The sequence below is a fragment of the Streptomyces sp. NPDC047917 genome (assembly GCF_043204345.1).
Lineage (GTDB): Bacteria > Actinomycetota > Actinomycetes > Streptomycetales > Streptomycetaceae > Streptomyces > Streptomyces sanglieri.
Genome location: NZ_JBIDCA010000012.1, coordinates 242910 through 358252 on the forward strand (window position 1 = coordinate 242910; position 115343 = coordinate 358252).

100 protein-coding genes, 1 other RNA gene, 2 pseudogenes and 1 riboswitch (1 of these 104 only partly in view) are annotated in these 115343 nt (G+C 70.8%); of the genes and pseudogenes, 45 read left to right on the forward strand and 58 right to left on the reverse strand.

Translation table 11 applies throughout. The features are described from left to right. Positions 1-120: 120 nt before the first annotated feature. Positions 121-1197, reverse strand: a complete 1077-nt coding sequence (locus ACGF8B_RS28950) for a DUF2330 domain-containing protein (RefSeq protein WP_392744639.1) — start codon at positions 1195-1197, stop codon at positions 121-123. Between the two features lie 312 nt (positions 1198-1509). Between ACGF8B_RS28950 and ACGF8B_RS28955 the strand changes: the two genes are divergently transcribed. Beyond that, complete coding sequence (locus ACGF8B_RS28955; protein ID WP_392744292.1) at positions 1510-3690, forward strand: bifunctional glycosyltransferase 87/phosphatase PAP2 family protein; 2181 nt, start codon at positions 1510-1512, stop codon at positions 3688-3690. Positions 3691-3822: 132 nt separating this feature from the next. On the opposite strand, the gene ACGF8B_RS28960 is transcribed toward ACGF8B_RS28955, so the two are convergent. Beyond that, positions 3823-4896, reverse strand: a complete 1074-nt coding sequence (locus ACGF8B_RS28960) for an AEC family transporter (RefSeq protein WP_392744295.1) — start codon at positions 4894-4896, stop codon at positions 3823-3825. A gap of 171 nt (positions 4897-5067) precedes the next feature. Beyond that, positions 5068-6387, reverse strand: a complete 1320-nt coding sequence (locus ACGF8B_RS28965) for a cytochrome P450 (RefSeq protein ID WP_392744298.1) — start codon at positions 6385-6387, stop codon at positions 5068-5070. 281 nt (positions 6388-6668) lie between these two features. Here ACGF8B_RS28965 and ACGF8B_RS28970 point away from each other — a divergent pair, with 281 nt between their 5' ends. Continuing rightward, a complete protein-coding gene (locus ACGF8B_RS28970; protein ID WP_392744301.1) occupies positions 6669-7838 on the forward strand; it encodes a steroid 3-ketoacyl-CoA thiolase in 1170 nt (389 codons plus the stop codon). Between the two features lie 121 nt (positions 7839-7959). Beyond that, positions 7960-9339 carry an alpha/beta hydrolase gene (locus ACGF8B_RS28975; RefSeq protein WP_392744304.1) on the forward strand — a complete coding sequence of 460 codons (1380 nt, stop codon included), beginning with the start codon at positions 7960-7962 and terminating at the stop codon, positions 9337-9339. A gap of 121 nt (positions 9340-9460) precedes the next feature. Here ACGF8B_RS28975 and ACGF8B_RS28980 read toward each other — a convergent pair whose 3' ends face one another. From ACGF8B_RS28980 to ACGF8B_RS29025, 10 genes and pseudogenes are all read right to left on the reverse strand, one after another. Next, entirely contained in the window at positions 9461-10162 is a 702-nt protein-coding gene (locus ACGF8B_RS28980) for a hypothetical protein (protein WP_392744307.1), read from the reverse strand. 292 nt (positions 10163-10454) lie between these two features. Continuing rightward, entirely contained in the window at positions 10455-10895 is a 441-nt protein-coding gene (locus ACGF8B_RS28985) for a transglycosylase SLT domain-containing protein (RefSeq protein ID WP_392744309.1), read from the reverse strand. A gap of 321 nt (positions 10896-11216) precedes the next feature. After that, the gene (locus tag ACGF8B_RS28990) at positions 11217-12080 is read right to left on the reverse strand and encodes an ECF transporter S component (protein ID WP_392744313.1); all 864 of its coding nucleotides are present in this window, start codon (positions 12078-12080) and stop codon (positions 11217-11219) included. Beyond that, on the reverse strand, positions 12032-13744 hold the full coding sequence (locus ACGF8B_RS28995) for an ABC transporter ATP-binding protein (RefSeq protein ID WP_392744315.1): 1713 nt from the start codon (positions 13742-13744) through the stop codon (positions 12032-12034). Before ACGF8B_RS28995 ends, ACGF8B_RS28990 begins: the two co-directional genes overlap by 49 nt. Beyond that, on the reverse strand, positions 13741-15036 hold the full coding sequence (locus ACGF8B_RS29000; RefSeq protein WP_392744318.1) for an energy-coupling factor transporter transmembrane component T: 1296 nt from the start codon (positions 15034-15036) through the stop codon (positions 13741-13743). Before ACGF8B_RS29000 ends, ACGF8B_RS28995 begins: the two co-directional genes overlap by 4 nt. After that, on the reverse strand, positions 15033-15743 hold the full coding sequence (locus tag ACGF8B_RS29005; RefSeq protein ID WP_392744320.1) for an SCO2322 family protein: 711 nt from the start codon (positions 15741-15743) through the stop codon (positions 15033-15035). Before ACGF8B_RS29005 ends, ACGF8B_RS29000 begins: the two co-directional genes overlap by 4 nt. Continuing rightward, positions 15740-17014: a prenyltransferase/squalene oxidase repeat-containing protein gene (locus ACGF8B_RS29010; protein ID WP_392744322.1), complete on the reverse strand. Its 1275-nt coding sequence runs from the start codon at positions 17012-17014 to the stop codon at positions 15740-15742. Before ACGF8B_RS29010 ends, ACGF8B_RS29005 begins: the two co-directional genes overlap by 4 nt. A 110-nt stretch (positions 17015-17124) precedes the next feature. Then, a riboswitch (cobalamin riboswitch) is annotated at positions 17125-17260 on the reverse strand. Between the two features lie 150 nt (positions 17261-17410). Continuing rightward, positions 17411-18451, reverse strand: a complete 1041-nt coding sequence (locus ACGF8B_RS29015) for an MBL fold metallo-hydrolase (protein ID WP_392744325.1) — start codon at positions 18449-18451, stop codon at positions 17411-17413. A 130-nt stretch (positions 18452-18581) separates the two neighbouring features. Further along, a complete protein-coding gene (locus ACGF8B_RS29020; RefSeq protein ID WP_392744328.1) occupies positions 18582-19052 on the reverse strand; it encodes an NUDIX domain-containing protein in 471 nt (156 codons plus the stop codon). 4 nt (positions 19053-19056) lie between these two features. Further along, positions 19057-19770 (reverse strand): annotated as a pseudogene (locus ACGF8B_RS29025) (XRE family transcriptional regulator). A gap of 416 nt (positions 19771-20186) precedes the next feature. Here ACGF8B_RS29025 and ACGF8B_RS29030 point away from each other — a divergent pair. From ACGF8B_RS29030 to ACGF8B_RS29045, 4 genes are all read left to right on the forward strand, one after another. Beyond that, positions 20187-21647 (forward strand): aldehyde dehydrogenase, encoded by a 1461-nt coding sequence (locus ACGF8B_RS29030; RefSeq protein WP_392744331.1) that lies wholly within the window; start codon positions 20187-20189, stop codon positions 21645-21647. Continuing rightward, positions 21647-21880, forward strand: coding sequence for a ferredoxin (locus ACGF8B_RS29035; RefSeq protein ID WP_392744333.1), 234 nt, complete (start codon positions 21647-21649; stop codon positions 21878-21880). Before ACGF8B_RS29030 ends, ACGF8B_RS29035 begins: the two co-directional genes overlap by 1 nt. A gap of 392 nt (positions 21881-22272) precedes the next feature. Then, positions 22273-22668 carry a hypothetical protein gene (locus ACGF8B_RS29040; protein ID WP_392744336.1) on the forward strand — a complete coding sequence of 132 codons (396 nt, stop codon included), beginning with the start codon at positions 22273-22275 and terminating at the stop codon, positions 22666-22668. A 112-nt stretch (positions 22669-22780) separates the two neighbouring features. Continuing rightward, a complete protein-coding gene (locus tag ACGF8B_RS29045; RefSeq protein WP_392744338.1) occupies positions 22781-23725 on the forward strand; it encodes a DUF3626 domain-containing protein in 945 nt (314 codons plus the stop codon). 31 nt (positions 23726-23756) lie between these two features. Here ACGF8B_RS29045 and ACGF8B_RS29050 read toward each other — a convergent pair whose 3' ends face one another. Beyond that, a complete protein-coding gene (locus tag ACGF8B_RS29050) occupies positions 23757-25391 on the reverse strand; it encodes an alpha/beta fold hydrolase (RefSeq protein WP_392744340.1) in 1635 nt (544 codons plus the stop codon). Between the two features lie 479 nt (positions 25392-25870). Between ACGF8B_RS29050 and ACGF8B_RS29055 the strand changes: the two genes are divergently transcribed. The 7 genes from ACGF8B_RS29055 to ACGF8B_RS29085 all read left to right on the forward strand — a co-directional run bounded on the left by ACGF8B_RS29055 (position 25871) and on the right by ACGF8B_RS29085 (position 31852). Continuing rightward, positions 25871-26857, forward strand: coding sequence for an urea transporter (locus tag ACGF8B_RS29055; protein WP_392744341.1), 987 nt, complete (start codon positions 25871-25873; stop codon positions 26855-26857). Positions 26858-26861: 4 nt separating this feature from the next. Continuing rightward, positions 26862-27167 carry an urease subunit gamma gene (locus ACGF8B_RS29060; RefSeq protein WP_392744343.1) on the forward strand — a complete coding sequence of 102 codons (306 nt, stop codon included), beginning with the start codon at positions 26862-26864 and terminating at the stop codon, positions 27165-27167. A gap of 116 nt (positions 27168-27283) precedes the next feature. Further along, entirely contained in the window at positions 27284-27694 is a 411-nt protein-coding gene (locus ACGF8B_RS29065; RefSeq protein WP_392744346.1) for an urease subunit beta, read from the forward strand. Further along, positions 27694-29418, forward strand: a complete 1725-nt coding sequence (gene ureC / locus ACGF8B_RS29070) for an urease subunit alpha (protein ID WP_392744349.1) — start codon at positions 27694-27696, stop codon at positions 29416-29418. The genes ACGF8B_RS29065 and ureC overlap by 1 nt, the downstream gene beginning before the upstream one ends. Positions 29419-29463: 45 nt before the next feature. Then, on the forward strand, positions 29464-30162 hold the full coding sequence (locus tag ACGF8B_RS29075; RefSeq protein WP_392744351.1) for an urease accessory protein UreF: 699 nt from the start codon (positions 29464-29466) through the stop codon (positions 30160-30162). A gap of 110 nt (positions 30163-30272) precedes the next feature. Continuing rightward, complete coding sequence (gene ureG / locus ACGF8B_RS29080; RefSeq protein WP_392744642.1) at positions 30273-30914, forward strand: urease accessory protein UreG; 642 nt, start codon at positions 30273-30275, stop codon at positions 30912-30914. A 59-nt stretch (positions 30915-30973) separates the two neighbouring features. Next, the gene (locus ACGF8B_RS29085; RefSeq protein WP_392744644.1) at positions 30974-31852 is read left to right on the forward strand and encodes an urease accessory protein UreD; all 879 of its coding nucleotides are present in this window, start codon (positions 30974-30976) and stop codon (positions 31850-31852) included. A 52-nt stretch (positions 31853-31904) separates the two neighbouring features. On the opposite strand, the gene ACGF8B_RS29090 is transcribed toward ACGF8B_RS29085, so the two are convergent. Next, positions 31905-33374: a PHB depolymerase family esterase gene (locus tag ACGF8B_RS29090; RefSeq protein ID WP_392744353.1), complete on the reverse strand. Its 1470-nt coding sequence runs from the start codon at positions 33372-33374 to the stop codon at positions 31905-31907. 283 nt (positions 33375-33657) lie between these two features. Here ACGF8B_RS29090 and ACGF8B_RS29095 point away from each other — a divergent pair, with 283 nt between their 5' ends. After that, a complete protein-coding gene (locus ACGF8B_RS29095) occupies positions 33658-34464 on the forward strand; it encodes a 3-hydroxybutyrate dehydrogenase (protein WP_392744355.1) in 807 nt (268 codons plus the stop codon). Positions 34465-34543: 79 nt separating this feature from the next. Continuing rightward, on the forward strand, positions 34544-36535 hold the full coding sequence (locus ACGF8B_RS29100) for a helix-turn-helix domain-containing protein (RefSeq protein ID WP_392744358.1): 1992 nt from the start codon (positions 34544-34546) through the stop codon (positions 36533-36535). Positions 36536-36555: 20 nt separating this feature from the next. On the opposite strand, the gene ACGF8B_RS29105 is transcribed toward ACGF8B_RS29100, so the two are convergent. The 8 genes from ACGF8B_RS29105 to ACGF8B_RS29140 all read right to left on the reverse strand — a co-directional run bounded on the left by ACGF8B_RS29105 (position 36556) and on the right by ACGF8B_RS29140 (position 43645). Continuing rightward, positions 36556-37440 (reverse strand): alpha/beta fold hydrolase, encoded by an 885-nt coding sequence (locus tag ACGF8B_RS29105; RefSeq protein WP_392744360.1) that lies wholly within the window; start codon positions 37438-37440, stop codon positions 36556-36558. Further along, positions 37437-38591 carry a branched-chain amino acid ABC transporter permease gene (locus ACGF8B_RS29110; protein ID WP_392744363.1) on the reverse strand — a complete coding sequence of 385 codons (1155 nt, stop codon included), beginning with the start codon at positions 38589-38591 and terminating at the stop codon, positions 37437-37439. Before ACGF8B_RS29110 ends, ACGF8B_RS29105 begins: the two co-directional genes overlap by 4 nt. Then, positions 38588-39475, reverse strand: coding sequence for a branched-chain amino acid ABC transporter permease (locus tag ACGF8B_RS29115; protein WP_392744366.1), 888 nt, complete (start codon positions 39473-39475; stop codon positions 38588-38590). Before ACGF8B_RS29115 ends, ACGF8B_RS29110 begins: the two co-directional genes overlap by 4 nt. Beyond that, positions 39475-40221, reverse strand: a complete 747-nt coding sequence (locus ACGF8B_RS29120) for an ABC transporter ATP-binding protein (RefSeq protein WP_392744369.1) — start codon at positions 40219-40221, stop codon at positions 39475-39477. The genes ACGF8B_RS29115 and ACGF8B_RS29120 overlap by 1 nt, the downstream gene beginning before the upstream one ends. Beyond that, positions 40218-41009 carry an ABC transporter ATP-binding protein gene (locus ACGF8B_RS29125; protein ID WP_392744371.1) on the reverse strand — a complete coding sequence of 264 codons (792 nt, stop codon included), beginning with the start codon at positions 41007-41009 and terminating at the stop codon, positions 40218-40220. Before ACGF8B_RS29125 ends, ACGF8B_RS29120 begins: the two co-directional genes overlap by 4 nt. Positions 41010-41012: 3 nt before the next feature. Beyond that, positions 41013-42254, reverse strand: a complete 1242-nt coding sequence (locus ACGF8B_RS29130; protein ID WP_392744373.1) for a substrate-binding domain-containing protein — start codon at positions 42252-42254, stop codon at positions 41013-41015. A 314-nt stretch (positions 42255-42568) separates the two neighbouring features. Further along, positions 42569-42919 (reverse strand): DUF4190 domain-containing protein, encoded by a 351-nt coding sequence (locus ACGF8B_RS29135; RefSeq protein WP_392744375.1) that lies wholly within the window; start codon positions 42917-42919, stop codon positions 42569-42571. A gap of 114 nt (positions 42920-43033) precedes the next feature. Beyond that, complete coding sequence (locus tag ACGF8B_RS29140) at positions 43034-43645, reverse strand: TetR family transcriptional regulator (protein ID WP_392744378.1); 612 nt, start codon at positions 43643-43645, stop codon at positions 43034-43036. 230 nt (positions 43646-43875) lie between these two features. Here ACGF8B_RS29140 and ACGF8B_RS29145 point away from each other — a divergent pair, with 230 nt between their 5' ends. The 8 genes from ACGF8B_RS29145 to ACGF8B_RS29180 all read left to right on the forward strand — a co-directional run bounded on the left by ACGF8B_RS29145 (position 43876) and on the right by ACGF8B_RS29180 (position 54061). Then, positions 43876-45207, forward strand: a complete 1332-nt coding sequence (locus ACGF8B_RS29145; protein ID WP_392744380.1) for a glycosyltransferase family 4 protein — start codon at positions 43876-43878, stop codon at positions 45205-45207. 63 nt (positions 45208-45270) lie between these two features. Beyond that, on the forward strand, positions 45271-46026 hold the full coding sequence (locus tag ACGF8B_RS29150; RefSeq protein WP_392744383.1) for a class I SAM-dependent methyltransferase: 756 nt from the start codon (positions 45271-45273) through the stop codon (positions 46024-46026). Continuing rightward, positions 46023-47096, forward strand: a complete 1074-nt coding sequence (locus ACGF8B_RS29155) for a prenyltransferase (RefSeq protein WP_392744386.1) — start codon at positions 46023-46025, stop codon at positions 47094-47096. Before ACGF8B_RS29150 ends, ACGF8B_RS29155 begins: the two co-directional genes overlap by 4 nt. Positions 47097-47743: 647 nt before the next feature. After that, entirely contained in the window at positions 47744-50719 is a 2976-nt protein-coding gene (locus ACGF8B_RS29160; RefSeq protein WP_392744387.1) for a BTAD domain-containing putative transcriptional regulator, read from the forward strand. Between the two features lie 173 nt (positions 50720-50892). After that, on the forward strand, positions 50893-51459 hold the full coding sequence (locus tag ACGF8B_RS29165) for a hypothetical protein (RefSeq protein ID WP_392744389.1): 567 nt from the start codon (positions 50893-50895) through the stop codon (positions 51457-51459). Positions 51460-51499: 40 nt separating this feature from the next. Beyond that, entirely contained in the window at positions 51500-52288 is a 789-nt protein-coding gene (locus tag ACGF8B_RS29170) for a maleylpyruvate isomerase family mycothiol-dependent enzyme (protein WP_392744392.1), read from the forward strand. Positions 52289-52401: 113 nt separating this feature from the next. Further along, the gene (locus ACGF8B_RS29175) at positions 52402-53478 is read left to right on the forward strand and encodes a PHP domain-containing protein (protein WP_392744395.1); all 1077 of its coding nucleotides are present in this window, start codon (positions 52402-52404) and stop codon (positions 53476-53478) included. Positions 53479-53482: 4 nt separating this feature from the next. After that, entirely contained in the window at positions 53483-54061 is a 579-nt protein-coding gene (locus tag ACGF8B_RS29180; protein ID WP_392744396.1) for a VOC family protein, read from the forward strand. Here the strand turns inward: ACGF8B_RS29180 and ACGF8B_RS29185 are convergent. The 4 genes from ACGF8B_RS29185 to ACGF8B_RS29200 form a co-directional block, all read right to left on the reverse strand. Beyond that, positions 54054-55061, reverse strand: a complete 1008-nt coding sequence (locus ACGF8B_RS29185; protein WP_392744399.1) for an LLM class F420-dependent oxidoreductase — start codon at positions 55059-55061, stop codon at positions 54054-54056. The genes ACGF8B_RS29180 and ACGF8B_RS29185 overlap by 8 nt on opposite strands. A gap of 120 nt (positions 55062-55181) precedes the next feature. Then, positions 55182-56015, reverse strand: a complete 834-nt coding sequence (locus ACGF8B_RS29190; RefSeq protein ID WP_392744402.1) for a hypothetical protein — start codon at positions 56013-56015, stop codon at positions 55182-55184. A gap of 190 nt (positions 56016-56205) precedes the next feature. Next, the gene (locus ACGF8B_RS29195; RefSeq protein WP_392744404.1) at positions 56206-57153 is read right to left on the reverse strand and encodes an N-acetylmuramoyl-L-alanine amidase; all 948 of its coding nucleotides are present in this window, start codon (positions 57151-57153) and stop codon (positions 56206-56208) included. A gap of 35 nt (positions 57154-57188) precedes the next feature. Further along, entirely contained in the window at positions 57189-57776 is a 588-nt protein-coding gene (locus tag ACGF8B_RS29200) for a class I SAM-dependent methyltransferase (protein WP_266500338.1), read from the reverse strand. Between the two features lie 49 nt (positions 57777-57825). On the opposite strand from ACGF8B_RS29200, the gene ACGF8B_RS29205 reads away from it, so the two are divergent. Next, on the forward strand, positions 57826-58155 hold the full coding sequence (locus ACGF8B_RS29205) for a DUF397 domain-containing protein (RefSeq protein ID WP_392744406.1): 330 nt from the start codon (positions 57826-57828) through the stop codon (positions 58153-58155). A gap of 163 nt (positions 58156-58318) precedes the next feature. Beyond that, positions 58319-58753 carry a VOC family protein gene (locus tag ACGF8B_RS29210; RefSeq protein WP_392744409.1) on the forward strand — a complete coding sequence of 145 codons (435 nt, stop codon included), beginning with the start codon at positions 58319-58321 and terminating at the stop codon, positions 58751-58753. Between the two features lie 82 nt (positions 58754-58835). Here the strand turns inward: ACGF8B_RS29210 and ACGF8B_RS29215 are convergent, their stop codons facing one another. From ACGF8B_RS29215 to ACGF8B_RS29235, 5 genes are all read right to left on the reverse strand, one after another. Continuing rightward, positions 58836-59729: an oxygenase MpaB family protein gene (locus ACGF8B_RS29215; RefSeq protein ID WP_392744411.1), complete on the reverse strand. Its 894-nt coding sequence runs from the start codon at positions 59727-59729 to the stop codon at positions 58836-58838. A gap of 24 nt (positions 59730-59753) precedes the next feature. Then, positions 59754-60626: a 4-hydroxybenzoate octaprenyltransferase gene (locus ACGF8B_RS29220; RefSeq protein WP_392744414.1), complete on the reverse strand. Its 873-nt coding sequence runs from the start codon at positions 60624-60626 to the stop codon at positions 59754-59756. 431 nt (positions 60627-61057) lie between these two features. Beyond that, positions 61058-62395 (reverse strand): M20/M25/M40 family metallo-hydrolase, encoded by a 1338-nt coding sequence (locus ACGF8B_RS29225; protein WP_392744417.1) that lies wholly within the window; start codon positions 62393-62395, stop codon positions 61058-61060. After that, complete coding sequence (locus ACGF8B_RS29230; protein ID WP_392744419.1) at positions 62392-63783, reverse strand: cytosine permease; 1392 nt, start codon at positions 63781-63783, stop codon at positions 62392-62394. The genes ACGF8B_RS29225 and ACGF8B_RS29230 overlap by 4 nt, the downstream gene beginning before the upstream one ends. Beyond that, positions 63783-64736, reverse strand: coding sequence for a DUF1177 domain-containing protein (locus ACGF8B_RS29235; RefSeq protein WP_342284854.1), 954 nt, complete (start codon positions 64734-64736; stop codon positions 63783-63785). The genes ACGF8B_RS29230 and ACGF8B_RS29235 overlap by 1 nt, the downstream gene beginning before the upstream one ends. 150 nt (positions 64737-64886) lie before the next feature. Here ACGF8B_RS29235 and ACGF8B_RS29240 point away from each other — a divergent pair, with 150 nt between their 5' ends. After that, the gene (locus ACGF8B_RS29240; protein ID WP_259933575.1) at positions 64887-65714 is read left to right on the forward strand and encodes an IclR family transcriptional regulator; all 828 of its coding nucleotides are present in this window, start codon (positions 64887-64889) and stop codon (positions 65712-65714) included. A gap of 29 nt (positions 65715-65743) precedes the next feature. After that, on the forward strand, positions 65744-66472 hold the full coding sequence (gene pepE, locus ACGF8B_RS29245; protein WP_392744423.1) for a dipeptidase PepE: 729 nt from the start codon (positions 65744-65746) through the stop codon (positions 66470-66472). Here the strand turns inward: pepE and ACGF8B_RS29250 are convergent. Next, positions 66435-68228: an MFS transporter gene (locus tag ACGF8B_RS29250; RefSeq protein ID WP_392744426.1), complete on the reverse strand. Its 1794-nt coding sequence runs from the start codon at positions 68226-68228 to the stop codon at positions 66435-66437. The two genes, pepE and ACGF8B_RS29250, sit on opposite strands and share 38 nt — an antisense overlap. A 261-nt stretch (positions 68229-68489) precedes the next feature. Between ACGF8B_RS29250 and ACGF8B_RS29255 the strand changes: the two genes are divergently transcribed. From ACGF8B_RS29255 to ACGF8B_RS29265, 3 genes are all read left to right on the forward strand, one after another. Next, positions 68490-70670 carry an acyl-CoA dehydrogenase gene (locus tag ACGF8B_RS29255; RefSeq protein ID WP_392744429.1) on the forward strand — a complete coding sequence of 727 codons (2181 nt, stop codon included), beginning with the start codon at positions 68490-68492 and terminating at the stop codon, positions 70668-70670. A gap of 62 nt (positions 70671-70732) precedes the next feature. After that, positions 70733-71929, forward strand: coding sequence for a lipid-transfer protein (locus tag ACGF8B_RS29260; protein ID WP_392744649.1), 1197 nt, complete (start codon positions 70733-70735; stop codon positions 71927-71929). Between the two features lie 40 nt (positions 71930-71969). Continuing rightward, positions 71970-73400: an MFS transporter gene (locus ACGF8B_RS29265; RefSeq protein ID WP_392744432.1), complete on the forward strand. Its 1431-nt coding sequence runs from the start codon at positions 71970-71972 to the stop codon at positions 73398-73400. Between the two features lie 15 nt (positions 73401-73415). Here the strand turns inward: ACGF8B_RS29265 and ACGF8B_RS29270 are convergent, their stop codons facing one another. The 5 genes from ACGF8B_RS29270 to ACGF8B_RS29290 all read right to left on the reverse strand — a co-directional run bounded on the left by ACGF8B_RS29270 (position 73416) and on the right by ACGF8B_RS29290 (position 78621). Continuing rightward, positions 73416-74048, reverse strand: a complete 633-nt coding sequence (locus ACGF8B_RS29270) for a response regulator (protein ID WP_392744652.1) — start codon at positions 74046-74048, stop codon at positions 73416-73418. A 224-nt stretch (positions 74049-74272) separates the two neighbouring features. Next, a complete protein-coding gene (locus ACGF8B_RS29275; protein ID WP_392744435.1) occupies positions 74273-75535 on the reverse strand; it encodes a M48 family metallopeptidase in 1263 nt (420 codons plus the stop codon). Between the two features lie 133 nt (positions 75536-75668). Continuing rightward, complete coding sequence (locus ACGF8B_RS29280; RefSeq protein ID WP_392744438.1) at positions 75669-76940, reverse strand: sensor histidine kinase; 1272 nt, start codon at positions 76938-76940, stop codon at positions 75669-75671. Between the two features lie 11 nt (positions 76941-76951). Beyond that, positions 76952-77674 carry an ABC transporter permease gene (locus ACGF8B_RS29285; protein ID WP_392744440.1) on the reverse strand — a complete coding sequence of 241 codons (723 nt, stop codon included), beginning with the start codon at positions 77672-77674 and terminating at the stop codon, positions 76952-76954. Next, positions 77674-78621 carry an ABC transporter ATP-binding protein gene (locus ACGF8B_RS29290; RefSeq protein ID WP_392744443.1) on the reverse strand — a complete coding sequence of 316 codons (948 nt, stop codon included), beginning with the start codon at positions 78619-78621 and terminating at the stop codon, positions 77674-77676. Before ACGF8B_RS29290 ends, ACGF8B_RS29285 begins: the two co-directional genes overlap by 1 nt. Before the next feature lie 275 nt (positions 78622-78896). Between ACGF8B_RS29290 and ACGF8B_RS29295 the strand changes: the two genes are divergently transcribed. The 3 genes from ACGF8B_RS29295 to ACGF8B_RS29305 all read left to right on the forward strand — a co-directional run bounded on the left by ACGF8B_RS29295 (position 78897) and on the right by ACGF8B_RS29305 (position 81896). Further along, positions 78897-79769 (forward strand): MaoC/PaaZ C-terminal domain-containing protein, encoded by an 873-nt coding sequence (locus ACGF8B_RS29295; protein WP_392744446.1) that lies wholly within the window; start codon positions 78897-78899, stop codon positions 79767-79769. A 68-nt stretch (positions 79770-79837) separates the two neighbouring features. Continuing rightward, positions 79838-80914: a Zn-dependent alcohol dehydrogenase gene (locus ACGF8B_RS29300; protein ID WP_392744448.1), complete on the forward strand. Its 1077-nt coding sequence runs from the start codon at positions 79838-79840 to the stop codon at positions 80912-80914. 40 nt (positions 80915-80954) lie between these two features. After that, a complete protein-coding gene (locus tag ACGF8B_RS29305; RefSeq protein ID WP_392744451.1) occupies positions 80955-81896 on the forward strand; it encodes a 3-oxoacyl-ACP reductase in 942 nt (313 codons plus the stop codon). A gap of 86 nt (positions 81897-81982) precedes the next feature. Here the strand turns inward: ACGF8B_RS29305 and ACGF8B_RS29310 are convergent, their stop codons facing one another. After that, on the reverse strand, positions 81983-82150 hold the full coding sequence (locus ACGF8B_RS29310) for a hypothetical protein (protein WP_392744454.1): 168 nt from the start codon (positions 82148-82150) through the stop codon (positions 81983-81985). Between the two features lie 123 nt (positions 82151-82273). After that, entirely contained in the window at positions 82274-83605 is a 1332-nt protein-coding gene (locus tag ACGF8B_RS29315) for a hypothetical protein (protein WP_392744457.1), read from the reverse strand. A 199-nt stretch (positions 83606-83804) separates the two neighbouring features. Between ACGF8B_RS29315 and ACGF8B_RS29320 the strand changes: the two genes are divergently transcribed. The 4 genes from ACGF8B_RS29320 (at position 83805) to ACGF8B_RS29335 (ending at position 87770) form a co-directional block, all read left to right on the forward strand. Beyond that, positions 83805-84845, forward strand: a complete 1041-nt coding sequence (locus ACGF8B_RS29320; protein WP_392744460.1) for an ABC transporter substrate-binding protein — start codon at positions 83805-83807, stop codon at positions 84843-84845. A gap of 83 nt (positions 84846-84928) precedes the next feature. After that, positions 84929-85771 (forward strand): Nif3-like dinuclear metal center hexameric protein, encoded by an 843-nt coding sequence (locus ACGF8B_RS29325; protein WP_392744463.1) that lies wholly within the window; start codon positions 84929-84931, stop codon positions 85769-85771. Further along, positions 85768-86511, forward strand: coding sequence for a zinc ribbon domain-containing protein (locus tag ACGF8B_RS29330; RefSeq protein ID WP_392744655.1), 744 nt, complete (start codon positions 85768-85770; stop codon positions 86509-86511). The genes ACGF8B_RS29325 and ACGF8B_RS29330 overlap by 4 nt, the downstream gene beginning before the upstream one ends. Next, entirely contained in the window at positions 86511-87770 is a 1260-nt protein-coding gene (locus tag ACGF8B_RS29335) for a bifunctional RNase H/acid phosphatase (RefSeq protein ID WP_392744466.1), read from the forward strand. Before ACGF8B_RS29330 ends, ACGF8B_RS29335 begins: the two co-directional genes overlap by 1 nt. A 106-nt stretch (positions 87771-87876) precedes the next feature. On the opposite strand, the gene eda is transcribed toward ACGF8B_RS29335, so the two are convergent. Beyond that, positions 87877-88497: a bifunctional 4-hydroxy-2-oxoglutarate aldolase/2-dehydro-3-deoxy-phosphogluconate aldolase gene (eda, locus tag ACGF8B_RS29340; RefSeq protein WP_392744468.1), complete on the reverse strand. Its 621-nt coding sequence runs from the start codon at positions 88495-88497 to the stop codon at positions 87877-87879. 99 nt (positions 88498-88596) lie between these two features. Further along, positions 88597-89397 (reverse strand): peroxide stress protein YaaA, encoded by an 801-nt coding sequence (gene yaaA / locus ACGF8B_RS29345; protein ID WP_392744470.1) that lies wholly within the window; start codon positions 89395-89397, stop codon positions 88597-88599. A gap of 345 nt (positions 89398-89742) precedes the next feature. Here yaaA and ACGF8B_RS29350 point away from each other — a divergent pair, with 345 nt between their 5' ends. Continuing rightward, positions 89743-91185 (forward strand): RNB domain-containing ribonuclease, encoded by a 1443-nt coding sequence (locus tag ACGF8B_RS29350; RefSeq protein ID WP_392744472.1) that lies wholly within the window; start codon positions 89743-89745, stop codon positions 91183-91185. Between the two features lie 260 nt (positions 91186-91445). Here ACGF8B_RS29350 and ACGF8B_RS29355 read toward each other — a convergent pair whose 3' ends face one another. Both ACGF8B_RS29355 and ACGF8B_RS29360 read right to left on the reverse strand, forming a co-directional pair. Beyond that, entirely contained in the window at positions 91446-92282 is an 837-nt protein-coding gene (locus tag ACGF8B_RS29355) for a hypothetical protein (protein WP_392744474.1), read from the reverse strand. Then, on the reverse strand, positions 92279-93070 hold the full coding sequence (locus ACGF8B_RS29360) for a MerR family transcriptional regulator (protein ID WP_392744476.1): 792 nt from the start codon (positions 93068-93070) through the stop codon (positions 92279-92281). Before ACGF8B_RS29360 ends, ACGF8B_RS29355 begins: the two co-directional genes overlap by 4 nt. Positions 93071-93249: 179 nt before the next feature. On the opposite strand from ACGF8B_RS29360, the gene ACGF8B_RS29365 reads away from it, so the two are divergent. Beyond that, positions 93250-93819, forward strand: a complete 570-nt coding sequence (locus ACGF8B_RS29365) for a Uma2 family endonuclease (RefSeq protein WP_392744657.1) — start codon at positions 93250-93252, stop codon at positions 93817-93819. 55 nt (positions 93820-93874) lie between these two features. Beyond that, positions 93875-94276: RNase P RNA component class A (gene rnpB, locus ACGF8B_RS29370), an RNA gene on the forward strand. Between the two features lie 393 nt (positions 94277-94669). Here the strand turns inward: rnpB and ACGF8B_RS29375 are convergent. Genes ACGF8B_RS29375 through dpgA form a run of 8 tightly spaced genes read right to left on the reverse strand, consistent with a single transcriptional unit; the run spans position 94670 to position 102912 of the window. Then, on the reverse strand, positions 94670-96064 hold the full coding sequence (locus ACGF8B_RS29375; RefSeq protein WP_392744478.1) for a condensation domain-containing protein: 1395 nt from the start codon (positions 96062-96064) through the stop codon (positions 94670-94672). A 1-nt stretch (position 96065) separates the two neighbouring features. After that, positions 96066-96314 carry a phosphopantetheine-binding protein gene (locus ACGF8B_RS29380; protein WP_392744480.1) on the reverse strand — a complete coding sequence of 83 codons (249 nt, stop codon included), beginning with the start codon at positions 96312-96314 and terminating at the stop codon, positions 96066-96068. A 12-nt stretch (positions 96315-96326) separates the two neighbouring features. After that, positions 96327-97382, reverse strand: a complete 1056-nt coding sequence (locus ACGF8B_RS29385; RefSeq protein WP_392744482.1) for an LLM class flavin-dependent oxidoreductase — start codon at positions 97380-97382, stop codon at positions 96327-96329. A gap of 50 nt (positions 97383-97432) precedes the next feature. Then, positions 97433-98371 (reverse strand): hypothetical protein, encoded by a 939-nt coding sequence (locus tag ACGF8B_RS29390; protein WP_392744483.1) that lies wholly within the window; start codon positions 98369-98371, stop codon positions 97433-97435. A 26-nt stretch (positions 98372-98397) separates the two neighbouring features. After that, positions 98398-99732, reverse strand: coding sequence for a PLP-dependent aminotransferase family protein (locus ACGF8B_RS29395; protein WP_392744485.1), 1335 nt, complete (start codon positions 99730-99732; stop codon positions 98398-98400). Next, complete coding sequence (gene dpgC / locus ACGF8B_RS29400) at positions 99705-101060, reverse strand: (3,5-dihydroxyphenyl)acetyl-CoA 1,2-dioxygenase DpgC (RefSeq protein ID WP_392744487.1); 1356 nt, start codon at positions 101058-101060, stop codon at positions 99705-99707. Before dpgC ends, ACGF8B_RS29395 begins: the two co-directional genes overlap by 28 nt. Continuing rightward, positions 101057-101785: an enoyl-CoA-hydratase DpgB gene (gene dpgB, locus ACGF8B_RS29405; RefSeq protein ID WP_392744489.1), complete on the reverse strand. Its 729-nt coding sequence runs from the start codon at positions 101783-101785 to the stop codon at positions 101057-101059. The genes dpgC and dpgB overlap by 4 nt, the downstream gene beginning before the upstream one ends. A 20-nt stretch (positions 101786-101805) precedes the next feature. Further along, entirely contained in the window at positions 101806-102912 is a 1107-nt protein-coding gene (gene dpgA, locus ACGF8B_RS29410) for a 3,5-dihydroxyphenylacetyl-CoA synthase DpgA (protein ID WP_392744659.1), read from the reverse strand. A 65-nt stretch (positions 102913-102977) separates the two neighbouring features. Between dpgA and dpgD the strand changes: the two genes are divergently transcribed. Beyond that, entirely contained in the window at positions 102978-103802 is an 825-nt protein-coding gene (gene dpgD, locus ACGF8B_RS29415) for an enoyl-CoA-hydratase DpgD (RefSeq protein ID WP_392744492.1), read from the forward strand. A gap of 117 nt (positions 103803-103919) precedes the next feature. Here the strand turns inward: dpgD and ACGF8B_RS29420 are convergent, their stop codons facing one another. From ACGF8B_RS29420 to ACGF8B_RS29445, 6 genes and pseudogenes are all read right to left on the reverse strand, one after another. Then, complete coding sequence (locus ACGF8B_RS29420; RefSeq protein WP_392744495.1) at positions 103920-105350, reverse strand: NAD(P)/FAD-dependent oxidoreductase; 1431 nt, start codon at positions 105348-105350, stop codon at positions 103920-103922. A 132-nt stretch (positions 105351-105482) separates the two neighbouring features. Then, positions 105483-106868 carry a peptide ligase PGM1-related protein gene (locus ACGF8B_RS29425; protein ID WP_392744496.1) on the reverse strand — a complete coding sequence of 462 codons (1386 nt, stop codon included), beginning with the start codon at positions 106866-106868 and terminating at the stop codon, positions 105483-105485. After that, the gene (locus tag ACGF8B_RS29430) at positions 106862-109342 is read right to left on the reverse strand and encodes an amino acid adenylation domain-containing protein (RefSeq protein WP_392744661.1); all 2481 of its coding nucleotides are present in this window, start codon (positions 109340-109342) and stop codon (positions 106862-106864) included. Before ACGF8B_RS29430 ends, ACGF8B_RS29425 begins: the two co-directional genes overlap by 7 nt. Before the next feature lie 75 nt (positions 109343-109417). Then, a pseudogene (locus ACGF8B_RS29435) lies at positions 109418-109685 on the reverse strand (ABC transporter ATP-binding protein); the annotation flags it as partial. A 210-nt stretch (positions 109686-109895) separates the two neighbouring features. After that, positions 109896-110963: a methyltransferase gene (locus ACGF8B_RS29440; RefSeq protein WP_392744498.1), complete on the reverse strand. Its 1068-nt coding sequence runs from the start codon at positions 110961-110963 to the stop codon at positions 109896-109898. A gap of 436 nt (positions 110964-111399) precedes the next feature. Then, the gene (locus ACGF8B_RS29445; RefSeq protein ID WP_392744501.1) at positions 111400-111534 is read right to left on the reverse strand and encodes a hypothetical protein; all 135 of its coding nucleotides are present in this window, start codon (positions 111532-111534) and stop codon (positions 111400-111402) included. Between the two features lie 284 nt (positions 111535-111818). Here ACGF8B_RS29445 and ACGF8B_RS29450 point away from each other — a divergent pair, with 284 nt between their 5' ends. The 3 genes from ACGF8B_RS29450 to ACGF8B_RS29460 all read left to right on the forward strand — a co-directional run. Next, a complete protein-coding gene (locus ACGF8B_RS29450) occupies positions 111819-112319 on the forward strand; it encodes a MarR family winged helix-turn-helix transcriptional regulator (protein ID WP_392744504.1) in 501 nt (166 codons plus the stop codon). Continuing rightward, complete coding sequence (locus ACGF8B_RS29455; RefSeq protein ID WP_392744506.1) at positions 112310-113569, forward strand: MFS transporter; 1260 nt, start codon at positions 112310-112312, stop codon at positions 113567-113569. The genes ACGF8B_RS29450 and ACGF8B_RS29455 overlap by 10 nt, the downstream gene beginning before the upstream one ends. Before the next feature lie 1148 nt (positions 113570-114717). Further along, positions 114718-115343, forward strand: partial view of an aldo/keto reductase gene (locus ACGF8B_RS29460; protein ID WP_392744508.1) — the 5' portion only. It continues 469 nt past the right edge of the window; the window shows 626 of its 1095 coding nt (coding positions 1-626); the start codon lies at positions 114718-114720; its stop codon lies off the right edge, out of view.

Genomic DNA, 115343 nt, shown 5'->3' on the forward strand with positions numbered 1-115343 from the left:
CCGCGGGGCTGGGGGGGGGGGGGGGTGTGGGGGGGGGGGGGGGGGGGGGGGGCGGGGGGGGGGCCCCCCCCCCCCCCCCCCGCCCCTCACCCCGTACGCAAGTGTTCGGATCCCCGGCGCTCAACCCGCCGGTACGGGAGGCGGCCCGGCACGCCGTCGCCGGGCCCGCAGCACCAGCAGCACCGCGGCGGCCGCCACCAGCACGGCCGCGAGCAGCGACAGCACCCAGACGGGGACACCGCCCACGGTCAGCAGCCGGTTCTCGTACACCTTGGTCCGGTACGGGGTGTCGGCGGCGGACACGCGCAGCTGGTGATCGCCGTCGATCCGCTCCGGGTGCGGGAAGGACTGCTCGATCGCGGTGAGGAACACCGGCTTCTCACCCGTCAGCTCCCGGAGCGCCCTCGTCTCGGCCACCACCGACCGGGGGTCGATCCGGCCCGCGTACGTCACCTCCGGCGCATCGCCGCCGATCGAGCCGCGCGGCTCCATCCGGTGCGGGGCGATGACGTACAGGCCGAGCTGCTGCGGCGTCGAGGCGAGCTTCGACAGCCGCATCGGGTAGACCAGCCGGTCGCTGGCGAAGCGCAGCCGCAGCGGGTCGAGGGTGCCGGTCAGCGGAGTGCCGCCCTCCTGCGGAGCGAGGCGGATCGCGACGTACTCCCACTTCTGGTCGACGTAGGGCTTCAGTGCGTTCGCCAGCCGGTCGGGCAGGTCGAAGCCGTTGTCCTCCAGCCACTGCTGCAGCGCCTCGGGGTCGGTCGCCGCCAGCCGCGCCACGTCGAAGGGGCCGAGCCGCTCCCGGCCGACCACCTCGACGGACGGTGCCCCGGCCGACGGAGCCGCGGCGCCGTCCCCGACATTGCCGGAGCCGGAGAACGGCCAGTCGTGGGAGCGGGGCCAGAAGTAATGCCTGGTCACATGTTCCGGTGCGGTGAGGACGGACAGTTCGGAGAAGAGGCCGGAATCACCGAGCTCCACGCTCGCACGGTGCGGCACCGGCATGATCCAGGCCGCCTCGGGGGCGTTCCCGCGCACCGTGAGACGCATGACGATCTGCTCGGTGCGGCCGTCCCAGTCCACCACCGAGGTCTCCCGGTCGACCGCGACCCGGGAGTCCTTGCTCGGGACCATCGCGCCGCAGCCGCAGGCGTACGCCGGGCTGATCAGCGACCCCACTTGCAGCGACACCAGCATCAGCAGCAGCGAAAGGGCGCGCGCCAACCACCCGCGCCCCTCGCTGCGGACGCCCCGCGCACTCTGCTTCACCCCTGTGCACCGCATGTTTCGTCCGACTCCCCCGTGAACGACAGCGTGATCGACAACACGGGTGAGGACGTACGGCCCGTGAATCCGGTTCCGGCTTCGGTTGCCGGTTGCCGGTTGCCGGTTGCCGGTTGCCGGTAACCGGGACGCAGGGGGTGAATGCCCGGATGGGCATTTTTTCCTATCAAACATGGAATGGCGGTCATGCGGCAGTGGGGTGGATTGTGTCTATCTCATTGCGTAATGGGATGGTTTCAGAAGCGTGCCCGGATCGAGGGACGGGTGCCGGAACGGCGGGAGGGTCGGCGCAGCGTGGCGAACGCGGAACAGAGTGTGCGCGGAGACGTGGCGGCGGGGGCGAGGACCGGGGCCGCCCGTGCCCTGCTCTGGCTGATCGTGGCCGCCCTGGCCGTACGGCAGATGGCGGTGCTGCGGCAGCCGTCGGGGGAACGGCTCACCGACCTGGAGACCTGGACAGGCGAGAACGGCGTCCTGCGCGTGACGGGTTCGCTGTACGGCAGTGACCGTTTCACCGGCACCCCGTTCGCCGGGCTGGTGCTGGAACCGCTGACCCGCATGGCGGAACAGGGCCTGGGCGTCGTCTGGACCTTCGGCACGCTGCTGCTCGTCGCCGCGCTGGGCATCGTCGCCGCCCGTGCGCTGCCCGGGCCTGTGTCCGGGCCTGCGTCCGGACCTGCGTCCGGATCGCTGTCCCGCCGCGCCGCGCTGCCGGCCGCGCCCGTCGCGATCAGCCTGCTGATGCTCTCGTTGCCGGTCCGCACCGCGCTGCACCTGGGGCAGACCAGCATCCTGCCGGTCCTGCTGGTGCTGCTGGGCTGTTTCGCGTTACGCGGAGAACGCGCCCCGGGCATCCTGATCGGGTTGGCGGCCGCGCTCCAGCCGACCATGCTGCTCTTCGTCGTACTGCTCCGGCTGACCGGGCGCCGGCGGGCCGCGCTGACCGGCGGCGCTGCGTTCGCCGGCTGCACGGCGTCGGCCTGGGCCGTGGTGCCCGGCGATTCATGGACGTACTGGATACACCATGTCGCGGGCACCGGGCTCGGCGGCAACGCGGGCGGGCTCGCCAACCAGTCGCTGCACGGAGCGCTGCTCCGGGCCGGGCTCGCCGGTCCGCTGGAGATCGCGCTGTTCGTGGTGCTGGCGGCCGCCGTCTGTTTCCTCGGGCTGCGCCGCGCGGCCCGGTACGCGGCCGACGGACAGCTGCTCCTCGCCGTCGCGGTGACCGGTTGTGTCGCCGTCGCCGTCTCGCCGACCGCCTGGCAGTACCAGCTGCTGTGGGTGCTGATCGCCGCGGTCGGCCGGGTCGGCAAGCGGGCCTCCGACCGGCCGGTCTGGCCCGTGGTCGTGGTCCTCGTCATCACGCTGCCGGGGACGATGCTGCTGCCGAACATGGCGGTCCTCTTCCCCGTACGGGACAACGTGCTGCTGATCGCCGCACTCGCCGCGGCCTGCGCCGTGCCGTTCCTGCCGCGCACCTCGGAGTACTGGCAGCACCCGATCCCCACGGACCACGCCGCCCCGGTTCCGGCCCGCTGGAGCCGCGTCCCGATGCTGCCCTTCCGGCGGCGGGTGCTGAGCCGGCCCAACCTGCTGCTGGAACTGCTCCTGATCAGGGTCGTGTACTCCGCGTACGCACATGTCAGGCTGGCGGCGACGGCCGGCCGCGCCACCGCCGAGCAGCACGGCCGCCAGATCCACGCCATCGAGCAGTGGCTGCACATCGACATCGAGCACTGGGCCAACCACGCGGTCGTGAACGTCGGCGGGCTGCGGGGCTTCTTCGACCACTACTACACGACGTTCCACTTCGTCGTGCCACTGACGATCCTCGGTGTGCTCTACGTGCGACGCCCCGCCGACTACCGCTGGGCCCGCAGCACCATCGGGTTCGCCACGCTGTTCGCGCTGGTCGGTTTCTGGCTCTACCCGCTGGCCCCGCCGCGCCTGATGCCGGGGCTCGGCTTCATCGACACGGTCCACGGTGTCCAGGACTTCGCGAAGCCGGACTACGGGAGCCTGACCGCGATGACCAACCAGTACGCGGCGATGCCTTCGCTGCACTTCGGCTGGTCGCTCTGGTGCGGTGTGGTCGTCGTCGTGCTGGCCCCGAAGACGTGGATGAAGGCGCTGGCGCTGCTGCACCCGCTGTTCACGGTCTCCGCGATCGTCGCCACCGCCAATCACTGGGTGCTGGACGCGGTGGGCGGGGCGGCCGTGGTCGTACTCGGCTTCGGGCTCGCATACGTGCTGGCGGGGCCGCGGGCGCTGCGGCCGGGGGCCGTACCGGCGGCGGCGAAGCCGCGGGACGACTTGGAGCGGCCGGTTCCGGTTCCTGTTCCGAGGTCGACGGGCGATGCGACGGGCGATGCGGCGGACGACGTGGTGGGCAGCAAGCAGCGCTGACCCACGGGTCCGGGAAACGGCCGGGAGGGCCGAAGGGGTGCCGGGACGAACACATCGTCCTGGCACCCCTTCGGCGTGGATCGCCGCCTGACCAGCATCCGCCCATCGGCCCGGGTCCGCCACTCGAACAGCTCAGGAGCCGGTCGCCCCCAGGGCCCAGGTGGCAACGGAGAGCGTGGCCATGGAGACCACCGTCGAGGCCACCACGGCATTGCGGGCCAGCCGCGTGTCGAGGCCGTACTGCTGGGCGTAGATGAAGGCGTTCTGAGCGGTCGGCAGCGCCGAGCAGAGCACCACGGCGAGCAGTTGGTGCTCCGGCAGGTGCAGCAGCGGGCCGCCGACGGCCAGCGCGATCAGGGGCTGGACCAGCGTCTTGAGCGCCACCGCCACGACGACCTCGGCGCGTCCCGGACGGGCCGCCTCCCGCGGGAGCTCCGGCGAATCGCCGACGGCCGGGCGGGCGTTCAGGGACAGCCCCAGCGTGATCAGCGCCGTCGGTACGGCGGCTGCGCCGAGCAGATCGCAGGAGTGGGCGAGCGCGTGCGGCAGCCGCAGTCCGAGCGCGGAGACGGTCACCCCGAGCAGCGAGGCCATGATGATGGGATTGCGGACCGGCATCGTCAGCATCCGCCGGAACACAACGGCCCTCCCGGAGCCGGGCTTTGCCCCCGTCCCGCCCCCCGTTCCTGTCCCCGTCCCCGTTCCTGCCCCTGTTCCTGCCCCTGTTCCTGCCCCTGTTCCTGTCCCCGTCCCCGTTTCCGCTCCTGTCCCCGAGTCCAGCAGTGCGAGGATCACCGGGGAGACCAGCAGGACCTGGAACAGGATGATCTGGGCGACGAACGAAGCGTCACCGAGCACCTGGACGGCCACCGGAATGCCGAGGTTGGCTGAGTTGACGTAGCCCGACGCCATGCTGCCGATCGCCCGGTGCGCCGTGCCCCGGCCGAAGAGCCGGCCGGACACCAGGAACCCGAGCCCGCAGACCAGGGCGGTGCCCGCGGCGAAGGCCACCATCGAGGAGTTGGCGAAGGTGTTCAGCCGCGCCCCGGAGACCATGGTGAACAGGGCGGCGGGCATGGCCACATGGAAGACGAACCGGCCGAGCACGGCCTCCGCCTGCGCGCCGAGCAGACCGCTGCGGCCGACCGCGTAACCGATCGCGGTGAGCATCCAGATGGGCGCGAAGGCGGAGAGCAGGGCGTGCATGCCCGCCATGATCCTCGCGCCGTTGTGCGCCTCCCGCGCGGGGGTTCGGCGGGAGGCGCGTCGCCGGCCACGGACGGAAGCGGACCACGCGCGGACAGCGGCAGGCCGACGTGCGGAGGGCAGCGGACCAACGCACAGACGGCAGCAGGCCGATGAACGGACAGAAAAAGGTCAGCTCCCGGCGGAGGTCCCGGCTCCGGAAGCCCCGGCCCCGGAGGCCCCAGGGGTCCCTGCGGCCCCGGAAGCACCCGCACTGCTGACCTGAAGCTGCTTGATCCCGTTGAGCCACGCCGAACGCAGCCGCCGCGGATCCTCGACCAGCCGCAGATCGGGCAGTACGTCCGCGATCGCGTTGAAGATCAGGTTGATCTCCATCACAGCGAGCGACTTACCGAGGCAGAAGTGCGGACCACCGCCACCGAATCCCAGGTGCGGGTTGGGATCGCGGGTGATCTCGAAGGCCTCCGGGCGGTCGAAGACCTCCGGGTCGTTATTGGCCGACGAGTAGAACAGCCCGACCCGGTCGCCCTTCTTGATCCGCTGCCCGCCCAGTTCGGTGTCCTGCGTGGCGGTCCGCTGGAAGGAGACCACCGGGGTCGCCCAGCGGACGATCTCCTCGGCGGTCGTCTCCGGGCGTTCGCGCTTGTAGAGCTCCCACTGGTCGGGGTGGCTGAGGAAGGCGTGCATGCCGTGACTGATGGCGTTGCGGGTGGTCTCGTTGCCGGCCACCGCCAGCAGGATCACGAAGAACCCGAACTCGTCGGAGGACAGGTTTCCCTCGCCCTCCGCGGCGACCAGCTGGGAGACGATGTCCTTGGCCGGGCACTCCTTGCGGGCGGCCGCCAGATTCATCGAGTACGAGACGATCTCCATCGCCGCCTCGGTGCCGACCTCCTCGGTGATCGCGTACTCGGGATCGTCGTACGCGGCCATCTTGTTGGACCAGTCGAACAGCTTGGACCGGTCCTCCTGCGGTACGCCGATGAGCTCCGCGATGGCCTGGAGCGGCAGCTCGACAGCGATGTTGGTGACGAAGTCGAACGATCCGGTCTCGTCGGCGGAGGCGAGCGCGGTCTCGACGATCGAGCGGGCGCGGCTGCGCAGCGCCTGCTCCAGGGAGCGCACCGCCCGGGGAGTGAAACCCCGCTGGACGATCTGGCGGACCCGGGTGTGCTCGGGCGGGTCCATGTTCAGCATGATCAGTTTCTGGACCTCGATCTGGTCCCGGCTGATCGACTCGTTGAAGCGGATGACCGCGGTGTTGGTGTTGGAGGAGAACAGCTCGGGGTGGGTGGAGACGTACTTGACGTCCGCATGCCGGGTGACGACCCAGTAGCCCTCGTCGTCGAAACCGGAGATGCCGGTCGGCTGGGCGCACCACCAGACCGGTGCGGTCTGCCGCATCCGAGCGAACTCCGGGTGTGGAATGCGGGCTTGGAGCAGATCGGGATCGGTGAAGTCGAACCCTTCGGGCAGATGGGGGCAGGGCATCGGCAGCTCCAGGTCGGACCGAGGGCCGCCCGGACGTTGCCTGACGACCCATCAGAAGTTGACGGAAAGGTAGTAACGAGTTCTACAACTGGCAAGAGAGGCGGTCCGTTCTGTTGCGTGAAGAGTGGGTGGGGTCGGTATGAAGCGGGCGCAAGGTGCGTGCAGCACTCTTGCGTACCGGGGGTAAGCCTCATAAGACTGCTTGCAGAACTAGAACGCGTACTAGTTCCATCCGCGGGCGCCGGGACGCCCCTGCGGATGTGCGAGGAGAGGACGAGCTCATGGCCGCGGAACCCGTCATCGTCGAAGCCGTACGCACTCCCATCGGCAAGCGCTCAGGTGCGCTCGCCAATCTGCATCCCGGCTATCTGCTGGGCGAGACCTACCGAGAACTCCTCGGCCGCACCGGCATCCACGCCGACTGCGTCGAACAGATCGTCGGCGGCACCGTCACCCACGCCGGAGAACAGTCCATGAACCCGGCCCGCAACGCCTGGCTCGCCGTGGGTCTGCCGTACGAGACCGCCGCCACCACCGTGGACTGCCAGTGCGGTTCCTCGCAGCAGGCCTCCCACATGGTGGCCAACATGGTCGCGGCCGGTGTCATCGACGTCGGCATCAGTTGCGGCGTCGAGGCCATGTCACGGGTTCCGTTGGGCAGCGGCTCCAAGCACGGCCCGGGAAAGCCCTGGCCCGACGAGTGGAACGTGGATCTGCCCAACCAGTTCGAGGCCGCCGAGCGCATCGCCCGCCGGCGCGGACTGACCCGGGAGAACGTCGACTCGTTCGGGCTGATCTCGCAGGAACGGGCCGCCGTCGCCTGGGCCGAGGAACGGTTCAAACGGGAGACGTACGCCGTCCAGGTGCCGACCACCGAGGAGGAGCAGGCGGCAGGGCAGGGCATGTGGCGCCTGGTCGACCGGGACGAAGGGCTGCGCGACACCACCATGGAGGGGCTCGGCCGGCTCAAGCCGGTCATGCCCACCGCCATCCACACCGCGGGAAACTCCTCGCAGATCTCGGACGGCGCCTGCGCGATCATGTGGGCCTCCAAGCGGATGGCTCGTGCCCTCAAGCTCAAGCCGCGTGCCCGGATCGTCGCCCAGGCCCTGGTCGGCTCCGATCCGCACTTCCACCTGGACGGACCGATCGACGCGACCCGCGCGGTACTCGGGAAGGCCGGGATGTCGCTCAAGGACATCGACATCGTCGAGATCAACGAGGCCTTCGCGTCCGTGGTGCTCAGCTGGGCCCAGGTCTTCGAGCAGGACCTGGAGAAGGTCAACGTCAACGGCGGCGCCATCGCGCTCGGCCATCCGGTGGGCGCCACCGGGGCCCGGCTCATCACCACCGCTCTGCACGAACTGGAGCGCAGGGACAAGGAGTTCGCGCTCATCACGATGTGCGCGGGCGGCGCGCTGGCGACCGGGACGATCATCCAGCGGCTCTGAACCGGGCGTCGCGCCGGGGCTCCGGAGGGCGGGCCCCCGGCCCGGGGTGTCGCCAGGTGCACCCCGGGCCGGGGGCCCACGCCGATGTCACGGTGGCGCGCCGCCGCATAGCGTCAGGGTCATGACCAACGACAACAGCCGTACGAAATACGTGACTTCGGGCAGGCGGCGGCGCAATGCCCGCCGGACGACGGCGGCCGCCGCGGCGATGGTCCTCGCCGCTCTCGGCGTCGCACCGGCCGTGGCCCAGCAGCCCACCTCCCAGTCGTCCGCCTTCCAGCAGCCCACCACCCAGCAGTCCCTCGCCCAGCAGTTCACCGCCGGGTCCGCCGCCCGGCAGCCGGTGGCACAACGGCCCGCCGACGCACCGGACCCGCGCGCCGCGCACGGCAGAGGAGCCCTGCTGAGCGTCACCCCGGTGGCCGACCTCGACCGTGCGGACGTCGCCCGGTTCCTCGCCTCCGGCGGCATGGACACCGCCACTGTCCGGCACGGACTGCGCGGCTACCGCCTCACCTACCGCACCGTCACCCCGCAGGGCGCACCCACCACCGCGACCGGCTTCCTCGCCCTGCCCAAGGGCGGCCCCCGCCGTCTCGACCTGGTCTCCGACACCCACGGCACCATGGCCCACCGTGACTACGCCCCCTCCGTCGGCGAGGACTTCGGCCGCTTCGCCCCCTACCTCCATGCCTCGGCCGGCCGCGCCGTCGCCGCGCCCGACTACCTGGGCCTCGGCAAGGGGCCCGGGCGCCACCCGTACATGGACACCAAGTCCTCCGTCACCGCCTCTCTCGACATGCTGCGGGCCGCACGCACCGCCGCTCAGCGCCTGGGGCGGCCGCTCACCGGCGATGTGTACGCCGGCGGCTTCTCCCAGGGCGGCCAGGTCGCGATGGCCCTGGGCAGAGCGCTCGACCGCGGCGCGGACCGGCACTTCAGACTCCGGGCCCTCGCCCCCGTGTCGGGCCCCTACGACATCGAACACGCCGAGACGCCCGCCCTGTTCGACGGCCGGGTCAACGACACCAGCGCCGTCTTCTACATGTCGTACTACCTCACCGCGCAGAGCAGGCTGCACCCGCTCTACAAGGACCCCTCCGAGGCGTTCCGGAAGCCGTACGCGGACATCGTCGACGGCCTCTTCGACAGCGAACACACCGAGGAGGAGATCATCCCGGCGCTGCCCGCGACGCTCAAGGAACTGCTCACCGACGACTACTACCGCCGGCTCCAGCACCCCAGCGGCGGTCTGCTGGAGGCGGCGCGCGCCCAGGACGGCAACTGCGCCTGGAAACCGGACGTTCCGGTACGGCTGTACTCCTCGTCCGGTGACACCGATGTCCCGATCGCCAACGCCCGCCACTGCGCCGCCGATCTGGCCGCCCGGGGAGTCGACGCCCCCGTCGTCGACCAGGGGCCGGTCGACCACAACACGACGTACATGAAGTCGGGGCCGGAGATCGTCCGCTGGTTCGACACGGTGGCCGCGCGACGCTGAGCGGCGTCGTGCGGTCGAGCGGCGGCCCGTGGGGGAGTGGGCTCGTGGGGCGGGACGGCGAGGGGGAACCCCGGCCGGTCGTCCGGCCGGGGCAGCGTCGCCGCAGCGGCGGGGTGCGTGCTCAGTACGGCACGTGGGTGGGGAAGGTGGCGGTGGGGCTGAACAGCGCCGCGTATCCCTCTTCGTGGTGGCGGCGGTGCCGCCCGGACCTGCCGACGTCCGCGACCGGGGTCGCGAGCGTGAGCAGCCCGTCGTTGGCGAGTTCCTGTACGCGCATCAGCAGTGCCCGTACGTCCAGGCCGAGTTCGGCGGCCACCGTCTGCAGATCGAGGCCGGATTCCCAGCTCCACAGCAGTACGGAGTCCATGCTCGGCGACCAGACGACGGTGTTGTCCACCTCGGCCGGCGGGGACGGTGACGGGATATAGGCCAGGACACCGGTGGTCGCCGGTGCCGGTGCCGACACAGGGGGCTTGGCCGGAGCCGGGGGCGCGGTCACGGCCGGCGCCTGCGCCGGGACGGGCTTCGGCGCGTCCGGCGGCGGCGCGGGAGTCTCGTCGGCCGGCCGTGCCCGGGGGCGCTCCGGCGTGGCGGCGGGCGACTTCGCCGAATCGCCCTTCGGCGGGGTCCGGCTGAGGAGTTCTTCGGCGAGGGACCGGGCGTCACTGCGGCCGACGGTGCGTCGAGCTAATCGCACCTCGCGTTCGTTGAGGCCCATCAAATCCGCGATCGAGCCGTCGTCGCCGACCGTGACGGCGAAAGCGGCCAGCGTTCGGCTCCGCTCCGCCTGTGTCTCGTCCAGCAGCGCCTGTGCCCGGCGCATGCGTTCGTCGCTGGCGCAGAAAGCTTCCGCCAGAACGGTGTTCCGCTCCCAGAATTCTCTTGGTTCCACGGAAGGGACAACGCGCAGGTGGCCGCTGGGAAAGGACGGACGAGCCAAATGCGCCTAAATGGACTAACGAGGCAACGAACCGGTCAAGTCGCATCACATGCTCGTTCACACGGGGAGGTGACAAGGGCCGGGCACGGCGAAGGCCCCGACCGGTGGTCGGGGCCTTCGCGCGGTCCTGCCTACGAGCGCTCGGCGCGGTGCCGGTGGCCTGCTTGTGGCCGGCTCAGTACCAGTGGTTGGCCTGCCAGAACGACCAGGCGCCGCACGGGCTGCCGTAGCGGGAGTTCATGTAGTCCATGCCCCACTTGATCTGGGTGGAGGGGTTCGTCTTCCAGTCGGCGCCCGCGGAGGCCATCTTCGAGGCGGGCAGGGCCTGCACGAGACCGTACGCGCCGGAGGAGGCGTTGGTGGCGGTGTGGTTCCAGCCGCTCTCGTGCTGGACGATGTTGCTGAAGCACTGGAACTGCGCGGCGTCGCCGATCATCGCCTTCGCCGTGGCCTGCGCGCTCCCCGCGACGGACGTCGGCGCGGCGGCCGGTGCGGCCATGGCCGGGGTGACGCCGAGGCCCAGGCCGGTGGCGCCGAGGAGCACGGCGGCGCCGGCGACGACGGACCTGCGGCGGGCGGTGCGGGGCTTGGCGAGGATGTTACGGGCGAACGACACAGAGAGTCCTGACGTCGGGTACGGGGGAGTCGCCTGCCGGTCCGGATGGTGCGTCGTGCGGGTGGACCGGGCTTCGTCGACCGCGGTCCGGTTCGCGGACCCGGCGGTGCTCGGCGACTCATCCAGTGTTAGCGGCGGCGTTCAACCATCGCAACGACCCCCGGTACGAGCCCGTCTCGTACCGGGACCCCCGAAGACCCGCACAGCCCCGGGCCCGCCCCACCGCGTCGTCGCAGCTCGGCGGCACCGCTCAGCGGGCCGTACGCCCCGGAGCGCGGCTACTACCCCGCGTCGTGGAGGACCAAGGTCCTGTGGGAGCCCTCACTCGTGAGGAGCGTCGAATGTGACCCGGGCCTCGAAGGCGGCGCGGCGGGTGGCCCGGCGCAGCGCCTTCAGCAGCGCCGGACCGACGGCCAGGGTCAGCACCGCGGTGAGCACCGCCCGGCCTAGGTCCCAGCCGAGCGAGGTGGCCAGACAGTAGGCGAGGAAGCGGACCAGGTTGTCCGTCAGCGGATCGCCCGCGTGGAAGGAGACCCCCGAGCCGGCCGGGGGCACGATCGTCCACCCGTACAGGTTCATCACCGTGCCGTACGCGAACGACGCCACGAACCCGTAGCCCGCGAGCATCAGCGACTCGGCCCGCCCGCGCAGCCGGCCGGGGCCCGGCAGCAGTCCCGCGCCCATCGCGAACCAGCCCATCGACAGCATCTGGAACGGCATCCACGGCCCGACCCCGCCGGTGAGCAGCGCGGACGCGAACATCGTCACCGCGCCCAGCACGAAGCCGAAACCCGGCCCGAGCACCCGGCCGCTCAGCACCATAAGGAAGAACATCGGCTCCAGCCCCGCCGTGCCCGCCCCCAGCGGACGCAGCGCGGCACCGACCGCGGCCAGCACCCCCAGCATGGCGACCGCCTTCGCGTCGAGGCCGTCGTCCGCGATCGTCGCCACGACCACCCCGACCAGCAGCGGCAGCAGCGCGGCGAACAGCCACGGCGCGTCCTGGGAGTGCGCGAGGCCGGAGCCGGGACCGGCCAGCAGCGGCCAGCCGAAGGCGGCCACCCCGATCAGGCTGATGAGGACGAGCGCGGCGATCGCCCGCGGCCCGAGCCGTACCGCCCGCACCCGGCCCCCGCTCACGACGGGTCTCCCAGCGCGGCGCGCACCTGTGCCACGGTCAGCCATTTCTGCGGGGCGAGGATCTTCGAGGTCTGCGGGGCGAACGCCGGGGACGAGACCACCACCTGCCGGGTCTCGCCGTCCGCGACGACCTCCCCGTCGGCGAGGATCACCACCCGGTGTGCCAGCTCCGCCGCGAGTTCCACATCGTGCGTGGCCAGGACGATCGCGTGCCCCCGGGCCGCGAGGCCGCCGAGCACCGTGACCAGCCGGGCCTTCGCCGCGTAGTCCAGGCCACGGGTCGGCTCGTCCAGGAGCAGCAGCGGGGGCCGCGCGGTGAGCACGACGGCCAGGGCGAGGGCGAGGCGCTGGCCCTCGGAGAGATCGCGGGGGTGGGTGTCGTCCGGCACACCGGGCAGCAGCTCGGAGACCAGGGCCCGGCAGCTGCCCGGGGCGGCGCCCGCGTCGCCGTCCGCCGCGGCGCACTCGGCGGCGACGCTGTCCGCGTACAGCAGATCGCGCGGTTCCTGCGGTACGAGCCCGACCCGGCGCACCATCTCGCGCGGCTGGGTGCGGTGCGGGGTCCGGCCGCCGACGAGGACGGTGCCGGAGGTGGGCTCGACCATGCCGACGAGCGTGGCCAGCAGGGTGGACTTGCCCGCGCCGTTGCGGCCCATCAGGGCGACGGTCTCGCCCGGGGCGACGGCCAGCGTCACCCGGCGCAGCGCCTCGACGCGCCCGCGCCGTACGCCGAGCCGCTCGACCCGGGCCGTGGCATCGGCGGCCGGTTCGGGCACGGCGGCGCTCCGCCCGCCGCGGCCCAGCAGCCGGTCCAGGACGCCGCGCCGCACGGGGGAGGGGGCGACGGGCGGGAGCGGGGGAGCGGCCTGCGGTCCTGGGGCGGGCGGCCGCACGGACGCGAGCCGTTCGCGCAGGCCCGCCGCCCGGCGCCGGGCATCGCGGACCGAGAGCGGCAGCGGTTCCCACCCCGCCAGCCGGCCCAGCGCGACGACCGGCGGGCGGACCGGGGAGACGGCCATGATGTCCGCGGGCGCGCCGATGACCGGGGCGGCTCCCGGCGACGGCAGCAGGACGACCCGGTCCGCGTACTGGACCACCCGCTCCAGTCGGTGCTCCGCCATCAGGACCGTCGTACCCAGGTCGTGCACCAGCCGTTGCAGCACGGCCAGGACATCCTCGGCCGCCGCCGGGTCCAGCGCGGACGTCGGCTCGTCGAGGACCAGGACCTTCGGGTGCGGGGTGAGGACGGAGCCGATCGCGACCCGCTGCTGCTGGCCGCCGGAGAGCGTGGCGATCGGCCGGTCGCGCAGCTCGGCCAGCCCCAGCAGGTCCAGCGTCTCCTCCACCCGCCGCCGCATCACGTCGGGGGCCAGGCCCAGCGACTCCATGCCGTAGGCCAGCTCGTCCTCGACCGTGTCGGTGACGAAGTGGGAGAGCGGGTCCTGCCCCACCGTGCCGACCAGATCGGCGAGTTCGCGCGGCTTGTGGGTACGGGTGTCGCGGCCGTCGACCGTGACCCGGCCGCTCAGCGTGCCGCCGGTGAAATGCGGCACCAGACCGGAAACGGCCCCCAGCAGTGTCGACTTGCCGACCCCGGACGGGCCGACGAGCAGCACCAACTCGCCCTCGGGGACGGTCAGATCGACCCCCGACAGGGTGGGGCGCTCGGTCCCCTCGTAACGCACCGAGACCTGCTCGAACCGGATCACTGGATCTCCTTGGAATTCGGCGCACCGGCCGGTGAGGTACCCGTCGGCGCAGTACGCACCGGCGCGGTACCCGTCGGCGCGGCGCCCACCGGCGTACCCACGGGCGCAGCACCCGCCGATGCAGCACCCGCCGATGCAGCACCCGCCGGTGCCGCCGCCGACGTACCCACCGGCGGCACCGGCGCCACCACCGCGGGCAACAGCCCGATCAGCACCGCCGCAGCCGGCCACAGCGGAAGCACCGGCGCGGTCAGCGGAACGACCCCCGGGTGCAGCGCCTCCCCGTAGGCACCGCCCGCCCAGATCATCGCCACCGCCACCACCACGCCCGAACCCGCCACCAGCCAGGCCCGCACACCCCACCGGTCGGGCCGGTAGCGGGTACGGACCGAGCGGGCCCCGCCGAGCCGCAGCCCGGCCAGCGCGGCGACGAGCCCGGCGATCAGCAGCGGCACCCCGTACACCGCGCCCTGCGCGGCCAGCAGCCCGTACGTACCGGCGCACACCCCGAGCAGTCCGCCGAGCGTGAGGACGTTCGTGGTGCGGCGGACCGCGGGCGGGACCTGGGCGCTGCGCCCGTAGCCGCGCGCGTCCATCGACGCGGCCACCGCGATCGAACGCTCCAACGCGCCTTCCAGGACCGGCAGTCCGATCTGGAGGACCGCCTTGATGCCACCGGTCGGACGGCCCCGCAGCCGCCGTGCGGTGCGCAGCCGCACCACATCGGCGACCATGTTCGGCGCGAACGTCATCGCGACGACGACCGCGACGCCCGCCTCGTACAGCGCACCGGGCAGCGACTTCAGCAGCCGGGCCGGGTTGGCGAGCGAGTTCGCCGCACCGATACAGATCAGCAGGGCGGCCAGCTTCGCCCCGTCGTACAGCGCGAAGACCAACTGCTCGGTGGTGACCCGGCCACCGAGCCTGACCCCCTGCGCCCAGTCGGGCAGCGGCACCTCGGGGAGCGTGAACACCGTGTGCGTACCGGGGATCGGGGAACCCAGGAACACGGAGAAGACCAGCCGCACGGCGACGACGAACAACCCGATCCGGATGAACGCCCCGTACGAACGGGCCCACGGCGCGTCCGTACGGCGCGCGGCCACGACGTATCCGGCCACCCCCACCAGCAGCCCGAGCAGCAGCGGATTGGTGGTCCGGGACGCGGCGGTTGCCAGGCCGAGCGCCCACAGCCACCAGGCCCCGGCGGGCACGGCGTTGCTGCGGGTCGCCTCGGGAGCGCGCAGCGGACGACGCCGTGCCGGGGCGGCGGAGCGGGTCCGGGCGGTCATCCGCGGCGGCGGCGGGCCTGCACGACCGCGGCGATGCCGAGGAGGAGCACGGCGCCCACCCCGACGAGCACCCCGGCGGACGGGCCGCCGCCGGAACCGCCCGAGGTGCTGGCGGCCGCGGATCCGGCCGGTGACGCGGGGACGGACGCGGACGGGCCGGGCGTGCCGTTGCCGCCATCGCCGCCGCCGTTCCCGTCGTCGGAGACCTGTTCGCCGCAGCCCGAGCCCGGGTAGCCGGAGATGGCGCAGAGCATCGCGTCACTGTTGTAGCGCAGCGGCTTCGCCACCGAGGCGAGCGCCTCCGCGGCGCTGGCGTCCGGTGCGACCCGCGCGCACGCGGTGCGCGGCGCGGGCGGTGTCTCACCCGCCGGGGCGTCCGCCGCCGTGCCCGGGTCGATGACGAGCGCGATCCGCTTGGTGCCGTCCTCGGCCGGGGTGTCCGCGCAGATCTTCGTGAACTCGGCTGCGCGGCGCGGCTTCGCCGAGTCCTGGGAGTCCTCGCTGACCGAGAACCGGAAGCCCTGCACCGCCCCGTCGTCCGGCCGGACGAGCGACGGGCCCTGGGTGGCGTACGTCCAGCCGGAGCCGGAGCCCTCCCAGAACGACCAGTACCGGTACCCGGCCGCCTGGGCCGGCCCCGCGCCGAGCACGGCCAGGACGGCACCCAGGACCACCAGCAGCGCGGTGGTCCGCCCCGCGCGCCTCACGGCTGCCTGTTCTTCCGGCGACCGCTGGTCAGGAAGAACGCGATGGCCGCGAGGACGAGGGCGATGCCGATGTACCACCACACGCCCCCGATCACGTCGTCGCCGCTGTGGACCTGGTCCTTCTCCGTGGCCTCGTACCCGGTGTCGGCGGACGGGTCGGGCGTCACGACGGAGGCGGGCTCGGGGCCGGCCGCGTTGAGCCGGGCGACCAGGTCGACGCCGCCGAAGTCCCGGGCGTCGTCGCCGGTCGCGTGGGCGGCCAGGATCAGCTGGGCGTAGGCGGCGGGGCCGTTCTGGCCGGCCCAGTCCGCGGAGTTCTTCTTCAGCCAGTCGACGGCTCCGGCCGCCTTGTCCTGGTGGCCGGCCGCGGAGAGCGCGACGACCGCGTCGGCGGTGTTGCCGAAGTCGGGCTGCGGGGTGGTGTCGGTGGCACCGGGCATCGGCGCCAGGTTCAGGTGGCCGCTGCCGGCGAGGGCGCCGGTGAGGTAGTGGGCGCCGTTCTGGGCGGCCTGCTCGGGCGTGAGCGCGGAACCGGACCGGCAGGTGGGCGCCTTGCCCGCGGCGTTGTTCCCGACCGCCAGGGCCTTGCCCATCGTGCCGAGCACGGCGGCCGCGGTGGCGTCCGCGTTCGCGGCGAGCCCGCCCTTCTTGTCGGGCTGGTAGGCGAACGCGCCGCCGTCCTTGCCGCCGCACGGGACGGCGAGGGCGAGCAGCGGATCGTAGGGGGTCTTGCCACCGGGGGTCGTGATGTCCGCGAGCCGCTGCCCCTGACGGGCCAGGGCGCCGATCACCAGAGAGGTGGAGTTGGCGTCACTGGGCGCGCCCGCGGTGTAGCCCCAGCCGCCGTCCTCGTTCTGTACGGACTTCAGCCAGCGCACCGAGTTGTTCACGGTCTCGCGGTGCCCGCCGACCTCCACCAGCGCCTGGGCGGCGGCCGCGGTGGCATTGGTGTCCCGCACCGTCCTGGCGTCGCACGGCTTGGTGGTATCGGGCCGGTACGCGGCGTAGGAGCCGTCGGCGCACTGCTGGCCGATCAGCCAGTCCACCGACTTCGCGGCCGGGGTGACCCCTTCGAGCCGCTGCGCGAGGAAGGCCAGCGACTGCCGCCACACCCCGTCGTAGGTGGGGTCCTTCGTGCCGTACAGCCCGGACGGCAGCGCGACGGACGGCGAGGGCGAGGGGGACGGCGCTGCCACCGCGGCCGGCGCAGCGGCCGCGCAGAGCACGGCGGCGGTGGCGGCGAGCGTTGCTGCGCTGCGACGTACGGTCATGGCGGGCGGGGGCCTCTCCTGCGGGGTGAACCGGGCACAGGCACGCTCAGGCACCAGGCTCCGACCCCGTGTACCTCGACGGTGCCGACCACCGGGGGATCCGGTGGTCCGAGCCGGTCACGACCGCGGACAGGGCATTCCGACTCACCGCCTGCGAAGACGGTTCACGGCTGCGTGGTCAGTGCCGGATTCGCACCGGCTTCCCCCTGAACGGGCATGATGACGACCCGCACACTCTACCGGGCGGCACCGACCGGACTCCGGGCCGGGAGGAGCGCCCCGTACGTGTCACTGCTCACGTACGCGCCTCTGTTCCCCTGCGCGCCACCGCCCACGTAAGCGAGACCACACCCCCCACTCGCCCCCCCACTCACACCACGCACACCGCTCCACCGCTCACACCGCGATGTATGTCACCGGCTCGCTTCCCGGCACCGCCTCCGCGCGCCCGAGCTTCACCAGCCGCCGCAGATGCGCCTCCGCCTCCGAGACGGCGATGTTCCGGGAGCCGTGCGGGATCTGCTCCCACGGCCGGTTCCACTCCATCCGCTCGGCCAGCTCCCACGGTGTCAGCGGCTCCGCCAGCAGCCCGAGCAGCCCGGTCAGCCGCTCCTCGTGATGCCCGAGCAGCTCCCGCACGCGCCCCGCCGCATCGGTGAAGGCGTACTGATGCGCGGGCAGCACCTCGGCGGCCCCGAGCCTGCCGATCCGCTCCAGCGAGTCGAGGTAGTCACCGAGGGGGTCGGTGGCCGTGGCGTCGTCCGGGTCCTCGTACAGCCCGATGTGCGGACTGATCCCCGGCAGCAGATGGTCCCCCGAGAAGAGCCGTCCCCGCCCCGGCAGATTGCCCGGGTGCTTCTCCTCCAGGTGCAGGCACACATGTCCGGGCGTGTGCCCCGGTGTCCAGATCGCCCGCAGTTTGCGCCCCGCCAGGTCGAGCAGCTCACCGGGCACGATCTCCCGGTCCGGAAGCGCGGCCCGCAGCCCCGGCAGCGTCCGCATCCTGCCCCCGCCGGCCGCGGCGACCCGCAACGGCGCGAGGTGCTCCTCGGGCGCCCCGACCGCGGTGAGCTTGGCCGCGAGATACGTCAGCCACCTGCCGGGTTCGGACTCCCGGGTGCGGCGCACGATCGCGGTGTCCGCCGCGTGCATGGCGATCCAGGCCCCGGAGGCCTCGCGCACCTGCCCGGAGAGCCCGTGGTGGTCGGGGTGGTGGTGGGTGATGACCACACCGTGGATGTCGGCCATCTCCGTACCGACGGCGGCGAGTCCGGCGTTGAGCGTGTCCCAGGCCTCGGGATCGTCCCACCCGGTGTCGATCAGCACCGGACCCCGATCGGTGTCCAGGACGTGTACGAGGGTGTGGCCGAGCGGATTGTCCGGGATGGGCACCTTGATGCTGTGCACGCCCCCGCCGTGGTCGGTCACCTGCGTCATGAGGTCCCCATCTCTCTGGACGGCGTACGGCTTCGCGGCTCCGGTGCGACGCCCCCACTGTAACGAGAACTTGTTCCAGTAGTAGCCCCGGTCGACCATCTCGTTCTGGCGTACCTGCCCAGCCGGACGATCACCCCAGGTGCGGCGTCGCCCGGTTCGCCCGGAAGTGGTCGATCCTCAGCCGCTGGGTGTGGTGCATGGGCAGCGCGTCCAGTTCGTCCGGGGCGACGAATCGGAGGTCCGTCGACTCGTCGGAGATGCCCAGTTCGCCGCCGACGACGCGGGCCGTGAACACCACGGCGAACTGGCGGCGAACCTCCCCGTCGCTGTAGGCGATGACATGCTTCGGGTCCGTGTATGTGCCGACGAGCCCGGTGATCTCGACATCGAGCCCGGTCTCCTCCCTGACCTCCCGGACGGCGGCGCCGGGCAGTGAGTCGGTCAGGTCCATTCCTCCGCCCGGCAGGGCCCAGAGGCCGTTGTCCCGCCGTCGCTGCATCAGGATCCGTCCCGCTTCGTCCGTCACCACGGCGGAGGCGGCCACGACCAGACTGTTGGGCTTCGGAGCGTTCGGGTCGTCGTAGAACTCGGTCCGTGCCATGGGTTCACCTTTCCGCGGGTGTGGCGGTCTCCCACGTGGCGCTGAAGCTGTCCGCGTACACGTCGAAACATGCCACCTCCGCGATTGCGCCGCAGGTGCCACACGGGCGCCCGGTGGGCGTTGACGCCCCAGGCGTGTGTGTTGACCAGCATCTGGTCGTCGGTCCGATACAGGCTGTTGTAGAGCGTCGTCCCGTGCGTTCGCAGTTCGATGCCGGGCGTGTTGAGCAGCTGCCGGTAGTGCATGAGCGCCAGTCGGCAGCGGGACTCGATGCCGTGGCCGAACTTCTCCTCGTTTCCGCGCTGTTGGGCATTGGCGCTGTCCGCGTCACCGATGGCGATGCGGACGGCGCAGCCTTCGGCCGCGCGCTTGCGCAGCAGGTCATTGAGTCCGGGATACGCCTCGTGGAGGAACACGGCCGCGTAGACCAGCACGCCGATGTGCCGACGTGCCGAGGCGAAGAGGTCCACGAACATGGAAACGGGAAGGTCTGCCCGTTGTTCGTAGAGTGCCAGGAGCTCGGAACTCACGCCACGTGCGGCACGTGCCTGGCGGAGTGCCGGCCACAACGCGTGCACGTCTTCCTTCAAGTCTCGGCGGCCTTCAGCGCTGTTGCCCGCCGGGGGACGCGCCCGAGGTTGACCCGTCTCTCGACGCTCTTGGGATCGACACCCGTCGCTTCGGCCAGGCCTGCGCGAGTCCACCCTCCGGCTGCCATGGCGGCTCGCAGGCGCTCGTTGGTCTGAGTCGGCCCAGCACCGACCGTTCGTCGAACATTCCCCGTGGTCCGGCACCGACCCGGCGCCGGAGCCCGGGTGCGATGTGTGCGGCGCCCTGGCCGGGGAACGGCGTCGGGCGCGGTCCGAAGGTGACCTGTCGAGGGCCAGCGACGTGAACGTGGAGATTCGGCGCCATCCGCACGCGAAGCGACGGGGGTGTTCATGATCTCGGCGGGAGAGCACCCGATTTTTCTGCCCACGGCCTGTGCGTGGGGCGCCGATCGATCCGGTACGGCCGGGTGATCCCGGCGGGCGCTGTCGCGGTCGTTTACTACTGGAACTGGAACTGGTATCAGTTCTGACACAGAGTCAGATGATGAGGCGGGTACGCACCGGTTCGCGGGAGGCAGCAGCCATGACCGAGCTTGTCGAACACGGAAAACTGTTCATCGGCGGGGAGTTGGTCGATCCGCTGGGCCGGGAAGTGATCGAGGTCGTCTCGCCCCACACCGAGCAGGTCATCGGCCGGGTGCCGCATGCCTCCCGGGCGGATGTCGACGCGGCCGTCGCCGCCGGGCGACGGGCGTTCGACGAGGGGCCCTGGCCCCGGATGAGCCTGGACGAGCGGATCGCGGTGGTGACCCGGATCAAGGACGCGTTCGCCGTCCGGTACGAGGAGATCGCCCGGGTCATCAGCTCGGAGAACGGCACCCCGTACACGTCGAGCGTCATGGTGCAGGCGCTCGCCGCGATGATGGTGTGGGACTCGGCGATCACCGTGGCCCGGGACTTCCCGTACGAGGAGCGGCGGGCCGGGGCGCTCGGACCGTTGCTGGTGCGGCGGGAGCCGGTCGGGGTGGTCGCGGCCGTCGTGCCGTGGAACGTTCCGCAGTTCACCGCCGCCGCCAAGCTCGCGCCCGCGCTGCTGGCGGGCTGCTCCGCCGTGCTCAAGGTCTCGCCGGAATCCCCGCTGGACGCCTACATCCTGGCCGAGATCGCCGCCGACGCCGGGCTGCCGGAGGGCGTGCTCTCCATCCTTCCGGCCGACCGCGAGGTCAGCGAGTACCTGGTCGGGCACCCCGGCGTCGACAAGGTGTCGTTCACCGGGTCGGTGGCCGCCGGGCGCCGGGTGATGGAGGTCGCCTCCCGCAACCTCACCCGGGTCACCCTGGAACTGGGCGGCAAGTCCGCCGCCGTGATCCTTCCCGACGCCGATCTGGACGCCGCCGTCGCGGGCATCGTCCCCTTCGCCTGGATGATCAACGGCCAGGCGTGCGTGGCCCAGACCCGCATCCTCGTCCCGCGCTCCCGCTACGACGAGACGGCCGAGGCGTTCGCCGCCGCGGCGTCCGCGCTGAAGGTCGGCGACCCGCTCGACCCGGCCACCGAACTCGGCCCCCTGGTCGCACGGCGCCAGCAGCAGCGCTCGCTCGACTACATCCGGATCGGGCAGGACGAGGGCGCCAAGATCCTCACCGGCGGCGGCCGCCCGGCATCCCAGGAACGCGGCTGGTACGTCGAGCCGACGCTCTTCGGCGACGTCGACAACTCGATGCGGATCGCCCGCGAGGAGATCTTCGGCCCCGTCATCTGCCTGCTGCCGTACGGGGACGAGGACGAGGCCGTACGGATCGCCGACGACTCCGACTACGGGCTCAGCGGCAGCGTCTGGACCGCCGACACCGAGCGCGGCATCGACATCGCCCGGCGGGTCAGGACGGGCACGTACAGTGTGAACACCTTCAGCCTCGACATGCTCGGCCCGTTCGGCGGGTACAAGAACTCCGGTCTGGGCCGGGAGTTCGGGCCCGAGGGGTACGGCGAGTACTTCGAGCACAAGATGATCCACCTGCCGGCCGGATACGAGGGGGCGTGATGGGCGACCGCTGGGCCGTGGAGGTCGACCGGGGTGTCTGCATCGGCTCCGGGATGTGTGTGAACCACGCGCCGGGCGCCTTCGCCCTGGACACCGCCCGCCAGTCCCGCCCGTCGGCCCCGGAGACCGACGCCGACGAGCAGGTCCTCGCGGCCGCGGAGGGCTGCCCGGTCGAGGCGATCACGATCACCCTGACCGACTCGGGAGAGGTCGTCTTCCCACCGGAGGAGTAGGCGGCGGTTCTCCCGCGCGAACGCGAACGAAACACGTGAAGTCGGCCCGTACCGGAGCGGATCCGGTACGGGCCGGCTCCTTGTCTACGCGCTGCGTACGAAACCGCTGCGATGCTTGGGGGAGCCGAATGCTTCAAGGATCAGGATCTGGCTGACTGTCAGGTGAATCTGCTCATGTACGGCCGAGGGGGAACGGATGTGGGTGGGACCTACGTCACGGGATGGGATGACGGGTGTGTCGCCGATCTGGACAAGGGCGGGTATCAGTGCTGAGCAATATCCGAGGAAGGGTGTGGATTGCCGCGGTGGCCCTTTCCGTTGCCCTTACTTCTTGCGTAGGCACGGGTCCGAGTTCCGTGCGGTTCGGGTACCGGCTGGATGATCGGGGGAACGTGGTGATCGCCTCCCCTCTCTGCCCGATGGATGAGGTTTCCGGAGCTGAAATCACCATCCGTGTCAAGCGCGGGGATACGAGCAGTTCCGAGAAATTGTGGGAGGCCAGGGGGGCCGCTTCCGAAGAGGTGAAGCGGGGCGTCTTCACCGTGGGGACGTCAGACAGTTTTCGCCAGGAAGGAAAGCCTCTCGCAGGGGCACTTCCCGAGGGCTTCTATGTCGGGGTCAAGGAATCGTCACGTGACGGTAAGTCGAATTCTGCCAGAGGTGACTGGATTGACCTGTCAGCCCAGTCGCCACGTCCCCTGAAAGCAGGGGAGTATCTGACGTCGAAAGGGAAAATCGTCAGCCGGCAGTGGGTGAACGATCAGCTGGGATGCGGAAAGAAGACCTGAGCCTCCGGTGCGGGTCGCAGGAACGGGAGGCCGGTGGTGGTCCTGTGCTCGTACGCGCGGGCGGCGCACAAGTCGCGTGCGGTGGTTGGTCGAACTGCGGAAGACTGTTCGGATGATCTCCTCGTCCTCCCGGACTCCGCAGGAACGGGCCCTCGGGCATGTCGCGAAGCTGGCGTCGGGCCCGCCGTTGGATCCGGCGCTGCGGGTGACCCTCAACTTCCACCCGGATCGGCTGCTGCGCGGCAGGCCGATCCTGGACGCCATGGCCGAGGACGGTGGCTACCGCTCGCAGTTCGTCACGGGGACCAGTAACGGCGGGCTCACCGCGCATCCCGGTGGTGACCGGTGGCGTTGGGAGAGCCGGATCTTCGGTGGTGCGTACGACGAGGCGCCCGGTCACGAGCGTCCCGTCTACGGGGCCTTGGACTTCCGCCGCAAACCCGTCGGCGCGGCACCGAGGTTCGGCTCCGCCCATTTCCGGCTGACGTCCGAGACGCTGACGCGGACCACGTTCTGCTACCCGGACAGCTTCCTCGAACCCTCGGACTTCGGTGTCGCGGCCCGCATGGGGCTCATCGACCTCGCCCTCGCCGACCGGCAGGACGACCTCGACGACTACATCGAGGCGCAGGTCCACGGGCCCGTACGGCCGGACGGCCATGTGGAGGCGCTCGTCCTGGATCCCTGCTACCGGGGCTCGGCCGTCGAGGAGGCGGCTCTGCGTCTGGGCTGCCCCGTGGAGTGGCACCCCGGCTTCCGGCTCACGGCCGACGAGCTTCACCGCCATCCCGGCTACCGGGGGCAGGAATACGTCGACCTCGGCGTACGGATCGCTGTCGACGGTGTGCTCGATCCGCGCGTCGTCGGGGACGCGGCCCGGTCCGGACACCACGACCCGCAGGCGATCAAGAAGGTGTGGCACTGCGTCGCGCGTTTCGGGGCGCCCGGAAAGGGCGCTGACGATTCGGTGCGTCCGGCACTGACGGAGGCGGCCGCGCGCGTCGAACTGTCCGTCCAGCCGGCACGTCCTCCGAAGGCAGGGGCCCCCGGTACGTGAGGCGGCGCGGCTTCGCCGCGCTCCCGCCGGCTCAGGCGTACCGGCGCAGCAGTCCGTCCACGTACGCCGCCAGCCGTTCCCCCAGCACCTCGGGCGTCAGATCGTCGCGCCCCAGCTCGCGCCACGGTCCGGCCAGTTTCGCCGCGTCCGGGCAGTAGTGCAGGGCGTCGAGCAGCCGCCAGTACAGGTGGTCGGGTCCGGTGGCGAGGCCGTGGCCGCCCTGTGCCTCGTACCGGTCGCGGAAGTCCAGCCCGTACGCCGGTCCGTGCAGCAGGGCGAGCGCGGTCGAGCAGTGCGCCACATCCAGGTCGGCAGGACCCCACGAGGTCTCGACCCAGTCCACGACACCGGTGATCCGCAGCTCGGGCCCGGATCCCGCGAAGAGCACGTTCCCGGGGTGGAAGTCGCGGTGCAGGAAGCGGCCTTCGTACGGCGGCGGGTCGCGGCGGATCACATCCACAGCCTGCTCCCACAGGGGTCCGTCCGGAGCGCGGACGCGTTCCGGGGACGTCCATGGCTGGTAGGTGCGCGGCCTTTCGACCGGTACGACGGCGTGGACGCGGACGAGTTGGGCCGCGAGCAGGTCCAGGCGCCGGTCGAGATCGTCGCCGTCGACGCGGACGCGCCCCGGCAGCGCGGACATCAACAGGGTCGGGTGGTCGCAGTGCTCGGCGGTGGCGTCCAACGCGAGGGGGCCGGGCGCGGGGACGGAGTCCTGCTCGGCGAGCAGCGCCAGGACGGACGCCTCGCGGTTCAGCAGCCCGGGACCGTGGTGGCGGAAGAAGGGCTTCACGAAGGTGCGTTGCACCAGGTCCGTGCCGTCGTCGAGGGCGAGCCGGCGCATCTGGGAGCTCCAGCCGCCGGTCAGGAGACGGGAGCCGGTGACCGATCGGCCGGGGCCGATCTGCTTCGCCACCCACGCGCGCGTCGCCGTCCAGCCCCGGTTGCCGAGCCCGGTCAGCACCGCCGCCACGAACTCCCGCCGGTCGTCGCCGTGGTCGCGGAACCACTGGCCCAGCCGGTGCGTCGCGTCCGGCAGTTCGAACCGTGTGTACTGGGCGCGCGCGGCCAGCGCCTCCTGCACGGCCTCGGTCACCGCCGGTGGGATCACCGCGTCCGTGCCCGGCACGGCGAGCACGGCCCGGCCCCCGTACGTCCGCAGCGCGTCGAGCGCGGGCGCCTCCCGCCAGCTGTCCGGCCGCCGGATGATTCCGCTGAACCGGCCGTTCCCGTCACCGAAGGGCTCGTCCCACGCCTCGGCGGCGTACACGGCGGGCGCGCACAGTCCCATCGCCGCCACACGGTCCCCGTAGTGCCGGGCGAGATCGGCCACCGTCTGCCCGCTCATGCTGAACCCCACCAGGACCAGCGGCCCGTCCGTCCCCGCGTACGCCTCGATCACCGCAACGGCCTGGTCGAACCGTCGCCGTAGGCTCAACTCACCGAGCTTCCCGGTGCTTTCGCCGTGCCCGGAGAAGTCGAAGGCGATCGCGCGGCAGCCGTGGGCCACGAACTCCCGCACCAGCGGCAGCAGTCGCTCCTTGCTGCCGGTGCCCGCGCCGTGCAGCAGCACGGCGGTGGTCCCAGCGGTGGTCCCGGACGGCTCACCGCCGTACACACCGCTGAGCCGTTCGCCGCCGTGGTCGTGGGTGAAGTCGAGGAGCATGCCCCCATTCACTCACGAACCACTCACGCACGGCCTCTGCCCCCCCCCCCCCAGGGGGGGCGTAGGGTACGCCGGCTTTCTGTGGGGAGTGCCGGGTCGGATCCCTTGTGCCGGAATTTAACCTAATTTTCTTGTCGAATTTCGTGTGTGCATGGTGCACGTAGTTGTGCGGGGTGGGGTGCTTTCGTGGGTTTTCTTTCGGTCAAAAGGTGGATGTGGAATGTTCAACACCTGGCTAAGGATTTCGCTGCGGAGGGGGTTCGGGGTGGCTGCCGGTGCACCCTGGAAGGGTGTTGAGCTGGGAGTATCGCCGAGAGTCAATGAAGTATCGCGCTTCGTGGTCACATCTCTTCGATGCCTTTGTGTCGCTGCCGGGCGTACCGTCTCAACGGATTGTTGATCAAGATCCACATCTCCCGGATGAGGTGATGTGGAGGTATTCGGTGTGCCCTCATTCGTCATGTCTCAAAGGAGAAGGCGTGCCCGCAGCAGAACAGGCGGTGCGGATACGGGGCCGGGTATTTCCCCGGGGCCGGGCGGTTCCGCGGACCGGGGCGGCGCAGTTGCGCGGCATCGCGCAGGTGGTGCTTGTCGGCAGTCCGTGGTCCGGGCTGCTGTTCGCGGTCGCGCTGTTCGTCGGCGGGTGGCGGCTCGGGGTGTTCGGGCTGCTCGGGACCGTCGCGTCCACCGGGGCGGCGGTTCTGCTCGGGGCCGACCGGAAGGGCGTGGAGCAGGGCCTTCAGGGCTACTGCGGGTGCCTGACCGGCCTCGCCCTGGTGATCCGGCTCGGCGCCTCGTGGCGGACAGCCGTGCTGGTCGTGCTCGCGGCGGCGGTCTGCGCCGTGCTGAGCGGGGCGGCGGGCCGCCTGCTCACCCCCCTCGGGCTGCCCGTGCTGACGGCCCCGTACTGTCTGGTCGTCAGCACACTGACGGTCGCCCTGTCGAAGGGCCCGGTCACCGTCGGCGCGACCGCGCGGGTGCCGGGGTTCACGGAGCTGACGACCGCCGAAGCGGGGCGGGCGCTCTGCGCCAACATCGGCCAGATCTTCTTCCTCGACACGTGGTACGCGGGCCTGATCGTGCTCGCCGGGCTCCTCGTCGCCTCCCGGACCGTGGCGCTCGCGGCGGTGGGCGCCAGCGCCGTGGCGCTCGTGACGGCCTGCGCGGCCGGACTGCCCGCCGCCTCGATCACCGCCGGGCTGTACGGCTACAACGCGGTGCTCTGCGCCATCGCGCTGGGCGCCGTGTTCCTGACCCCCACCGTGTGGACCGCCGGTTACGCGGTACTCGCCGCCATCGCCTCGGTCCCCTTCGCCGCCGCCTGGGAAGCCTTCGCCCAGCCGTCCGGCACAACCCCCTTCACCTGGCCGTTCACCGTGACGACCTGGCTCTTCCTGGCGGCCGGTCCGGCTCTGGACCGCCCCGGGCTCTCCTTCGGACACGCACCTTCGAGAAAGCAGACGTGACGTCATGAACCTCGCACCGCGGGAAATCGACAAACTCCATGTCTACGTGGTCGCGGACCTGGCCCGCCGCCGCCGCGACCGGGGAACCAAGCTCAACTACAGCGAAGCCGCCGCGCTGATCACCGAGGCCGTCCTGGAGGCCGCCCGCGACGGCCACACCGTCGCCGAATGCATGGAGCTGGGCCGCAAGGTCGTCAAGGGCGACGAAGTGATGCCCGGCGTACGGGAGATGCTCACCGTCCTCCAGGTCGAGACGGCCTTCGTCGACGGGACGAAGCTGGTCACCTGCCACGACCCGATCAGCGCCTGAGACGCCTGAGACGCCTGAGGCGCCCGAGACCACTGAGATGTCCGAGACGGCTGAGACATCGAGATGTTCGAGGCGCCCGAGACGTCCGGGACGACTGAGAGACCTAGGAGACACAGATGTCGGGCGGAGCCCACTACCTCTACGGGGACGACCCCGTGGAGATCAACGCCAACCGTGCCAGGACCAGGCTCACCGTCGCCAACACCGGTGACCGGGCCGTCCAGGTCGGCTCCCACTACCACTTCTTCGAGACCAACCGCGCCCTGCGCTTCGACCGCGAGGCCGCCTACGGCATGCGCCTGGACATCCCCTCCGGAACCGCGGTGCGCTTCGAGCCCGGCGACACCCGCGAGGTGGAGCTCTGCGCCTTCGGCGGCAACGGGCGGCTCACCGGCTTCGCCGCACTCGTCAACGGCGGCCTGTCCGCCCCGGACACCCGGCGCGACGCGCTCCGCCGCGCCGCGGAACTCGGCTTCGTACAGCCCGGGTCCGGAACCGAGCAGAACGAAGAAGAGGAGCGGAACTGATGGCGATCATCCCGCGCAAGCAGTACACGGATCTGTTCGGCCCCACCGTGGGCGACCGGTTCCACCTGGCCGACACCAACCTGATCGTCGAGGTCGAGTACGACCACAACGCCGGTTCCTACGGCGAAGAGGCCGTCTACGGCGGTGGCAAGGCCATCCGGGACGGCATGGCCCAGGACCCGTCCGCGCTCAACCGCGAGGGCGCACTGGACCTCGTCATCACCAACGTCGTGGTCCTCGACCCGGTCCTCGGCGTGGTCAAGGGCGACATCGGGGTCCGCGGCGGCCTGATCGTCGGCGTCGGCAAGGCGGGGAACCCGCATCTCCAGAACGGCGTCGACCCCAAGCTCGTCATCGGCCCCGGCACCGAGGTCATATCCGGCGAGCACCTCATCGCCACCGCGGGCGGCGTCGACACGCACATCCACTTCATCGCGCCCCAGCAGGCCCAGGAAGGCCTGTCCAACGGCATCACCACCTTCTTCGGCGGCGGCACCGGACCCACCGACGGAACCAACGGCACCACCTGCACCCCCGGCCCCTGGAACATCCACCGGATGCTGGAGGCCGTGGAGGACCTGCCGGTCAACGTGGGCCTGCTCGGCAAGGGCAACGGCAGCCTGCCCGAGGCCCTGCGCGAGCAGGTCGAGGCGGGAGCGGCCGGGCTGAAGGTGCACGAGGACTGGGGCGCCACCCCCGCCTCGATCGACACCGCGCTGCGGGTCGCCGACGAGCACGACGTACAGATGGCCATCCACACCGACACCCTCAACGAGGGGGGTTTCTACGAGGACACCCTTTCCGCGATCGACGGCCGGACCATCCACACCTTCCACACCGAGGGCGCGGGCGGCGGCCACGCCCCCGACATCATCCGGGTGTCCGGCGAGGCCAACGTGCTGCCGGCCTCCACCAACCCCACCCTGCCGTACACCGTCAACGCGGTGGACGAGCTGCTGGACATGGTGATGGTCTGCCACCACCTGTCCCGCGACATCCCCGAGGACGTCTCGTTCGCCGACAGCCGGGTGCGCGCCGAGACGATCGCGGCCGAGACCGTACTGCACGACCTCGGGGTCATCAGCATCTTCTCCTCCGACTCCCAGGCCATGGGCCGGGTCGGCGAGACCTTCCTCCGGGCCTTCCAGACGGCGCACCACTGCAAGGAGATGCGCGGCCCGCTGGCGGAGGACAGCTCCCGCAACGACAACGCGCGGGTCCTGCGGTACCTGGCCAAGCTGACCATCAACCCCGCCACCGCGGTCGGTGCCTCGGACGTGATCGGCTCCCTGGAACCCGGCAAGCTCGCCGACATCGTTCTCTGGCCGATCCACTCCTTCGCCGCCAAGCCCAAGCTGATCATCAAGGGCGGCATGGTCAACTGGGCCCTGATGGGCGACCCGAACGCCTCGCTGCCGACACCCCAACCGGTGTACTACCGCCCGATGTTCGGCACCCACGGCCGGGCGAAGCAGCGCACCTCGGTGACGTTCATGTCGCAGGCGTCCATCGCCGCCGGGGTTCCGGACGAGCTGGGGCTCCAGCGGCGCATCGAGCCGGTGCGGCGCTGCCGGACCATCGGCAAGCAGCACATGGTGCGCAACGACGCGCTGCCGCGCATCGAGGTGGACCCCGAGACGTACAAGGTCACCGTGGACGGCGAGCCCGCCACCATCGAGCCGGCCGAGCGGCTCCCGCTCAACCACCTCTTCTACATCGTCTGACGCATGCCCGGCAGCGTCCGACGACCGCCCGAACGGAGAACCGGTGTGAACGACCCGATACCGATCCCGGCGCTGCTGACCGGACTCCAGCTCACCGACTCGGCCTTCCCCAGCGGCTACTACACCCTCTCCCACGGGCTGGAGGGCTTCCAGCAGGCCCGCTCGGTCACCCCGTCCGGCCTGCCGGCGCTCCTGCACGACCTGCTGCGCCACAGTGCGGGCCCGGCCGACGCCACCGCCCTCGCGCTCGCCCACCGCGCGGTCACCGCCGACGACTGGGACGAGGTGGTGGCCGTGGAGCAGCGGCTGCACGCCACCAAACTGGGCCGCGAGGCCCGGCAGGCCGCCGTCCGCACCGGGCGGCAGCTGCTGGACCTGGCCGGCGAGGTGTACGGCACCGCGCCGATCGAGCGGTACCGGGACCTGTACCGGGACGGCGCCGTACGCGGCTGCCAGCCGGTCGTCGCCGCCGTCGTCCACGCCGGCAACGGGCTGCCCGTCCGCCAGGCGGTCACCTGCGAACTGTTCGCCTTCGCGGCCAGTTTCGTGGGGGCCGCCATGCGGCTGCGGCTCACCGACCACCGCCGGGCGCAGGTCGTGCTGCACGGCGCCGCCCCGGTCATCGAGGAGACCGTCGCCGCGGCCCTGGACCGGGAACTGCCCGACATCGGCGGCTGCGTCCCGGTGGCCGACGTCATGGCCGGCCGCCACGAGCGCGCCGAGGCACGTCTGTTCGCCAGCTGAGGGCTGTCCCGCCCTTAGACCCCCTCCCACCCTTTCCGACCAGACAGGATCACAGGATCACCATGCACGACCCCATGCAGGCCAGGCACCACCACCACGACGACGAACTCATGCGGCGGCCGAAGGACGGCGTCCTGCGCGTCGGGATCGCCGGACCGGTCGGCTCCGGCAAGACCGCGCTGATCGAGGCGCTCGTCCCGGTGCTGATCGAGCGCGGCCGGATCCCCGCCGTCATCACCAACGACATCTTCACCACCGAGGACGCCGCGCATGTGCGCCGCACCCTGGCCGGAATCCTCGACGCCGAACGGATCGTCGGCGTGGAGACCGGGGCCTGCCCGCACACCGCCGTCCGGGACGACCCGACGATGAACCAGGCGGCCGCGGACGAACTCCTGGAGCGCTTCCCCGAGGTGGACACCCTGCTCTTCGAGAGCGGCGGGGACAATCTCACCCTCACCTTCAGCCCCGCACTGGTCGACCTGTTCCTGTTCGTGCTGGACACCGCCGAGGGCGACAAGATGCCCCGCAAACGCGGCCCCGGCATCACCGAGTGCGAACTGCTCGTCATCAACAAGGTGGACATCGCCCCCTACGTACGGTGCGACCTCGGCGTCATGGAGTCGGACGCGCACCGCGTCCGGGAAGGCCGGCCGGTGGTGCTGACCAATTCGCTCACCGGAGAGGGCCTCGGCACCATCGCCGACTTCCTCCTGTCCCACGAAGCCGCCCAGGAGACGGCCTCCGCGTGACCGGGGCGCCCGCGCGGCTGGATCCCGCGCACTACGAACCCCGGCGGGTACCGGCCCGGATGCTCGAACTCACCGGCACCCCGGACACCCTGGCCGCCGGGCGCCCCGGCAAGGTCGGCCTGCTCGAACTGGGCTACGCACAGGTGGACGGGCGGACCGAACTCGTCGACCGGTACCAGAAGTCACCGCTGCAGATCATGCGCCCGCTGTACATCGATCCGCTGCGCCCCGGCCTTCCGGTGACCTTTCTGATGTCGACCGGCGGCGGCGTCGTCCAGGCCGACCGCAACCGGATCGACATCGACTGCGGCCCCGGCACCTCGGTCCACCTGACCACACAGGCCGCCACCAAGGTGCACCGGATGGAGTTCGACCACGCGACCCAGATGGTCAACCTGGCTGCGGGGGAGGGGAGTTACGTCGAGTATCTGCCGGACTCCCTCATCCCCTACCGGGACGCCCGCTTCTACCAGCACACCCGGGTGACCGTGGACCCGACCGCAACCGTGCTGCTGGGCGAGACGATCGCGGCCGGACGGCTGGCCCGTGGCGAACGGCACGCCTACCGGATGCTCTTCAGCGATCTGGAGGTCCGGCGCCCCGACGGGACGCTCCTGGCGGTGGACAGCGTCCGGCTCGACCCGCACGGACCGGGCGGGGCCACCGGGCCGGCCGTCTTCGCGGGCCACGACCTGATGGCCTCCCTGTACGCGGTCACCCCGCTCGCCCCCGCCGCCCGGGTCGCCGACGCCCTCCACGAGGCGCTCGAACCGACCGGTCTGCTCTTCGGGGCGAGCACCCTGCCCGACGACTGCGGGGCGTGGGTCCGGGTCGTCGGCAGCGACCCGCCCGCCCTCACCCGCGCGATGCGCGCCGCGTGGGACGCCGTACGGCGGCTGCTCATCGGCGTCCCGGCCCCGGACCTGCGCAAGACCTGACCGCGTGGAGCGGAGACCGGGGCCGGACGCCGCCCCGGCCCCCGGACACCGCTCAGGCCGCGCACCCGGTGTCCGCGATCACGAAGTACCCCGTCGGCGACTCCCGCAGGGTGTGGGTGACGAACACGTTGTACAGGCCCATGTTCTGGTCCGAGCCGTCGGCGTACACATAGCCGCCCGTGGTGTGCGCCCGGCCCGCCGCCACCTGCGCGTAGTTGGTCGCGGTGAAGCACCGGGCCGGCGCGCCGCCGGTGGTGGTCGCCGTCACCTGGGGCGAGGCGGCGCCGGGGGTGCCCGATCCGTCGAGGGCCGTCACCGTGTAGCGGTACGCCGTCCCGGCGGTGAGACCCGGGTCCGTGTACGAAGCGGAGGCGGTGGTGGCGACCTCCGCGCCGTCACGGCGCACCGCGTACGAGTCCGCGCCCGCCACCGCGTCCCAGGCCAGCGAGACACTGTCCGCTGTGACGCCGGTGACCCGCAGACCGGACGGGGCGGGAAGCTGCTCCCCGCCGCCGGGCACGTCCCGGTCCAGGCCCCAGAAGACACCGGTGTGATACGTCGAGCAGATGGCGTTCAGGAAGTACGCGGCCGTCGTCCCGCACTGCTCGGCGCCCGAGCCGGGGCTCACGGCCAGACCGTGGCCCATGCCGGAGACGGAGTACGTCACCACCGCCGGATTCCCCGAGGCGTCGTCGTACACGCTGCGCGTCGTGCCGCCGGGGAGGCTGTCGGTGGCCGACGGGGTCTGGCCGATGCCCCAGACGTCCGTCCACTGGTCGCGCAGGGCCGTCGCGTTGGCCGGGTACACCGTGTAGTCGGCGCTGCCCTGCCAGATCGCCACCCGGGGCCAGGGGCCCGCGTATCCGGGGTGGGCGGCGCGCACCTTGTCACCCCACTGCGCGGGCGTCAGCTTCTGCGGACCCGTCTGGCAGCCGGACGCGCCGGCCTGGCTCGTCGCGCACTGGGCGGGCAGCCCCGAGGCCACGGAACCGCCCGCGAACACGTCCGGGTAGGCGGCCAGCAGGTCGGCCGTCATCCCGCCGCCCGCCGAGAGGCCGGTGACGTACACCCGGCGGCCGTCCGAGCCGTACTGCTGCTTCGCGTACTCCACCATCTGCACGATCGAGGCGGCCTCACCCCGGCCCCGGCCGTCCTCGGCCGGATCGAACCAGCCGAAGCAGGACAGCGCGTTGTTGGCGGCCGTGGTCTGCGGGAACACCACGGCGAAGTCCCACAGATCGGCGTACTTCGGCCAGCCCGAGTTCGTGTAGTAGCCGTTCGCGGTCTGCGTGCAGCCGTGCAGGGCGACGACCAGCGGCGCGTTCGCCGGCAGGGACGCGGGGGCGTACTCGTACATCTGGAGGTTGCCGGGGTTCGTGCCGAAGCCGGTGACCTGTTGCAGACCACCGGCCGCAGCGGCCGGCGCCGCCGCTCCGGTGGCACCGAGCATCGCCGCGACGAGGGCGAGAGCGGCCGTGGGGGCGACGCGCCGGAGCAGGCGTCGCAGGATCGATGGGCGCACGGGTGCCTCCCTGAGAGGGCTGGGCCGGCTGATCGGACACTGCCGGCGGACGCTACGGGCCCCCCGCGTCCCCGCCCATGGGCCCGGCTGCCACTCCCCGGCACCGGCTGTGTGCGGCACCGCCGTTGCGGGCCCCGGCCGGCGGCGGCGCACCGTGCCCGGCCCGGCACACCGCAGGCCCGCCGCCGGACCCGCCCCATGTACGCCGCCACCATGTCGGCGTACGACGGTGTGTGCACCGACCCCGTGTGACGTGGGCCCCGGCCTCCTTACGGTGACGGCCATGGAGACTCCTCAGCCCCAGGCCCCCGGGCCCGCCCCGCTCACCGTCCCGCCCGCCGCGAACCCGCCGCTGACCGGGCGCACCGCGCTGGTGACCGGCGCCGCGAGCGGCATCGGACGGGCCTGCGCCCAGGCCCTGGCGGCGGCCGGCGCCCAGGTGCACGTGGTGGACAAGGCCGCCGACGCCGCGAAGAGCCTGGCGGAGGCGATCGGCGGGACGGCGTGGGTGGCCGATCTCGCCGTCCCCGACGTGGTGGACGCGCTGCCCGCCGACGTGGACATCGTGGTCAACAACGCCGGGCTCCAGCACGTCGCCCCCGTGCACGAATTCCCGCCGGACCGCTTCGCACTGATCCAGCGCGTCATGGTGGAGACCCCGTTCCGCATCTTGCGCCGGACCCTGCCGGGCATGTACGAACGCGGCTGGGGGCGCGTGGTCAACATCTCTTCGGTGCACGGACTGCGGGCCAGCCCCTACAAGTCGGCCTATGTGACGGCCAAACACGCACTGGAGGGACTCAGCAAGGTGGTCGCGCTCGAAGCGGCGGAGCACGGGGTGACGAGCAACTGCGTCTGCCCCGGTTACGTACGCACCCCGCTGGTCGAGAACCAGATCGCCGACCAGGCCCGTACGCACGGCATCTCCGAGGAGGAGGTGGTGGGCCGGGTCATGCTGGAACGCAGTGCGATCAAGCGGCTGATCGACCCCGGCGACGTCGCCGAGGCCGTGCTGTGGCTGTGCGGGCCGCGCACCGGGCACATCACCGGAACCTCGCTCGCCATGGACGGCGGCTGGACCGCCAACTGACCCGCCGCCCCTGCGAATCCCGCCGCCCCCGCGAATCCCGGCCGCTACCAATTCCGCCCCCGACGAATCCTGGCCGCCCATGTCTGAACCGTCCGCCTCTGCCGCCTCCACCTCCGCCGCACCCCATCTGCGACGCCTGCTCGACCTGCTCGCCGACGACGCCCCCGCCGAGGCGCTGGGCGCCGTCTCCTCCCGGGCGCGGGCCGCCGGGGTGTCCGCGGGCGATCTGGCGGAGGTGGAGCGGGGCACCGCCGCCGCCCTGCGGATCAGGGGCGCCCTGCGCCAGCACCGCCGCCGCGAACTCCAGCTCACCGCGCTCTTCGACACCGCGGGCGACCTGGCCGCCTCCCGTGACCTGGACGAGGTGCTGAACGCCATCGTCCGCCGGGCCAGGATGCTGCTCGGCACGGACACCGCCTACCTCACGCTCCCCGACGAGGAGGCGGGCGACACCTACATGCGGGTCACCGACGGGTCGGTGTCGGTGGCCTTCCAGCGCCTGCGGCTGGAACTGGGCGAAGGGCTCGGCGGGCTGGTGGCGCAGACCGCGAGCCCGTACGCCACCCACGACTACCGCACCGACGACCGCTTCCGCCACACCCGCAACATCGACTACGCGGTGCTCGACGACGGGCTCGTCGCCATCCTGGGCGTGCCGCTGCTCCTCGGCTCCAGCCGCGGCGGCACCGGAAAGGTCATCGGCGTCCTCTTCGCCGCCGACCGGGCACCCCGCGTCTTCGGCCCCGACGAGGTCGCGCTGCTCTGCTCGCTCGCCGCCCATGCCGCGATCGCCATCGACACCGCCCGCGCGCTCGCCGACACCCGGTCCGCACTCGACGAACTGGCCGACACCAACGCCGAACTGGCCGAGGCCAACGCCGCGGTGCGGGAGCACTCGGCGGCCATGCGCCGGGCCGAGGAGTCCCACGACCGGCTCACCGACCTGGTGCTGCGCGGCCGGGACGTCAAGGACGTCGCCGCGGCGGTCGCCGGGCTGCTGGACTCCCCGCTGACCATCCACGACCCCGGCGGACGGCCGCTGGCGGCCGTCCGGCCCGACGGCGCGGACTTCGCCGCCGACGGCATGGACGCCGGCTGGCTGGCCGAGACCGCCGAGGAGTCCCGCACCGGCGCCCGCGCCGTGCACCGGGACGGCCGGTGGATCTGCGCGGTCCTCGCCGGGCAGGAGCTCCTGGCCGGTCTCGTCCTGCACCGGCGCGGGCAGCTCGACGACTCCGACCGGCGGCTGTTCGAGCGGGCCTCGGTGGTCACCGGACTGCTCCTGCTGCTGCGGCGCACCGTCGCCGAGACCGAGAACCGGATCCGGGGCGAGCTGATCTCCGACCTGCTGACCGACGCGGACCGCGACCCGGCCGGACTCACCGAACGCGGCCGCCGGCTGGGCATCGACCTCGACCGCCCGCATCTGCTGCTGGTGGCCGAGGGCGGGGCCCGGGAACGGCTGGCCCCCGCCGCGATGCGCTATCTGTTCGGCGGGGACATCCACGGGGTGAGCGCGGAACACGCCGGGGCCGTGGTGCTGCTGGTGGCGGCCGCCGACCCCGGACCGGCCGCGGGCGACGCGGCCCGTGCGGCGGCGGCCCAGCTCGGCAGGCTCGCCCAGACCCCCGTCACCGTCGCCGCCACCGGCCCGGCACGCGGCGCCCGCGAGCTGGCCGCCGCCTACGGGGAGGCCGCCCGCTGCCTGCGTGCGATGCGGGTCCTCGGGCGCACCGGCGAGGGGGCCTGCGTCGAGGAGCTCGGCTTCCTCGGCGTGGTCCTGGGCAACGCCCAGGACGTCGACGGCTTCGTCTCGGCGACGCTCGGCCCGCTGCTGGAGTACGACGCGCGGCGCGGCACCCACCTGGTGCGCACCCTCGCCGCCTACTTCGGCTCCGGGGGCAGCCTCGTCCGGGCCAAGGACGAACTCCACGTGCACGTCAACACGGTGGTGCAGCGGCTGGACCGGGTGCAGGCGCTGCTCGGGCACGACTGGAACGGACCGGGGCGCGCCCTGGAGCTGCAACTGGCCCTGAGACTGCACCTGTTGGCGGGCGGCCGGGACCGGTAGGAGCCGCCCGCCCCGCTTCCTCAGACGCCGGACAGGTCCAGCAGCCGGCGGGCGATCTCCTTGCCGCCCGCGTCCCCCGTCAGCACCGTGTAGTGGTTGACGCCCCGGACCGCGACCGGCGTCACCCGGGTACCCCCGAGGTCCGCCGCCGCCAGCCGGCTCTCGTCGTACAGGCCCTGCTCCTCGCCCATCAGCCCGCGCTGCGCCCACAGCAGCGTCGCCGGAACGGGCAGCTTCCGTACCGCCGTCAGCACCTCCTCGTCGAAGAGGCCGATGCCGTCGGTGCGCACCGCCTCGATGCGGCAGGTGGAGTGCATGGCGGGCTCCTCCCCGGTCAGATCCCGCTGGATGTAGGCGTCCACCTCGTCCGACCAGGCGTCCGCGAACGCCGGGTGGGCCCGCCAGAACGCGCGGTACGCGTCCCGGTCCGGAAAGGTCATCGACAGCCGGTCCATCGCCGGGCCGATCACGGCGGTCATCAGCTCGTCCGGCGCGAGGTGCGTGGGAGCGGGGAAGCCGATGCCGCCGTCCACCAGCAGCAGCGGCCCGAACCGCTCCGGGTGCCGTACGGCGGCCAGGGCCGCCACGAACGCGCCCATCGAATGGCCCGCCAGCACCGTCCGGCCGGTGCCCAGCGCCGCGGCCACGGCGGCCATGTCGTCGGCGTGCGCGGCGATCCCGTACGGCCCCGGCAGCGACGAACTCCCGGCCCGGCCGCGCAGATCCGGTGCGACCAGGGTGACGCGGCCGTCCAGCAGCCTCGCCACCGGCCCCCAGGACAGCGCGTTGGCCGTGATGCCGTGCAGGGCCAGCACCACCGGCGCGCCGGGTTCCCGGGCCGGCCACCGGAGCACCGCCAGCTCGCCCCCGGCGACGGGGACTCGTACCTCTTCGTACGCGATCACGGGCGTCCGTTCTCCTTCCGGGACTCGCCGTCCCTGGACGATTCGGCGGCGGGCGTACGGCGTGCCCCGCGCAGCCGGGACGGCAGCCGGGCCAGTCCGCCGGGCAGCAGGTGTACCACGGCGACGAACAGCACACCGAGCAGGAAAAGTGGCTGGGAGAGCGGCACCCGCAGCACCGCGGGCAGTCCGGCGACCGCGCCCGAGCCGGCCAGATCACCGAGCCGGTGATCCGCCCAGGTGTAGAGGATGCCGCCGGCCATCGGCCCCCACCGGGTGCCCGATCCGCCCAGCACCACCATCACCAGCAGCGACAGGGTGAAGTCGGAGGTGGTGGTCTGCGGGGTCGAGCCGCCGGTGATCAGCAGGTGCACCAGACCGCCCAGCGCGGCCAGGGCGCCCGCCAGGACGAAGGCGGTGAGCTTGAACCCGTACGGTTTCAGCCCCAGCACCTCCACCCGGCGCTCGTTCTCCTTGATGCCCTCCCAGACGCGTCCGGTGGGGGAGTTGACCGCCCGGTGCACGACGGCGAGCGTCAGGACCAGGTAGCCGAGCGCCAGCCAGTAGAGGTTCGCGGTGTTCTCGATGCCGACCAGCCCGGACGGCAGCAGCTCGGCCGGGGCGGCCCGGCCCTCCTCGCCGCCCGTCAGGCCGCCGGGATTGCGGGAGACCAGGATCGACCCGGCCTGGGCGAACGCCAGCGTCACCATGGAGAAACCGATGCCGGTGACCCGCAGGCTCACCGACCCCAGGACCAGCGCGAGCGCGATCCCGCAGCAGACGCCGAGCAGCGCGGACACGGCGAAGGGGAGACCGGCCTCCAGCAGGAACATGTTGGTGGCGTAGCTGCCCGCCGCGAAGTAGAGCGCATGCCCGAAGGAAAGCAGCCCGGTGCGGCCCAGCAGCAGGTCGTAACCGGTCGCCAGGGCACCGAACAGCAGGCAGGTGGCGAGGAGTTGGAGACTCCCCGGGCTGCCGAGCGGACCGTCCAGGAGCCCCGGCAGCGGCAGCGCGCTGAACGGGGCGAGGGCCAGGACCAGCAGTGCGGCTGCGGGCCACCAGCGGCGCAGCAGCCGGGCGGCGCTCCCCGCCGGGGCCTGCGCGGCCGGGTGCTCCCCGCCGGTGCGGTGTTGTGTCTCGGTGGCGGTGCTCACGCGAGCCTCCCGGTCAGTCCGCGCGGCCGTACGAGCAGCAGCGCGGCGAGCAGGACGACGACCGCCAGGTCGCCGAGGCCCGCTGCGGTGTAGTAGTTGGCGAACTGCTGGACCAGGCCGATGACGACGGACGCCACGGCGGCGCCGCTCACCGACCCCATGCCCCCGGTGACCACCACGACGAACGCGAAGATCAGCAGCGAGGTGCCCTGACGCGGGTCGACCGAGCCGAAGTACAGGCCGCCGAGCGCCCCGCCGAGGGCGGCCACGCAGCCGCCGATCGCGAAGACCAGCGTGAACGCCTTCCGTACGTCGATGCCGAGCGCGGTGACCATCGCCCGGTCCTCGACCCCGGCCCGTACGACCAGACCGTGCCGGGTGCGGCCGAGGAAGAGCCGCAGCGCCACGAGGACGACGAGGGCCGCCGCGACCAGGACCAGCCGGTTGACCGGCACCTGGGCGCCGAACAGGCCGAAGGTGCCGGACAACGCCTTCGGACCGGGGAAGGTACGGGCGTCCGAGCCCCAGACGCCCGACAGCAGCGCCGGGACGGCGAGTCCCACCCCGACCGTGGCGAGCACCTGCTCGCGCGGCCGGGTGTAGAGCGGGCGGACGACGGCGAGTTCCAGCAGCACGGCGGCCGCGGTGCCCACCGCCGTACCGAACAGGACGGCGAGGGCGAAGCCCGCCCCGCCCGGACCGGCGCCCGGCAGATGGCCGGAGGCCGCCCACCAGGTGCCGTACGCGCCGATGGAGAGCAGCGCCCCGTGCGCGAAGTTGAGCACGTCCATCAGCCCGAAGATCAGCGAGAGCCCCGACGCGATCAGGAAGTAGAGGGCTCCCAGACCGAGTCCGGTCATGGTGAGCAGAACGACGGTGGACATCAGGAATCCGCCTCCACGGAAGGTGCTTCGGTGGCCGGGCCGCGTCCCACACCCAGCAGGCGCCGTGCGGCCTCCGCGTCGCCCAGCAGTTCGGCGGCCGGTCCCTGATGGGCGGTCCGGCCGTCGGCGAGCACCGCGCAGTGCCGGGCCAGGCGCCGCACCACGGCGAGGTTCTGCTCCACGAGCAGCACCGGCACCGCCTCGGCGGCCCGCTCCAGCACCTGGGCGACCTCGGTGACCACCTTCGGCGCCAGGCCCTTGGTGGGTTCGTCGGCGACGATCAGCCGGTTTCCGTTGAGCAGGGTGCGGCCGATGGCCACCATCTGCTGCTGACCGCCGGACAGCGTTCCCGCCAACTGCCGTTCCCGGCGCTTCAGTTCGGGGAACAGCTCATGGACGAGCCGGTACGCGGGCCCGTCCGCGCCGCGCCGCTCGGCCAGCCGCAGGTTCTCCGCGACGGTCAGTCCGGCGAAGACACCTCGGTCCTCGGGCGCGTAACCGATGCCGAGGCGCACCACGGTGTGGGTCGGCATCGAGACGGTCTCCTCGCCGTCCAGCCGCACGCTCCCGGTGCGCGGGACGAGACCGAGCACGCCGCGTACGGTCGTGGTCTTCCCGGCGCCGTTGCGGCCGAGCAGCGCGGTCACGCCGTGCCGGGCGACGTCCAGGTCCACGCCGTGCAGGATGTGCCGGCCGCCGATCAGGACCCGCAGGTCCCGTACGGCGAGCAGGGTTCCGGTCGTCACAGTCCCTCCCCGAGATAGGCCTGCTGGACGGTCGGATCGGCGGTCACTGCCTCGGGGGTGTCCAGCGCCAGCAGCCTTCCGTGGTGCATCACGGCGAGCCGGTCGGCCAGTCCCAGCAGCACGTCCATGTGGTGCTCGACCATCAGCACGGTGCGGCCCTCGTCCCGGTGCAGGGTGCGGATGAGTTCGGTCAGCGCGGGGACCTCCTCCGCGCTGACCCCGGCCATCGGCTCGTCGAGCAGCATCAGCCGCGGCCCGCCCACCAGCAGCACCGCGAGCTCCAGCTTCCGCTTCTCGCCGTGCGACAGCTCGGCCGCCGTCGCCCGCGCCCGGTGGCCGAGACCGGTGCGTTCCAGTACGCCGTCCACCTCCGCGGCGTACCGGGACGCCCGCCGCCACAGCCGGTGGGAGCCGCCCCGGGCCGCCTGGGCGGCCAGCCGGACGTGGTCGGCCACGCTCATGGCGGGCCAGAGACTGGACGTCTGGAACGTGCGGCCGATGCCGCGCCTCGCCCGTGCGTGCGCGGGGTCGGCCGTCATGTCCGTGCCGTCCAGCGCGATGGTGCCGCGGGTGGCCGTGGTGAGCCCGCTGATCAGGTTGAACAGGGAGGTCTTGCCCGCCCCGTTGGGGCCGATGAAGGCCAGGAACTCGCCCTCGTGGACGCTCAGTGTGACGTCCTCGACGATCGTCGCCCCGCCGACGCCCCAGCCGAGCCCGTCCAGCCGGAGCACCGGGGCGGCGGTCCGCGCCCCGCCCGGGTGCCCGGCGGCGGTGTCCGGTGCGGTCATCGCTCAGCCCGCCGAGGGCTTCGCGGGCGGCGCCACCTCGTCCATCGGCACGGTGCTCACCAGCTCCGGCCGGGCTCCCGCGCCCTTCCCGTCGAGCTTCGCGACGAACATCGGCTGCACCAGTGCGTGGTCCTCGGCCCGGACCTGCTCCTTGCCCTTCACCCCGTCGAAGCTCCAGCCCTCCAGGGCCTTCACCATGGCGGCGGTGTCGGTGGCCCCGCCCTCCTCGACCGCGCGCACCACCATCTGCGCGGCGGTGAAGCCGTCGGGGGTGAACAGGTCGGGGGTGCCACCGGCCTTGGCGACCGAGTCGAGCATCGACTTCTCCACGGCGTTGCCGCCGCCCGCGCCGGGGAAGTAGTGCGCCAGGAACGACACCTTGGAACCGGCGTCGCCGAAGACCGGGTACGAGGCCGTTCCGGCGAGACCGGTGACGACCTTGCCCGCCTCCAGCACGCCCTGCTGGTCCAGCGCGGTCCACAGCGCCGGCGCGGTCGAGCCGGCCCAGGCGACGAAGACCAGATCGGGCCCGCCCGCCTTCACCTGCCGGGCGAACGGGGTCAGGTCGGTGGCGCCGGGCGGGGCCAGTACCGAGCCGACCTTCGCCCCTTCGGCGCCGAGGACGGCCTTCACCGCGGCGACATTGGCCTGGCCGAACGTGGAGTCCTGGGCCAGCACCGTGACCTTCTTGCCCCTGGCCTCGCCGAGCATCGTCCCGGCGGTGAGGATGTCCTGGTAGGACTGCCGGCCCGAGCGGAAGGTGTAGTCGTTGATGCCGGTCACGGCGTCGGTGGCGGCCGGGCCGCTGATGTACAGCACCTTGTTCTGGGCGGCGAGCGGTGCCATCTGGAGCGCCACGCCGGAGTCGGTGGTGCCGGCCAGCACCTTGTAGCCCTTGCCGATCAGGCTCTTCGCCGCGGAGACCGCCTTGCCCGGATCGCCCGCGTCGTCCTGCTCGGTGACCTCGATGCGGTGCCCGGCCACCTTCCGGGTGCCCTTCGTGGCGTGGTCCAGCCCCGCCATGAACCCGTCGCGGTACTGCTTCCCGTAGTCCGCGAGGAGGCCGGTACGGGAGTACACCAGGCCCACCTTCACGGTCGCGTCCTTCGCGTCCCCGGCGGAATCGCTCCCGCCGGCCTTTCCGGCGGCGGTGCACCCGGCGAGCACGAGACCGGCGCAGCTCAGCGCGACGGCGGCGTGCAGGGATCTGCGGTGACGGGCGGTGCCTGTGGCTCTGCGACGCATGGTGACCGGCTCCTCGGCGTGTTCATGTGATGTCGCCGAACCGTATGAACACCGTGCCCCCGTCGACATGGTGCAGAGCGCCCCACCTGACATGGTGCGCATGTGGGGGCCGCACATGGGACCGGAAAGCGAAAGCCGCGCAGGGGAACCGGATCGTACGGTTCCGCTGCGCGGCCGGTGCGCGGTGCGCGGTGCGCGGTGCGCGGGTGTGTGGCGCGTGGCGCGTGGTGCCCGGGTGTTGTGGGTGTGTGGCGCGCGGTGCGCGAGTGCCCGGGTGTGTGGCGCGCGGTGCGCGGGTCCTGGGTGGTGACCCGTCACATCGCGCTGATGCCCTGGATCGTGGCCACGGTGATGCCGAGCGCGGCGAACGCGATGCCGACCCAGCCCATCGCGATGCCCGCGACCGCCTGGCCGCGGCCGCCGCCCTCACCCCGGTCGGCCATGCGCTTGGCCGAGACGCCGAGGCACAGCGCGACGATCGGCGGGATGATCGGAATGAGCACCAGGCCGAGGATGCCGAGCACCATCGAGGCGGTCGCCTTGCCGCTGGGCAGCGGGGCAACGCCCGGGTACCCGTAGCCGACCGGCGGCTGAACGCCGTAACCCGGTCCGCCGGGGGCCTGCGTCCCCGTCGCGTCGCCTGCAATGCCTGACTGGTGAGCCATGTCTTCCTCTCATCGGTGCTGGTCATGACCATGCTAAAGAGCGACTTGTGGCTCTTTCGGTCAGAACGGTGTGAGGAATGTGATGAAGACGCCACGGGCCAGGCCCCGCATGTGCTAGGGCGTGTCTGTCGGAATGGTCACATCGATCAGCCGGCACACCGTGTCGATGTCGATCTTCACCTGGGCGATCGACGCCCGCCCCGACAGCCAGGTGATCAGCGCGGAGTGCCAGGTGTGCTCGATGACGCGGACCGCGGACAGCTGCTCCGGGGTCGGATGCTCCAGGCCCATCGCATCCAGGATGATCGCCGTCGTGATCCGCGAGACGGTGTCCACCTCCGGGCTGACGCTGCGGTCCGCGAAGGTCAGCGCCCGCACCATCGCGTCCGCCAGATGCGGCTCGCGCTGGAGTGCGCGGAAGGCCCGCATCAGGGTGTCGGCGACCCGCTGGGCCGGGTCCTGGCCGGCCGGCGGTCGTTTGTGCAGCATCGTGTGCATGTGCTGGAGCTGGTCCTGCATGGTGGCGACCAGCAGATGGATCTTGGACGGGAAGTAGCGGTACAGCGTGCCCAGGGCGACCCCGGCCTCCTCCGCGACCTCACGCATCTGCACCGCCTCGAAGCCGCCCCGGCCGGCGAGCTGGGCGCTGGCGTGCAGGATGCGGCGGCGACGGGCCTCCTGCCGTTCGGTCAGGGGCGGCGATGCCGGCTTGGCCTCAGCTGTCATGTGTCCCCATCCATGGCTTCTGTCCGCGACCGGAGGGAGGCGCTCGGACTCCCGGGGGCGCACAGCATGCCAGCGTGCCCAGTCGTGGCGCGAATCACCTGATCCGGCCGTTGCACCGACGCTACCTGCCGGTAGATTCGTAGCTCATTGAACGATCCAGTCTGAAACTTGTTCTAGATTAGCGTGAGCGGTTACGCTCCGGCGAACACGCAGGGAGAAGGGGGCCGAGTGTGACCGCTGAGGCCATAGAGTCGGGCCCCCGCACGGGCAGCGACACGTCCGGCACCGCCGACGACCGTCCGTTGCGCATCGCACTCCTCACCTACAAGGGCAACCCCTTCTGCGGCGGCCAGGGCGTCTACGTACGCCACCTCGCCCGCGAGCTCGCCCGCCTCGGCCACAGCGTCGAGGTGATAGGCGCCCAGCCCTATCCGGTGCTCGACGAGGGCGTCCCGCTCACCGAGCTGCCGAGCCTGGACCTCTACCGCCAGCCCGACCCGTTCCGCACCCCCGGGCGCGGCGAGTACCGCGACTGGATCGACGCCGCCGAGGTCGCCACCATGTGGACCGGCGGCTTCCCGGAACCGCTCACCTTCAGCCTGCGTGCCCGGCGCCATCTCGCCGCCCGCCGCGGCGAGTTCGACGTCATCCACGACAACCAGACGCTCGGCTACGGACTCCTCGCGGACCTCGGCGCCCCGCTCGTCACCACGATCCACCACCCCATAACCGTCGACCGGCAGCTCGACCTGGACGCCGCCGACACCCGCCGCCGGCGCGCCTCCGTACGCCGCTGGTACGGCTTCACCCGGATGCAGAAGCGGGTCGCCCGCCGGCTGCCCTCGGTGCTCACCGTCTCCGGCTCCTCGCAGCAGGAGATCGTCGACCACCTCGGCGTGCGCCCGGACCGCATCCACGTCGTGCACATCGGCGCCGACACCGACCTCTGGTCGCCCGACCCCTCGGTCGCCGAGGTGCCCGGCCGGATCGTCACCACCTCCAGCGCCGACGTCCCGCTGAAGGGCCTCGTCCACCTCGTCGAGGCGCTCGCCAAGCTCCGTACCGGGAACCCGAAGGCGCACCTCGTGGTCGTCGGCAAGCGGGCCGAGGACGGACCGGTCGCACAGGCCATAGAGCGGCACGGACTCCGGGACGCCGTCGAGTTCGTCAAGGGCATCAGCGACGCCGAGCTCGTCGACCTGGTGCGCGGCGCCCAGATCGCCTGCGTCCCCTCGCTGTACGAAGGGTTCTCACTGCCCGCCGCCGAGGCCATGGCCACCGGCACCCCGCTCGTCGCCACCACCGGCGGCGCGATCCCCGAGGTCGCGGGCCCGGACGGCGAGACCTGCCTGGCCGTCCCGCCCGCCGACGCCGGGGCGCTGGCCGACGCGCTCGCCCGGCTGCTCGGCGACCCGGAGCTGCGGGCCCGGCTCGGTGCCGCCGGCCGTGACCGGGTGCTCTCCCGCTTCACCTGGAAGCAGGCCGCCATCGGAACCGCCGCCCTCTACCGCGAGGCGATCGCCGCCCGGTCCGGTGCCACGCGCCCCGGCCGCGGTCGTTGACACCGCCGCCCGTTCCCGTCGTACCCGCCCCCCTACCTCCCCCGACCGCGAAAGCAGGCATTCGTGCTGACCGTGGACTTCACCCGCTTCCCGCTCGCCGCAGGTGACCGAGTGCTCGACCTGGGCTGCGGCGCCGGACGCCACGCCTTCGAGTGCTACCGGCGCGGCGCCCAGGTCGTGGCCCTCGACCAGAACGGCGAGGAGATCCGCGAGGTCGCGAAGTGGTTCGCCGCGATGAAGGAGGCCGGCGAGGCCCCCGAGGGCGCCACCGCCACCGCGATGGAGGGCGACGCGCTCAACCTGCCGTTCCCCGACGGGTCCTTCGACGTCGTGATCATCTCCGAGGTCATGGAGCACATCCCCGACGACAAGGGCGTGCTCGCCGAGATGGTCCGGGTCCTCAAGCCCGGCGGCCGGATCGCGATCACCGTGCCGCGCTACGGCCCCGAGAAGGTCTGCTGGACGCTCTCCGACGCCTACCACGAGGTCGAGGGCGGCCACATCCGTATCTACCGGGCCGACGAACTCCTCGGCAAGATCCGTGGTGCCGGCCTCAAGCCGTACGGCACCCACCACGCCCACGCCCTGCACTCGCCGTACTGGTGGCTCAAGTGCGCCTTCGGGGTGGACAACGAGAAGGCCCTGCCGGTCCGCGCCTACCACAAGCTGCTGGTCTGGGACATCATGAAGAAGCCGATGGCGACCCGGGTGGCCGAGCAGCTGCTCAACCCGGTCGTCGGCAAGAGCTTCGTGGCGTACGCGACCAAGCCGCACCTGCCCGCCGCCGCGGCCGAGGACCTCACCAGGGCCCAGGCGTGACCGTTCCCGAGCAGACCGAGCACCTCGTACTGCCCGGGGTCCTCACCGCCGAGGAGGCCGCCGAGACCGTCGCGGCCCTGCGCGCCGTGCAGCGCCGGAACGGCGCCCTGCCCTGGTTCCGCGGCCACCACCTCGACCCGTGGGACCACACCGAGGCCGCCATGGCCCTCGACGCGGCGGGCGAGCACGCCGCCGCGGAGCGCGCGTACGACTGGCTGGCCCGGCACCAGAACGAGGACGGCTCCTGGTACGCCGCGTACCACGACGGAGACCCGGACCGGCCGACCGACCGCTCGCTGGAGACCAACTTCTGCGCGTACGTGGCCGTCGGCGTCTGGCACCACTACCTCGCCACCGGCGACGACGCGTTCGTCGACCGGATGTGGCCGACCGTCTACGCCGCCGTCGAGTTCGTCCTGCGACTCCAGCAGCCCGGCGGCCAGATCGGCTGGAAGCGCGAAGCCGACGGAACCCCCGTCGACGACGCGCTGCTGACCGGCTGCTCCTCCATCCACCAGGCGCTGCGCTGCGCGCTCGCCATCGCCGAACGGCGCGAAGAGCCGCAGCCCGACTGGGAGTTGGCGACCGGCGCGCTGAGCCACGCGATCCGCAGCCACCCGGAACGCTTCCTGGACAAGAGCCGCTACTCGATGGACTGGTACTACCCGGTCCTCGGCGGCGCGCTCACCGCGACCGCGGCCAAGGAGCGGATCGAGGAGGGCTGGAACCGTTTCGTGGTCCCCGGCCTCGGGGTGCGCTGTGTCCTGCCCAACCCCTGGGTGACCGGCGGCGAGAGCTGCGAACTCGCCCTGGCGCTCTGGGTGATGGGCGAGTCCGACCGGGCGCTGGAGATCCTCCAGTCCATCCAGCATCTGCGCGCCGAGGGCGGCATGTACTGGACCGGGTACGTCTTCGAGGGCAACCGGGCGTTCTGGCCGGAGGAGCTCACCACCTGGACCGCCGGATCGCTGCTGCTCGCGGTCGCCGCGCTCGGTGGCGACGAGGCGACCACGGAGGTCTTCGGCGGCGAACACCTGCCGCGCGGACTGGAACCGGACTGCTGCCGCTGAGGCGAAAGCCCCCGGGCCGGGCGCCGGCCGCGCGACTGGGGAAGCGGCTCTCGTGCCGCCGCTTCCCCGAGCCGGACGCGTACTTCGCGCGGATGCCTATGCCGGGGTGCCGAGCACGGCGTACAGGGCGTAGAGCACCACGGGAAGCGCGCCCACGAGCCCTGTCACGGCCGCGATCACCGAGGGCAGCCGCCTATTGGTCCTCAGCGACCTGATGAGGTAGCCGACCAATACGAAATAGGCCAGAGTGACCACGACTCCGGCCCACAGCACAGGTGGACTGATTGATTGCATGACAATGCTCGTTCTCCTTATGACGGTGCCCAGTCCGGATCTGCTGCGCTCGCCAACGGGCAGGCCACAAGGGGCCCTTGGCAGGGGCCGGTCCACCCGCGGTTCGCGGCAACGGGATGACGGTAGCTCAAAGTCACTTGACTGAGCTAGAGTTGATGAAAATCGCAGCACGAATCAATCGGCTGTCGGGCCGGGCGGTCGGGGCCCGGGATGCCACTCCCGGGAACCCCGCCTCGGCGCAGCCCCGGACTGGGCAAGTCACAGAGTGCGATGCGCCCATGGTCGCAGGCGTCGATAAACGATCCGTATACGTCTGCTAAACGAGTTGGTACGCTGCCGAAAGGGGGGCAGCGATGGATGACGCGTCACGGGGGCCGAAGCGGCGTCCCGTCGTGTCGCCCGCCGGGCCGGCGGAAGCGGCGCCGCGCTTCAGCGTACTCGGCCCGGTGCGCGCCTGGCGCGGAACCGAAGCACTGCGGACCGGATCACCGCAGCAGCGTGGCCTGTTGGCCGCCCTGCTGCTGCGCGAGGGACGCACCGCGACCGCGGCCGAACTGATCGACGCACTGTGGGGCGACGAGCCCCCGTCCCAGGGGCTGGCCGCCGTCCGGACGTACGCCTCCCGGCTGCGCAAGGTCCTCGGCCCGGACGTCCTGGTGAGCGAGTCGGGCGGTTACGCGATCCGGGGCCTGCCGGACGATGCCCTGGACCTGTCGGCGGCGCGGGATCTCGCGGATCTGGCGGAGCGGGCCAGGAGCGACGGGGACCCGTCCCGCGCGAGTGACCTGCTCGGCAGGGCGCTGGCCCTGTGGGACGGCGAGCCGCTGTCGGGCGTGCCGGGCCCGTACGCGGAGACCCAGCGCATGCGGCTGGAGGAGTGGCACCTCCAACTGATCGAATTCCGCCTCCACATGGAGCTGGAGCAGGGCCACCACGCGGAAGCGATCTCGGAACTCACCTCGCTGACGGCGGTGCATCCGCTGCGCGAGCAGCTGCGGGAGCTGCTGATGCTGGCGCTGTACCGCAGTGGCCGCCAGGCGGAGGCACTGGCGGTGTACGCCGACACCAGACGGCTGCTGGCGGACGAACTGGGCGTGGACCCCCGCCCCGCCCTGGCGGAGCTGCAGCACCGGATCCTGCAGGCGGACCCGGCCCTGGCGGAACCCTCCGTCCCGGGGCCCGAGTCGGCCGCGGCCCCCGTCCGGCCCGCCCAACTCCCCGCCACGGTCCCCGACTTCACCGGCCGTGTGCCGTACGTGGAGGAGCTGGGGGAGGTGCTGGCGTCGGCCAACGGGCAGGTGATGGCGGTGTCGGCCCTGTCGGGAATCGCGGGCGTCGGCAAGACGACGCTGGCGGTGCACGTCGCCCACCGGGCCCGTTCGGAGTTCCCCGACGGCCAGCTGTACGTGGACCTCCAGGGCCTGCGGACGACGAGGACGGAGCCCGAGACGGTCCTGGGTTCCTTCCTGCGCGCCCTGGGCACACCGGACTCGGCGATCCCCGACTCCCTGGAGGACCGGGCGGCGCTGTACCGCTCGGTCCTGGACGGGCGGCGGGTGCTGGTGCTCCTGGACAACGCGGGCGACGCCGCCCAGGTGCGACCGCTGCTGCCGGGCACGGAGGGATGCGCCGCGCTGATCACGTCCAGGGGGCACCTGGGCGACCTGGCGGGCGCCCGGCTGGTCGACGTGGACGTGCTGAGTCCGGAGGAGGCCCTGCAACTGTTCACCAGGATCGTCGGCCAGGAACGCGTCTCCGGCGAGCGAACGGCGGCGCTCGACGTCGTCGCCGCGTGCGGCTTCCTGCCGCTGGCCATCCGGATCGCGGCCTCGCGGCTGGCGGTGCGGCGGACCTGGACCGTCTCGGTACTGGCCGCGAAGCTGGCGGACGAGCGGCGGCGACTGGACGAGCTGCAGGCCGGTGACCTGGCGGTGAAGGCAGCCTTCGAGCTGGTCTACGGGCAGCTGGAGCCCGCGCAGGCACGCGCGTTCCGCCTGCTCGGCCTGGCGGACGGGCCGGACATCTCCCTGCCGGCCGCCGCGGCCGTGCTCGGCCTCCCCCGGGAGGACGCCGAGGGACTCCTGGAGTCCCTCGTCGACACCTCGCTGGTGGAGTCGGCGGCACCGGGCCGGTACCGCTATCACGACCTGCTCCGCCTCTACGCACGTGCCTGCGCGGAGCGGGACGAGCAACTGCCGGGCGAGCGGGCGGCGGCCCTGTCCCGGCTGCTCGACTTCTACCTGGCCACCGCGGCGGGCGTGTACGCGCTGGAGCGGCCCGGTGACCGCCTGATCGAGCACCTGGAGCCGACCGCCGGCGACGGGCTGGTCCTCACCGACCGCGCCGAGGCATTGGACTGGCTGTTCGGCGAGGCGAGGGCCCTGCTGTCCGCGGCCCGCCAGGCCGTCGACACGGGCGAGTTGCGCAAGGCGGCCGATCTGCTGCTCGCGACGCGGGACCTCGCCGAGTCCGGCAGCGAATTCAAACGCTACGAGTCGGCGGTCACGGCCCTGCGGGGCGCGGCCGCGGCAACCGGAGACGGGAGGACCGAGGGCCGGACCCGCGCCGCTCTCGCCCACCTGCACTCCCTCGCGGGCCGCTTCCGGGAGGCGGACCACGAAGCGCGCGAGGCGGCAGGGCTCGCTGGTTCGGCCGGCGACTCCTGGACCATGGGCGACGTACTCAACAGCAGGGGCGTCATCGCGCTCCACCAGAACCGGCACGAGGACGGCGAGGCCCATCTCTCCCGCGCCGTCGAGTACTTCCGTGCGCTCGGCGACCGCCCCGGCGAGGCCGCCGTCCTGTGCAACCTCTCCCGCATCCACCTCGCGACCGGCCGGACCACGAGCGCCATCGCGCTGGCACGGCAGGGCATCGAGATCTACGACGCCATGGGCAGCACCGTGCGCGGCGCCAACGGCCGCTACGCGCTTGCTCTGGCGCTCACCCGGAGCGGCGAACTGGACCTCGCGGGCGACTGCCTCCACGCGGCGCTGGACGTCTTCCGCGAGGGCCGTCAGAAGCTGTGGGAAGGCATGAGCCTGTTCCGGCTGGCCGAGGTCGACCTCGCCGCGCGGCGTCCGGCACAGGCCGCGGTCAACGCCGAGACGGCCCTGATCACCCTGGGCGGAATCGGCGGGGAGTGGCGCCGGGCCAATGTGCTGACCGTGCTCGGCCACGCACTTTCGGAACTGGGCCAGACCGGGCGTGCCGTCGCTTCGTGGAACGAGGCGCTGGACGTCTACGAGCGGCTGGGTGCCCCGGAGGCCGAGGCGGTGCGCACGCTGCTCCTCGACGGCCACCGGCACCGGACGTACAGCATCGCCTGACGGGACCCCCGCGCCGGCCGGTCCTCGTGCCCGTCGTGTGCCCCGCGCCGGGAACCCGGACGGCGTTTCCCGGGTGGCACGCCCTTCCGGGCCGGGCGAGTCTTACCGAGAGTGGCCGAGATCGTCACTCACCGTAGAGATCGCCCTGATGTGCCCGGCCAGGGAGGCCCGCTGTGCCCAGTTCCGCCGCGACCGGTCCCGTACCGATCCGCCGTCCGATCGTCTCGCTGCTGCTGGCCTGTGCCCTCGTCGTGGGCGCCACCGCGTGCGGCGGCGGGGACAAGAGCGGTACGAGCAGTTCGGCGTCCCCGAGCGGCACCTCCTCGGCCGAGGCACAGAAGTTCGCCAAGACCCGGTTCGTCACCAACGCGGGGCTCGCGGCCGGGGCGACGTACCAGTGGATCGTGAAGCCCTACCGGGCGGGCAAGTTCAAGAAGGGGGCCGACGGGCGGACGTTCGCGCTGGTCAAGGCCGGACTCGCGGGTGGTTTCACCTACAACCGGCTGAAGGCGGCGACGGTCAACGCCAAGGGCGACCCGTTGCTGTCCAAGGCGGTCGCGCCGCTGACGGCGGGCATCGAATCGCTCAAGGGGCTCGCCGAGAAGCTCCGCAAGGGCCAGGCGGGCGAGGGCGACATCGGCGCCTTCGAGAGTGTGATCAGCGGCATCAAGGACGCGGGCAGCAGCGCAGGTGCGGAGGTCAAGGACAAGGTGCCCACCACCTCGCAACTCGGCGGATAAGCAATGGGGTTCGGCCCGGGATCGGATTAGGGTGCGCGACATGAGCCCACTCACTCAGGACCTCACGCACGACCGCTACTGCGACGAGATCATCGCCCGCACCGACGCGCTGAGAGCCACCGTCCGGGGCGCGGACCTCGGCGCGACCGTACCGACCTGCCCCGACTGGACCCTGCGCGAACTCGCCCACCACCTCGGCCAGGCCCATCGCTGGGTCGGCGAGATCGTACGCACCCGGGCCACCGAGGTGGTCCCGCCCGAGCGGGTACCGCACTCCACCCCGGGGAGCGACGACCCCGCCGCCCTCGACGCCTGGCTGGCGGACGGCGCGGCCGACACCGTCGGGTTGCTGCGGGCCGCGGGCCCGGAACAGAAGGTGTGGTCCTGGGCCTGGGAGGGAAGCACCGGCTTCTGGGCGCGCCGAATGGCGCACGAGACGATCGTCCACCACGCCGACGCGGCGGTCACCGCCGGCACCGGGTACGAGGTGGCGCCGGAACTGGCCGCCGACACGATCGAGGAGTGGCTGGAGATCGTCGCCTTCTCCCGGAGCGCGGGCGACCCGCAGGCGGCCGAACTGACCGGGTCCGGGCGCTCCGTCCACCTGCACGCCACGGACGTGCCGGGCGCCGAATGGCTGATCGAGTTCGGCGAGGACGGCTTCACCTGGCGGCGCGCCCACGAGAAGGCCACCGTCGCGCTGCGCGGCCCGCTCACCGACGTCATGCTGGTCTTCAACCGGCGCCTGGCGCCGGACAGCGACCGGGTCGAGGTGCTCGGTGACACGGAGCTGCTGGACTTCTGGCTGGAGCGCGCCAGCTTCGGCTGAGCGCCCGGCCCCGGGAGCCCGCCGCTGCCCGGCCCGTTCTGCGCGCCGGGCGGGCCTGAGCGAAGCTGGATGGGACAAGCCCGTAGTGTCCGGCGGCCCCGGTGGAGGTGCCGATGGAGCCAGTCCGCGCCCTGGAACGGATCGCCTTCCTGCTGGAACGCGGCAGGGCCGACACCTACCGCGTGCGGGCCTTCCGCGCTGCCGCCGACGCGGTGGCCGCGATGGCGGACGGCGAGGCAGGGCGGCGGGCGGCGGCCGGGTCGCTGGAGGCGGTCAAGGACATCGGGCCGAAGACCGCGCAGGTGATCCGGGAGGCGGTGGCCGGGGACGTGCCCGGCTATCTCGAACGGCTGGAGGAGGAGGCCGCGGCCCGGCCCGACGAGCGCGGCGCGGACCTCCTCGCGCTCCAGCGCGGCGACTGCCATCTGCACTCCGACTGGTCGGACGGCGGCAGCCCGGTCGAGGAGATGGGCCGCACCGCGGCGGAGCTGGGCCACGAGTGGGCGGTCCTCACCGACCACTCGCCCCGGCTGACCGTCGCCAACGGGCTCTCCCCGGACCGGCTGCGCCGGCAGCTGGCGCTGATCGCCGAGCTGAACGAGCGGTGGGCGCCATTCCGGCTGCTCACCGGCATCGAGTGCGACATCCTCCCCGACGGCTCCCTCGACCAGGAGGACGAGCTGCTGGAACAGCTGGACGTCGTGGTGGTATCCGTCCACTCCGAGCTGCGGATGGCCCCGGCCCCGATGACCAGGCGCCTGATCGCGGCCGTCCGCCACCCCCGGGCGAACATCCTCGGGCACTGCACGGGGCGGCTGGTCGCGGAGCGCAGACGCCCGGAGTCCCGGTTCGACGCGGACGCGGTGTTCGCCGCGTGCGCGGAGGCCGGTACCGCCGTGGAGATCAACAGCCGGCCGGAACGGCTCGACCCGCCCCGCAGGCTGCTGAGCCGCGCCGTCGGGGCGGGCACCCTCTTCGCCGTCGACACCGACGCCCACGCACCCGGACAGCTGGACTGGCAGATCCACGGCTGTGCCCGCGCCGAGGAGTGCCTGGTCCCGGCGGAACGCGTCGTCACCACCTGGCCGGCCGGCCGGCTCCTGGCCTGGTCGCGCGGCGGCACGATCCCGGAGCGGGCCCGCTCCGGGGCGGACGGGGCCGTCGGCGCGGCCCCGGGACAGGAACGGTGAAGCCATGACGGCCACGAGTGTGCGAGGCATCGACCACATCGGGGTCACGGTCCCCGACCTGGAGACCGCGACCCTCTTCCTCACGAGGGCCTTCGGCGCCGAGGTGCTCTACGACACCCTGCGCCGTCAGGACGGACCGAACGGCGGCCCCGACGTCGAGCGGCGGCTCGGCGTCCCGGCGGGCACCCGGCAGCTGGCGATCAGAATGCTGGCCCTCCCCGGCGGCGGTCCGGGCATCGAGCTCTTCGAGTTCCAGGGCCCCCGCCGCGAACCCCCGGTGCTGCCCTGTGACTTCGGCTGGCAGCACGTGGCGCTGTACGCGGACGACCTGGACGCGGCCGTCCGGGACTGCGTGGCCGCGGGCGCCTCGCTGCTCGCCGACGCGCAGCCGCTGCCGGGCCCCGAGGCGGGGGAGCACAACCGGTTCGCGTATCTGCGCACCCCCTGGGGCAGCACCCTGCAACTCCTCACGTACCCGGACCCCCAGCCGTGGGAGCGCACCGCGACCCGGCGGAGCACCCGCCCCGCGTCCGGCGGAACCGGCACCTGGCCGACCGACCCGGACAGGCCCTCTCCTAACTGAGCTCCGCGAGCACCCGCAGGGTGTGCGGGTCCGGCGCCGTCACCAGCAGATCGGTGACCGGTCCCTTGCGCCACAACTCCAGGCGCTCCGCGATCCGTTCACGCGGACCGACGAGCGAGATCTCGTCCGCGAACGCGTCCGGCACCGCCAGCACCGCCTCCTCCTTGCGGCCTTCGAGGAACAGCCGCTGGATCCGCCGCGCCTCCTCCTCGAACCCCATCCGCGCCATCAGATCCGCGTGGAAGTTACGGGCCGCGTGGCCCATCCCCCCGATGTAGAAGCCGAGCATCGCCTTCACCGGCAGCAGCCCCTCCGCGACATCGTCACAGACCCGGGCCCGGGCCATCGGCGCGATCATGAACCCGTCGGGCAGGTCCGTGAGCGACGCCGCGTACACATCGGTGCGCGTCGGGGACCAGTACAGCGGCAGCCAGCCGTCCGCGATCCGGGTCGTCTGCGCGATGTTCCTCGGCCCCTCCGCGCCGAGCAGCACGGGCAGCCCCGGCCGCAGCGGATGGGTGATCGGTTTCAGCGGTTTGCCCAGCCCGGTGGCGTCCGGACCGCTGTACGGGTGGGAGTGGAACCGGCCGTCCAGCTCCACGGGGGCCTCGCGGCGCAGCACTTGGCGGATGACGTCGACGTACTCCCGGGTCGCGGTCAGCGGGCTCTTCGGGAACGGCCGTCCGTACCAGCCCTCCACCACCTGCGGGCCGGACAGCCCGAGGCCGAGCATCATCCGGCCGCCGGAGAGATGATCGAGGGTGAGGGCGTGCATGGCGGTGGCGGTCGGGGTGCGCGCCGCCATCTGCGCGATGCCGGTGCCCAGCCGGATCCGGGAGGTGTTCGCGGCTATCCAGGTCAGCGGGGTGAAGGCGTCCGATCCCCAGGCCTCCGCCGTCCACACCGACGCGTACCCCAGCGCCTCGGCCTCCCTGGCCAGCTCCAGGTGGGCGGGGTTCGGGCCCCGGCCCCAGTATCCGAGCGCGAGTCCGAGCCGCATGTCCGCCGCCTCCCCATAGTTCTGACGAGTCGTCAGAAAGTCAGGTACGGACGGAGGGTACGACAGCGGCCCCCCACCCGGAAGGGGCGGAGGGCCGCTGTCGTACTGCCTGTGGCGGGCTCAGCCGCGCTGGATGCCCGTGGTGTCCTGGAGCACACCGCGACGGCCGTCCTGGGTCTGGGCGATGAGACCCGGACCGCGCTGCTCCACCGCGAGGTACCAGGTGCCGGGCGCCAGCTCGGCGATCGGCGACGGCGAACCGTCCTCCCCGTACAGCGGGCGGGCCACCGGCACCGCGAACCAGAACGGCGTGAAGTCACCGGCCGGCGCACCACCCGCGTCGGGAGCCTTCGGGGCGTGGCCCTGGGGCTGCGGCTCCGGCTGACCGGGCTGCGGCTGCGCACCGTAGGGCTGCTGCTGACCCGGCTGGCCGCCGTACGAGGGCTGCTGCTGGCCCGGGTAGCCGTATCCCTGGCCGGGCTGCGGCTGACCGCCGTACTGCGGCTGCACGACCCTCGGGCCCGAGGCGCTCACCAGCGGGGCCTTGAGCGCGGGGACCAGCGGGGTGGCGATCGCGCCGCCCGCGAGCACGATCGTGGCCAGCAGGCCGAGGATCATTCCGGCGCCCGTGTCGCTGGCGTCGATGGTCGTCCAGAAGGCCGTCCACAGCGCGAAGACGCAGAAGGCGGCACCGAATTGCCCGAGGTCGAGACCGACGACCTTGCGGGCCGGCATGGTGCGGCCGACGATGACCAGCGCCGCTCCGATGATCCCGGCCAGGTAGACGCTCATCAGCAGCCCGAGCGAGTCCCAGGCGTTCGGGGCGTTGTAGTTGGAGCAGTTGATGCCCGCGGGGCAGTCGAAGCCGAAGAGGTCGAGGAAAGAGGCGATGAACAGCACGACCGCTGCTCCGATCACCACGCCGTCGCCTCGGGAGAGGGAGCGGATATTCACGTGAAGGTCCTTAGTCGGTCGTCTCGTCGGGGCGGTCGTCGCTGCCGCCTGTACGGGTACAGCGGGTACGGCACGAAGCTCGGGGCGGCCCCCATCGTACGGATGAATCTATCGTCTGGCCGTACGGGTTGTGTTCCTGCCCGGACGCCGGACACACATCCCCCCGATTTCGCCTCAGAACTACCTCTCGCTACCCATTGAGGTAGCTGCTGATGCCATCGGCGATGCCCTGTGCCGCCTTCTGGCGCCAGCCCGCGCTGGTGAGCAGAGCGGCGTCCTTCGGATCACGCATATTGCCGCATTCGATGAACACTTTGGGCACGGTCGACAAATTCAGTCCGCCCAGGTCCTTTCGGATGTCCAACCCGCTATTGCCGCCGACGTAATTGGAAGGCGCACTTCCGGTATCGCGGACGAAGAGTCCGGCGATCCTTGTGCCGAGGTCGCGCGACGGCTCGACGATCTTCGAGGTGTCCGCCTTCCCGCCCCGCACCAGCCCGGGAAGGATCACATGGAAGCCGCGGTTGCCGACCGCGGAACCGTCCGCGTGCACCGAGACCACCGCGTCGGCCCGCGCCTCGTTGCCGATCCGGGCCCGCTCGTCGACGCACGGCCCGTACGCGCGGTCGTTGTCGTACGTCAGCACGACCTTCGCACCCTGCTTCTGGAGGAGGGTGCGCAGCCGGTGCGACACATCGAGGGTGAACTGCGCCTCCGCGTAACCGGAGTTGGTGGACGTCCCGGTGGTGTCGCACTCCTTGTGCGTGGTGCCGATGTCCACCTGGCGGTTGATCTCGCCGGTGTGCAGATGGTTGTTCGGGTTGTGCCCGGGGTCGATGACGACGGTCTTGCCGGACAGCGGCCCGGTGGCTCCGCCGCCCGCGGGCTTCGAGGGCTTCGACGGCTTCGCGGAGGGCGCGGGGGATGCGGATGTCTTCGTCCTCTCCGGCACCGGGGCGCTCTTCGACGGCGGCGGCGCGGAGGTACCGCCGCCGCCCTGCCGGGGCTCGGCCTGCGCCCCGCCGCCGTCGTCGCCCGCGCCGCAGCCCGCGGCGGTCAGGCACACGGCGGCGAACGCGGTGGCGGCGAGCAGGGACCGGCGGCGCCGGGTGGGGGGAACACTCTCGTCGTACGGCACCACGCGATGCTATCCGGGCCTCCGGACGGCCGCCCTCAGATGCCCGTTCCGGTACGCCGCAGCACCCGCAGCGAATCCGTCACCGAGACCTCGGTGAACGCCCCGGACTCCAGCGCCCGCAGATAGACGCGGTACGGGGCCTGGCCGCCGTGCGCGGGGTCCGGGAACACGTCGTGGATCACCAGCAGCCCGCCCTCGGCCACATGCGGCGCCCAGCCCTCGTAGTCGCCGTTCGCGTGCTCGTCGGTGTGGCCTCCGTCGATGAAGACGAACCCGAGCTTCCCGCCCCAGACCGCCGCGACCTGCGGAGACCGCCCGACCAGCGCCACGACGTGGTCCTCCAGACCCGCCGCGTGCAGGGTGCGGCGGAAGGTCGGCAGTGTGTCCATCCGCCCGACCTCCGGATCCACCACGGTCGGATCGTGGTACTCCCAGCCCGGCTGCTGCTCCTCGCTGCCGCGGTGATGGTCGACGGTGAGCGCGGTCACACCGGCCGCCCGTGCGACATCGGCGAGCAGGATCGTGGAGCGCCCGCAGTACGTGCCGACCTCCAGGACGGGCAGCCCCAGCGCGGCGGCCTCGGCGGCTGCCGCGTACAGCGCGAGTCCCTCGCCCACCGGCATGAAGCCCTTGGCGGCCCGGAAGGCGGCGAGAATCTCGGGCGACGGCTCGATGACGGACTCGGCGGGCACGGGTTCCTCCTGGTGGGGACGGTGGTCGGGGGCGCGCGTTTCGACGGCGCCCCATCGTGCCGTACGCCCCCGCCGAAGGTGTCGGCGGGGGCACGGCGGGTCAGCCTGTCAGACCCCGCGCGGAGCCGACTGGTTCAAGTCGAGCTACAGCAATGCCCAGGGCGGCAACCGCGTCGAGGGCGCCCGGCTCGACGGGCACCGGATGGCCGTCCGGGACTCCAAGGACCCGGGGCAGGGCGCTTGTGTCTTTCCCGCCGTTGCCCGGTCGGCGTTCGTCGACGGGATGAAGGCCGGCGACACCGTTGCCTGATGTTTCCTGAACGGAGGCCCCTGCCCGGCGTGGCAGGGGCCTCCGCGATCGATCAGGGTGCCCGCACGCGGCGGGGCGGCCTGCTCGACGACCGAGGCACCGGCTTCAGGTCTCCTCGTACGGCCATCACCCGACTGTCAGAGGCGCGCAGTACGGTCGCCCCATGGCAGCCGTGATCGACCTGACATTTGACTGTGCGGACGCACAACTCCTCGCCGTTTTCTGGAAGACGGCCCTCGGCTATGTCGACGAGCCACCGCCGGCTCCTTTCAGGACGCGCGCGGAGTGGTTCGCGTCCTTCGACCTGCCGGATGACGACTCCGTGGACGACGGGGCGTGGCTCTGCGATCCCGACGGCGTCGGCCCCCGCCTGGGCATCCTCAAGGTTCCCGAGCCCAAGACGGCGAAGAACCGGCTCCACATCGACGTTCGAGTGCCGGGGCACGGCAGTCCGGACGAGAGATGGGCACGGATCGAGGCGGAGTCCGGACGACTGGTGAGGGCGGGCGGGAGCGTCCTGGAGAAGTTCGACGGGCACCACGTGGTGATGGCGGACCCGGAGGGCAACGAGTTCTGCGTCGCCGCAGCGCCTGTCTGACGGGCCGGGACGGCAACAGGTCTGCCGGAGGCGCGACATGACGCCGAAGCGTGCTTTTGCCGGACGCCTCGTGGATCCCGGCTCACCCCCGCGGCGCCCCCGCGAGCCGCCCCCGTGCGGCGGCCTGGATCGGGGAGGGCCCGATCGCCCACTGGAAGGTACGCCCGACGGCCGTCGCCAGGGGCCGGTCCCAGGCCGCGCGGACCAGGGCCGGGCGGTGGATGCCGAGTTCGGCGCGGGCCCAGTCGGGGAGAAGTCCGGCCGAGGCGTTGGTGAGCAGGCGTACGACCAGCCGTTCCCGTCGTGTGCGTCCGAAGCCGCGGAGGAACATCGCCGCGTCCAACGCGGCCGGGGTGGCGTGGAGTCGGGGGCGGAGGTCCGCCAGATAGCGCTCGGCTTCGAGGGATGTGCGCGGTACGTTCCGTGCGCCCAGCGCCTCGGCCATGGGGGCGGCCTGGCGGTAGTAGGCATCGCACTCGGCGGGGGTCAGCCGGAGCGGCCGGGGGGCGTAGGTCTGGTGGCCGGCGAGGAAGCTGCTCACCTCGGCGGTGTGCACCCAGGTGAGCAGATCCGGGTCGTCCGCGCGGTACGGCCGGCCGTCGGGGGCGGTGCCGTGCACCCGGGTGTGGATCCGGCGGACGAGGTCGATCACCTCGCGGGCGGCGGCCGAGGAGCCGAAGGTGGTCGTGGTGATGAACCGTACGGTTCCGTTCAGCCGCCCGACCGGATCGGCGCGGAAATCGGAGTGCTGGTCGACCCCCGCCATGGCCAGCGGATGCAGCGACTGGAGCATGAGCGCGGCGAACCCGCCGGTGAGCATCCCGGTGGCCTGCCCGTGCACCCGCCACACCGGATCCCCCGGCGCGATCCCGAACAGCCCGGGATCGCCCGGTGGCCCCGCGTACCGCTCCAGCTTGAGCTCCCCGCCGTGCATGGTCGCCGTGAGTTCCGTCGCGATCCGATTCCGCAGTCCCACCAGCACCTCCAGGGTTCGTGTCCCTCAGCCGAGGGTACCGACCCGCCCGGCGAGCACGGCCACGAGAATGAGCAGTCCGCACAGCGGATTGGTCGCGAACGCCCGCCCGCAGGCCCCGGTGTCCGCGGGGTCTGCCCGCCGCACCTGCCATCCCAACTGCCCCGCGACCACGCACAGTCCGGGCCAGTACAGCGGCCCGAGCCCGGCCACGACCCCGAACGCGGCGAGCAGCACCACGCACCCCGCATAGGCGCCGCCCACCAGCACCCGGACACGCCGCCCCAGCAGCACGGCGGCCGACCGCACCCCGGCCCGCACATCGGCCTCCCGGTCCTGGCAGGCGTAGATCACGTCCGTCCCCACGGCCCAGCAGATCAGCGCCCCGTACAGCACCCCGCCCCCGAGCCCGATCCCTCCCGTGAGCAGGACGTACACCAGTGGCACCGTCCAGTTGATGGTGATCCCCAGCCATACATGCGGCCAGTGCGTGACCCGCTTCATGTACGGATACACCGCCGCGAGGGGCGCCCCGGCCGCCGCCCACACCACGGCCTCCACACTCCACAACCCCATCACCAGCGGAGCGACGGCCCCCACCACGACACACAGCACCAGGGCCCGCCCGGCCGCCAGCCGCCCGGAGGCGACGGGCCGCCCCGCCGTACGCGGCACCTGCGCGTCGAACCGTGCGTCCAGCACATCGTTGAGTCCGCAGGCGGCCCCCCTCGACAGCACCCCGTACACCAGGAGCAGCAGCCCGAGCAGGCCCCCGTCCCGGGGGCCGGCGATCGCTCCCAGGGCTATCCATCCGGGCACCACCAGCAGCCAGGACCCCACCGGCCGGTCCAGCCGCAGTAACTCCAGATACGGCCGTACCCCGGAAGGGGTCCGCCCCACCAGCCGGGCGGCACGGCCTCGGGCCGGGACTTGATCCGGGACTCGGGCCGGGACTTGATCCGGGGTTCGGGCTGGGACTTGATCCGGGACTCGGGCCGGGGCCTGTGGGGCGACGGTCATACCGATTCATGCCCCTTTCCAGGGGGGTTGGGTGCCGATCGGTTCAACCTAGCCCCGGCCACCGGCCTCGGCCAGGCGGCGCCATCAAGAGATCCGGGGGAGGCCGGAGCGCGGCCGGGCGGTGATGCGCCGAGACGAACTGCCGGACGCCAACGGGCAGTTCGCCCGGCCGCTGTCGTCTGCTCCGTTCCCTCCGACGCGGGCGCATGCCCCGGGAAGCGGTACGCCCCCGCCGGAGGCATGCGTTCCGGCGGGGGCGTACGTGGGGTGGGCCCGGGTCGGGGCCCCTGGCAGGGGTGCTGAGTGGGGAGTCAGCAGCTCTGCCAGAGTCGGGTCATGACGCGGACGCCGAAGCGCAGGCCCTCCAGCGGGACGCGTTCGTCCACGCCGTGGAAGAGGCGGCCGTAGTCCAGGTCGTGCGGGAGCTTGAGGCCCTTGAAGCCGAAGCAGCGGATGCCGAGGTGGGTGAAGGCCTTGGCGTCGGTGCCGCCCGGGTTGCAGTACGGGACGGGGTGGCCGTCCGGGTCCTCGGCGCGTACGGCCTCGCACATGGCGTCGACCAGCGGGCCGTCGAACGTGGTCTCCAGCGCGATGTCGTGGTTGACCCACTCGCGGGTCACCGAGGGGAGCAGGAGCCTGTCGATGGTGTCGATCAGCTCCTGCTCGTGGCCGGGGAGGAAACGGCCGTCCACCCGGGCGGTCGCCTTTCCGGGGATGACGTTGGTCTGGTATCCGGCGTCGAACATGGTGGGGTTCGCCGAGTTGCGGAGCACCACCTGCATGAAGTCGGAGACCGGGCCCAGCTTCGCGAGGCTGCCCTCGACGTCGTTCTCGTCGAACTCGACACCGTAGAGGCGGGCCGCCTCCTCCAGCAGTGCGCGGACCGGCTCGATCAGACGGATCGGGAAGGTCTCGCGGCCGATCCGGGTGAGCGACTCCGCGAGGTCGGTGACCGCGTTCTCGTCGTTGGGGGACGAGCCGTGGCCGGCCCGGCCGGTCGCGGTGAGCTCCATCCAGGCCATGCCGCGCTGGGCGTTCTCGATCGGGTAGAGGCGCCGGGTGTCGTCGATGGCGAAGGAGAAACCGCCGCCCTCCCCGATCGCCTCGGTGACCCCGGCGAACAGCTCCGGGCGGTGCTCGACCAGCCAGTGGGCGCCGAACTTGCCGCCCGCCTCCTCGTCGGCGAGGAAGGCCAGGACCAGATCGCGCGAGGGCCTGGTGCCGGTGCGGGCGAAGTGACGGGCGGTGGCCAGCATGACGGCCACCGTGTCCTTCATGTCGATCGCGCCGCGCCCCCACAGGTAGCCGTCGCGGATCTCGCCGGAGAACGGCGGGACCTGCCACTCGGAGGCGTCGGCCGGGACCACGTCCAGGTGGCCGTGGACCAGGAGGGCGCCGCGCTCGGGGTCGGCGCCCGCGATCCGGGCGATGACGCTGGCACGGCCCGGCGCGGACTCGACCAGCTCGGACTCGATGCCCACCTCGGCCAGGCGGCCCACCACCCAGTCGGCGCTCGCGCGCTCGTTGCTGGTGGGGTTGGAGGTGTCGAACCTGATCAGTTCGGCGCAGAGTTCGACGACCTCGTCCTGGGCCTCGGCGGACGCCGGGACGAAGGAGGCGGAGGCGGCGGTGGGGTCGGGGGTGGTCATGCTGCTCCCACAGGGGTTGTCGCGCGGGCGGCGGGGGCGGCGGTGTCGTCCTCGTCGTCCAGGGTGGAGGTGCCGTACGGCTTCACCCAGCCCAGCAGGCCGAGGGCGCTGTACAGGATGAAGGCGGTGGCCAGCGAGTTCAGGGCGGGTATGCCGCCGTCGTAGAACTTGCCGACGCAGAACGCCGCGATCCAGATGGCGATGGACATCGGGACCCAGGTCGGCGAGGTCTTCGGCAGGGTCTGGGACTCGCGGGTCTCGTCCAGCGGCCTGCGCATCTTCTTCACGACCCAGTACTCGGCCACGATGATGCCGCCGATCGGCGGGATCGCGACGCCGAGGATGGAGAGGAACTCGGTGAAGTGGGTCATGATCCCGACCGCGGACAGGACCGTGCCCGCGATGCCGAGGACGATCGTGACCGCGCCGCGGTGGATCCGCTTGCCGAAGACGACCTGGAAGAAGTTGACGACGCCGAGCGAGGAGCCGTACAGGTTCCAGTCGTTGATCTTCGCGGTGGACATCAGGACCACGATGACGCCGAAGGCGCCGGAGGTGGAGAGCACGATGTGCGAGACCTCGTTGCTCTTGACCAGGTGGCCCAGGAGCACACCGGTCAGGCCGACGATGTACTCGGAGAGGATCATCGACGAGGCGCTCTGCAGGAAGACGTGCGAGCCCTTGCGGTTGTACCGGGTCATCTCCGGGGACACGATCGCGCCGGTCATGTAGCCGCCCGCGATGGCGGTGGCGGCGACGGCCAGCGGGATGGTCTGGCCGGGCGGCGGCGAGTGGATCAGCTCGCTCAGCGAGTGGTCCTTCAACGTCGAGACGATCGACCAGGCGACCATCGCGAAGAACAGCGGGGTCACGATCTTGGCGAAGACGGCCATGTACTTGAAGCCGAAGATCACCAGCGCGGTGATGGCGATACCGGCCAGCACGCACCACATCCAGGCCGGGCCGCCGACCAGCGCCGAGACGCTGTTGCCGAAGATCGTGTTCTGGACGCCGAACCAGCCGACCAGGCTGACCGCGATCACGAAGCTGACCAGCGCCGAACCGTTGCGGCCGAAACCGACCCAGCGGGTCAGCATCGGGGTCGCCAGACCCTCGCGCATACCGGCCAGGCCGATCGCGAAGATCACGATCTCCAGGATCACCGCGCCGAGCGTGAAGGCGAGGAAGGCGTCCCCGAAGGTCATGCCGACACCGATGGTGGCGCCGAGGGTGAACTGCGAGATCGAGCCGGACTGGGCGAGCCACTGGAGCAGCATCGACCAGAAGCCGAACCGCTTGTCGCGCGGCACACGGGAGAGCGCGTAGTCGTCGCTGCCGATGCTCTTGGCCTCGGGGGCCACGGCCTCGGCCTGCGGGGTGGCTGCCATCAGGACTCCTGGGGTGTACGGCCGAAGGTCTGGAGGTGTGTCAGTGACCCGTAGCGGCTGACGAGGTTGTCGAACTCCACCGCGTCGTGGAAGTCCAGTTGGCCGCTGCCGTAGGCCTTGGCGACCTCCACGGCGTAGCGGGCGGCGGACGCGATGTCCGCCTCGTGGCTCGCGCCCGTACCGCAGCCCGGCACCGCGGCGGCCGAGGTGATGGCCAGACCGACGACCGGGGCGGCCGTCGCGGTGGAGGGCTGAAGGATCGAATTGATGTGGTGTGCCCCATTACCGTACGGGGTGATGTCCTGCGTGGTCACGGGGTACGTGACCAACGGCTCACCGGTCACCACGGCCAGCAGCTCGCCGAGCTGCTCGCTGACCCGGAGCACCCAGCCCTCCTTGACGGTGGGCGAAAGGGCGAGGCCCTTGTGGTTGATGATCCGGTTGCCCTTGGTGGTGTCGATGGAGAGCACGGCCTCCATCTCGTCGGCCACCTCGTGGCGGTTCATGGTGGCGATGTCCACGGGCGAGCCCATGAACGGCACCGGGTCGTGCGGCTCGGTCGGCGCGTTCGGGCAGATGTGGGTGGCGACGATCACATCGCCGGGCAGTACGTCGCCGCGGCGGCGCATGTCGAGCAGCTTGGCGGCGGTGGCGATCGCCGAGACGGCACCGTCGGCGTCGGAGACCAGACCGGTCACCTCGGGCCGGGCACCGATGCCGCCGAGCCGGCCCACCACGCCCAGCGTGCGGGCGTCGCCCCCGGACGTGCGCCCTCGGGCGCCCGGGATGCGGACCATCACGAAGTCGGTCGAGCCCTGCTCGCCGATGACCGTGGTGACCTTCGCGGACGAGCCCTCGGTCCCGCTCACGGAGTCGAGGTACTCGACGACCGTCTTGCCATTGACCTGGGGATCGTCCAGGAGATCGACGATGTCCAGCACGTACTTCAACATGGGGGGCCTTTCTCGCTCATCCGGGCACCCGGGCCGACGCTCGACGGGGGATGCGCGGGGCGGGGTGCTGAGGCCACATTCGGGATCGGATAGCGTTGAACGCAACTGTTTCCCGTTATTTGCAATTCAGGTCTGAATGGTGAGATGACGATGACGGACTTCGATCTGGACCGGCGCACCCCCGCCGGAGCCCTGCAAACCGTCGACCGGGCGCTCCTGGTGCTGCTCGCCTTCGAGCGGACCCGGCCCGACTGGGGCGTCACCGAGGTCGCCGAGGAGTTCGGCTGGGACACCTCGGTGGCCCAGCGGCTGCTCGCCACCCTCGCCGGGCGCGGCTTCCTGGTCTCCGACCCGGTCACCCGCCGCTACCGCATCGGCCCCGCCGTGCTGCGCCTGGGCAGGCTCTGGGAGCGCTCCGGATCGCTGGAGCTGCTGGCCGGGCCGGTCCTGGAGGAGCTGCGCCGGGTCACCGGCGACACCGTCCTGTTCTGCCTGCCGGACAGCTTCCACATGCGGTGCGTCGCCGCAGAGGAGGGGGAGGCCGGGCCGCTGCGCTACTACCCGCTGGTCGGCGAGCTCTACCCGGCGCACGCCGGGGCGACCAGCAAGTCGTACTACGCGTATCTGCCCGACGAGCAGCGCCACCGGCTCTTCCGGGGCCGCCCGATGGCCCGCTTCACCGACCGGACGGTCACCGACCCGGACCGGCTGGAGGAGGAGTTCCTCAAGGTCCGCGCCCAGGGGTACGCCTTCACGGTCGGCGAGTACGACACCGGCATCGCGACCGTCGCCGTACCGGTCTTCCTGGGGCGCGAGCCGTACGGCAGCCTCAGCCTGGGCGGCGCCGAGGAACTCTTCCGGGAAGCGCCGGACGACCGGCTCGACGCACTGCGCCACGCGGCCCAGCTGCTGGAGCGGCGGCTCACCCACCCTCCGCAGCGCCCGAAGCCCCGCACCCGTCGTCCCCGTACCGCCTGACGACCGTCAAGAGGACCAAGAGGAACCCCATGAATCTGCTGCTGCTCTCCAACTCCACCCAGCACGGCCGCGGTTATCTGGAACACGCCATCGACACCGTCACCGCGTTCCTGCCCGCCGGGGCCCGGCTGGCCTTCGTGCCCTACGCGCTCGCGGACTACACCGCCTACACCGCACGCGTCCGCGAGGCCCTGGAACCCCGCGGCATCACCGTCCGCGGGGTCCACGAGAACGCCGACCCGGTCGCCGAACTCACCGCGTCCGACGCCGTGTTCATCGGCGGCGGCAACTCCTTCCGGCTGCTCAGCGCCCTGTACCGGACCGGTCTGCGGGACGCCGTGACCGAGGCGGTGCGCGGTGGACTGCCGTACATGGGGGCCAGCGCCGGGACGAACATGGCGGCGCCCACCCTGCGCACCACCAACGACATGCCCATCGTGCAGCCGCCGTCCTTCGAGACGCTCGGCCTCGTCCCGTTCCAGATCAACCCGCACTATCTGGACTCGGACCCGGCCAGCACCCACAAGGGCGAGACCCGCGAGGAGCGGCTCACCGAATTCCTGGAGGAGAACGACGTGCCGGTGCTCGGCCTGCGCGAGGGATCGTGGCTGCGGGTCGAGGGGCGCCAGGCCCGGGTGCAGGGCGCCCGCCCCGCCCGGCTGTTCACCCGCGGCGCGCAGCCGCAGGAACTCCCGGTGGGGTCGGACGTCTCTCATCTGCTCACGACGACACCGCGGTTCGACGCTCCGGTGCGCTGACACCCAGCACCAGATCCGTGTCGACCGGCAGGCCGTCGCCCGGGTACGCGGCCGGGCAGGCGCTCGGCGCGTACCCGGCGGCCGACCCCGCCAGTACGAAGCTGCCGCCGTGCGGGGCGGCCAGCGCGTAGTGGCCGTCCCCGTCGGCCACGGTGAGACCGGCCTGTCGGCCCCGGTGGTCGATCAGCGTGACATTGGCGCGGGCCACCGGGGCACCGTCCGCGTCCAGCACCCGGCCGCGGAAGCCGCCCGAGCCGGCGACCGGGCGGGAGACGGTGGGCGCCGGGGCGTCCTCGTCGCTGCTCGCCAGCAGCGCCGGGCGCATCGACTCGCGCTGCGACGGCAGGAACGAGGCCAGCACCAGCCCGATCAGCACCGCACCCGTCGCGATCAGGAACGAGATGCGGAACCCCTCCATCGAGGGCAGCGCGGCCCCGCCGGTGCGCACCGAGGTGTTCGCCAGCACCATGCCGATCACCGCGCTCGACACCGACGTGCCGATCGACCGCATCAGGGTGTTCAGGCCGTTGGCCGCACCGGTCTCGGACGGGTCGACGGCCCCGATGATCAGTGCGGGCAGCGAGGAGTACGCGAGCCCGATGCCGGCCCCGAGCACCACCGCGATCACTACGGTCTGCCAGGCGGCGCTCATCAGCCCCTGCCCCGCCCCGTAACCGATCGCGATGACCAGCATGCCGAGCATCAGCGAGACCTTGGGGCCCCGGCGGGCGGACAGCCGGGCGTACAGCGGGGCGACGAACATCATCGTCAGGCCGAGCGGCGCCACGCACAGCCCCGCGACCACCATCGACTGCCCGAGTCCGTATCCCGTGGACGTGGGCAGCTGGAGCAGCTGCGGCAGGACCAGCGAGACGGCGTAGAAGGCGACCCCGACCATGATCGAGGCGAGGTTGGTGAGCAGCACCTCGCGCCGGGCCGTGGTCCGCAGATCGACCAGCGGGGCCGGGCTGCGCAGCTCGAACAGGCCCCACAGGACCAGGATCACCAGCGCGGCGCCGATCAGTCCGAGGGTGCGGCCCGAGGCCCAGCCCCAGTCGCTGCCCTTGGTGATGGGCAGCAGCAGGCAGACCAGTCCGAGCGACAGGCCCAGTGCGCCGGCGAGGTCGAACCGGCCGGGCGCGCGCAGCGCGGGCTCCGGCACGGCCACGACCGTGAGCGCCATCGCCAGCACGCCCAGACCGGCCGCGCCGAGGAACAGGGTGTGCCAGTCGAAGTGCTGGGCGATCAGCGCTGCGGCGGGCAGCGCCAGGCCGCCGCCGACCCCGATCGAGGAACTCATCAGCGCCATCGCCGAGCCGAGCCGCTCACGCGGCAGCTCGTCGCGCATGATGCCGATGCCCAGCGGGATGGCGCCCATGGCGAAGCCCTGGAGCGCGCGGCCCACGATCATGACCACGAGATCGTCGGTGGAGGCGCATATCAATGAGCCGACGACCATCACGGCGAGACTGGCGAGCAGCATCTTCCGCTTGCCGTAGAGGTCGCCGAGCCGCCCCATGATCGGGGTGGCGACGGCACCCGCGAGCAGCGTCGCGGTCATCACCCAGGTGGCGTTCGACGGGTCGGTGTGCAGCAGGACGGGCAGGTCCTTGATGACGGGGACGAGCAGGGTCTGCATCACCGCGACGGTGATACCCGCGAAGGCGAGCACGGGGACGACCCCGCCGCCGCCCGCCTTGCGCGGCCGGGGATCCGGGAGTTCCCCGGCGTGCTGTTCGTTCGTCGTCTGTGGCATACGTGCGGCCTCCGGGCGGCGTGATCGAGGGTCGGAAGAGGCGTGCGGGCGGTGCGGGCGGGCAGCGCCCGCACCGCCAAGTGTGTGCAGCGTGAAACCTTCCAGGTGCCCGCGGTATTCCGGTGAACGCGCCGCGAACGGGGCACGACGGCGCACTCGGACCGGAGCGCGCGGAGATCCGAACGTCATCTGACCTTCCGTCAGAATGGAACGTGTTCTACTCTTGCGCCGTTCCAGTGGCTGCGACCGGCGAGGATCCGCATGGGCATCGGAATCACCGAAGAACACAGGGAGTTGGCACAGGCCGTACGCGGCTGGCTGGCGCGCGCCGTCCCGCCGAAGGAGATCCGCGCACTCCTGGACGCGGACGCCTCGACCGCCCCCGGCGTGCGCCCCGGATACTGGGACGGGCTCGCGGAACAGGGCCTGCTCGCCATCCATCTGCCCGAGGAGCACGGGGGCGGGGGTGGCCGGCTCCTCGATCTGGCCGTGGTCCTCGAAGAGGCCGGCCGGGCCCCGCTGCCCGGCCCGTACCTGCCGAGCGTCCTGGCCTCCGCCGTGCTGCACACGGCGGGCCCGGACGCTCTGGTGCGCGACCTCGCGGCCGGTACGCGGATCGGCGCGGTGGCCCTCGGCCCCGGCAGCCTCACCGCCGTCGAGCACGAGGACGGCCATCTGCTCGACGGCACGGCACCGCCCGTCCTCTCCGGCGCCGAGGCCGACCTGCTGCTCCTGCCCGCCGAATCGGCCACCGGCACCCTCTGGTTCGCCGTCGACTCCGCCACCGCGGGGCTGACCGCCCGCCCGCACCGCGGCGCCGACCCGACCCGGCCCACCGCCGAGGTCCACGCCGAGGGTGTACTCGTCCCCGCCGGCCGCCTCGTACGGACCGACACCACCCGCGTCCGCGACCTCGCCGCCGTCCTCCTCGCCGCGGAGGCCTGCGGAACGGCCGCCAGGGCGCTGCACACCGCAGCCGAACACGCCAAGGTACGCGAACAGTTCGGCCGCCCCATCGGACAGTTCCAGGGCGTCAAGCACCTCTGCGCCGACATGCTGGTGAGGGTCGAGCGGGCCCGTGCGCTGGTGTGGGACGCGGCCCGCGCCGCCGACGAGGAGACGGACCCGGACGTACGGTCCATGGTCGCCGCCCTCGCCGCCTCGGACGCCCTCGACGCCGCGTACGGCTGCGCCAAGGACTGCGTCCAGATCCTCGGCGGCATCGGCTTCACCTGGGAGCACGACGCCCATCTGTATCTGCGCCGGGCCCTGGTGGCCCGCCAGCTGCTGGGGACCGGCGACGGCCACCGGCTGCGGGCCGTCCGGCTGGCCGAGGGCGGCGCCCGCCGCTCACTCGCCCTCGAACTCCCCGCCGCGGCCGACGCCCACCGGGCCGGTGCCCGCGAGGCCGTCGCCGCCGCCCGCGGCCTCGCCCCGAAGGAGGCCCGCCGCGCCCTCGCGCCGACCGGCTACGCCGCCCCGTACCTCCCGGCCCCCTACGGCCTGGGCGCCGGGCCCGTACAACAGCTCGTCATACAGCAGGAGTTGAAGGAACAAGGGGTGAAGCTGAGCGACCTGGGGATCGCCACCTGGGTGGTGCCCTCGCTCCTCGCCCACGGCACGCCGCAGCAGCAGGAGCGCTATCTGCTGCCCACCCTGCGCGGCGAACTCCTTTGGTGCCAGCTCTTCTCCGAGCCCGACGCGGGATCCGACCTCGCCTCGCTCCGCACGAAGGCGGAACGGACCGACGAGGGCTGGCGGATCAACGGACAGAAGGTGTGGACGAGCGCCGCCCAGTGGGCCGACCACGGGATCCTGCTCGCCCGGACCGACCCCGACGCCCCCAAGCACCAGGGCATCGGCTACTTCCTCGTCGACATGAAGAACACCCCGGGCATCGACATCCGGCCGCTGAAGGAGATCACCGGCGACGCCCTTTTCAACGAGGTGTACTTCGACGACGTCCTGCTCCCCGCCGACGCCGTCGTCGGCGAGCCCGACGGCGGCTGGAAGGTCGCCCGCAACACCCTGGGCAACGAACGCGTCCACATGGCCGACCAGATGACCTTCGACACCGGCCTGGAAGCGCTGATCGCCCGCTCCGGCGAACTCGACGGCGCCTGCCGGGCCCGTGTCGGAGCACTCGCCGCCGAGGCCCACGCGCTGGGCTGCATCGGGCTGCGCACCACGATGCAGCAGGTCTCCGGGCTCGAACCCGGCGCGGGCGCCTCCGTCCGCAAGCTCGTCCAGACCACCCATCAGCAGAAGGTCGCCGAACTCGCCCTCGAACTCCTCGGCCCGGCGGGCGCGGCCGGCGAGGGGCCGGGGGAACGGGCCCTGCACGGCTTCCTGATGTCCCGCTGCCTGACCATCGCGGGCGGCACCACCCAGGTTCAGCTCAATGTCGTGGCCGAGCGCATCCTCGGCCTCCCGCGCGATTGAAGGGACCTCCCATGAAGCCCGCACAGCCGAAACCGGTACAGCACGCGAAGCCCATGAAGCTCATGAAGGCGTACGTCGTCGGCGTCGGAATGACGAAGTTCGAGAAGCCCGAGACCCGTGACTGGCAGTACTGGGACATGGCGAAGGAGGCGGGCACGGCGGCGCTCGACGACGCCGGGATCGCGTACGAACAGATCCAGCAGGCCGCCGTCGGCTACTGCTTCCAGCCGTCCACCGCCGGCCAGCGCGCCGTCTACGGACTCGGCCTGACCGGAGTGCCCGTCTACAACGTCAACAACAACTGCGCCACCGGCTCCACCGCCCTGATGATGGCCCGGCAGTTCGTCGAGGGCGGCGGCAGCGACTGCGTACTCGCGCTCGGCTTCGAGAAGATGACGCGCGGCGCGCTCGGCGGCGGCGGCGCGGACGGCGGTGCCGCCGACTTCAAGACCTCGCCCGTCGCCCGGCACTACGGGGTCATGGCCGCCGCCCACGGATTCGAGATGAGTCCGCCCACCGCCCAGATCTTCGGCAACGCGGCCCGCGAGCACATGGAGCGGTACGGGACGACCGAGGCGCAGCTCGCGGCGGTCGGCGCCAAGAACCACCGGCACTCGGTGAACAATCCGTACGCCCAGTTCCAGGACCCGTACACGGTCGAGGAGATACTCGCCGCCAAGACCATCCACCGCCCCCTGACCAAGCTCCAGTGCTCGCCCACCTCCGACGGCGCGGCCGCCGCCGTCGTGGTGTCGGAACGCTTCGTCGAGAGCCACGGCCTGGGCGACCGGGCGGTCGAGATCGTCGCCCAGGCCATGACCACCGACACCGGAGACTCCTTCGCGTCGGGGACCTGCATCGACGCCGTGGGCCGGCCGATGTCGCAGGCCGCCGCCCGCCAGGTCTACGAGGCGTCGGGGCTCGGTGCCGCCGACCTGGACGTCATCGAACTGCACGACTGCTTCTCCATCAACGAACTCCTCACCTACGAGGCGCTCGGGCTGTGCGGCGAGGGCGAGTCCGGGAAACTCGTCGAGTCCGGCGCCACCACGTACGGCGGCCGCTGGGTGGTCAACCCGTCCGGCGGGCTGATCTCCAAGGGCCACCCGCTCGGCGCCACCGGAATCGCCCAGGCCGCCGAACTGACCTGGCAGCTGCGGGGCGAGGCGGGGCCCAGGCAGGTGCCGGACGCCCGGGTCGGCCTGAGCCACAACATCGGGCTCGGCGGGGCGGCGGTGGTGACGCTGCTGCGGCGGTAGGACCGAATACCGATGTACGGAGCGCGGTACGGGTGTGAGTATGACGGCCATGGTTGATGTCAGGACGCCTGTGCCGCCGCTGGAGCGGACCCGTACTCCCGCCTGGGCGGCGGTGCTCGCCGCCTGTGTCGGTCAGTTCCTCGTCGTGCTCGACGTCTCCGTCGTCAACGTCGCCCTGCCGTCCATGCGTTCCGACCTCGGGATGAGCTCCGGCGGACTCCAGTGGGTGCTCAACGCCTACTCGATCGCGTTCGCCGGCTTCATGCTCCTCGGTGGACGCGCCGCGGACATCTACGGCCGCAAGCGGATGTTCCTCACGGGCCTCGGCCTGTTCACCGCCGCCTCCCTGGCCGGCGGCCTCGCCCAGGAGGGCTGGCAACTGCTCGCCGCCCGCGCCGCGCAGGGTCTCGGGGCCGCCGTGCTCGCCCCGGCCACCCTGACCCTGCTCACCGCCGCCGTCCCCGAGGGCCCGGCCAGGACGAAGGCGATAGGCACCTGGATGGCCGTCGGCGCGGGCGGCGGCGCGGCCGGCGGGCTGATCGGCGGCGTGCTCACCGATCTGCTCTCCTGGCGCTGGGTCCTGCTGATCAACGTGCCGATCGGGGCGCTCGTCCTGGCCGGCGCCGCGGTCCGGCTCGTGGAGGGCCGGACCGGGGTCCGGCAGCGGATCGACCTGCTGGGCGCGGTACTCGTCACGGCGGGCCTCGCCTCCGTCGCGTACGGCATCGTGCAGACCGAGGAGTCGGGGTGGACCGCGACGGCGACCCTGGCGCCGCTGCTCGGCGGGGTGGCCCTGCTGGGCGTCTTCGTGGCGGTGGAGGCCCGGACGGCGGAGCCGCTGATGCCGCTCCGGGTGCTCGGGGCGCGGGCGGTGACATCGGCCAACGCGGCGACGTTCGTGATCGGTTCGGCGACGTTCTCCATGTGGTACTTCATGACCGTGTACGCCCAGGCCGTGCTGGGCTACACCCCGCTGGAGGCCGGACTCGCCCTGATGCCCACGTCGTTGGCCGTCGTCCTCGGCTCGAAGTGCGCGCCCCGGGTGATGGCCGTGACCGGCGCGAAGAACCTGGCGCTCATCGGTACGGTGATCGCCGCCGCGGGCTTCGGCTGGCAGTCCACGATGGGCGCCGACGGTTCGTACCTCACCTCGGTCTGTCTGCCCGGCGTCCTGATGATGGCCGGTACCGGACTGGCGGCCACTCCGCTCGCCTCGCTGGCCATCGCGGGCGCGGCTCCCGGGGAGGCCGGGCTCGTCTCCGGCCTCATCGGCACGTCCCGCACGATGGGCGGTGCGCTCGGTCTTGCCGCGCTCTCCACCGTCGCGGCGGCCCGCACCGCGGGCGGCACCGGAGCGGAGGAGCTCACGGCCGGCTTCGCCCTTGCCTTCCGGACGGCCGGCACGGTACTGCTGGGCGGACTGCTGCTGATGGCGCTCTGGCTGCCCCGCCACCGGCCGGACCCGCGCTGAGACGCCGGACAGCCCTCAGAGCCACCCCTGCTGCCGCGCCGCCCGAACCGCCTCCATCCGGTTGCGCGTGCCCGTCTTGCCGATCGCCGCCGACAGGTAGTTGCGCACCGTCGACTCGGACAGATGCAGCTTCGCCGCGATGTCGGCGACCGTGGCCCCGTCCACCGAGGCGTTCAGCGCGTCCCGCTCCCGCGCGGTCAGCGGGCTGGGCCCGGCACTGAGCGCGGCGGCGGCCAGCGCCGGATCGATCACCGTCTCACCGCCCAGCACCCGGCGCACCGCGTCGGCCAGCTCCTCGACCGGGCCGTCCTTGACCAGGAACCCCGCCGCCCCGGCCTCCATCGCCCGGCGCAGATAGCCGGGGCGGCCGAAGGTGGTGAGGATCAGCACCCGGCAGTCCGGCACCTGCTCACGCAGATCGGCGGCGGCGTCCAGCCCACTGCGGCCCGGGAGTTCGATGTCCAGCAGCGCCACATCGGGCCGGCACAGCAGCGCCGCGTCCACGATCTCGTCCCCGGCGGCCACCTGCGCCACGACCTCGATGTCCGGCTCCAGACCGAGCAGCAGCGCCAGCGCCCCGCGCATCATGCCCTGGTCCTCGGCGAGCAGGACGCGCACGGACTTGGCGGGGCGGTGGTCCTGCGGCATCTCGTTCACGGGGAACAGACTAAGGGCTGTCCCGCAATTCCTGGCGGGCGCACGACGACAGCCACGGCACCTCGCCGCGTTGTCGGAACGCCCGGATACATCCAGTATTCGGGCGCCCCTCCGCCTTGCGACGCACCGCATCCGACGCCGCGCGCTGTTCCACCAGGAATTGCGGGACAGCCCTTGGGGCGCGCGGTGCACCGCCCGGAGAACTGCCCGCCCCGCTACGGGTTCTCGCGGCATTCCCGGGCGATCGACGACCGGATGGCGGCCAGTTCCAGATCGATCGCCCGGGCCTCGGCGCCGGTCACCGTGACGGCCGGCTCCGAGCGGGGGAGCGTACGGACGAACCGGATGCGCCAGCAGGTGGGCGGGTACCCGCTGCCGGACGCGTCGCCCCGGAGCTCCGAAAGGCGGAGCCGACGCGCCTGTTCGCTGTCCGGTACCGACGCGAGGTGGTCGCGCAACGCCCCCCACAGGTCGTCGCCGCGCCGGGCGAGGCGCTCCAGCGCGAGGCCGGCCGGTTCCGCCAGCAGCAGGGCCCGCAGCAGTCCCTCCGCCGCGGCGGCCGTCGCGATCCGAGCGGCCGCCCGGTCCGCCCGGTACGCCTGGTCGACGCAGCGGCCGTCCAGCCTGCGCAGCACCGCGTGGAGCAGGTGCGCGCCCTGGGCGAGCAGCCCCAGCAGCGGGCGGGCGAGCATCTCGCCGACATGGGCGATGTTGCTCGCCCGCCCGCCGGACGCGGGGGAGTGTCGCGGGTCCGGCGCCGGGCCCGACCGCGCGGGATCGGGCTTGAGGAGGTCCTCCCAGCCCATGAGCGACTCCAGGGCCGACCGGATCCAGCGGGCGCGCGGCCGTCCTTCGTCCGCCACGTGGGCGAGTTCGCCGACGAGCAGGGCGAGCCGCTGGTCCGTCGTGAGGGTTTCCCAGAGCGGCAGCCCCAGGACGAGTACCCGGCGGCGTCGCAGTCCGACGGCTGCCCAGTGGGCCCCGTACCCCGCGTCGAAGGCGATCGACTCCGGTGGCCGGACGCCCAGTTCGGCGCTGATCCGCCCGACGGCCGCGTGCAGCGCGGGTGCGGTGGCGCGGTCGGCGGTGTGCTTGGGCGGCCGCGCCGGGCGTGGGAACAGCAGCACGGCGGCCAGCAGCTCGACGCCGCCCAGGATCCGTTGCGGAAGGGTTCCGGTGACCAGCAGCCACGCCCCCGTGACCACCAGGGCCGCGGTGGTCAGATTGACGGCGGTGGCGAGCACCAGTGCCCCGTACGCGGCGGCACTCGGGCGCGAGACATCCGGTCCGTCGGCCGCTGCCCGGCGGAACACGCTTTCGTGGCGGGCCAGTTCACGGGCCCGGCCCCTGGGTGTGCCGACCGGGCCGAGCGGATCGACGTTCCAGTCGCAGGCCGCGCACCAGGTGCTGAACCGGTCGTCCGGTGTCGTCAGCACCGCGTCGCACCGGGGGCAGATGGTGTCCGAGTCGTTCGTCACGAGGAGCGATCATGCCCCGGTCCCGGCTTCGGGAACAGACCCCGCCGCCGGTCCCTGCCCACTCATGACCCCGGCACCACGGTCCCGGCACCGGGGTCCGCGCACCCGGCCCCCGGCACCACGGTCCCCGCGTTCAGACCCCGGCGTCATCACCCCCGCACCCGGACCCCGGCATCCGGACCGGCCGGTCGTCCTGCGGCGTCCCGGTCTCCTCGTCCGACGGGCCCGGTCCGTCCACCGGCAGCTCCGCCGTGACCACGAAGCCGCGCCCGGGTGCCGGGCCCGCCCGGAGGCTGCCTCCCGACGCGGCCAGGCGCTCGGTGAGCCCGGTCAGCCCGGTGCCGCCGATGCCGGGTGTGGCCGGGGCGTCCCCGTTCGGGCCGCTGCCGTCGTCGGTGACCGTCAGCCGGACCCGTTCGGCCGTGCCGTCGAGCACGAACGAGCAGGTGGTCGCGTGGGAGTGGCGTACGACGTTGGTGACGGCCTCCCGTACCACCCAGCCCAGCAGGGCCTCGGTCTGCGGGGCGAGCGGTGGGCCCGAGCGGCGGACCACCGGCTCGATCCCGGCGGCGGTCAGCGCCGAGCGGGCCCGGTCCAGTTCGGTGGCCAGGCTGCCCTCCCGGTAGCCGGTGACCGCCTCACGGATCTCGGTGAGGGCCTGCCGGCCGACGGACTCGATGTCGGCGACCTGGAGGAGCGCCGCGTCCATGTCGCGGGGCGCGAGCCGGCGCGCGGCCTCCGACTTGACCACGATCACGGAGAGCGTGTGGCCCAGCAGATCGTGCAGATCGCGCGAGAAGCGCAGCCGCTCCTTCTCGACGGCGGAGCGGGCCAGTTCCTGCCGGGTGGCGCGCAGCTCCATCACGGTCTCCGCGAGGGTGAGTATCGCGGCCGTCACCGCGCCCGAGATGAAGGTGCCGTAACCGATCGTCCACGGGTCCGAGCTGCCGTTGCTGCGCCACACCGCCACGGCGGTGGCGACCACGGCGAGCGTGAGCACGCCGACCCCCAGCTGCCGGTTGCGCAGGATGGCACCGCAGGCCAGCGAGAGCAGCGGGAAGAACAGCAGCCAGCTCCCGCCGTAGCCGATCGCGAGCGCCAGGGTGACCGCGGTCATCGCGCCGAGCAGCCAGTAGGACACCGGGCTCTCCCGCTTCCTCCGGTCGAAGCCGCGGAACACCACGGAGACGTAGAGGGAGTTGAAGGCGAGCAACCCGAGACCGCCGAGCCAGGGGTTGGCCGCCTCGCCCTGGAAGAGGTTGGAGAAGGAGCCCAGGCCCATCAGCAGCCAGGGCAGCAGGGCGTAAGGGCCGGGCGGGCCCGGGCGCCGCTCGCCGTCCCCCTTGCGCCGGCGCCACCGGCGCGGCCGCCCGCTCCCGGGCGTACCCGTACGGTTCCTGGGCATGTCCACTCCTGTCACACGGTCCTCGCGGACCGACGGTACGAGATCACGGCGTACGTACCGAACAACAGGAGCCATCCGCACAGCACCGCGATGGTGCCGGCGCCGGGCGCGTGGCCCTCGGTGGTGGCCCAGCCCAGGTCGGCGAAGCGGTTGGCCGGGGTGAACCTGCCGATGGAGCGCAGCCACCCGGGCAGCAGCTCCAGCGGGAACCACAGCCCGCCGACGATCCCGAAGCCCATCAGGCAGGCCACATTGACCACTCCGGTGCCCTGCGGGGTGAGCCGGTAGCCGTTGCCGAGGCCGAGCATGGTGAACGGCAGCGCGCCGATCCACAGCAGCAGTGCCAGCGCGATCCACTGCCAGGCGTCCAGCCGCACCCCGTTGAGCAGCCCGCCGGCCAGCAGCACCGTCACGATCGTCGGCAGCACCGTCACCGAGCCGCTGATCGCCCGGCCGACGACCGCCTGAGAGGGCGCGAGCGGGGTGACCCGCAGCTGCTCCAGCCAGCCGAGTGTCTTGTCGGAGGCGACCCCGGTACCGATCGACATGGCGGAGCCCAGTGCTCCGTACGCGGCCATGCCGACCATCGAGGCGGTCTTCCAGCCGTCGACGTCGTTGCCGCCGCCGATGTTGGTGAAGAGCAGGTACATCAGCACCGGCATACCGGTCCCGAAGATCAGGAAGGAGCCGTCTCGCAGGGTCCGGCGGATTTCGAGCACGATGTAGCGGAACATCAGACGGTCTCCCTCTCGGAATCGGACGCGGGTGCCGTGGTGGGTGCGGTGAGGGAGAGGAACGCGTCCTCCAGTGTGATCCGGGAGACCTGGAGGCCGCGGATCGCGTCCAGGCGGGCCAGCTCCCGGACGGTGGCGTCCGAGTCGTCGGTGTGCAACTGCGCCCGGTCCCCGGACACCTCCACGGTGACCACTCCGGGCAGCCGCTCCAGGCCCTCCGTCGGACCGCCCGCCAGATCGAAGGAGACGAGGCCGCGGCCGGCCGAGCCGCGGATCACGTCGGCGGTGCCGTTCGCGACGATCCGGCCCCGGTCGATGACGACGATCCGGTCGGCGTTCTCGTCCGCCTCCTCCAGGTAGTGGGTGGAGAACAGGACGGTGTTGCCGCGCCGGGCGTAGGCCCGCATCGAGTCCCAGAACGTGCGGCGGGCCTCCACGTCCAGGGCGGCGGTCGGCTCGTCCAGGACGATCAGCTCCGGATTGCCGGCCAGCGCCACGGCGAAGCGGACGCGCTGGGTCTGGCCGCCGGAGAGCTTGTCGACGCGCCGGTTCGCGTAGTCGCTCACCCCCGCCAGCGCGAGTGCCTCGGCGACCGGCATCGGCTTCGGATACGTCGAGGCGACGAAGTCGACCAGCTCACGGACGGTGACCCGCTGGATGGGCCGCCCGTCCTGGAGCATGGCGCCGACCAGACCGTCCCGCACCGCGTGCTCCGCGTCCCGGTCCAGCACCCGGACCGTGCCCGAGTCCGGCTGGTCGAGGCCGAGCAGCAGCCGGACGGTGCTGGACTTGCCCGCCCCGTTGCGGCCGAGCAGGGCGACGGTCTCGCCGCGGCCGATGGACAGGTCGATCCCGTCCACGGCCCGTACGCTGCGCCCCGCCCGGCCGAAGGTCTTGACCACCCCGGTGAGTTCCACCGCGGCTCCGTTCCCCGTTGTCTGTTTCATGGACATGACGTTACGGAGGCCGGCCGGGCCCCGGCAGACAGGTGTGTACGGACTTCGCCATGACAAATGTCATGGCCGGGCCGCCGGTCGCCGACTGGATCTGACGCAGCGTCAGCAGCGGTCTTCACAACTGCTGGGTGCTGCGTTATACATGGGTTCATCGGCTAGAACGCGTTCTAGAACGGGCGTGGTGGCCGGTCCCGCGCGACCTCGGTGCGGCCGACGGTGCGGACGGCCGCGCCGAGGTCTTCCCACCATCAAGGAGCAGCTCTCCCATGCCCATTGATGCCGAAAAGGCTCTCGCCGCCGAACCCCGCTCCACCCGGATCAGCTGGGGCCACAAGGACGTCCAGCTCTACCACCTCGGGATCGGTGCCGGCTTCGACCCCGACCGGGCCGATGCCGCGACCCGCCCCGACGAGCTGCGCTACACACTGGAGTCCCGGCTCCAGGTGCTGCCCTCCTTCGCCACCGTCGCGGGCGCCGGCATGGGTGTCGTCGGCGGACTCTCCTCGCCCGGCGTCGACATCGACCTCGCCGCCGTCCTGCACGGCGGGCAGAGCGTACGGGTGCACCGGCCGATCCCGGTGAGCGGCAGCGCCGTACAGACCTCGAAGGTCGCCGCGGTGTACGACAAGGGCAAGGCGGCCGTGCTGGTGCTGCGCACCGAGGCCGCCGACGAGGAGGGCCCGCTGTGGACCAACGACGCCCAGATCTACGTCCGGGGCGAGGGCGGCTTCGGCGGTGAACGCGGGCCCTCCGAACGGGTCGCCCGCCCCGAGGTCGCCCCGGACCACATCGTGCGGCGGCCCGTCCGCCCGGACCAGGCACTGCTCTACCGCCTGTCCGGGGACTGGAACCCGCTGCACGCCGACCCCGAATTCGCCGCGCTGGCCGGCTTCGACCGGCCGATCCTGCACGGACTGTGCACCTACGGCATGACGCTCAAGGCCGTCACCGACACGGTCCTGGGCGGCGATGTGACCCGGATCCGCTCCTGCCGCACCCGTTTCACCGGGATCGTCTTCCCCGGCGAGACCCTCCGCATCGAGATGTGGACCGCCGGGGACCAGGTACGGGTCGAGGTGAAGGCCGTGGAGCGGGACGACGCGCCCGTCCTCGGCGACACCTTCGTCGAACACTCCTGAACCGCCCCGGACCGACTCCAAGAGGCCCGCGGGCCCACGTTCCACCCGCCCATGAGAGGAGCCGCACCATGCGCGCAGCCGTACTGCACGAGATCGGCCAGGACAAGCTCGAAGTACTCGACGACGTTGAGGCGGTGGGCTTCGGCCCCGGCAAGGTCAGGCTCCGCATCCGGGCCACCGGACTGTGCCACTCCGATGTCTCCGCGATGAGCGGGGTGCTGCCGCAGCCCGCCCCGTTCATCCCGGGCCACGAGGGGGCCGGCGAGGTCATGGACGTCGGCGACGGCGTCACCGGACTGAGCGCCGGGGACCGGGTGCTGGTCTGCTGGCTGCCCGCCTGCGGGACGTGCCCGTCCTGCAAACGGGGCCAGACCCAGCTCTGCCTGGCCGGCTTCATGAACGCGGGCACCCCCAACTTCAAGCGCCCCGGCGGCGATGTGTTCGGCTTCGCGGGCACCGGCACCTTCACCGAGGAGGTCGTCGTCGGCGCGGGCTGCGCGGTGCCGATCCCCGACGACGTGCCGTTCGAGATCGCCGCGCTGATCGGCTGCGGGGTGACCACCGGGCTCGGCGCCGCGATCAACACCGCGAAGGTGGAGGCCGGTTCGTCGGTCGCCGTGATCGGCTGCGGCGGCGTCGGCATCTCCACCATCCAGGGCGCCCGGGTGCAGGGCGCCGCCCAGATCGTGGCCGTGGACCCGGTCGCCTCCCGGCGCGAGGCGGCGCTGCGGTTCGGCGCGACCGAGGCGGTGTCGCCCGACGAGTTCGCCGACGCCAAACAGCGGGTCACCGCGGGCGAGGGCTTCGACTACGTCTTCGAGGTCGTCGGCAAGTCGGCCACCGCCCGCACGGCGTACGAGAACACCCGGCGCGGCGGCACCCTGTGCATCGTCGGCGCGGGCGCCATGGACGACAACTTCCAGGTCAACATGTTCGAGCTGTTCTTCGACGAGAAGCGGATCCTGCCCTCCATGTACGGGGGAGGCGACGTGCTCCGCTCGTACGAACGGGCCATCGCGCTCTGGCGGGCCGGCCGGATCGACCTCGAATCGATGATCACCCACCGGGTGCGGCTCGACGGGATCAACGACGCGCTCGACCAGATGCGGACCGGTGAGTCGCTGCGCACCTGCGTCGAGCTCTGATCCCCGACCCGCCCCTCCCGAGAGGACTGGAGAGATTCCGATGTCACTTCCCCTGGACGGCATGTCCGCGATCGTCACCGGCGCGGGCCGCGGCCTCGGACGCGCCGAAGCGCTGGAACTGGCGGGGCTGGGCGCGGCCGTGGTCGTCAACGACTACGGGCAGCCGGGCCGCGACGGCTCCGGCGAGGCGTCCGCGACGCCCGCCGAGGAGGTCGCCGAGGAGATCCGGGCCGCGGGCGGCCGGGCAGTCGCGCACCTCGGCGACGTCTCCGACCACGAACAGGCCCGCGCCCTGGTGGAGCTGGCCGTCGACACCTACGGAAAGCTCGACATCCTGGTCAACAACGCGGGCATCCTGCGCGACCGGATGATCTTCTCGATGACCGAGGACGAGTGGGACTCGGTCATCAGGGTCCATCTCAAGGGTCACTTCAACACCACGCACTTCGCCGCCGCGCACTGGCGCACCCGCTCCAAGGAGTCCGGCGGCCCGGTGCACGGACGGATCGTCAACACCTCGTCGGAGGCGTTCCTGGCCGGTTCGGCGGGCCAGCCGAACTACGCGGCGGCCAAGGGCGGCATCGTCGGCCTCACCACCTCCACGGCCCTGGCCCTGGCCAGGTACGGCGTCACCGCCAACGTCATCTGCCCGCGGGCCCGCACCCGGATGACCGAGGACGTCTTCGCGGGCTTCCAGGAACCGGCGGACGGCCGGCTCGACGCGCTCGCTCCCGAGCATGTCGCGCCGCTGGTCGGCTATCTGGCCTCCCCGGCCGCCGCCAAGGTCAACGGGCAGCTGCTCGTGGTGCACGGCGGGATGGTCGCGATCGTCGAACGCCCCAGGGTGGCGGCGAAGTTCGACTCGTCGAAGGAGACGTTCTCCTTCGGTGAACTCGACGAGCTGATCTCGCCGTACTACGAGGACCGCCCGCCGAACGAGACCTTCGCCGCGGCCGAGGTGCTCGGCCTGAAGCGGGGCTGACCACCGCATCGGGGAAACGGGTGGGCCCCGGCAGCCGTCCGGCCGCCGGGGCCCACCCGTCCCTCGTTCGTCTCCGTTCCGCGCGGTCAGGCCGCCCGGCTGTCCACCTCGGAGGGGCGGCGGTGGCGGCCGTGCGGCTGTGCAGACGTGTCGTCCATCGACTCACCCCCTCGGTGCTTTCCGTAGCCGCCGGCTTCGGCCCGGCCGTCGTCCTGCGGACGCGTCTGGGTCGGGTCGGTTCGGGCTTCAGACATGATGGGAAGTCACCCCGTTGTGATCGCTTGCATGTGTGTCCCGGGGCCGATCACGCCGGCCGCGCCCCCGCACGGTCACCGCCGGCGACCGTCGGACACGACTGCGTGGCCCGGACCCAGATTTTAACCAGGCACCATGCGCCCCGTGAGAGGCGCCTGCCCCAGTGGAACCGGCTTGCACAGGGGTAGAGGTACGGCGCCGCCGGACGGTTGCATACCGCTTCCCGCGCCGCATCCCGACGAGGACCACGCGCCGGGTACCTCGTCCGCCGGTGCCTCCAGCAGGGCCACACCGCACGCCACGGCCCCGTCGGCGTACGGGAGTCTGAGCACACCGTCCCGGGTCCACACGCCGCGTCCGGCCCGCCACCCCGCGGGCGCGGCGCGTTGATGCAGCCGGCGTCCGGCCGGACGCCACACCCCGACCCAGCTGCCCGCCGAGCCGTCGATCCGCAGCGCCACCGCGCAGCTCTCCGGCATCAGCATCTGGCCCGGCTGCACGGCGAACGGCGTCACCGCCACATCGGCCGGGCGCAGGCACTCCGGGAAGCGCACCGGCAGGCAGCTGCCGAGCACCCCCCACCCCAGCCGGTCGTGCCCCGGCGCGTTCGAACGGATCAGCAGCAGCCCGCTGTCCGGGTCGGCGAGCAGCAGCCGGTCGTTGCTGTCCGGGGCGATCTGCAGCAGCGGCGTCACCTCGCCGCCGCGCTCCAGGTCCACGGCGACCGCCTTGACCGGGCCGCCGCCCGGCATCTCCCGGTCCAGGGCCAGCATCCGGCCCGCCCGGTCCAGCCAGACACCGCCGGAGCAGCGCCCCGGAACCTCCGCGACCAGCTCGGGTCCGAAGGCGCCGCCCGCCACCAGCCAGACGGAGCTGGCGCGCGGACCGGCCGACAGCGCATACGCGCTCACGCCGTCCGGCGACGGCGGCAGCAGGGCCAGCTCCGCGCATTCGACGGCCCCGAGCGGGAGTTCGCCGGTCCCCGGGCCGGTCGGATAGAGCAGCGACACCGCGTGCCGGTCCGCCACCCGGCGCCGGATCAGCACCCGCCCGTCGGCCAGCGGCAGCACCTCGGAGTCCGGCTCCTCCGGCTGGTCCAGGGGGAGCGGCACGGCGTACGGCTCGTGCCCGTCGAGCGTCCAGCGCTCCACGAACCACGCCTCGCCCGCCCCGGCGGCACCACCGGACGGGTCCGCCGTCACCTGCGCGAGCGCGAGCCGGGCCGCGTACGAGCCGTCCGCGGAGAGCGTGAACGCGGGCGCGACGGGAGGCGATCCGGCGAGCGCGGCGGGAGACGTCCCCGGGGGCGCGCCGCCCGGTCCGCCGGGGCCTTCCGGCGGCTCGTCCGGCGAGCCGTCCTCCAGGACCGTTTCTCCGGTGTTCCCGGCGCCCTCGGCGTCCGGGGAGGCCCCGGACACCTCCGCGGTCTCGTTCTCGATGGCACAGACAGTCATGGACTGGTCACCTCCGGCAACCGAAGGTAGTTTTCGCACTTCCTGCCGAACAACACGAGACCCGCCTCTTCACACATAAGGGTGGCGATGCCCGGATTCTCCTGAGAAGGAGGGGGTGGCTGTGCTGGGCGCGAGGCGGGTGCGTAAGGTTAGGCAGCCCTAAGCAATACCTGTGTGACCCTTACCCATGGAGCAAGTGATGTCCCTTCGTCGCCGCGGTACCGCCGCAGTCGGCCTGGCGGTGGCCGCCGCCCTCTCCCTCTCGGCCTGCGGGAGCGACGACGGCAAGTCGGGTGGTTCGGCCAAGTCGGAGGGCGGCGACAAGAAGGCCGCCGTCGCCACGGGCGGCAAGGACTTCGGCGACGCCGCGAAGAAGACGGCGGCGTACGGGACGGACGCCAAGGCGGGCCAGTTCCCCCGGACCCTCACCCACGCCATGGGCAGGACGGAGCTCAAGTCCGCCCCCAAGCGCGTCGTCGTGCTGGACGTCGGCGAGTTCGACAACGTCGTGTCGCTGGGTGTGAAGCCGGTCGGCTACGCCCCCTCCGAGGGCGACGCGGCCATCCCCTCGTACCTGAAGAAGGACGCGGGCAACCCGAAGAACGTCGGCACGATCAACAACCTCAACCTTGAGGCGATCGCCGGCCTGAAGCCCGACCTGATCCTCGGCAGCCAGCTGCGCGCCGCCGACAAGTACGACGCGCTCTCCAAGATCGCGCCGACCGTGTTCTCCATCCGCCCGGGCTTCACCTGGAAGGAGAACTACCTCCTCAACGCCGCGGCGCTGGACAGGACCGCCAAGGCCGAGAGCGAGCTCGGCGCCTACGAGGCGAAGGCGAAGAAGCTCGGCGAGGACATCGGCCCGGACAAGCCGACCATCTCCATGGTCCGCTACCTGCCGGACCGCATCCGCCTCTACGCCAAGGCGTCCTTCATCGGCACGATCCTCGACGACGCCGGTCTGCCGCGGCCCAAGAACCAGCAGATCGACGACCTCGCCGTGGAGATCAGCCCGGAGAAGATCGACGAGGCCGACGCCGACTGGATCTTCACCGGTGTCTACGGCGACGTGAAGGCCACCAAGCGGGACACCACCCAGGCCAACCCGCTGTGGAAGAACCTCAAGGCCGTCAAGGAGGGCCGGGCCAAGAACGTCTCCGACGAGACCTGGTACCTCGGCCTCGGTGTCACGGCCGCGGACCTGGTCCTCGACGACCTCCGGGCCGACCTCGTGAAGTAACCGCCACCGAGCAGAATGTGGCGGTCCGCGCGGACCGCCACAGCCATGGGCGACGGGGCACGGAGGGCAGGTAGCCTTTGCTTGTGCCCCGTCTGTCTGATGTCCTCGCCGAGCTCGACGCTCTCTGGCCGCCCGAGCGGGCCGAAGGCTGGGACGCGGTCGGCACCGTCTGCGGAGACCCCGACGCCGTCGTCGACCGCGTGCTCTTCGCCGTCGACCCCGTCCACGAGATCGCCGACGAGGCGATCCGGCTCGGCGCCCAGCTGATCGTCACCCACCACCCGCTCTACCTGCGGGGTACGACGACCGTCGCGGCCGACACCTTCAAGGGCCGGGTCGTGCACACCCTCATCAAGCACGACATCGCGCTGCACGTCGCGCACACCAACGCCGACACCGCGGACCCGGGCGTCTCCGACGCCCTGGCCGGCGCGCTCGACCTGCGCGTCGAGGGCCCCCTCGTACCGGACCCGTCCGACCCGAAGGGGCGGCGCGGCCTCGGCCGGATCTGCGTGCTCGACCACCCGGAGACCCTGGCCGAGTTCGCCGCCCGCGCGGCAGCCCGGCTGCCCGCCACCGCGCAGGGCATCCGGCTCGCCGGTGACCCGGCGGCGACGGTGCGCACCGTCGCCGTGAGCGGCGGATCCGGCGACAGCCTCTTCGACGCGGTGCGCGCCGCGGGGGTCGACGCCTTCCTCACCGCCGACCTGCGCCACCACCCGGCCTCCGAAGCCGTCCAGCACTCCTCGCTCGGCCTGATCGACGCCGCCCACTGGGCCACCGAATGGCCCTGGTGCGAGCAGGCCGCGGCCCAGCTCGACGCGATTTCCGACCGCCACGGATGGGACCTGCGGGTCCATGTCTCGAAGCAGGTCACCGACCCCTGGACCACCACCACCCACCACTCTTCTGGAGCCCCCAACTGAACGCCGCGCCCGCCGACCAGATCCGACTTCTCGACGTCCAGGCCCTCGACGTACGCCTGTCGCAGCTCGCGCACCGGCGCAAGTCGCTGCCCGAGCACGCCGAGATCGAGTCGCTCACCAACGACCTCGCGCAACTGCGCGACCTGCTGGTCGCCTCGCAGACCGAGGAGAGCGACACCGCCCGCGAGCAGACCAAGGCCGAGCAGGACGTCGACCAGGTGCGCCAGCGTGCCGCCCGCGACCAGCAGCGTCTCGACTCCGGCGCGATCACCTCGCCGAAGGACCTGGAGAGCCTCCAGCGCGAGATCGCCTCGCTGGCCAAGCGCCAGGGCGACCTGGAGGACGTCGTCCTCGAAGTGATGGAGCGCCGCGAGTCCGCCCAGGAGCGCGTCACCGAACTGTCCGACCGGGTCTCCGCCGTCCAGGCCAAGGCCGACGACGCGACGGCCCGCCGTGACGCCGCGACCAAGGAGCTCGACGAGCAGGCCGCGACCGTCACCAAGGAGCGCGAGGTCGTCGCCGGCTCCGTCCCCGCCGACCTGATGAAGCTGTACGACAAGCTCCGCGCCCAGCAGGGCGGGGTCGGCGCCGCCCGCCTCTACCAGCGCCGCTGTGAGGGCTGCCGCCTCGAACTGAACATCACCGAGGTCAACGACGTGAAGGCGGCCTCCCCGGACACCGTCCTGCGCTGCGAGAACTGCCACCGCATCCTGGTCCGCACCTCGGAGTCGGGCCTGTAATGACCCAGCCGCGCCAGTTCGTCATCGAGGCCGACGGCGGATCCCGGGGCAACCCCGGGCCCGCCGGTTACGGAGCGGTCGTCATCGATCCGGTGACGGGGGAGACCCTCGCCGAGGCGGCCGAGTACATCGGCGTCGCGACGAACAACGTCGCCGAGTACAAGGGCCTCATCGCGGGCCTGCGGGCGGCGAAGGCGCTGGTGCCGGACGCCTCGGCGGACGGCGCGCTCCAGGTGCGGGTCCGGATGGACTCCAAGCTGGTCGTGGAACAGATGTCGGGCCGCTGGAAGATCAAGCACCCCGACATGAAGCCGCTCGCGGCGGAGGCCGCCAGGATCCTGCCGGCCTCCGCCGTCACGTACGAGTGGATCCCGCGCGAGAAGAACAAGCACGCGGACCGGCTCGCCAACGAGGCGATGGACGCGGGCAAGCGCGGCAGGCAGTGGGAGCCGTCGGCGTCCACGGCCTCCCTCGACACCCCCCGGTCCTCGGCGGCCCCGGCCCTGCCGCCGGTCTCCGGCCCGCCCGGTGACGCGGCGGCGGGCGCGGCGAAGGCCCGAGCGGCCCTGGCCTCCAGGCCGGCCGCGGCCTCCCCGGCGACCCCGCAGGTCGGCTGGGGCGTGGCACCCGATCTCGGGGCGCCCGCCACCTTCGTGCTGCTCCGGCACGGCGAGACCGCCCTCACCCCGGAGAAGCGTTTCTCCGGCAGCGGCGGCAGCGACCCCGAACTCTCGGCGGCCGGCCGTCACCAGGCCGAGTGCATCGCCCGTTCGCTGGCCGACCGCGGCACGGTCGAGGAGATCGTCAGCTCCCCGCTGCGCCGCTGCCGCGAGACGGCGGCCGCGGTGGCGGCCCGGCTCGGTCTGGAGGTCCGGATCGAGGAGGGCCTGCGCGAGACGGACTTCGGCGCCTGGGAAGGGCTGACGTTCGCCGAGGTACGGGAGCGGTACGGCGCCGACCTGGACGCCTGGCTGGCCTCCGCGAAGGTGGCCCCCACCGGCGGCGGCGAGAGCTTCGCCGAGGTCGCCCGCCGCGTCTCGGCCACCCGCGACCGCCTCACCACCCGCTACGCGGGCCGCACGGTCCTGCTGGTCACCCATGTGACGCCGATCAAGACCCTGGTCCGGCTGGCACTGGGCGCCCCGCCGGAGGCCATGTTCCGGATGGAACTCTCGGCGGCCTCGGTCTCCGCGGTGGCGTACTACGCGGACGGCAACGCGTCGGTGAGGCTGCTGAACGACACGTCACACCTGCGGTAGGGGCGGAGCCCCGGTTCGGGGAAGCGGGGGGAGCGGGGCGGGCCGGGAAGACAACCGTGCCGCGGGCAGCGGGGCGGGAGGACAACTGGGGCCGCCGGCGCGGGAATCAGCCGCGCAGCGCCGCCGCCTCGCTCGCCAGCCGCTCCACCCGCGCCCAGTCCTTCGCCGCGACCGCATCGGCCGGGACCATCCAACTTCCGCCCACACAGCCCACGTTGGGCAGCGCCAGGTAGGACGGCGCCGAGGCGAGCGAGATGCCGCCGGTCGGGCAGAACCGGGCCTGCGGAAGCGGCGCGGAGAGCGCCTTCAGGTACGCCGTGCCGCCGGCCGCCTCGGCCGGGAAGAACTTCATCTCGGTGACCCCGCGCTCCAGCAGCGCGACCACCTCGGACGTCGTGGAGACGCCCGGCAGGAACGGCACCCCCGAGGCCTTCATCGCGTCCAGCAGCCGGTCCGTCCAGCCGGGGCTGACCAGGAACCGGGCGCCCGCGGCGACGGTGTCGGAGACGTTCCGCCCGGAGATCACGGTGCCGGCGCCGACCACCGCGTCCGGCACCTCGGACGCGATCGCCCGGATCGCGTCCAGTGCCGCGGCGGTGCGCAGCGTCACCTCGATGGCCGGGAGGCCGCCCGCGACCAGGGCCCGGGCGAGCGGCACCGCGTCGGCGGCGTCCTCCAGGACGACTACGGGCACGACGGGGGCGAGGTCCAGCACAGAGGAGGTCATGCGCTCATCTTGCCGCGCCGAACGCACCGTACGCAATGAGCGTTGCGCATGATGCAACGCGCGCGATGCGACGGTGCCCGCCGTGAGGAGGCCGTCGGCTCAGTGGATCTCCGTCACCACGACATCGATGGACCACGCCCGCCCGGCCCGCGCCGGAACCTCGGCCTCCACCGTGTACCCGAGCTCGCGCAGGGCCTCCACCAGCTCCGCGGGCCCCTTCGGACGCGTGCCGGAGACCAGCAGGTCGCGGACCAGCCGCCCCTTCGTCGCCTTGTTGAAGTGGCTGACCACCGACCGCTTCTCGACCCCGTCCACCAGCTGGGAGTGCAGCACCCGCACGCTCGCCGTGCGCTCCGCCACCTCGCCCTTCGGCTTCCACGCAGCGGTGTACGCGGAGGACCGCAGGTCCAGGACCAGCCCGTCGCCGGCCGCCTCCGGCATCACCCGCGCCATCGGGTCACGCCAGTACGCCCCGAGCGCGCCCAGCCCCGGCAGCTTCACGCCCATCGAGCAGCGGTAGGACGGAATCCGGTCGCCCACCCGCACGGCGCCCCACAGCCCGGAGAAGACCAGCAGCGACTTCCCGGCCCGCCGCCTGGCCGCGGTGTCCAGGGAGGCCAGGTCCAGCGCGTCGTACAGCACTCCCGTGTAGATCTCCCCGGCCGGACGCGTCCCGGCCGTCCGGAGCTCCACGTTCTTCGCGATCTCGCCGCGCAGCCCCTCGCTCAGCCCGAGCACCTCGCGGGCCTTCTCCTCGTCCGCCGTGCACAGCTCGACCAGCTCGTCGAGCACCGCCGCCCGCGCCTCGGCCAGGCCGGGCAGCGACAGCGACTCCGGCTTCAGGGGAGCACCGCGCCCCGAGGCGGCCTTTCCTTCGGAGGGCGGCAACAGCACGAGCACGGCGGTTCTCCTTCGTACGCACGGTCGGGGGCGGGACCGGTTCCCCCGCGCCAGCGTACGGGGACGGCGCGCCCGCCCGGTCCGCCGCCCGGCCACGCCACCACCGGGCCACGCCGCCGCCGGCCGCGTCGCCCGGGACGCCCGGGCCGGTGTCCGGCCGCGCCGGTCTCCGCGCCGCCACCCGGTCGTCCGGGTCGCCGTCCGGCCACGCCGCCGCCCGGGCCGCTGTCCGGCCGTGCCGGCTTCCGCGCCACCACCCGGTCGTCCGGCCCGCCGCCCGGCCACGTCGTCTCCCACGCCGCCGCCCGGGATGCCGCCCGTCCCGCCCCGACCTACGCTCGGTCCATGCCCCGCCGCCATCTCCGCATGACCGGGCCGGCCGACACCCCGCTGAGGGCGTCCCTGCGCGAACTGCGCACCGAGCTCGGCCTTCCTCACGACTTCCCGGCCGAGGTCCTCGCCGAAGCGGCACAGGCGGCGAAGGACCCGGCGGTATCGGCCCACGAGGACGCGACGGACCTGCCGTTCCTCACCATCGACCCGCCCACCTCGACCGACCTCGACCAGGCCATGCACCTCGAACGCCGCCGGCACGGCTACCGGGTGCACTACGCCATCGCCGACGTCGCCGCCTTCGTACGCCCCGGCGGGGCGCTCGACACCGAGGCCCACCGCCGGGTGACGACCTTCTACTTCCCCGACGGCAAGGTGCCGCTCCACCCCACCCTGCTCTCCGAGGGCGCGGCCAGCCTCCTGCCGGGGCAGACCCGCCCCGCCGCGCTCTGGCGGATCGACCTCGACACCGAGGGCGGGGTCGTCGCCGCCTCGGTGCGCCGGGCCCTCGTTCGCAGCCGCGCCAAACTCGACTACGCGGGCGTCCAGCGGCAGATCGACACCGGCACCGCCGAGGAGTCCCTCGCCCTGCTCCGCGACATCGGACGGCTCCGCGAGGAGCAGGAGGTCGTCCGCGGCGGCATCTCCCTCAACGTGCCCGAGCAGGAGATCGTCGCGCACGACGGCACGTACGGCCTCGAATTCCGCGCCCCGCTGCCCGCCGACGGCTGGAACGCCCAGCTCTCCCTGCTGACCGGCATGGCCGCCGCCCACCTCATGGCCGAGACCGGCACCGGCATCCTGCGCACGCTGCCGGTCGCCCCGGACGGCGCCGTGGCCCGGCTCCGCCGCTCGGCCGACGCACTGCACATCGACTGGCCGCACCACGTCCCGTACGCCCAGGTCGTCCGCTCCCTCGACCCGGGCAGGGCCGACCACGCCGCGTTCCTCCAGGAGTGCACCACCCTGCTGCGCGGCGCCGGCTACACCGTCTTCGACCACGGTGAACTCCCCACCCCCGCCGTCCACGCCGCCGTCGCCGACCTCTACACGCACTGCACCGCCCCGCTGCGCCGCCTGGTGGACCGGTACGCCGCCGAGTTGTGCCTGGCCGCCGTCGCGGAACGGGAACCGCCGGAGTGGGTACGCGCCGCGCTGCCCGGCCTGCCGAAGGAGATGGCGGACGGCACCAGACGCGCCAACACCGTCGAGCGCGAGTGCGTCGACCTGGTCGAGGCCGCGCTGCTCAAGGACCGGATCGGCGAGATCTTCGACGCGTACGTCGTCGACGTGGCGGACCAGGAACCCACCACCGGCACCGTCCACATCGACGACCCGGCGGTGGTCGCCCGGATCGACGGCGGCGACACGAAACTCCCGCTGGGGGAGCGGCTGCGGGTCAGGCTGACCCAGGCGGACCCCGGCTCGTCGAAGGTGCTCTTCGCCCCCGCGTGAGGCGTGAGGCGTGAGGCGTGAGACGTGAGGCATGAAGCGTGAGGGCTGAGGCGTGAGGATGCCGAGTGCCCCGGCCTTCCGGTACCCGGCCCTGGCCCCGGTACTCGGTACCCGGCCCTCGGCACTGGACCCCGGCCCCGGCTTCCGGCCCTCGGCACTGGACCCCGGCCCCGGCCCCGACCTCGGCCCCGGCTCCCGGACCTGGACCTGGACCCCGGCCCCAGCCCCGGTACCCGTCTCCCGGCCCCGTCCGAGCGCGGTCACCCGGCGTCCTTGCGCCCCCGTCCGAGCGCGGCCACCACCGCGCCCGGATCATCCGCGTGGAACCGGACCGCCCGCGCCAGGCCCCGCTTCCCCAGCGGCCGTACGAACTCCACCGGAGCGGTCAGCTCCACGCTCACGGTGGTCTGCCCGCCGACGACGAGATCGAGTACCCCGTCCGCGCCCGCCCGCACCGGACCGCCCTCGGGGAACCGCCGTTCGACCCGCGCCCCGGCGACCGCGTCGGCGGGGATCCGCAGATCGAAGAGACCGCCGTAGCGGAGCCGCAGTGCCCCGTCGGTGTCCACCACATGCGGCCGGGTCACGCACGAGGCGTGCAGCGCCAGGACGAACACCACCCCGTACACGTCCAGCACCAGCAGAATCCCGTGCACGAGGGGCCAGGGGATCAGCAGTGCCAGCATCACCGTCTCGATCACGGAGACGAAGAGCAGGCCGTACATCATCGCGGTCTGCGGGCCCGTGTACGCGACGGCGACGGCACCCATGGGAACACCGTGCCGCCGTCCCCGCAGCCACAGCCCGAGACTGTGCAGGGTGCGCATCTCGTGCGCGGCGAGCCGGCGCGCCCGCTCCGGTACGACCGTGCGCAGCGCCGCCGCCAACGCGTCCCGCCACCCGAGCCCGGCACGGCGTCCCGCACGCAGGAGCCGCCCCAGGACCACGGCCTCGACCCCGAGCATCGCCGCTGCCGACACCCTGGCCCCGAGCAGCACCGCCGCCGGCACCCGGACCCCGGCCGCCAGGCTGCCCACCAGCACCACCTCGGCCACCATCACGCCCCCCAGGGCCCACCGACCGACCCGCACACTCATCCCGTACTCCCCTCGTCTCCCGTACTCCCGTTGTCTTTCGTGCCCGCTTCATTGCCGGTCCCCGCCACGCGCTCGGCCAGACCGGCCATCACCAGGCGCACCACCTCGGCCTGGGCGGGCGCCCAGTCGTCGAGCAGGGCCTCCCCGAACCCCGGAACGACCGGCCCGTCCGAACCGATCGCCGCCAGCACCTCGCCCGGCACGGCGGCCACCAGATCGGCGGCGAGCCGCACGATCCGCGGATCGCCCACCGGCGCCCCGGCCAACGCGTCCAGCCGCTCGTACAGCACGGGTACGGCCGGGTCCTCGGCCAGCCTCATCAAGGCGCCCCGGACCTCACCGCCCATGCCCGCCGCGTCCAGCAGCGTCAGGTGCTCGCGATCCCGGTCGGCCGAGGGCGAACCGGTCGGCGGCCCCGTGCCCAGCAGCTCGGCGAGCGCGTCCGGCACGGTCTCCGCGTCGGAGACCGGCGCTTCCAGCAACGCGGCCAGCCGACGCCGCCGCTCTCTGATCCCGGCCTCCTGCCGGGCCAGATCCGCGTCCAACTCGGCCAGTACCTCCATGAGTTCACGCCCCTCCGTGTCCCCGAGCACGTCCCGCACCTCGTCCAGCCCGAGCCCCAGCTCGCTGAGCCGCCGGATCCGGGCCAGCACCACGGCGTCCCGCACGCCGTACGAGCGGTAGCCGTTGGTCCGGCGCGCGGGCTCGGGAAGCAGGCCGATGTGGTGGTAGTGCCGGATCGTCCGTGAGGTGACCCCGACGAGCGCGGCGATCTCTCCGATACGCATACGGCCAGTAGAAACCTTGACGCTGCGACAAGGTCAAGCACTCACCGCACCCCTCGGTGTCCGTGAACTCCGTACCCGCCTGTGCCACGATCGAGGGGCGCAATCCCATCTCACGGACGGCGGGTCGAACGATGCCCCAATCTGGCGGGCGACCGGGGAAGGGGCGTGACATGACTGCCATGCCGCACGAACCGCTCACGCAGGCGGACGTCCTGCTGGAGGGCTTCCTGGCGCTGGATACGCCGGAGGGCTTCCGGGCCGAGCTGATCGAGGGGGAGATTGTCGTGACGCCGCCGCCGGACGGGGACCACGAGGACTACATCAGTCTGATCATGAAGCAGGTGATCAGACTGGCCCGGACCGATATGGACTTTTCCGGGAACAAGGGACTGAAGCTGGCAAGCGGTGGACGCTGTCCCGAGAACCACGTCATTCCCGGCAGCACCTTCGCCCCCACCGAACTTCGTCTGTACCGGGGCGCCGACCCCTGGATGCCGTGCGAGGGGGTGGCCCTCGTCGTCGAGGTCACCTCGACCAAGCCCCGGGCGGACCGCACGGACAAGCGCCACTGCTACGCCCGCGGCCCCATCCCGCTCTGCCTTCTGGTGGACCGCGAACAGTCCTCGGTGACGCTGTTCAGCGATCCGGAAGGCGACGACTACCGCCAGCACTGCACGATCCCGTTCGGTAAGCGGCTCACGCTCCCGGCGCCGTTCGCCTTCGACCTGGAGACCGGGAAACTCATCTGAGCGCGGTCCCGTTCGGCGCCCCCCGGCGGCCGGGTAGCATGGTCGGCACGGCAGACGAGCCGGGCGGACGGCCGCGTGGGGATCCTCGGATCTCCCCGAGGAACGTCCGGGCTCCACAGGGCAGGGTGATGGCTAACGGCCACCCGGGGTGACCCGCGGGACAGTGCCACAGAAAACAGACCGCCGGGGATTTCGGTCCCCGGTAAGGGTGAAACGGTGGTGTAAGAGACCACCAGCGCCTGAGGTGACTCAGGCGGCTAGGTAAACCCCACCCGGAGCAAGGTCAAGAGGGGCCGTCTCAGGACGGCCCTGCGCGAATGTTCGAGGGCTGCCCGCCCGAGTTCGCGGGTAGACCGCACGAGACCGGCAGCAATGCCGGTCCTAGATGGATGGCCGTCTCCCCGGCCGCCGCGAGGCGACCGGGCGACAGAACCCGGCGTACAGCCCGACTCGTCTGCCGCCACCTGCGGTTTTGCACCAAGAAGGGCCTCCGACCCGCGTCGGAGGCCCTTTGTGATCCTTGTTGCTTCTGAGGCGGCTGAGAGTCCCTCCCATGCCCCTCTGGCAGCGCTGAAAGTCCCTGAAAAGTCCCTGAAAAGTTCCTGGAGCGGGCGCACGACGACAGCTACGGCACCTCGCCGCGTCGGCAGGGCGCCCGAACACATCCAGCATTCGGGCGTCCCTCGCCCTGCGACGCACCGCATCCGGCGCCGCACGCCGATCCACCAGGAATTGCGGGACAGCACTCAGCTGCTTTCGCCTCTGATTTCCGGCGCATTACATTAGGTGTCCTCATGCCGGTGACGAACGTGATCGCACCGCACTTGCTTGTCATCCGCGCCCGTCCGGGCTACCCCATCACGGTTTCCACCGGACTCCAGGGGGCAGATGCCGCGAGGTCTATGAATCTTCCTGCACGCTCAAGCATCCGCTGAATCCAAGGCGAACCGTACCTGTCCCCCCGATAATAGATCTCAAATCGGAACTCTTCAGCCGATTCCAGGGACTGTATCCGTATACCGCCGCGCGGAATGGAAATGGAGGGATTCGGCAGACTGAAGGGTGAGATCAGCAGATTGCCGGCCTTCTCGGTCCGGGCTGTACCGATCGTCGCATGGTCGAAGTTGACATATGGCGGCGCAGAGTCCAGGTCCGCCGCATGCCTCACGCCATAGAGGGACGCATCCATTTCTTGCACGAGCAGTGAATGGGGAACTTGCTGGTGCTTCAGCGCATGGAAAGATGTCTCTTGCATCAATTTCAGCGACTTGAGCACCGTCGGGTTGCCCGTGAGGTCGGTTCGAAGCGTGATCGGCGTGGCGAAATATCCCACCGCATTTCGGATTTCCCGCACGGCGCGATTCTCCGCCGACGCCATGATCGCGACATCACCGGGATCTGAATCGCCCTGCTCCCTCCGCATTCCCGCCACCGCAACCTTCAGTGCCGCTGCGGCCAGCGTGCCCGTCGTCAGGTGCTCGCTCCTCAGCGCGGCTCCCAGTCTCGATTTGGCACTCCCCTTCACCGAAATACCGAGACAGGCGCCACGCGGCTCCCCGCCAGGGGCGTCAGGGTCCATCAGGCGGGAGTGAGGAATTGGCCCCACTCCCGCCAAGCGGTCCTTCCATTCCTTTACGGCTGCTGAACCGGCGGGCCCTCGCAGGTAGTTCATCAGCCATGTCGCATAGTCAGGGAACCCGAACGGGGAATCAGGCAGGGCGCCTCCCTCGTGCCCTACCGCCTGTCTGTACAGCTGAATAAGATCTTGCAGCACGATATCGCGCGAAAGACCGTCCGACAGAACATGGTCCATGGTGATGCTGAGGAGGTGATCTGTGCTGCTCAATTCGATGAGCACGGCCCGGAACAGAGGCTCGCCAAGAATATTGAACGGCTCACCTGCCACATCCGAGACGAGCTTGAGCCCCGCCTCGTAGCGCCCGGAAACCGGGATGTCATCCGGTACTTTCATCCGCCTGAGACGTATGTGCGGAGCATGTTGCATTGTGCAGTAATGCCCAGCGGAATCAAGACCAAAGGTAGCCCCGAGATACCGGTGCCGAGACAGAAGACGAATCAGTGATTCTTCAAGAGCGGTCACATTGAGCATCCCCGATAATCTCAGGTTTCCCATCACCAGGAATTTACGGGCTCCGTTGGCTCGGAGCCGTTCCTCCTGATTCGGAGTAACCGCAATTCGCCCGTCGTAATCCACCGGCACGAGTTTTCCAGGGGTGGCGCCCACGTCACACTCCCTTCCTCTTCTGTTCGGCGGATCGCTCTCGAACGAGAGCTACAAGTTCGCCGAACTTGGGGTTCAGAATAACTTCGACCGCGTCGACAGCGAGCTGACACTCGTCCTGAATGTCAGCGGCAAAGTAGACAGCGGTGATCGAGGTTCCGCCGCTGTCGAAGAAGTCCGAGTCGTCGGCCACTTCCTCGACTTTGAGAAGGTTCATCCAGATCTTGGCCACGTGTTCGCGTATCTGTGACATGCCTCGCGCTTCCTATTGATCGTCCAGAGATTCTGTACCGGCAGTGCTGAGCTGAACTTCCGCTACCGCACGAGATATATCGCTGTAGTCGTTCTCGTAACTACCGTTGAGCAGTAAATGCCCCACCCCGGCACGCACATACTGACCGAGCCGCTCGCCCACCTCGGTGTGCGAGCCGACCAGGAAGGGAGCGCTCGCGCGACTGCTTCGGAAAGCCCCGAGCCAGTAGGGGTCGCTACCGATACCGTCGGCTCCGACTTCTTCTTCCGCGACTGACTGTGTGGCCAGTTGGCGTGACCATGCACTCTGTGATCGCGTTTTCAGGAGTGTCTCCTGTCTGCTGCGCCAGGTCTGCGGGAAGCGGTCGTACGCGATACGCCAGGCCTCTGCCCGATCATCCCGAGGTATCAAGCCGATTCGGATACCGAACTCTCCCGTGTAGCCCTCCGCGCGCAATGGCTTGAGGAATGTCTCTACCCATTCCTCGTACGGAGCGGGGTGAGTGACCACTACGTCGGCGATGTCCTTCGCAACGCTGACGCTGGCAGGAGAAGAGCCGGCGACGAACAGTTTGCACTCTGAGAGGACGTCAGGCCGCGGCTCAAGCTTGAAATTGCGGAACTGGTAGTGGCTGCCTTCCAGGTCGACGGTCTTTCCCTGAAGAAGCGAACGGAGGATGCGTCCGAACTCGCGCATGCGCTCGTAACGCTCATCATGTGTCAGGGTGTCACCGGTCTGTCGGAGCTCATCGTCCCGTGCGCCCGCGACCAGATTGAAATGCAAGGGTCGGCCGTAGAGCGCTGCGTACGCAGCGGCCATCGAGGCGGCAGTCTGAGGAGGCAACGAGGAGGGTTGCACAGCGATGAGTGGAATCAGTGTCCGGGTCACCGACCCCAGATACGCCGCGACAATCCAGGGGTCGACCTCATGCAGATTATGCGGGACCAAGATCCCTGACCAGCCGGCCAGCTCGCATTGAAGAGAGGTGTCGCGCACCCGAGTGAGGAAATCTTGCTGAAAAGTGTGGTGCGGGCTACTCGATTCCGGGGTGACAGAATAGATGTCCATGATTGCCTCGTCGTTTTCGGTCCACGTTGAGAAAATCTGTCGGATCGTTGTTACTGCCGGCGGGGCGAAGACGTGTTCCCCTCTTCCGGGGATCCTTGAACGATGGTGACGGCCATTGACGCCCAAGAATGCGGTCCACTGACTGACGCAAGGGTTTTCTGCCCCACGCAGAGTGCGCCTGAGCCGGCGCGCCGGTGCAGTGTGATGAGGATGTCTCCGGAGAAACAGTGCCCCAATTCGGTGATGGGACCGAGCAACAGCTTGTCCGCCGGCAGCTTCAAAGCCGCCATCAAGAACCTCTGCGCTGCGGGTCGGTAATTGGGAAACACGGCGTACTCGAACTCCTCGCGTTCAACGCCCAGAGTCGTCAGAAGTGCCTGCATGGCTTTGGAGGCAACTCCGACCGTGGCCATCACCCCGTCCTGTGTCGTTGGGTGGCCGTTCTGCTGGACGATGGTCTGCTGCACCACAGCGTCTATCCGTAGCTGTTGCCCGGGCCCTTCAGGAGCAGCCGTGATCAGGCAGGCAACAGCACTGTCGCTGAAGACGGACAAGCCGCTCGCCATGATGCGGCGCTGCGAAGGCGCTCGATCGGCCAGAATCAGCAGCACCCTCTGATGTCGGCCTGAGTGCAGCGCGTCGCCCGCCATCCGCAGTGCTGGTGCCAGGTTGCCGCAGTCGTGGCCGGAGACGGCGAGGTACTCGGTCGTCGGAAGGTCCAGGCGATCCGCGAGATGAGCCAGGGATGCGGAGCTGTCCGGGTCGTTCTCGCTGACATAGACAATCAGATCAGGCTCCCTTCCGGCACCCGCCAGCGCTTGTGCAGCCGCATCCCGTGCCAGCTCTTTGATTTCCGAGTCACTCTCGCGGAAATGGACAATCTCCTCCACCAGCGGCTGAATATCTGTCTGGATCGAGCCGGCGAGCTCGGATACCTTTCGGCGCTCACCATAGACATATCGGATGGACGAGATGTAAATGCTACGCAATTCTCCCGCTCCTGCTCGGCTGTGTGTTAGCGACGAGGCTGCGATGTTTCCTTCTTCAGGAAACTTGCGAGGCGCTGCACCCCCTCATCGATCTCCTCCAGCGTGAGATAGCTGCACGAAAGACGCATTTCGCAGTCTCCGGCGGATCCCAGATAGAATTGGCTCATAGGGGTCCAGAGCACGCCATACTTTGCGGCCGATACCTCAAGCAGATTCATGTCCGCACGCATGGGGATTTCCATGCGGATGAAGAATCCGCCTTCGGGGCGATTCCATCGGATGCTGGGGTGGACGTCTCCGAGATTCTGGTCCAGGGCGTGGGAGAGATGGGCGAGATTGCGTCGGTAGAGGGCTGCTTTCTTGCTGCTCAACTCAAGCAAGGAACCGCCATGCTCAAGGAGCATGCCGCCGATCACCGCCTGGCCCAGTGGTGACGTGTTGACTGTGACCATGCTTTTCAGTGCGGCAAGGTGATGCGCCAGCAGTTGGGTTCCGCCGGCGGCCTGGACCGGTTGGTCGGCGACTACGTAGCCGACCCGCGAGCCGGGGAAGCACACCTTGGCGAACGTTCCGATGTGTACCACGCGTCGGCCGACGTCCAGGGCCTTGAGCTGCGGAATCTCGGCGGCGGTGGGCGCAGTGAAACCGTAGGCGTTGTCCTCAAGGACGTAGAAGTCCTCCCGCTCCGCCAGTTCCAGCAGGCTGCGGCGGTTCTCCAGCGGCATGCGGCTGCCGCCTGGATTGGAGAAGTCCGGGGCTACATAACAGGCACGAATGCGCTGTCCGCGATGACGTGCGGCCCGACACTCCTGGCGCAAGGCATCCAGATCAACTCCCGCGGAGGATTCATCGATACCAATGACGGGGAGTCCGAGCACCCGAGCCGCACCGGCGATGCCCGCGAAGCATGGGTTGACGACGGCGAGGACATCCTGCGGTTTTGCGCACAGAGCGCGAAGGGAAAGGAGCATCCCTTCCTGTGCGCCGACAGTGATGACCACCGAGTCGGAATCAATGTCCATCCCGTAGTCGCGCCGCAGTGCATCCGTGACCAGGTCGTTGATGAGGCCACGGCTGGGGCCGTACTCGAACATCGTCCGACGCGCCTGAGCTTCCGTCAGACCCCGCCCTTGTACGAGATGCGCGATGAATCGCCGGGTGTAGGAGTCAATATTGATCTCCGTGAAAATGGAGGGGTGTGGTGCGCCCGGCGCAAAGGAGATGGCGTCCGGGTAGCGTCCCATCACCTCGTTGAGGAAGCTGATGGACCCGAGAAGAGGATCGCTGAGGGAGTCGTGCAGTTGATCGAGGGAGAGCGAAGGCACTGGGGGGCTCAATTCCGGGTCTGTGATTGCTGCCACCGCCGTTCGACCTTGTCCAGGACGTCGGGGCTGTAGGCACGACTTGCCTGGGCTATCGCGAACTCGGCCAGGTATGTGCGGTAGAGGTCCAAAGGTTCCTCAGCAAGAAACAACATGCTGCGGTTGGCCGCGACCGCGGGTGCGCTGAGCTCCTGCACAGCCCGGTCGATCGCACTCTCCATTCCGGAGGATGACACGACTTCATCGCAGATCAGCGAGGCTTCCGGGTCCTTGGCGTGAATGGTCCGGCCTTGCAGAATGATCTGCCGGGCGAGCCGAGTCCCCACCATGCGTGTGAGCCGTAGGTTTCCAAGGCCCGGCACGATGCCTTCCTCGGCGGCCGGAAGTGAGAAGAAGGCCTCGCTCTCCGCGATGACGCGATCGAGCACAAGCAGCAACTGCATGCCACCGCCGATGGCGAAGGACTCGACGGCGCCCACCCAGGGCTTCGACGTGCATCGGTCGGCCCAGGCGGCCTCAGCCGGGTTGACGAGCAAGCCCCGCGCCATCTTATGGATGTAGCCGAGCTCCCGGCCCAGGAGGAAATCCACGAACGAAATGTCACCGTTCCTCAGATCCTTGAGATTGATCCCGGCGCTGAAGACGCGTCTGCCTGCGTAGCGGCGGTGATCCACCTCCCCTCCGCGCAGTACTCCGACACGCACCTGATCGTCGAGCAGGACCACGTCAACCGCAGTTTCCAGGTCGGCGATCAGCCGGTTGTCCTCGGCGTTGAGGCAGTGGGCGTTGCGAAAAGTGACGTAGGCGGCCTGGCCCTTGCGCTCGACCACGACGGTGCTCAGCGCGATCCGGCCGACTCTGCGGAACTCTTCCAAGAGTTCGCAGGCCCCGGCCGTCGGCAGCAGCATGGCCTCGATCAGATGGGTACCCGCGGTCGCAGAGCGCAGCACGGCTCCGCAGAACATTGCCTGATCTACTTCCCGTCCGTCCTTGTGTGCCTGGATCCGTGCTGCTTCAGCGACCACCTGAGCCTGATCCGGCACCAGCCCCGGAAAGCTCTCCGCTGCGGCAGCCAGGAGAGCGTCGACTCGCAGGTACCGCGTGCGGTCATCCGTGAGCTGGTCGTAGATCTCGGTGGTGTGCAGGGTGATGAAGGCCCGGCGTGCGGCGCGGGTCAGCGCCAGGATGTGCTCGGCTCCGGGCTGCTGATCGCCGGCACGGTGAGGTCGCGGAGGCAGGAGCCCCAAGTGGTGCTCTCCCGCCTGCACATAGGCGGTGAGCAGGGCGGCGTCGGTCCTCAGTACGCCCGTGAACTTTGGGGCAGGCACGTCCCATGAGAGGCGGGCCGAGGCGAGTCGAGGGCTCATTCGCGGGACTCCCGGTCATCGATGGCGCCATCGGCCGCGTCCCGTAGGCGACGCAACTCCCGGTCACATGCCGCCAGCTGGACTCCCAGGGCGTCGTCGTAGTCGGCGGAGGAAGCCTCCAGCAGGAGCCGGCGCCGTACAGCGAGTTCCTGGTCGGAGATGCGACCCATCAGAACGGTCGCGGTGTGCACCGCGGCTGTGATGTCGTCGGCAATCTGGTCGACCAGGCTCAGTTCCTGAGCCCTGGCCACCGGGATGTCGCCGCCCCAGAGAACGATCTGGCGGGCACGTGACAGGCCGAGATGCTGCACGAGTCGGTACAGCGCCATGCCGGGCCAGAAGTGGCCGTCGTTGACGGGCAGCCTCAGCAGCAGATCCGGCGTGGCGATACGGAAGTCCGCAGCAAGCAGCAGATCCAACGCCGGCCCGCCACACGCACCACGCCCGACGGCGATATTCATGGCAGCGAGGCTCTCCAGACGACGTACCGCGCGCTCCCAGCGATTGACTTCTTGAATGCCGGCCGGGCCGGGCCAGGCCCGTGACTCAGTGGCGGACGCCTCTAACCGGAGAACGACGATGACGTGCTCACCTTTTCGGTCCTCCGCCTGTTCGCAGATCCCGTTGAGCGCAGCAGTCAGTTCTGCAAGCGTCCGAGTTCCATCGACTTCCAGTGTGATCGCGAGGTCGGCCGGCGGATTACCCAGGTCGACGGTCTTCTGCATCAGCTGCACTCCTTCTTTGGTCACCAGCCCACCAGGGCCATTTCAATCGTCGACCCAGGCCCCATGGTCATGAATATCCCTCGGTCTCCGGGTTCGACGACCGATTCGTCGACCAACCGCCGATAGGAGAAGAGAAACGAACCACTTGACAGGTTCCCGTGATCACGAAGGACTCCCGTTGTATGTCTGACCTGTTGGCGCGTCAGTCCCAGGTTGATGCGCACGGCGTCGATCACTTTCTTGCCGCCAGAATGAACAATCCAGTGGGATATGTCGGAGCGACGCCAGCCGGTTCCATGAAGAAGTCGGTCGACCGAGAGTTCTGCATGGGCGCCGACCACGTAGGGAATTTCAGGGTCGAGGTAGAAGCTGAATTTACCTTGATCGTCATCCCAGTCGTAACGCATCGAATCCACGGCTTCGGGGATGATGCAGCTGGAGAACTTCAACAGTCGCGGACGCGGCACGACATGCGTCTGTGTGTCCGGGCCCGCCGTCCTGACGGCGACGGCGGCCGAGCCGTCACCGAACAGACTATTGACAACGGATGTGCGCATGGTGCCGTCGAAAATGTAGGCGGCTGAGCACACCTCGATGCACACCATCAGTGCGAGCTCGTCGGGATGTGCGCCGGCCCATCCCGAGACCGCCGTCAGCGCGTTGAGGCCCGCGTTGCACCCCATCCCGACCACATCGAGGCGGGAGCAGTGCCGGCTGATGCCGAGCTCCTTGATGAGCAGTGCAGTGAAGCCGGGCGTGATGAAGCCGGTCGAGGTTACGCAACACAGGTAACGAACATCCGCGAGCGTCGCGTTCGCGTCCTTGAGGCAGGCTTCAACCGACTCTCGGCCCATCGCAATGCCGTTCGCGACGTGCTTCTTGAGGAGTTCCCCCTGCGTTTCAATACCGCGTGAACCGTCCTCCTGGCGCGGAGGCAGTACCAGGCCCCGGCGCTCAATCGCACCGTTCAGAAATACTGACCTCACGCGGGGATCAGTGATGCTGAATTCCTTGAGGATCTCCTCCTGGGTGTACGTCGTCGGAGGTACCGAGGTACCGACTCCGATAATCTCAGGAGGGATGGTTCCGGTGAGTTGTTCAGCGAGCTTCACTTGTGTCGCTCCCATGGACATGAGGGGCAATGTTTGAGTTGCCATGTTCTTGTCGGGGCGGGGCCGTTACACTCCACGCCATGTCACATGACGCAGAGATGGTTCATAATTCCATTCGAGTCAAATACTCAAAGGCCGGCCGCGTGGCATATGTGACACTCAACCGTCCCGAGGTACTCAATGCCATGGATCTGCTGATGCATGAGGAGCTGGCTGCGGTCTGGGATGATTTCGAACACGACGACGCCCTCTGGGTTGCCGTCCTTTCAGGAGCAGGGGACAGGGCGTTCTCCGTCGGCCAGGACCTCAAGGAACTCGCTCGCCGCGTCGGGGACGGCACTGCGGGCACGGCCACCTTTGGCAGCCGGGGCAAGCCGGGCTGGCCTCGCCTCACCGAACGGTTCGATCTCACCAAGCCCGTGGTCGCAAAGGTCCAGGGGTACGCGATGGGCGGCGGGTTCGAACTCGCCCTGGCATGCGATGTGATCGTTGCCTCCGAGAACGCGACGTTCGCCTTGCCGGAGGCGAAGCTGGGCCTCATAGCAGGCGCCGGCGGCGTATTCCGGCTCACCCGGCAGCTTCCCTTCAAGACCGCCCTGGGACACCTGATCACTGGCCGCTCCCTGAGTGCTCGGCGTGCTTTCGAACTGGGCCTGGTCAATGAGGTCGTCGCCCCTGCCGATCTGGATGCTTGTGTCGACGGTTGGGTGACCGACATCCTGCGGTGTGCACCACTGTCGGTGCGCGCCATCAAGGAATCCGCGACGAAGGCCGTCACGATGCCGCTGGAGGACGCCTTCGCCGCGCATTACCCCTGGGAGGATCGGCGCATGCACAGCCAGGACGCGACCGAAGGGCCCGTAGCCTTCACCGAGAAGCGCGAACCGAGGTGGCAAGGGCGCTGAGGGCCTTGTGACGGTGGTGGCAGCAGGGCCGGAACGCGCTTGCCACCACCGTCCGCTGCGCTGCGAAGCGATCGGCAGTAGTGCAATCAGCTCACGCAACACACGCGTTCGAGCCCCTCATCGCCATGCGGCGTAGTAGCGCCGCAGCGCTGCCCACTTGTGGTCGCTCATCGTCACGAGGAATTCCGCGGGAGGGGTGAACTCCTCGTCCAAGGCGTTGGCCGTGTCGAGATACTTCCTGGCCAGCGACTCCTCGATGATGGCCGGCCACTCACCGGTGATGTTCCACTTGCGCTCATAGCCGGTGGCGACCATGTGCGAAACGGCACTGGACACCACCTGCTCGCGGGTTCCGGGGGCCAGCGGCGCACGCACGGGTGCGAAGTCCCTCAGCTCCGCCACCTGGCCGACACCGTTCTCGATCATGTCTGCCATTTCCCGGGCAAGGAGCGGCGACTGGTGCAGACCGTCGCGGTACGTGCCGCTCGCCATCCACAGCCCGGGCACGCCGGTGGCTCCGAACAAGGGGTAGCCGTCAGCGGGGATCGGCCGGTTGCCGACCTGAACATCCACCAGAGCGGCCTCCTCCAGGTCCGTGTGGAGCTGGTCGATGGAGCAGTCGACCAGGAATTTCAGGTCCTTGAGATCGGCGTGTTCGCGTGGAGCGTCGGAGATGATGTTCGTCGCTCCGAGGTACAGCACGCCGTCGGCACGGGGCACGCAGTGCAAGCCACAGGCGAGCGCTCGGTTCGGCGTCCGCAGGACCGAACGCGGCAGCGACCGGTCCTTGGTACGTACGAGCGCCGAGACACCGTAACCACTCACCATCGGGGGAATCCTGCGATGCACGTCCTCCAGGTCCGCGAGCAGATCCACCGACTGTGCACCCGCGGCCACGATGACCTGCCCGGCGGTGAGCGTCTGGCCGCTCGCGAGCACCACCCCGGTCACGGAATCGCCTTCGGCTACGAGTGAGGCGACGTGGTCCTCGACGACTGTGCCCCCGGCCTTGAGCAGAGCCGTGTCCAGCTTCTCGAACAGCCGCGCGGTGTTGATGGCGTGCTCCTGCGGCATGTACAGGGCACGGAGCGGACGGAAGAGCTCATTGGGCTCCATCCAGTCGATGCTTTCGGCATCCACCAACTCGTAGGGCTCGTCGTACTGGTTCAGGGCTGCCTCGATGACCGCGAAGTTGGTCGTGTCGATCGCGGCTGTGCCCACGGAGTTCAAGAAGATGAACGTGCCGTCCGCGGTGATCAGTTCGGATTCGTCGCCGGAATAGTCCGAGAGCGCCCGGAGCCACTCCGCCCAGAGCTGCCGCGCCTGGTGGTCCAGGGACAGCTTGAAGCGGCCGTGCTCGGTGGACATCAGCGGCTCGGTGACCTCCCCGAAGCACCCGAGCATCGCGCCGGCCGCGGTCGACGCGGCCTGTCGCCGGGCAGAGCCCCCGATCCGCGCCACGTTGATCCCCCGGCGGGCCAGCTCGAAGGCGATGGACGAACCCAGCGCGCCGTTCCCAATGACTATGACATCGTGATGACTCGGCATTATTTGGCCTTTCCTCGACTCGATTCATACGCACAGCGGAATTGTAAATTGCCCGGACCGGCAAAGGCTGTGCCCGATCAACTGGAATATCGACCTGATTTATTGCGGGTTTTGCATGCGTATCGAGGCGGGTCAGGACCTCCTTTCGCGCGAATTCCTGGCAAACAGAGGTTTGATCGTGCGATCCAATTCCCAGGCCGAAGCGATGTTCTCTGCGGCAATGCAGTACATCACGCCGTTGTTGCCGTCGTGGGCCGTAGTGAGAATGACGCCGGTGCGCGAGCGCGAATCATAGGCCAGGCCTGCCTGTTCAAGGTCGGTCAGCGCAGCCGCGAATGATGGGGTGTGCCAGCCCTCGGGCCAGACCCGTTCGAGAAGTACGCGGTCCTTGCCGTATCCGTCTCCGACGGCAATCTTCCCGATGCGGCCGTAGATGTGGGTAGAGCCCGTGATGCGCCCGTTGTACTCCGTGAAAAGCACTTCTCTTTCCGGCGTGACGATCGCATCGGGACACAATACGCCCCGGTAGCCAATCGCATGCAAGGCCCAAGCGAGCTTGCGGCCACCTGCGACTATTTGGTCGAGAACGTCAGGTTCCAGGGCCTGCGCCGGCATGATTTCACCCACGGCATATGGGGCTGAGAGGAGTTCACCGTCTCCGGTCAGCTCCACGGCCTCATCAGAAATGAGGAACTCGGCGAAGAATGCCGAGCTGTCCTGTACGTAGCGTTCCACGATGGGTTTGCCCCGCCCGGAAGAGCTGAGCCAGTCCCAGTGTTCGGCGAGATAGGAGCGGACTTCGGCCCGGCTGTCCACGGCGACGACTCGACGGGCGCCAATGGGGCGGAAAGGTTCACCGAGGGTGAGGATTTCATTGCCGTGCCCGCCTGAGAGGAAGTCATGCTTGATGACGACCGGCCCACCGGCAAGGAGCTCGATCATGGCCTCCTCTGCGGACTCACGGCTGGTGCAGACGGCGCCAGGAGCGAGAGGAACGCCGACGCCGGCCGCCAGCGTCCGAAAGGCCGACTTGCTATTGACCATGACGCCGCCGGCCTGGTCGACGAACCCGTAGCCCGGCATGGCCTCCTGGACACCCAATACCCGAGCGAGACGGGAAACGGAAACATCGGGCCACAGAGCGGAGAGGTGAGTTACTTCGCGGTCTCCTACCGCCTCTTCGAGAGATTCGATGAACTCGGGGTCGGCGAGGCGGGCAACCGAAAGCGTGCCCTCACTCCCCTCGTGGGCCGGCGGCACGACCACGGTCAAAGTGTTCCGACGGACTCCCGTCAGACCGGTGATGTACTCCATGAGATCGTCGTCGGGCCGTACCGGAAGAACCAGGACGTCGCCGTCCTCCGCGAACCAGATCATTCGCTGTACCCACCATCCGGTCCAGCCTCGGTCGGTGCGCACGTCTTCGCTGAAATCGTTTCCTATCAGCACCCGAGTCACGGCATCGGCATCAGGATGCGTATGTGAACTCTGGGCTCGGTGCTCGGGCAGGATCAGCATGCGCTCTCCCGTTCGATCATCTCTGCCATTCTTGCGATGGTGGGGACGGACAGGAAATCGATGAGGTCGATTTCCACGTCGAATTCGCTCTTCACCGAGGTCAGAACCTCCAGCAGGCTGATGGAATCGCCCCCGCTGGCCATGAAGTTGGCATTGCGGCCCACGGACGAAACGCCGAGCACACGGCACCACACGGCGGCGACGGCGACTTCGGTGGGCGAAGAAGGTGCCTCGCTTTCGGCCGGAACGAGCTGGTCCGGTGCGGGGAGCGCCGAGCGATCCAGCTTTCCGGTGGGACCCAGTGGCAGTTTCTCAAGTGCCAGCAGACGCCACGGGACCGCATACTCCGGCAGCGTGCGAGTCAGGTAGTTGTGCAATTCTTCCGTATCGGGCAGGAAGGGGGTCGAAGGCGTCACATAGCCGACCAGCCTGTGGGTTGCCTGCTCCTTGTCGACAGTGACGACGGCCTCCGCCACGGTCGGATGGCCGCGCAGGACGGCTTCGATCTCTCCCGGTTCGATGCGGTGTCCGCGAATCTTGACCTGACGGTCGGCTCGGCCGCTGAAGGCGAACGCTCCGTCAGCCCTGCGTCGGGCCAGATCCCCGCTGCGGTAGTAGCGCGTCCCTGCGGCATCGACACCGAAGGCGGTCCGCGTGGTCTCCGGCTGCCGGTGATAGCCAAGGGCCACGCGCTCGCTGCGGATCTCCAGTTCCCCGAAGATTTCTGTGGGGCGGCCATCGGGATCGATGAGTCGAACCTCGACGCCCTCAACAGGATGCCCCACGGGAAGCCCGGTACTTCCGAGATCGTCACGGGTCACTGCGTGCTGGAGAGCCATGGTGCATTCGGTGGGGCCAAGTCCGTTGACCAGCAGACTCGTTGCCGGAAAGGCACCGAGGAAGGCCCGGAGATCGTGCTGGGTGGCCTCCTCCCCGCCCAGCACGACGGCGCGTACCGTACCGAACTCCATGGCACCGCCAGGGGCCCCGCCAGACACGTCACCGATGAGATGCCGGAAGAGAGTCGGCGTGCAGTGGACGATCGTGGCATGTGCTTCGGCCAGGCGACGCCGGAGGTCGGGTGCCGGCAGGAGGGCATCCACCACGTGCAGGGTCGCCCCCGTGAGCAGGGCGCCGAACAGATCCATGACGGCGGCGTCGAAGGTGTAGCGGGCCATCAGCGGGATGTGGTCGCCGGGGCCGATGCGCAGACGTTCCGCATAGGTGAGTGCGTGAGCCAGGGCGTTGCCGTGACTCTGCACCACGGCCTTCGGCCTCCCCGTGGACCCCGAGGTATGCAGGAGATACGCCACCGAGACATCGGTGCACTGGGGATCCGGGCCGGTGTCCGGCGGCGGTGTGACCGAGGTATCCAGCGTGACCACGCGTTTGCCGCGTGCCAGCGACTTGGCGCGATCGGCGAGCTCGGGGTCGCAGAGGACCGCATCGACCTCGGCGTCGAGAAGCAGGCGTGACAACCGGCTGTCGGGCTGGCGGGGATCGAGCGGGACATAGGCCGCCCCTGCCTTGAGCACCGACCAGATGGCGGCAACACCGCTCACATCGTGCGTGCACAACAAGCCGATTCGCCGACCTGGGCCGGCGACGCGCTTGAGCCTTCGGCCCGTGCTCGTACTCAGATCGTCGAGATCGCCGTAGGTCAGAGTGCCCGAAGGCCCGGCTACGGCGTCACGCGACCGGTGCGTGGCGGCGGTGGCTGCAAATCGCGCAACCAGGCTCTCGCCAGGCTGCGGGACACGAGGGGCGAGGTAACCGTCGGGGACGGGGAGGGACCAGGCGGGAGGAACCGGATCGCTCTCTCGCACGGGCAGATCGCGCAGCGCCTGGTTCGGCTTGGTCAACGCGTGTTCGAGGAGCGTGGAACAGTGACGCAGCATCCACCTGGCGCTGGCACGTGTGAGCAGGCTCGCGTTGTAGCGCAACTCCAAGTGCTCGTCGTGGAGATGCAGAGCCGTATCCGGTGCGTGTTGCCGCAGCGTCGCAGCTGGGGCAGCACCGGCAAAGGCACGCAGTTCCACAGCGGGACCTGGTACGCCGTGGGCCCCGGCGGCGCGCAGCGCATCGGTCAAAGAGGCATGCATTCGCTTGAGTTCGGTCCGGAAGGAGGCCTCCGGACGCAGTTGAATCCTCAGCGGCAAGACGGCCGGTAGCGGGCGGGCATGGGCGACCTGCTCCGCCAGGCAGCTGGAGAACGTGGGGACGTCAAGGCCCAGCAGGAAGTCGGTCTGCATGGTGTGTCGGTGCAGGACGCCCGCCCAAGCGGTCAACACGACCAGCTCCGGGGCTGCGGCAGAATTCTGCAGCTTCGCCAACGACTCGGGGGAGAGCTTCACCGACTCGCTGCCGGGCCGGTAGTCGCGGGCGGTGAGCCGCGGATGGTCCAAGGCGATCTCCGGAGCACCAGCGCCTTCGAGACTCGCAGCCCACGTACCGCGATCCGTACTGCCGTCCATTGTCTCTCCCTCCACTTGGATCACGTGTTGTGCAGGCGTTCGGTCGGGCGGGGGTGCCAACACAGTGGTGTCGGCGTGCCAGAAGTGACACAGGCGTGCATACGATCCCCCTGGCACACCGAGCCCTCGAATCGGCCGACTTCTGGGTTCCGGCCGTCATCGAACGACCACCACCCGGTCGGCGTCATGGGCCGCGTGGAGGCGGTGCGCGATGGCGATCACCGTTCGCCCTTTCAGGTCACCGGCCGGCGCCCGCTTCCAGGTGCCGGGCAGCGCGCGGGGCCAGCAGCGATGTGGCCTCGTCCAGGACGGCTGTGCGCGGATCGGCCGACGGGCCCCGCGCTTCCCGGAGCGCCCGTCGGCGTCCGTGCCGCCCGCCCATGAAACGCGCCACGGACCAGGCGATGAGTGGTACGCAGACGAGGGCGACCAGACTCGACTGCCAGGGCATCGGCAGCATGATTCCGGCGACGACGATCGACACGACAGGAAGGGACACATGACATCCCGAACCTGCCGCGCGAGTGAGCTGCTGTGCGGGAAAGTCGGGGAGTCAGGGCTTGCGGCCCATGCTCAACCCGTGTTCGTAGGGGAGCCCGCTGACGGTGTGGACTTCATCGAAGCCGACTTGGCTCAGCCACGTCTCGTAGTCCTTGGCGGGATAGGCCATGCCCTGGCCGGACGCAAGGACGTTGAAGTAGAGGCCGAGTCTCGCTGAAAAGATTCCGCGAGTCTCGTCGTCGGACACGTTGTAGCCGTAAATGAACACTTTGCCACCGGAAGGCAATGCGTCGTAAGCCTTTTTGAGCTGCCCGAGAATCTGCTCCGCGGAGAATATCTCTAGTACATGGCTGAAGAGCACGGAATCGGCGCCTCGGGGGAATTCATCCTGGAAGAAGTCTCCAGGGTGCAGTTCGACTCGCCCTTCGAACCGGGAAACGGTCTTGTCTCTCGCGAGCTCGGAGACACTCGGGATGTCGAAAACCGTGATCTTCATCTCGGGGTGGCGGGCGCTGAGCTTCCCGGAGGTGGTCCCGTCACCGCCGCCGATATCCAGCAGATGCCGTACGGACGAGAATTCCGGGCGCTCCACGAGCTCATCGACCGAACGGAGTGTAAAGGCGCTCATTGCGCGGTGGAACACAGACTCCAGGTCAGGGTTGCGCGACAATCTCTGATAGAGAGTCGGTTCATCTCCGGGGTAGTCCGACAAGGCGGTGTTGGTCCCGGAACGCATTGCGGAGGTCATGCGGGAAAAGGCCGGATAATACACTTCTTTCCAGCCCAGGAGGATGTGGCTCCAGCTGTCGTCGTCGTCAGACGCCAGGAGGTCCTCGGCAACCGCCGAATTTTCATACACGCCGTCCCTGCGGACCAGCAGGCCGGTCGTGCACACGGCCTGCATCAGTACGCGCAGTTGGTGCGGCGGGATGGAGACATGCTCGCGAATCTGCTCGAACGTTGCCGAACCCTGAGCGGAAAGGTGGCTGAATATTCCCAGTTCTACCGCTGTGGCGACGGCGTTGAATAATGCTGGGGCATTGACGAGAAAGTGGAACCGATCAAGAACGGAATCACCTTCGGGTGATGCGTTTTTTAAGTGTATCTCCGATGCGTTCATTGAATCTATTTCCCCTCTTGGAGAGTATCAGAGCAGTCGGGTGACGGCAGAAGTACTCGGAAAGATGGAGGCGCTAATCAATAGCTTGATTCTTCTGAAGCGATGCACTCTATAGTAGAGGTAATTGAACTGAATGGCCAGTGAATCGAAGGCCTCGGATGACCTTGGCATAGGTCTAATTGCTAGTCAACCCCCTTGTGATTCGGCCAATGCGACCGGTTCACGCCGAAGTTCCGCGATATCCCGGGCGAAAACGGCATGGAGGCCCTCCATGTCTTCATACTGCCGACGCCCGGCGTCGACGATGGCCCCTGTCCAGGGTGCAGGCAGGCCGCCGCCCGGCGCTCATGGATTACCCCATCGACCTCGTACGCACACACCGAAGACACGCACGCTCCACATCACGGCAGAGGTGATCGCCGACGCCCCCCCCACATCACCGGGCGGAGGTGCGGGAGCTGATCGCCGCCCGGTGCACGCACCCCGGTACCGGCGCGTTCCAGGCGTTGGAGCCGGCGGCCCGCTCGGTGTCCGGGTGGGCGCGGGGACTGCCGTCCGCGGCGGTCTTCACCGCAGCTCTCGGTGGCCGGCACGTGCGCGACGCCATGTTCCGCCAGTCGATAACGCGGGCTCTTGACCTGGCCGCACACCTTTTCGGCGACGACCCGGGCGCAGGGGGTGCCCGCTCGATAGCGCGTTGGGGCATCCAGCCGGGCTGCTCGTTCTTCGCCGTGAAGCCGGCCTCGTCGCCGAGAGGCCGGGCGGTTCGCCGGCGGCACGCCGAGTGTTTGAGGCCCTCATCGCCGACCAAGGAAGAGTAATAGTGCTTATATAAGCGCTGTTATGATGCGCGCCATGGCCGATACCCACGCGCTCGACCCGACGCAGCAGAGCCTCTGGCGACCCCTGCGTCTGCTGCAGGCGTCCATGGACGCCGACATTGCCCGTGTCTATTCCGAGCAACAGATCGACGGGCTCAAGCCCAGCTTTGTCATGGAGTTGCTCCGGCTTCACGCCTGCGGACCCATGACCATCGCGGAGCTGGCCGAGTCGGTTCAGCTCACGCATTCGGCACTCAGTCAGAAGGTCGCGGCGATGCGCACGGCCGGCTGGGTTCAGACCGCCGTGGGCGACGACGCGCGCACCAGGAAGGTGACGCTCACCGACAAGGCCCGCCGCGTCGTGGATCGCCTGGCGGCGGAATGGCGGGCCACCGAGGCCGCCATCGCCGACCTGGAAGCCGAGATTCCGTACCCGCTCTCCCAGGTCGTCACCGATCTGGAGCGGGCTCTGGAGCGCAAGAGCTTCCACGACCGAATCGCCGAGAAGCTGTCGGAGGATCCCTCATGGGGCTGAAGGGCACGCTGATCGATGTGACTCCGTTACGGTCGTCACCACCGTTCCGGCGGTTGTGGATCGGGCAGACACTGTCCGGTTTCGGCAGCCAGATGACGCTCGTCGCCGTCATGTTCCAGGTCTGGCAGATGACGAAGAGCCCCACGTGGACGGGTGCCGTCGGGCTGGCGCAGGCGGTTCCGCTCATCGCGCTCGGACTCTTCGCCGGATCGCTCGTCGACCGGGTGGACCGCCGGAAGTTCTACCTGCTCACGACCAGCGGACAAGCCGTGTGTTCGCTCCTCCTCGCACTCCAGGGCCTCCTCGGGCACGTTCCTCCCGCCGGTGTGCTGGGGCTCGTCGCACTTCAGTCGTGCTTCGTCGCAGGCGGCGGCCCGGCCTCACGCACCTTCATTCCGCACCTTCTCCCCAAGCATCAATTGGCTGCAGGACTGGCGTTGAAACGAGTCGCCTTCCAGGGCGCCATGCTGATCGGTCCCGCGCTCGGCGGATTGATCGTGGGCGGGCTGGGAGTCGGCGCCTGCTACCTGATCGACGCCTTGACGTTCGTCGCCGCGTTCTACGGCGCCTTCGGCCTGCCACAGATGAATCCCGGAGACGAGCCTGCACGGCCCGGCCTGCGGGGCGTGTTGGACGGCCTGGCCTTCTTGGGCCGCACGCCGGTCATTCGCGGGGCTCTGCTCACAGACCTGGCCACCACCGTGTTGTCGATGCCCATCAGCCTGTTTCCCTTGATCAACGCCGAACGGTTCGGCGGCAACCCACGCACCCTCGGGCTGTTCCTCACTGCCATCGCTGTCGGCGGCGTTGCAGCGTCACTCTTCTCCGGAACCTTCACTCGGTTCCCCCGGCCCGGCCTGGTGATGCTTGGCGGTTCCGCCACCTGGGGCGCGGCGTTGACGCTGTTCGGCATGGCACCCAACCGATGGGCCGGTCTGGCCTTCCTCGTCATAGCCGGCGCCGCGGACACCGCCTCCGTCGTCTCCCGCAGCACCGTCGTCCAGATGCACACGCCTCGCGAGCTGCTTGGCCGCGTCAGTGCGGCTGAACAGATCGTCGGGCAGGCCGGGCCCGACATCGGCAATATGCGCGGCGGCCTCGTGGCAGATGCCTCCTCAGGAGCAGCGGCACTCGTCAGCGGTGGCCTCCTCTGTCTCGGGGCCGTGGCCGTGGTGGGCGCCACGACGGCGGACCTGCGCAGTTCCTCCGCGCCCTCCTCGTCTGCCCGGACAAGCTCTGCCGGCCCATGAGCCCGCTCCTGCCGCGATCGGCCCTTCGGCATCCCGACTGGCCGACTACCGGTCGGCCGAATGGCCAACCACGACTCGGCAACTCCAGGGGCGTCCCTTCCTCCAGCGTGTTGTTCTCGGAGATCACGGTGACTGCCTCGGCCTTCCGTGCGTGCCCTTCACGCTCGGATGCGCGGTGCTCCGCCGAGAGGGGCGGAGGCTCGACATTGCCCTGTAGGGTCGCCGGCGCTGAACCGGCGACGTCGGAATACCGCTCCGCATCGCGGAAGATGGCGCTCACCCGGCTCTTGGGCCCGTACCTCGTGTCGATCCGGTGGATCAAGGTGGCTACGACGGCGTCCACGAGCGGGGCGACGCACACCGGTCCCGTCGGCCAATCGGACTCAGGAATCCCCTGCCAGTCTTGGGGCGGGCGCCGGAAGGTCACGTGAGCGACGGGCAGTCGCCCAAGACCGGCGAGCGTGCCGGCGCGCCCCTCCCACTGCCGGCGTTGCTCGTCGGTCTGCCGCTCGGCTTCCCGAAGCACCGGGATGGTGCGCCAGGTCCTCACCGCGTCGGTGCGGTGCAGCGGAAATGGCCGGTGGTGCTGCTCCGGATCCCGGAGAAGGCCGCTGCCCAAGCCCTTTCACGTCCCAACCCGAGGCCGTTCCGCAGGACTTGAGCATTGCTCCTTGCCGTGTGCTTCGCAGGCCGCGGCGGCGACTGCCGCCGGGCCCTGAACCGCCGGCAGGGACCGGCCCCGGTGCGGGCCTGGCCGAGGGAGGAATTTGGCCGGGAAAATCGGGGATCCGGTCCGGACCATTGCGGAGTTTCGAATTCCGCTATTCGGTGGCATGTGCAGCAAAGGGCCAGGCCAGAGTATCCGGCTATGCGCGACCATAAGGCCGGAGTGAGGGTCGGATCGATGCCTGATCCTTACGTATTGAGGCGTCGGCCCCATTTGTCAAATATCCGCGCATGCGCATGCCCCCCGAGGGGTTGCTTTCGGCCCTCCCGTTCGGGGGCTGTTGATAGTGCCAGCCGACTCATGAAGACTGATCAGGTACAAGATCGTCGGCCGCGGCATCGCTCGCCCGGAAGGCATCGTAAACGACAAGTAAATGTTTTCCAATGATTCAACCGTATGGCTGTCGAAGGGGGGTCGTGCTGTGGAGTACCGGAGGCTGGGCAGGACAGGCATTCGCGTCTCCGTGCTGAGTCTGGGCACGGCAACCCTGGGGTCGCGGTGGGGTCCGCGCTGGTCGATGGAGCCGGCCGAGGCCGACGCGCTGATCGGTATCGCGCTGGAGCACGGAATCAACCTGTTCGACACGGCGAACGCCTACAACGGCGGGGAAAGCGAGGAATGGCTCGGTCGTGCGTTGAAGCAGCGCTCCGCTCGCGACAATGTTGTCCTTTCGACAAAGTTCGGATATCGAACCGGTCCTGACGATGTCAATAGCGGTGGGTGCAGTCGCCGGGCCATGACCTCCGCCGTCGAGGAGTCGCTGACTCGACTCGACACCGACTATATCGATCTGTATTACGTTCACCTGTGGGACCGCGTCACAGCCGTCGAGGAAACGCTGGAGACCGCGATCGATCTGATCGCCCAGGGCAAGATCCGCTATCTCGGCCTGAGCAATGTGCCCGGCTGGTATCTGGGATATGCCGACGGACTGTGCGCGGGAAGGGGCCTCCCGCCCATCGCCGCGATGCAGTTGAACTACAACCTGCTCACTCGCTCGCTGGAACACGAATACCTCTCGTACGCCGAACACAGCGGCACCGGTCT

Bases quoted from the DNA above. Each gene is read 5' to 3' on its own strand.
- ACGF8B_RS29270 (WP_392744652.1), bottom strand. From the start codon at position 74,048: ATGCCGCAGGACCACCGCCCCGCCAAGTCCGTGCGCGTCCTGCTCGCC.
- ACGF8B_RS29035 (WP_392744333.1), top strand. From the start codon at position 21,647: ATGGGCGACCGCTGGGCCGTGGAGGTCGACCGGGGTGTCTGCATCGGC.
- ACGF8B_RS28960 (WP_392744295.1), bottom strand. From the start codon at position 4,896: ATGCACGCCCTGCTCTCCGCCTTCGCGCCCATCTGGATGCTCACCGCG.
- ACGF8B_RS29015 (WP_392744325.1), bottom strand. From the start codon at position 18,451: ATGACGCAGGTGACCGACCACGGCGGGGGCGTGCACAGCATCAAGGTG.
- ACGF8B_RS29125 (WP_392744371.1), bottom strand. From the start codon at position 41,009: ATGACCGCACCGGACACCGCCGCCGGGCACCCGGGCGGGGCGCGGACC.
- ACGF8B_RS29430 (WP_392744661.1), bottom strand. From the start codon at position 109,342: ATGGACGGCAGTACGGATCGCGGTACGTGGGCTGCGAGTCTCGAAGGC.
- ACGF8B_RS29130 (WP_392744373.1), bottom strand. From the start codon at position 42,254: ATGCGTCGCAGAGCCACAGGCACCGCCCGTCACCGCAGATCCCTGCAC.
- ACGF8B_RS29210 (WP_392744409.1), top strand. From the start codon at position 58,319: ATGGCAGCCGTGATCGACCTGACATTTGACTGTGCGGACGCACAACTC.
- ACGF8B_RS29455 (WP_392744506.1), top strand. From the start codon at position 112,310: ATGGGGCTGAAGGGCACGCTGATCGATGTGACTCCGTTACGGTCGTCA.
- ACGF8B_RS29045 (WP_392744338.1), top strand. From the start codon at position 22,781: ATGATCTCCTCGTCCTCCCGGACTCCGCAGGAACGGGCCCTCGGGCAT.
- ACGF8B_RS29010 (WP_392744322.1), bottom strand. From the start codon at position 17,014: ATGACCGTACGTCGCAGCGCAGCAACGCTCGCCGCCACCGCCGCCGTG.
- ACGF8B_RS29450 (WP_392744504.1), top strand. From the start codon at position 111,819: ATGGCCGATACCCACGCGCTCGACCCGACGCAGCAGAGCCTCTGGCGA.
- ACGF8B_RS28950 (WP_392744639.1), bottom strand. From the start codon at position 1,197: ATGCTGGTGTCGCTGCAAGTGGGGTCGCTGATCAGCCCGGCGTACGCC.
- ACGF8B_RS29360 (WP_392744476.1), bottom strand. From the start codon at position 93,070: ATGCGTATCGGAGAGATCGCCGCGCTCGTCGGGGTCACCTCACGGACG.
- ACGF8B_RS29020 (WP_392744328.1), bottom strand. From the start codon at position 19,052: ATGGCACGGACCGAGTTCTACGACGACCCGAACGCTCCGAAGCCCAAC.
- ACGF8B_RS29030 (WP_392744331.1), top strand. From the start codon at position 20,187: ATGACCGAGCTTGTCGAACACGGAAAACTGTTCATCGGCGGGGAGTTG.
- ACGF8B_RS29180 (WP_392744396.1), top strand. From the start codon at position 53,483: ATGACGGCCACGAGTGTGCGAGGCATCGACCACATCGGGGTCACGGTC.
- ACGF8B_RS29280 (WP_392744438.1), bottom strand. From the start codon at position 76,940: ATGCCCAGGAACCGTACGGGTACGCCCGGGAGCGGGCGGCCGCGCCGG.
- ACGF8B_RS29115 (WP_392744366.1), bottom strand. From the start codon at position 39,475: ATGTCCACCGTCGTTCTGCTCACCATGACCGGACTCGGTCTGGGAGCC.
- dpgC (WP_392744487.1), bottom strand. From the start codon at position 101,060: ATGAGCCCTCGACTCGCCTCGGCCCGCCTCTCATGGGACGTGCCTGCC.
- ACGF8B_RS29135 (WP_392744375.1), bottom strand. From the start codon at position 42,919: ATGGCTCACCAGTCAGGCATTGCAGGCGACGCGACGGGGACGCAGGCC.
- dpgB (WP_392744489.1), bottom strand. From the start codon at position 101,785: ATGCAGAAGACCGTCGACCTGGGTAATCCGCCGGCCGACCTCGCGATC.
- ACGF8B_RS29100 (WP_392744358.1), top strand. From the start codon at position 34,544: ATGTCTGAACCGTCCGCCTCTGCCGCCTCCACCTCCGCCGCACCCCAT.
- ACGF8B_RS29250 (WP_392744426.1), bottom strand. From the start codon at position 68,228: ATGCCACAGACGACGAACGAACAGCACGCCGGGGAACTCCCGGATCCC.
- ureC (WP_392744349.1), top strand. From the start codon at position 27,694: ATGGCGATCATCCCGCGCAAGCAGTACACGGATCTGTTCGGCCCCACC.
- dpgD (WP_392744492.1), top strand. From the start codon at position 102,978: ATGTCACATGACGCAGAGATGGTTCATAATTCCATTCGAGTCAAATAC.
- ACGF8B_RS29265 (WP_392744432.1), top strand. From the start codon at position 71,970: ATGACGGCCATGGTTGATGTCAGGACGCCTGTGCCGCCGCTGGAGCGG.
- ACGF8B_RS29295 (WP_392744446.1), top strand. From the start codon at position 78,897: ATGCCCATTGATGCCGAAAAGGCTCTCGCCGCCGAACCCCGCTCCACC.
- ACGF8B_RS29140 (WP_392744378.1), bottom strand. From the start codon at position 43,645: ATGACAGCTGAGGCCAAGCCGGCATCGCCGCCCCTGACCGAACGGCAG.
- ACGF8B_RS28955 (WP_392744292.1), top strand. From the start codon at position 1,510: ATGGGATGGTTTCAGAAGCGTGCCCGGATCGAGGGACGGGTGCCGGAA.
- ACGF8B_RS29050 (WP_392744340.1), bottom strand. From the start codon at position 25,391: ATGCTCCTCGACTTCACCCACGACCACGGCGGCGAACGGCTCAGCGGT.
- ACGF8B_RS28980 (WP_392744307.1), bottom strand. From the start codon at position 10,162: ATGCGCCGGGCACAGGCGCTGCTGGACGAGACACAGGCGGAGCGGAGC.
- eda (WP_392744468.1), bottom strand. From the start codon at position 88,497: ATGACCTCCTCTGTGCTGGACCTCGCCCCCGTCGTGCCCGTAGTCGTC.
- ACGF8B_RS29385 (WP_392744482.1), bottom strand. From the start codon at position 97,382: ATGGACATCTATTCTGTCACCCCGGAATCGAGTAGCCCGCACCACACT.
- ACGF8B_RS29350 (WP_392744472.1), top strand. From the start codon at position 89,743: ATGCCCCGCCGCCATCTCCGCATGACCGGGCCGGCCGACACCCCGCTG.
- ACGF8B_RS28975 (WP_392744304.1), top strand. From the start codon at position 7,960: ATGACCAACGACAACAGCCGTACGAAATACGTGACTTCGGGCAGGCGG.
- ACGF8B_RS29170 (WP_392744392.1), top strand. From the start codon at position 51,500: ATGAGCCCACTCACTCAGGACCTCACGCACGACCGCTACTGCGACGAG.
- ureG (WP_392744642.1), top strand. From the start codon at position 30,273: ATGCGGCGGCCGAAGGACGGCGTCCTGCGCGTCGGGATCGCCGGACCG.
- ACGF8B_RS29185 (WP_392744399.1), bottom strand. From the start codon at position 55,061: ATGCGGCTCGGACTCGCGCTCGGATACTGGGGCCGGGGCCCGAACCCC.
- ACGF8B_RS29085 (WP_392744644.1), top strand. From the start codon at position 30,974: ATGCTCGAACTCACCGGCACCCCGGACACCCTGGCCGCCGGGCGCCCC.
- ACGF8B_RS29230 (WP_392744419.1), bottom strand. From the start codon at position 63,783: ATGGCAGCCACCCCGCAGGCCGAGGCCGTGGCCCCCGAGGCCAAGAGC.
- ACGF8B_RS29200 (WP_266500338.1), bottom strand. From the start codon at position 57,776: ATGCCGGTGGGCGAGGGACTCGCGCTGTACGCGGCAGCCGCCGAGGCC.
- ACGF8B_RS29300 (WP_392744448.1), top strand. From the start codon at position 79,838: ATGCGCGCAGCCGTACTGCACGAGATCGGCCAGGACAAGCTCGAAGTA.
- ACGF8B_RS29255 (WP_392744429.1), top strand. From the start codon at position 68,490: ATGGGCATCGGAATCACCGAAGAACACAGGGAGTTGGCACAGGCCGTA.
- ACGF8B_RS29205 (WP_392744406.1), top strand. From the start codon at position 57,826: ATGACGGACTCGGCGGGCACGGGTTCCTCCTGGTGGGGACGGTGGTCG.
- ACGF8B_RS29310 (WP_392744454.1), bottom strand. From the start codon at position 82,150: ATGTCTGAAGCCCGAACCGACCCGACCCAGACGCGTCCGCAGGACGAC.
- ACGF8B_RS29335 (WP_392744466.1), top strand. From the start codon at position 86,511: ATGACCCAGCCGCGCCAGTTCGTCATCGAGGCCGACGGCGGATCCCGG.
- ACGF8B_RS29315 (WP_392744457.1), bottom strand. From the start codon at position 83,605: ATGACTGTCTGTGCCATCGAGAACGAGACCGCGGAGGTGTCCGGGGCC.
- ACGF8B_RS29440 (WP_392744498.1), bottom strand. From the start codon at position 110,963: ATGAACGCATCGGAGATACACTTAAAAAACGCATCACCCGAAGGTGAT.
- ACGF8B_RS29240 (WP_259933575.1), top strand. From the start codon at position 64,887: ATGACGGACTTCGATCTGGACCGGCGCACCCCCGCCGGAGCCCTGCAA.
- ACGF8B_RS29380 (WP_392744480.1), bottom strand. From the start codon at position 96,314: ATGTCACAGATACGCGAACACGTGGCCAAGATCTGGATGAACCTTCTC.
- ACGF8B_RS29420 (WP_392744495.1), bottom strand. From the start codon at position 105,350: ATGCCGAGTCATCACGATGTCATAGTCATTGGGAACGGCGCGCTGGGT.
- ACGF8B_RS29095 (WP_392744355.1), top strand. From the start codon at position 33,658: ATGGAGACTCCTCAGCCCCAGGCCCCCGGGCCCGCCCCGCTCACCGTC.
- ACGF8B_RS29060 (WP_392744343.1), top strand. From the start codon at position 26,862: ATGAACCTCGCACCGCGGGAAATCGACAAACTCCATGTCTACGTGGTC.
- ACGF8B_RS29355 (WP_392744474.1), bottom strand. From the start codon at position 92,282: ATGAGTGTGCGGGTCGGTCGGTGGGCCCTGGGGGGCGTGATGGTGGCC.
- ACGF8B_RS29000 (WP_392744318.1), bottom strand. From the start codon at position 15,036: ATGACCGCCCGGACCCGCTCCGCCGCCCCGGCACGGCGTCGTCCGCTG.
- ACGF8B_RS29425 (WP_392744496.1), bottom strand. From the start codon at position 106,868: ATGCTGATCCTGCCCGAGCACCGAGCCCAGAGTTCACATACGCATCCT.
- pepE (WP_392744423.1), top strand. From the start codon at position 65,744: ATGAATCTGCTGCTGCTCTCCAACTCCACCCAGCACGGCCGCGGTTAT.
- ACGF8B_RS29320 (WP_392744460.1), top strand. From the start codon at position 83,805: ATGTCCCTTCGTCGCCGCGGTACCGCCGCAGTCGGCCTGGCGGTGGCC.
- ACGF8B_RS29305 (WP_392744451.1), top strand. From the start codon at position 80,955: ATGTCACTTCCCCTGGACGGCATGTCCGCGATCGTCACCGGCGCGGGC.
- ACGF8B_RS28965 (WP_392744298.1), bottom strand. From the start codon at position 6,387: ATGCCCTGCCCCCATCTGCCCGAAGGGTTCGACTTCACCGATCCCGAT.
- ACGF8B_RS29235 (WP_342284854.1), bottom strand. From the start codon at position 64,736: ATGTTGAAGTACGTGCTGGACATCGTCGATCTCCTGGACGATCCCCAG.
- ACGF8B_RS29290 (WP_392744443.1), bottom strand. From the start codon at position 78,621: ATGAAACAGACAACGGGGAACGGAGCCGCGGTGGAACTCACCGGGGTG.
- ACGF8B_RS29260 (WP_392744649.1), top strand. From the start codon at position 70,733: ATGAAGGCGTACGTCGTCGGCGTCGGAATGACGAAGTTCGAGAAGCCC.
- ACGF8B_RS29285 (WP_392744440.1), bottom strand. From the start codon at position 77,674: ATGTTCCGCTACATCGTGCTCGAAATCCGCCGGACCCTGCGAGACGGC.
- ACGF8B_RS29365 (WP_392744657.1), top strand. From the start codon at position 93,250: ATGCCGCACGAACCGCTCACGCAGGCGGACGTCCTGCTGGAGGGCTTC.
- ACGF8B_RS29225 (WP_392744417.1), bottom strand. From the start codon at position 62,395: ATGACCACCCCCGACCCCACCGCCGCCTCCGCCTCCTTCGTCCCGGCG.
- ACGF8B_RS28970 (WP_392744301.1), top strand. From the start codon at position 6,669: ATGGCCGCGGAACCCGTCATCGTCGAAGCCGTACGCACTCCCATCGGC.
- dpgA (WP_392744659.1), bottom strand. From the start codon at position 102,912: ATGGGAGCGACACAAGTGAAGCTCGCTGAACAACTCACCGGAACCATC.
- ACGF8B_RS29175 (WP_392744395.1), top strand. From the start codon at position 52,402: ATGGAGCCAGTCCGCGCCCTGGAACGGATCGCCTTCCTGCTGGAACGC.
- ACGF8B_RS28990 (WP_392744313.1), bottom strand. From the start codon at position 12,080: ATGGCTGACCGTGGCACAGGTGCGCGCCGCGCTGGGAGACCCGTCGTG.
- ACGF8B_RS29160 (WP_392744387.1), top strand. From the start codon at position 47,744: ATGGATGACGCGTCACGGGGGCCGAAGCGGCGTCCCGTCGTGTCGCCC.
- ACGF8B_RS29065 (WP_392744346.1), top strand. From the start codon at position 27,284: ATGTCGGGCGGAGCCCACTACCTCTACGGGGACGACCCCGTGGAGATC.